This is a genomic window from Flavobacterium pectinovorum, from assembly GCF_900142715.1.
Lineage (GTDB): Bacteria > Bacteroidota > Bacteroidia > Flavobacteriales > Flavobacteriaceae > Flavobacterium > Flavobacterium pectinovorum.
The window spans coordinates 1-115,343 of record NZ_FRBX01000003.1 but is presented as its reverse complement, the minus strand read 5'-3'; the positions used below and the strand labels follow the sequence as shown (position 1 = coordinate 115,343).

The 115,343-nt window shown below is 33.6% G+C and carries 82 protein-coding genes, 2 other RNA genes and 1 pseudogene (1 of these 85 running past the window's edge); 46 read left to right on the top strand and 39 right to left on the bottom strand.

Translation table 11 applies throughout. The annotated features are described in order from the left end of the window. Positions 1-1,092: the 3' end of a response regulator gene (locus BUE22_RS11140; protein ID WP_073395108.1), read on the top strand. The gene continues 1,098 nt to the left of window position 1, outside the view; only the last 1,092 of its 2,190 coding nucleotides appear in the window; the start codon falls outside the window, past its left edge; its stop codon occupies positions 1,090-1,092. A gap of 113 nt (positions 1,093-1,205) precedes the next feature. Here the strand turns inward: BUE22_RS11140 and BUE22_RS11135 are convergent, their stop codons facing one another. Together BUE22_RS11135 and BUE22_RS11130 are read right to left on the bottom strand one after the other, a co-directional pair. Beyond that, entirely contained in the window at positions 1,206-2,456 is a 1,251-nt protein-coding gene (locus tag BUE22_RS11135) for a DEAD/DEAH box helicase (RefSeq protein WP_073395107.1), read from the bottom strand. A gap of 125 nt (positions 2,457-2,581) precedes the next feature. Further along, positions 2,582-3,619 (bottom strand): formimidoylglutamase, encoded by a 1,038-nt coding sequence (locus tag BUE22_RS11130; protein ID WP_073395106.1) that lies wholly within the window; start codon positions 3,617-3,619, stop codon positions 2,582-2,584. Between the two features lie 96 nt (positions 3,620-3,715). Between BUE22_RS11130 and BUE22_RS11125 the strand changes: the two genes are divergently transcribed. Further along, entirely contained in the window at positions 3,716-4,594 is an 879-nt protein-coding gene (locus tag BUE22_RS11125; protein ID WP_042565038.1) for a hypothetical protein, read from the top strand. Positions 4,595-4,646: 52 nt separating this feature from the next. Here BUE22_RS11125 and hutI read toward each other — a convergent pair whose 3' ends face one another. Both hutI and BUE22_RS11115 read right to left on the bottom strand, forming a co-directional pair. Then, on the bottom strand, positions 4,647-5,885 hold the full coding sequence (hutI, locus tag BUE22_RS11120; RefSeq protein WP_073395105.1) for an imidazolonepropionase: 1,239 nt from the start codon (positions 5,883-5,885) through the stop codon (positions 4,647-4,649). Positions 5,886-6,026: 141 nt separating this feature from the next. Continuing rightward, a complete protein-coding gene (locus BUE22_RS11115; RefSeq protein ID WP_073395104.1) occupies positions 6,027-7,076 on the bottom strand; it encodes a glutaminyl-peptide cyclotransferase in 1,050 nt (349 codons plus the stop codon). Between the two features lie 88 nt (positions 7,077-7,164). Between BUE22_RS11115 and ffs the strand changes: the two genes are divergently transcribed. After that, positions 7,165-7,262, top strand: an RNA gene (gene ffs / locus BUE22_RS11110) — signal recognition particle sRNA small type. Between the two features lie 358 nt (positions 7,263-7,620). Next, on the top strand, positions 7,621-8,424 hold the full coding sequence (locus tag BUE22_RS11105) for an SDR family oxidoreductase (protein ID WP_073395103.1): 804 nt from the start codon (positions 7,621-7,623) through the stop codon (positions 8,422-8,424). A 190-nt stretch (positions 8,425-8,614) separates the two neighbouring features. Here BUE22_RS11105 and BUE22_RS11100 read toward each other — a convergent pair whose 3' ends face one another. Then, positions 8,615-9,922 carry a GAF domain-containing sensor histidine kinase gene (locus BUE22_RS11100; RefSeq protein WP_073395102.1) on the bottom strand — a complete coding sequence of 436 codons (1,308 nt, stop codon included), beginning with the start codon at positions 9,920-9,922 and terminating at the stop codon, positions 8,615-8,617. 251 nt (positions 9,923-10,173) lie between these two features. On the opposite strand from BUE22_RS11100, the gene fsa reads away from it, so the two are divergent. Further along, positions 10,174-10,830: a fructose-6-phosphate aldolase gene (fsa, locus tag BUE22_RS11095; RefSeq protein WP_073395101.1), complete on the top strand. Its 657-nt coding sequence runs from the start codon at positions 10,174-10,176 to the stop codon at positions 10,828-10,830. Positions 10,831-10,919: 89 nt separating this feature from the next. Then, complete coding sequence (locus BUE22_RS11090; protein WP_073395100.1) at positions 10,920-11,414, top strand: hypothetical protein; 495 nt, start codon at positions 10,920-10,922, stop codon at positions 11,412-11,414. A gap of 190 nt (positions 11,415-11,604) precedes the next feature. Here the strand turns inward: BUE22_RS11090 and BUE22_RS11080 are convergent, their stop codons facing one another. From BUE22_RS11080 to BUE22_RS11070, 3 genes are all read right to left on the bottom strand, one after another. Beyond that, positions 11,605-13,041: an MFS transporter gene (locus tag BUE22_RS11080; protein WP_073395098.1), complete on the bottom strand. Its 1,437-nt coding sequence runs from the start codon at positions 13,039-13,041 to the stop codon at positions 11,605-11,607. A 178-nt stretch (positions 13,042-13,219) separates the two neighbouring features. Further along, positions 13,220-13,921: a LytR/AlgR family response regulator transcription factor gene (locus BUE22_RS11075; protein WP_042565030.1), complete on the bottom strand. Its 702-nt coding sequence runs from the start codon at positions 13,919-13,921 to the stop codon at positions 13,220-13,222. After that, the gene (locus tag BUE22_RS11070) at positions 13,911-14,963 is read right to left on the bottom strand and encodes a sensor histidine kinase (RefSeq protein WP_042565029.1); all 1,053 of its coding nucleotides are present in this window, start codon (positions 14,961-14,963) and stop codon (positions 13,911-13,913) included. The genes BUE22_RS11075 and BUE22_RS11070 overlap by 11 nt, the downstream gene beginning before the upstream one ends. 268 nt (positions 14,964-15,231) lie before the next feature. Here BUE22_RS11070 and BUE22_RS11065 point away from each other — a divergent pair, with 268 nt between their 5' ends. The 8 genes from BUE22_RS11065 (at position 15,232) to chiA (ending at position 35,656) form a co-directional block, all read left to right on the top strand. Next, positions 15,232-18,420: a SusC/RagA family TonB-linked outer membrane protein gene (locus BUE22_RS11065; protein WP_073395491.1), complete on the top strand. Its 3,189-nt coding sequence runs from the start codon at positions 15,232-15,234 to the stop codon at positions 18,418-18,420. A gap of 11 nt (positions 18,421-18,431) precedes the next feature. After that, positions 18,432-19,952, top strand: a complete 1,521-nt coding sequence (locus BUE22_RS11060; protein WP_073395097.1) for a SusD/RagB family nutrient-binding outer membrane lipoprotein — start codon at positions 18,432-18,434, stop codon at positions 19,950-19,952. 189 nt (positions 19,953-20,141) lie between these two features. Beyond that, positions 20,142-21,167: a glycosyl hydrolase family 18 protein gene (locus BUE22_RS11055; RefSeq protein WP_073395096.1), complete on the top strand. Its 1,026-nt coding sequence runs from the start codon at positions 20,142-20,144 to the stop codon at positions 21,165-21,167. A gap of 337 nt (positions 21,168-21,504) precedes the next feature. Beyond that, positions 21,505-24,522, top strand: a complete 3,018-nt coding sequence (locus BUE22_RS11050; RefSeq protein WP_073395095.1) for a SusC/RagA family TonB-linked outer membrane protein — start codon at positions 21,505-21,507, stop codon at positions 24,520-24,522. A 10-nt stretch (positions 24,523-24,532) separates the two neighbouring features. Continuing rightward, positions 24,533-26,122 (top strand): RagB/SusD family nutrient uptake outer membrane protein, encoded by a 1,590-nt coding sequence (locus BUE22_RS11045; RefSeq protein ID WP_073395094.1) that lies wholly within the window; start codon positions 24,533-24,535, stop codon positions 26,120-26,122. 112 nt (positions 26,123-26,234) lie between these two features. Continuing rightward, positions 26,235-28,172: a glucosamine-6-phosphate deaminase gene (gene nagB, locus BUE22_RS11040; RefSeq protein ID WP_042565024.1), complete on the top strand. Its 1,938-nt coding sequence runs from the start codon at positions 26,235-26,237 to the stop codon at positions 28,170-28,172. Between the two features lie 162 nt (positions 28,173-28,334). Continuing rightward, positions 28,335-30,401 (top strand): beta-N-acetylhexosaminidase, encoded by a 2,067-nt coding sequence (locus BUE22_RS11035; protein WP_073395093.1) that lies wholly within the window; start codon positions 28,335-28,337, stop codon positions 30,399-30,401. A gap of 506 nt (positions 30,402-30,907) precedes the next feature. Next, positions 30,908-35,656: a T9SS-translocated chitinase ChiA gene (gene chiA, locus BUE22_RS11030; protein ID WP_073395092.1), complete on the top strand. Its 4,749-nt coding sequence runs from the start codon at positions 30,908-30,910 to the stop codon at positions 35,654-35,656. Between the two features lie 479 nt (positions 35,657-36,135). Here the strand turns inward: chiA and BUE22_RS11020 are convergent, their stop codons facing one another. Beyond that, the gene (locus BUE22_RS11020) at positions 36,136-37,062 is read right to left on the bottom strand and encodes a hypothetical protein (protein ID WP_073395090.1); all 927 of its coding nucleotides are present in this window, start codon (positions 37,060-37,062) and stop codon (positions 36,136-36,138) included. A 96-nt stretch (positions 37,063-37,158) separates the two neighbouring features. Here BUE22_RS11020 and BUE22_RS11015 point away from each other — a divergent pair, with 96 nt between their 5' ends. Together BUE22_RS11015 and BUE22_RS11010 are read left to right on the top strand one after the other, a co-directional pair. Beyond that, positions 37,159-37,932, top strand: a complete 774-nt coding sequence (locus BUE22_RS11015; protein ID WP_073395089.1) for a TlpA family protein disulfide reductase — start codon at positions 37,159-37,161, stop codon at positions 37,930-37,932. A 244-nt stretch (positions 37,933-38,176) separates the two neighbouring features. Then, positions 38,177-39,796, top strand: a complete 1,620-nt coding sequence (locus tag BUE22_RS11010) for an ABC-F family ATP-binding cassette domain-containing protein (protein ID WP_073395088.1) — start codon at positions 38,177-38,179, stop codon at positions 39,794-39,796. Positions 39,797-39,855: 59 nt separating this feature from the next. On the opposite strand, the gene BUE22_RS23800 is transcribed toward BUE22_RS11010, so the two are convergent. The 4 genes from BUE22_RS23800 to BUE22_RS11000 all read right to left on the bottom strand — a co-directional run bounded on the left by BUE22_RS23800 (position 39,856) and on the right by BUE22_RS11000 (position 42,042). Then, positions 39,856-40,026, bottom strand: coding sequence for a hypothetical protein (locus tag BUE22_RS23800; protein WP_165587198.1), 171 nt, complete (start codon positions 40,024-40,026; stop codon positions 39,856-39,858). 134 nt (positions 40,027-40,160) lie between these two features. Continuing rightward, complete coding sequence (locus BUE22_RS23605) at positions 40,161-40,280, bottom strand: type II toxin-antitoxin system ParD family antitoxin (RefSeq protein ID WP_117614818.1); 120 nt, start codon at positions 40,278-40,280, stop codon at positions 40,161-40,163. Positions 40,281-40,292: 12 nt separating this feature from the next. Further along, positions 40,293-40,886 (bottom strand): dihydrofolate reductase family protein, encoded by a 594-nt coding sequence (locus BUE22_RS11005; protein WP_073395087.1) that lies wholly within the window; start codon positions 40,884-40,886, stop codon positions 40,293-40,295. 79 nt (positions 40,887-40,965) lie between these two features. After that, positions 40,966-42,042: a hypothetical protein gene (locus tag BUE22_RS11000; protein WP_073395086.1), complete on the bottom strand. Its 1,077-nt coding sequence runs from the start codon at positions 42,040-42,042 to the stop codon at positions 40,966-40,968. A gap of 266 nt (positions 42,043-42,308) precedes the next feature. Between BUE22_RS11000 and pyrR the strand changes: the two genes are divergently transcribed. From pyrR to BUE22_RS10965, 7 genes are all read left to right on the top strand, one after another. Then, positions 42,309-42,848 carry a bifunctional pyr operon transcriptional regulator/uracil phosphoribosyltransferase PyrR gene (gene pyrR / locus BUE22_RS10995; RefSeq protein ID WP_042565016.1) on the top strand — a complete coding sequence of 180 codons (540 nt, stop codon included), beginning with the start codon at positions 42,309-42,311 and terminating at the stop codon, positions 42,846-42,848. A gap of 153 nt (positions 42,849-43,001) precedes the next feature. Further along, a complete protein-coding gene (locus tag BUE22_RS10990) occupies positions 43,002-43,643 on the top strand; it encodes a DUF6891 domain-containing protein (protein WP_073395085.1) in 642 nt (213 codons plus the stop codon). A 49-nt stretch (positions 43,644-43,692) separates the two neighbouring features. Beyond that, entirely contained in the window at positions 43,693-44,619 is a 927-nt protein-coding gene (locus tag BUE22_RS10985) for an aspartate carbamoyltransferase catalytic subunit (RefSeq protein ID WP_029273654.1), read from the top strand. A 156-nt stretch (positions 44,620-44,775) separates the two neighbouring features. After that, positions 44,776-45,108: a ribonuclease Z gene (locus tag BUE22_RS10980; protein ID WP_073395084.1), complete on the top strand. Its 333-nt coding sequence runs from the start codon at positions 44,776-44,778 to the stop codon at positions 45,106-45,108. Between the two features lie 138 nt (positions 45,109-45,246). Beyond that, positions 45,247-46,152, top strand: coding sequence for a ribonuclease Z (locus BUE22_RS10975; protein ID WP_073395083.1), 906 nt, complete (start codon positions 45,247-45,249; stop codon positions 46,150-46,152). Between the two features lie 154 nt (positions 46,153-46,306). Then, entirely contained in the window at positions 46,307-46,951 is a 645-nt protein-coding gene (gene pdxH / locus BUE22_RS10970; protein WP_073395082.1) for a pyridoxamine 5'-phosphate oxidase, read from the top strand. 168 nt (positions 46,952-47,119) lie between these two features. Then, positions 47,120-47,623, top strand: coding sequence for a CAP domain-containing protein (locus BUE22_RS10965; RefSeq protein ID WP_073395081.1), 504 nt, complete (start codon positions 47,120-47,122; stop codon positions 47,621-47,623). A 125-nt stretch (positions 47,624-47,748) separates the two neighbouring features. On the opposite strand, the gene BUE22_RS10960 is transcribed toward BUE22_RS10965, so the two are convergent. The 4 genes from BUE22_RS10960 to BUE22_RS10945 form a co-directional block, all read right to left on the bottom strand. Further along, a complete protein-coding gene (locus BUE22_RS10960) occupies positions 47,749-49,674 on the bottom strand; it encodes an OmpA family protein (protein WP_073395080.1) in 1,926 nt (641 codons plus the stop codon). A gap of 11 nt (positions 49,675-49,685) precedes the next feature. Further along, positions 49,686-50,603: a PorP/SprF family type IX secretion system membrane protein gene (locus BUE22_RS10955; RefSeq protein ID WP_073395079.1), complete on the bottom strand. Its 918-nt coding sequence runs from the start codon at positions 50,601-50,603 to the stop codon at positions 49,686-49,688. Positions 50,604-50,754: 151 nt separating this feature from the next. Next, on the bottom strand, positions 50,755-56,817 hold the full coding sequence (locus BUE22_RS10950; protein ID WP_073395078.1) for an HYR-like domain-containing protein: 6,063 nt from the start codon (positions 56,815-56,817) through the stop codon (positions 50,755-50,757). 229 nt (positions 56,818-57,046) lie between these two features. Then, positions 57,047-57,304, bottom strand: coding sequence for a hypothetical protein (locus BUE22_RS10945; RefSeq protein ID WP_073395077.1), 258 nt, complete (start codon positions 57,302-57,304; stop codon positions 57,047-57,049). Between the two features lie 498 nt (positions 57,305-57,802). Here BUE22_RS10945 and BUE22_RS10940 point away from each other — a divergent pair, with 498 nt between their 5' ends. From BUE22_RS10940 to BUE22_RS10915, 6 genes are all read left to right on the top strand, one after another. Further along, positions 57,803-58,288 (top strand): SixA phosphatase family protein, encoded by a 486-nt coding sequence (locus BUE22_RS10940; protein ID WP_073395076.1) that lies wholly within the window; start codon positions 57,803-57,805, stop codon positions 58,286-58,288. A 5-nt stretch (positions 58,289-58,293) separates the two neighbouring features. Further along, entirely contained in the window at positions 58,294-60,372 is a 2,079-nt protein-coding gene (gene ppk1 / locus BUE22_RS10935; protein WP_073395075.1) for a polyphosphate kinase 1, read from the top strand. Positions 60,373-60,399: 27 nt separating this feature from the next. Next, positions 60,400-61,290, top strand: coding sequence for a Ppx/GppA phosphatase family protein (locus tag BUE22_RS10930; protein ID WP_042565004.1), 891 nt, complete (start codon positions 60,400-60,402; stop codon positions 61,288-61,290). Between the two features lie 80 nt (positions 61,291-61,370). Further along, positions 61,371-61,946 carry a TMEM175 family protein gene (locus BUE22_RS10925; RefSeq protein WP_073395074.1) on the top strand — a complete coding sequence of 192 codons (576 nt, stop codon included), beginning with the start codon at positions 61,371-61,373 and terminating at the stop codon, positions 61,944-61,946. A gap of 143 nt (positions 61,947-62,089) precedes the next feature. Further along, positions 62,090-62,650 (top strand): Crp/Fnr family transcriptional regulator, encoded by a 561-nt coding sequence (locus tag BUE22_RS10920; RefSeq protein ID WP_073395073.1) that lies wholly within the window; start codon positions 62,090-62,092, stop codon positions 62,648-62,650. A 56-nt stretch (positions 62,651-62,706) separates the two neighbouring features. After that, a complete protein-coding gene (locus BUE22_RS10915; RefSeq protein WP_073395072.1) occupies positions 62,707-63,285 on the top strand; it encodes an NAD(P)H-dependent oxidoreductase in 579 nt (192 codons plus the stop codon). 102 nt (positions 63,286-63,387) lie between these two features. Here BUE22_RS10915 and BUE22_RS10910 read toward each other — a convergent pair whose 3' ends face one another. Further along, positions 63,388-63,804 carry a hypothetical protein gene (locus tag BUE22_RS10910; RefSeq protein WP_042565000.1) on the bottom strand — a complete coding sequence of 139 codons (417 nt, stop codon included), beginning with the start codon at positions 63,802-63,804 and terminating at the stop codon, positions 63,388-63,390. A gap of 290 nt (positions 63,805-64,094) precedes the next feature. Next, on the bottom strand, positions 64,095-65,180 hold the full coding sequence (dnaX, locus tag BUE22_RS10905; protein WP_042564999.1) for a DNA polymerase III subunit gamma/tau: 1,086 nt from the start codon (positions 65,178-65,180) through the stop codon (positions 64,095-64,097). A 237-nt stretch (positions 65,181-65,417) separates the two neighbouring features. Here dnaX and BUE22_RS10900 point away from each other — a divergent pair, with 237 nt between their 5' ends. From BUE22_RS10900 to BUE22_RS10885, 4 genes are all read left to right on the top strand, one after another. Further along, positions 65,418-66,545, top strand: a complete 1,128-nt coding sequence (locus tag BUE22_RS10900) for a hypothetical protein (protein ID WP_073395071.1) — start codon at positions 65,418-65,420, stop codon at positions 66,543-66,545. Between the two features lie 152 nt (positions 66,546-66,697). Next, the gene (locus BUE22_RS10895; RefSeq protein WP_073395070.1) at positions 66,698-67,123 is read left to right on the top strand and encodes a hypothetical protein; all 426 of its coding nucleotides are present in this window, start codon (positions 66,698-66,700) and stop codon (positions 67,121-67,123) included. A 102-nt stretch (positions 67,124-67,225) separates the two neighbouring features. Continuing rightward, complete coding sequence (locus tag BUE22_RS10890; protein ID WP_073395069.1) at positions 67,226-67,702, top strand: BON domain-containing protein; 477 nt, start codon at positions 67,226-67,228, stop codon at positions 67,700-67,702. A 6-nt stretch (positions 67,703-67,708) separates the two neighbouring features. Then, a complete protein-coding gene (locus tag BUE22_RS10885; protein ID WP_073395068.1) occupies positions 67,709-68,080 on the top strand; it encodes a LysM peptidoglycan-binding domain-containing protein in 372 nt (123 codons plus the stop codon). A 214-nt stretch (positions 68,081-68,294) separates the two neighbouring features. Here BUE22_RS10885 and BUE22_RS10880 read toward each other — a convergent pair whose 3' ends face one another. Further along, positions 68,295-68,594 carry an SH3 domain-containing protein gene (locus tag BUE22_RS10880; protein ID WP_073395067.1) on the bottom strand — a complete coding sequence of 100 codons (300 nt, stop codon included), beginning with the start codon at positions 68,592-68,594 and terminating at the stop codon, positions 68,295-68,297. A 124-nt stretch (positions 68,595-68,718) separates the two neighbouring features. On the opposite strand from BUE22_RS10880, the gene rnpB reads away from it, so the two are divergent. The 3 genes from rnpB to BUE22_RS10865 all read left to right on the top strand — a co-directional run bounded on the left by rnpB (position 68,719) and on the right by BUE22_RS10865 (position 71,505). Beyond that, positions 68,719-69,034: RNase P RNA component class A (gene rnpB / locus BUE22_RS10875), an RNA gene on the top strand. 28 nt (positions 69,035-69,062) lie between these two features. Then, the gene (locus BUE22_RS10870; RefSeq protein ID WP_073395066.1) at positions 69,063-70,313 is read left to right on the top strand and encodes a cation:dicarboxylate symporter family transporter; all 1,251 of its coding nucleotides are present in this window, start codon (positions 69,063-69,065) and stop codon (positions 70,311-70,313) included. 277 nt (positions 70,314-70,590) lie between these two features. Then, positions 70,591-71,505: a ketopantoate reductase family protein gene (locus tag BUE22_RS10865; protein WP_073395065.1), complete on the top strand. Its 915-nt coding sequence runs from the start codon at positions 70,591-70,593 to the stop codon at positions 71,503-71,505. On the opposite strand, the pseudogene BUE22_RS10860 reads toward BUE22_RS10865, so the two are convergent. After that, positions 71,506-71,706, bottom strand: a pseudogene (locus tag BUE22_RS10860) (hypothetical protein); the annotation flags it as partial. It abuts the gene before it with no gap. Between the two features lie 193 nt (positions 71,707-71,899). Here BUE22_RS10860 and BUE22_RS10855 point away from each other — a divergent pair. After that, positions 71,900-72,445, top strand: coding sequence for a hypothetical protein (locus BUE22_RS10855; protein WP_073395064.1), 546 nt, complete (start codon positions 71,900-71,902; stop codon positions 72,443-72,445). 33 nt (positions 72,446-72,478) lie between these two features. Here the strand turns inward: BUE22_RS10855 and BUE22_RS10850 are convergent, their stop codons facing one another. Both BUE22_RS10850 and BUE22_RS10845 read right to left on the bottom strand, forming a co-directional pair. Further along, positions 72,479-73,168: a response regulator transcription factor gene (locus tag BUE22_RS10850; RefSeq protein WP_073395063.1), complete on the bottom strand. Its 690-nt coding sequence runs from the start codon at positions 73,166-73,168 to the stop codon at positions 72,479-72,481. Positions 73,169-73,178: 10 nt separating this feature from the next. Beyond that, positions 73,179-74,537, bottom strand: a complete 1,359-nt coding sequence (locus BUE22_RS10845) for a sensor histidine kinase (RefSeq protein ID WP_073395062.1) — start codon at positions 74,535-74,537, stop codon at positions 73,179-73,181. A 242-nt stretch (positions 74,538-74,779) separates the two neighbouring features. On the opposite strand from BUE22_RS10845, the gene BUE22_RS10840 reads away from it, so the two are divergent. Beyond that, positions 74,780-76,918, top strand: coding sequence for a TonB-dependent receptor domain-containing protein (locus BUE22_RS10840; RefSeq protein WP_243396823.1), 2,139 nt, complete (start codon positions 74,780-74,782; stop codon positions 76,916-76,918). 196 nt (positions 76,919-77,114) lie between these two features. On the opposite strand, the gene BUE22_RS10835 is transcribed toward BUE22_RS10840, so the two are convergent. Next, a complete protein-coding gene (locus BUE22_RS10835) occupies positions 77,115-77,720 on the bottom strand; it encodes an RsmD family RNA methyltransferase (protein ID WP_073395061.1) in 606 nt (201 codons plus the stop codon). Beyond that, complete coding sequence (locus tag BUE22_RS10830) at positions 77,717-78,538, bottom strand: DUF3822 family protein (RefSeq protein WP_073395060.1); 822 nt, start codon at positions 78,536-78,538, stop codon at positions 77,717-77,719. Before BUE22_RS10830 ends, BUE22_RS10835 begins: the two co-directional genes overlap by 4 nt. A 333-nt stretch (positions 78,539-78,871) precedes the next feature. Between BUE22_RS10830 and BUE22_RS10825 the strand changes: the two genes are divergently transcribed. The 3 genes from BUE22_RS10825 (at position 78,872) to kdsB (ending at position 82,041) form a co-directional block, all read left to right on the top strand. Further along, complete coding sequence (locus BUE22_RS10825; protein WP_073395059.1) at positions 78,872-80,281, top strand: ATP-dependent DNA helicase; 1,410 nt, start codon at positions 78,872-78,874, stop codon at positions 80,279-80,281. Between the two features lie 71 nt (positions 80,282-80,352). Continuing rightward, positions 80,353-81,183 carry a 4,5-DOPA-extradiol-dioxygenase gene (gene ygiD / locus BUE22_RS10820; protein ID WP_073395058.1) on the top strand — a complete coding sequence of 277 codons (831 nt, stop codon included), beginning with the start codon at positions 80,353-80,355 and terminating at the stop codon, positions 81,181-81,183. Between the two features lie 123 nt (positions 81,184-81,306). Next, on the top strand, positions 81,307-82,041 hold the full coding sequence (kdsB, locus tag BUE22_RS10815; RefSeq protein WP_073395057.1) for a 3-deoxy-manno-octulosonate cytidylyltransferase: 735 nt from the start codon (positions 81,307-81,309) through the stop codon (positions 82,039-82,041). Positions 82,042-82,299: 258 nt separating this feature from the next. Here the strand turns inward: kdsB and BUE22_RS10810 are convergent, their stop codons facing one another. The 9 genes from BUE22_RS10810 to BUE22_RS10765 form a co-directional block, all read right to left on the bottom strand. Continuing rightward, on the bottom strand, positions 82,300-84,711 hold the full coding sequence (locus tag BUE22_RS10810) for an alpha-ketoacid dehydrogenase subunit alpha/beta (RefSeq protein ID WP_073395056.1): 2,412 nt from the start codon (positions 84,709-84,711) through the stop codon (positions 82,300-82,302). Between the two features lie 188 nt (positions 84,712-84,899). After that, a complete protein-coding gene (locus BUE22_RS10805) occupies positions 84,900-87,650 on the bottom strand; it encodes a gluzincin family metallopeptidase (protein WP_073395055.1) in 2,751 nt (916 codons plus the stop codon). 280 nt (positions 87,651-87,930) lie between these two features. Continuing rightward, the gene (locus BUE22_RS10800; RefSeq protein WP_042564981.1) at positions 87,931-88,659 is read right to left on the bottom strand and encodes an LOG family protein; all 729 of its coding nucleotides are present in this window, start codon (positions 88,657-88,659) and stop codon (positions 87,931-87,933) included. Between the two features lie 223 nt (positions 88,660-88,882). Continuing rightward, the gene (locus BUE22_RS10790; protein ID WP_073395053.1) at positions 88,883-89,242 is read right to left on the bottom strand and encodes a cupin domain-containing protein; all 360 of its coding nucleotides are present in this window, start codon (positions 89,240-89,242) and stop codon (positions 88,883-88,885) included. 320 nt (positions 89,243-89,562) lie between these two features. Continuing rightward, entirely contained in the window at positions 89,563-92,397 is a 2,835-nt protein-coding gene (gene uvrA, locus BUE22_RS10785) for an excinuclease ABC subunit UvrA (protein ID WP_073395052.1), read from the bottom strand. 100 nt (positions 92,398-92,497) lie between these two features. After that, positions 92,498-93,451, bottom strand: a complete 954-nt coding sequence (locus BUE22_RS10780) for a Fic family protein (RefSeq protein ID WP_073395051.1) — start codon at positions 93,449-93,451, stop codon at positions 92,498-92,500. A 63-nt stretch (positions 93,452-93,514) separates the two neighbouring features. Then, the gene (locus BUE22_RS10775; RefSeq protein WP_073395050.1) at positions 93,515-95,299 is read right to left on the bottom strand and encodes a chloride channel protein; all 1,785 of its coding nucleotides are present in this window, start codon (positions 95,297-95,299) and stop codon (positions 93,515-93,517) included. 84 nt (positions 95,300-95,383) lie between these two features. Next, complete coding sequence (ggt, locus tag BUE22_RS10770) at positions 95,384-97,066, bottom strand: gamma-glutamyltransferase (protein WP_073395049.1); 1,683 nt, start codon at positions 97,064-97,066, stop codon at positions 95,384-95,386. Beyond that, positions 97,063-97,647: an acyl carrier protein phosphodiesterase gene (locus tag BUE22_RS10765; protein ID WP_073395048.1), complete on the bottom strand. Its 585-nt coding sequence runs from the start codon at positions 97,645-97,647 to the stop codon at positions 97,063-97,065. Before BUE22_RS10765 ends, ggt begins: the two co-directional genes overlap by 4 nt. 311 nt (positions 97,648-97,958) lie before the next feature. Between BUE22_RS10765 and glmM the strand changes: the two genes are divergently transcribed. Then, a complete protein-coding gene (gene glmM / locus BUE22_RS10760) occupies positions 97,959-99,347 on the top strand; it encodes a phosphoglucosamine mutase (RefSeq protein WP_042564974.1) in 1,389 nt (462 codons plus the stop codon). Positions 99,348-99,592: 245 nt separating this feature from the next. Here glmM and BUE22_RS10755 read toward each other — a convergent pair whose 3' ends face one another. Beyond that, positions 99,593-101,989, bottom strand: coding sequence for a TonB-dependent receptor (locus BUE22_RS10755; protein WP_073395047.1), 2,397 nt, complete (start codon positions 101,987-101,989; stop codon positions 99,593-99,595). Between the two features lie 377 nt (positions 101,990-102,366). Then, a complete protein-coding gene (locus BUE22_RS10750; protein WP_073395046.1) occupies positions 102,367-103,239 on the bottom strand; it encodes a lysophospholipid acyltransferase family protein in 873 nt (290 codons plus the stop codon). 111 nt (positions 103,240-103,350) lie between these two features. Between BUE22_RS10750 and BUE22_RS10745 the strand changes: the two genes are divergently transcribed. Then, positions 103,351-103,989: a rhomboid family intramembrane serine protease gene (locus tag BUE22_RS10745; protein WP_073395045.1), complete on the top strand. Its 639-nt coding sequence runs from the start codon at positions 103,351-103,353 to the stop codon at positions 103,987-103,989. A gap of 51 nt (positions 103,990-104,040) precedes the next feature. Continuing rightward, positions 104,041-104,733 carry an SIMPL domain-containing protein gene (locus BUE22_RS10740; RefSeq protein ID WP_073395044.1) on the top strand — a complete coding sequence of 231 codons (693 nt, stop codon included), beginning with the start codon at positions 104,041-104,043 and terminating at the stop codon, positions 104,731-104,733. A gap of 86 nt (positions 104,734-104,819) precedes the next feature. On the opposite strand, the gene BUE22_RS10735 is transcribed toward BUE22_RS10740, so the two are convergent. From BUE22_RS10735 to BUE22_RS10725, 3 genes are all read right to left on the bottom strand, one after another. Continuing rightward, positions 104,820-106,055 (bottom strand): cystathionine gamma-synthase family protein, encoded by a 1,236-nt coding sequence (locus BUE22_RS10735; protein WP_073395043.1) that lies wholly within the window; start codon positions 106,053-106,055, stop codon positions 104,820-104,822. Between the two features lie 84 nt (positions 106,056-106,139). Beyond that, positions 106,140-113,255: a T9SS outer membrane translocon Sov/SprA gene (gene sov, locus BUE22_RS10730; RefSeq protein ID WP_073395042.1), complete on the bottom strand. Its 7,116-nt coding sequence runs from the start codon at positions 113,253-113,255 to the stop codon at positions 106,140-106,142. 483 nt (positions 113,256-113,738) lie between these two features. Then, positions 113,739-114,092, bottom strand: a complete 354-nt coding sequence (locus tag BUE22_RS10725; protein ID WP_073395041.1) for a winged helix-turn-helix transcriptional regulator — start codon at positions 114,090-114,092, stop codon at positions 113,739-113,741. Between the two features lie 116 nt (positions 114,093-114,208). Here BUE22_RS10725 and BUE22_RS10720 point away from each other — a divergent pair, with 116 nt between their 5' ends. Together BUE22_RS10720 and BUE22_RS23900 are read left to right on the top strand one after the other, a co-directional pair. Then, positions 114,209-114,565, top strand: a complete 357-nt coding sequence (locus BUE22_RS10720) for a YceI family protein (RefSeq protein WP_243396824.1) — start codon at positions 114,209-114,211, stop codon at positions 114,563-114,565. Continuing rightward, entirely contained in the window at positions 114,556-114,693 is a 138-nt protein-coding gene (locus BUE22_RS23900) for a hypothetical protein (protein ID WP_243396825.1), read from the top strand. Before BUE22_RS10720 ends, BUE22_RS23900 begins: the two co-directional genes overlap by 10 nt. Positions 114,694-115,343 lie beyond the last annotated feature (650 nt).

Here is a 115,343-nt window from a genome sequence, read left to right as displayed (position 1 = left end):
CACGAATTGCGTACGCCTTTGTATGGAGTTGTGGGGATAACAAATATGCTGCTGGAAGAACATAAAGAATTATCAAACAGTCAGCATCTGAGTTCCTTAAAATTCTCTGCTAGATATTTATTATCGTTGGTAAATGATATTCTTCAAATTAATAAAATAGAAGAAAATAAAGTCGTTCTGGAAAACCTGACATTTAATATTTCTGATGAAATTGCAATGATCAAAAACTCACTTTCGTTTTTGTCGCAAAAAAACAATAATAAAATTTCAGTCAGTATTGACCGGGACATTCCGGAATACTTAATTGGCGATAAATTAAGATTGGCTCAAATACTGATGAATTTAGTTAGTAATGCCTTGAAATTTACTAAAGATGGCGAAGTTGAAATTATCGTAAACCTTAAAAAATCAGAAGGAAAATACCATTATTTAGAATTTCATATAAAAGATAATGGAGTAGGAATAGCAATTGCTGATCAGGGTAAGATTTTTGAAAAATTTGTTCAGGTTGGAAGAAAAGACGAAGATTATCAAGGAACAGGATTAGGTTTAAGTATTGTAAAAAGATTATTGGGGCTTTTTGGAACAACAATACTTTTGCAAAGTGATATAGGTGAAGGAACCGCTTTTTCATTCACCATTCCTTTTGAATGTGATCCGGCAAAAACAAAGGATATTATTGATGAAATTCAGGTTGACTTAACTTCTGATGAAATATATAAAATTTTAGTTGTCGAAGATAATCTGATCAATCAATTGGTAACCAGAAAAATTATTGAAAAAAATAATTATATATGCAAAGTGGTTGATGATGGTTTTGGTGCTTTGCAGATACTAGAAAACGAAGATTTTGACCTTATTTTGATGGATATAAACATGCCATTAATGAATGGATTTGAAACCACAAAAAGAATTCGCCAATTAGGAATAAAGACTCCTATTGTTGCTCTAACTGCTTTTGATAAAGATGAAATTACAGATGAAGCAATATCTTCGGGTATGAATGATATTATCATAAAACCTTTTGAGCCTGTAAAACTCTTTAAGATTATGAATTACTTAATCTATGAAACAAAAAACGTAGGATGTTAAACACGAATTTCACGAATTTACACTAATTATTACTTTGTGAAATTAATTTCACAAAGTAACTTAACTATTAGAATTTGTGTAAATTAGTGAAATTCGTGTTTGAATTTTATCTCCTAATACCAGCGCTTTTTGTTTTGTTTGGATGCGTTTGACTTTCTCGATTTATGAGCGCCACCACTGCGGTTTGAGTTTTTAGGTTTCTCAGCAGTTGCTTCAGGACTTCCTGCATGCCATTGATAAGGATGATCAGTAATTGTTTTTACATCAACTTTTATCAATTTCTGAATATCTTTCCAATAAGGATGTTCATCTTTACTGCAAAATGAAATTGCGATTCCGCCATTTCCTGCACGTCCCGTTCTACCAATTCGGTGTACGTAAGTTTCAGGAATATTCGGCAAATCAAAATTAATTACAAAAGGCAATTGATCAATATCAATTCCTCTTGCGGCGATATCTGTAGCAACAAGAACACCAACTTCTTTATTTTTAAAAGCGTCTAAAACACGTTGTCTTGCATTTTGAGATTTATCGCCGTGAATTGCTTCGGCCGGGATATCTTTTTTACGCAATGCTTTTACAACATTATCCGCTCCGTGTTTGGTTCTCGAAAAAACCAAAACATTCGATAAGTTTTCGTTTTTTATTAAATGATAAAGTAAATTTCTTTTCTCTGTTTTTTCAACAAAATACACACGCTGCTCTACATTTTCTGCAGTTGATGAAACGGGCGAAACTTCTACTTTTGCAGGATCCTGCAAAAACATTTCGGCCAATTCTCTAATTGCGATAGGCATTGTAGCCGAGAATAATAAAGTCTGACGATTTTTAGGCGTTAATTTTACAATCTTTTTCACATCATTGATAAAACCCATATCAAGCATTTGATCGGCTTCATCCAAAACTAAAGTATGCAAATGATCAAGATCAAGAAAACCTTGTTTTTGTAAATCCAGTAATCTTCCCGGAGTGGCAACCAAAATATCAACACCTTTTTTCAAAGTATCAACTTGCGGATTTTGAGAAACGCCGCCAAAAATCGTTAATTGCGTCAGGTTGGTATATTTGGCATAAGTGTCAAAACTTTGCCCAATCTGAACTGCAAGTTCACGGGTTGGCGTAACTATAAGGGCGCGAATTTGTTTGGCTTTTTTTGATGAACCTACAATTCGGTGTAATTGGTGTATGATTGGAATAGCAAATGCTGCTGTTTTTCCTGTTCCTGTTTGTGCACAGCCAATAAGGTCTCTTCCTGCCAAAACGATCGGAATAGATTGCTCCTGAATAGGTGTGGGGTTTAAATAGCCTTCTTCAAATACGGCTTTTTGTATACTTTTGGAAAGTGATAAATCTTCAAATAACATATCTTAGGTATTAAGAAATTTAGTTTTAAGTACTAAAAATCTGTGCAAAGATAGGTTTATTCAGCCAATGGTCTGTTTGAATTGGGGTTTATTTGGCAAATGATCTAATTTTCAGTTCCTATAAGTTAAATTTTTTCGTTGTTTGCTTTTATGAAATCAGTAATTAAATAACCAATTAATTTTCCAATAAGATGATTATTTGGCGATTGATCTAAGTCTGGCGCGCCTTCGCAAATGTGTAAATAGGCGGCATTTCTGTGCTGTCCGAAAAATGAAACAAACTGACGTAATTCTTCTATCGAAAACCCGCTAATTGTCATGGCGCTACTGGCAATATTCGGAATTGCATCCAGATCTATCTCGATACCAAATGAATCTGTTTTGATAAATTCTAAAGCCAAAGCCATTTCTCTGTCGAAATCTTTTTCTTTGCGAATATTTACACTATCATAAGTATTGTAACGTACACGATCTTCTAATTTTTTAATTATATCGAGAACACTTTTTGAAGTATAATTTTCATGAAGTCCAAAAATGAAATATTTTTTCAGGAAACCTTCTTCATATGCATAAGAGAATCCATTTCCGCTATGACGGCCTTCAAGAATCCTGAAATCTGAATGTGCGTCAAAATTAATAGCATTTATTGGTTTTCCTTTTGCTAAAGCGGAACCTTTAATATTTCCGTAAGCATTATTGTGGCCTCCTCCAATTATAATTGGCGTTTTTCCGGCCTTTATTATAGTAAAGATAATATGAGAAACTTCTTTGTCAACTTTTTCAACAAGCTGACTTAATTTTGAGCGGTCATCAATATCATTAAAATCAAGATTTTCAACATCACGCATTTCTGCAGAAACATTAATTTGTCCTAAAACAATAATCTGGCTGCCTTTGGCAAAACGGTTATGCTGAATGTTTGCAATGCTTTTTATGGCACTTTTCCATGCAGATGCCGTTCCCGGTCTTCCGTAATTAGCACGCACGCCAATGTCTTCAGGAATTCCTAAAAGTACATATTTAGCTTCACTTTCTTTCAGAAAATTGACCTTATCAACTCCATTTGGAATGATAATCATCTTTTCTCCAAACTTAATTTCACCACTTCGATGGTTGGTTACTTTAGCTAAATCATTAATAGTAAATGGGATTAGTTTCTCCATAAAAAAAAATATTGTTCAAAAATAATATAATTGTAGTAACTTACGTTATAACGATATATTAATTATTAAATTTGTTTTTAAGAAAATTATTAAAATATGGAAAACCCAAACAAAAACAACTCAAGTCTAAAGGCGGTAATCGCTGTTTTAGCAGTACTACTAATTGGAAGTTTAGTGTATATTTTTAAATTATCATCTGATACAGATGTAGTTAAAACTGAACTTACCACAACTCTAACAGAGAAAGAATCTGTTATGAAAGATTTGCAGGAATTAAAAGCAACTTACGATGCTGCAATTGCAGAAAACACTTCAATGTCTGATGAATTAATTCAGGAAAGAGATAAAGTAGTAGCTTTGATGGATGATTTAAATAAATCTAAAGGAGATGTATCTAAATACAGAAATCAAGTTGTAGGCATGCAGGCTAAAATGAAAACTTTAGTTGCTGAAAACGATGAATTGAAAAAACAAAATGGTGTTTTAACAGTTCAGAGAGATAGTACTATTGTAGTTTTAGGAGAATCTAAAAAATTCAACGAAGTTTTAGTTGGTCAGAACGAAGAATTGGCTAAAACAGTTGAAAAAGGGTCTAAATTATCAATTTTGAATACAAAAACTGCAGCTTACAAATTGAAAAGCTCAGGAAAACAAATTGAAACTGATAAAGCAAGCCGTGCTGACGTTTTAAAAGTAAGTTTTACTATTGCTGAAAATCAAATTGCAAAATCTGGCGATAAAACGTATTATATTCAGGTTATCGATGCTAAAAACAATGTTTTAGGAGATAAGAAAACAGAAAGTTTTGGAGACAATACTTTAACTTACAGTTTCAAGAAAACAATTCAGTACGAAAACAAAACTGTACAGGTTTCTGAAGATTTACCAGGTAAAGACTTCGAAAAAGGAACTTATTTTATCAATGTTTTTGATAACGACGAATTAGTTTCTAAAACTAGTTTTTCTTTAAGATAAGGAATACTTTAAAAATAATACAAAAAAAGAGGAGCTTAAAACTCCTCTTTTTTTATGCTAAAACTTTACCTTCCACAAAAACGCTTTCTATTAAATTACTGCCAAACGCATATGGAATCTGATAATAAGATGAAATAGGCTTTGTGAGGATAAGATTGGCTTTTTTTCCTTTTGTAATACTTCCATGGGTTTCAGAAATTTCCATTGCGTATGCGCCATTTATTGTTGCTGCGTTAATCGCTTCTTCGGGAGTCATTTTCATTTTGATACACGCTGTTGCCACCACAAAATTCATATTTCCCGATGGAGTGGAGCCGGGGTTGAAATCAGTTGCCAATGCAAGTGGTAAACCGGCCTTTATCATTTCGCGGGCAGGAGTGTACGGAATACTTAAAAAATAAGAACAGGACGGTAAAGCTACAGGCATCGTTTCCGTGTCTTTTAAGGCTTCAATATCTTCCGGGTTCATAACTTCAAGATGATCGACAGAAAGTGCATTAAATTTAATTCCGGCCTGAATCCCGCCAATAGAATTAAATTGATTCACATGAATTTTTGGCTTTAAGCCGAATTGAATTCCGGCTTCCATAATTTTTTCTGTTTCTTCGATAGAAAAATAACCCGTTTCGCAAAATACATCAATATAATCTGCCAGTTTATTTTGAGTGATTTTCGGAAGCATTTTGGTTATAATTTCATCAATATAACCTTGTTTGTTTTCTTTGTAATGTAAAGGAAATGCATGAGCGCCCAAAAATGTTGCTTTTATTGAAATAGGATAATTTGCTGCCAGTTTTTTGATAACGCGAAGCATTTTTAACTCACCTTCAATAGTAAGTCCGTAACCGGATTTTATTTCAACCGCTCCGGTTCCTAAATGCATTACTTCTTCCAAACGAACTTTTGATTGCTCGTAAATTTCTTCTTCAGAAGTTTCGTTTAATTTTTTAGCAGAGTTTAAAATTCCGCCGCCGCGATTGGCAATTTCTTCATAAGAGAATCCATTGATTCGGTCTACAAATTCCTGCTCGCGATTTCCTGCATACACAATATGTGTGTGGCTGTCGCACCAGGAAGGCAAAACGATTTTTCCGGTAGCATCAATAACTTCATCTGCATTGATTTCGGGAAGATTTTCCATCAACCCAAAATCTGCAATTAGATTGTTTTCAATTACTAAAAATGCATTTTTTATTGTGGGAAGAACTGCCATTTCAGCCCCAGAAACCTTAGAAACAGACGTTTCACGAACCTGAAGCAATTCTTTTATGTTTTTGATTAAAGTAATCATTATTAAGAAATTTAATTAGTGTAGTAATTATATAAAAACACAAATTTGCTTCGCCAGTTCGTCCTACGGTCTCGGGTCACAAATTAACACTAATCAATTCGTGAAAATTTGTGAAATTCGTGTTTGTCTCTATGTGTAATCCTATTCTGAAACTGTTATTTCGAACATTTTTTCCCAATATTTACCTGTTACAAAAATGGTTTTTGTTGCAGGATTATAAGCAATTCCGTTTAAAACTTCTGCTTCAGGATGTTTGATAAATTTGCGTAAACCAGACATGTCCAGAATTCCTTCAACAGCTCCCGAAGTTGGATTTACAACCGCAATCGCATCTTTTTGCCAAACATTTGCATAGAATTTTCCGTCGATTAATTCTAGCTCATTCAGAACTTTAATTTTTGAAGTTCCGGAATAAACATTAATGTAATCAATCATTTTTTGGGTTTCAGGATCCATTTTCCAGATTTTCTCTGTTCCGTCAGAGCGATAAATATATTTGTCATCGTGCGTCATTCCCCAGCCTTCAATATCTTTATCGTATTTAAAGGTTTTTTCCAGTTTAAGCGTTTTTGCATCGTATATAAAACCAGTTTTTTCCTGCCATGTTAATTGAAACAATTTACCATTTATAAAAGTAATTCCTTCACCAAAATATTCCTTTGGAAGATCAACTTGCTGAATCACTTTTCCGGTTTTGTAATCAACAGATCTAAAGTAAGAATCTGCTTTCTGACCAGTACTTTCAAATAAAACACCGTCGTGAAATTCTAAACCTTCGGTAAAAGCTTTTGTATCGTGCGGATATGTATTTACGATTTTATATTTCAATAATTTTGGTTCAACATTCGAAACCAATTCGATTCGTTTCGTAGCATCAGACGAATCTCCACCAAAATAAACGGTAGCTTTTAGATATTGATATCCTAATTTTTGATCTTTTAATTCAAATTTAAATTTTTCATTTCCTTTTTTGCTTCCCACTTTTTTGTCATTTACAAAGTAAGAGATACTATCAATTTCTTTTGATTTTGGGTTTAAAATTCCAATAGAAACTGATTCCTGAGACGAAAAATGAGCAGGAAAAGCGGAATCATCGATGTTAAATAAAGAATTTTCACCTTTTTTTGTATCTCCACATCCAATTAATGTGATTCCTAATAAAATGACAGCTAGGAAGTTATATTTTTTCATAGTTAAAAATTTGAATAAGCCAATATACGACGATATTTTTATAGCAACAAAGCTCTTGCAAAAATATAAAAAGATTGTATATTTGCACCGGCAAGTCCTACACGACCAGCTCCTGCAGACTCCCCCAGGATGGGAACATAGCAAGGGTACGTGGTTGAGCGGTGCGATGTAGGTCGCTTGCCATTTTTTATTTTATATGTCCTGAAATGTTTCAGGATTTTTTTTTAGAATTAATTTAAAAGTAGTCTTCCTTCTGGAGGATTTTTTTATTTTTGGTACTGAGGAAAGTTGGATGAATTTTAAAACCTGTGGACGGGTAAATAAATTTAACAGCAAAGCTCGCAAAGATTTTTTACTCTCAGCTTTTGTGAAAAGGCATCCCGAAGTTTCGGGACGCAAAGCTTTGCGGACTTAGATTGTGTAAACACAACTTCAATCTTAGTGGACTCTGCGAATCCCGATAGCTATCGGGATTGTGTTCTCTGCGGTAAAAAATAATTTAAAGATCTCTTAATTTATAACAAATAACCTAGTACCCCATAATATGAATAAAGTCGTTTTAATTACCGGAGGATCTTCAGGGATCGGGAAATCTATTGGAGAATTTTTGCATCAAAAAGGTTTCGTTGTTTATGGAACAAGTCGAAACCCTGAAAAAGTGTTGAATTCTGTTTTTCCACTCGTGGCTTTAGATGTTCGAAATACCGAATCTATTAAATCGGCGGTAGCCAAAATTATTCAAACTTCCGGGCGATTGGATATTGTAATTAATAATGCTGGAGTTGGAATTACAGGGCCTTTGGAAGAAATTCCGACAGAAGAAATCAAGAATAACTTCGAGACCAATTTTTTTGGACCAATAGAAGTTATGAAAGCGGTTTTACCACAAATGCGTGAACAAAAATCGGGTTTGATTATTAATATTACTTCAATTGCCGGTTATATGGGATTGCCGTACAGAAGTGTTTATTCTGCATCAAAAGGAGCTTTAGAATTAATTACCGAAGCTTTAAGAATGGAAGTAAAGTCTTTTGGAATTGAGATCACCAACGTAGCACCTGGAGATTTTGCTACCAATATTGCTTCAGGACGTTATCATGCGCCGGTTATTTCAGGTTCTGCTTATGAAAAAGTTTACGGAGATGTGCTTGCTACTATGAATGAACATGTTGATGCGGGAAGTAATCCGAATGAAATGGCTGAGGCAGTTTACAAAATTATTCAGCAAAAAAAGCCAAAAGTGCATTATAAAGTAGGTGTTTTTATGCAGAAATTCTCGATCGTTTTAAAACGTGTACTTCCGGATAAAATGTATGAAAAAATGCTAATGAACCATTATAAACTATAATTATTCAATTGTAATGAAAAAAAATTAACCGCAAAGTTCGCAAGGATTTTTTACAGTTAGTTTTTATTAGAATAAATAAAAAGTTCGCAAAGCTTTGTGTTTACTTAGCTTTGCGAACTTTGTGTTTTTAGAAAGTTTAATTAGATAAAAACCTTTGCGTTCTTTGCGGTAAAAAAAAACGCTATCTTATTCATTCTAAAGGAATAAAAATATCAAATTTTGCTCCTTGATTTAAAATTCCTTTTGCTGTAATAAAGCCGTTATGGTTTTCTACAATTCTTTTGACTATTGTAAGTCCTATTCCGGTACTTTTTATCGGTTTTGTGTGTAAGGCCTGAAAAAGTCCAAATATTTTTTCGTTATAAGATTGATCAAATCCAATGCCATTGTCTGCAATGGTTATTTGGTAATATTTGGTAAGAGGAGAAAGTTTCTCAAGTATTCCATTTGTGATTTTTGATGAGATTGTGATGATTAAATTTCGATCAGGACTTGCAAATTTCATCGAATTATTAATCAAATTATAAAGAAGCTGTCTGAATTGAAATTCTATTACAGAAAGTTTTCCTAAATCTTGTATATCAAAAACTACATTTTTATTTTCAAACTCATCTGTAAGATCTTCGATAACGTCTCTGGTAATTTCATTTAAGTCTTTAAGTACAAACTTTCTATCGTCAAATTTTGTTTTAGAATAAATTAAAAGGTCGTTAATTAGATTTTGCATTCTAAAAGCCGAAGTCTTGATTTTATTGAATGCAGTTTTGCCTTTTTCAGATAAATTATTTAGTTCTTCACGTTCAATAGTATCTGTAAAAAGCTGAATTTTTCGCAAAGGTTCCTGTAAATCATGACTCGAAATGTAATTAAATGCCTCGAGTTCATTGTTCATTTTTTCAAGAGAGATGTTTTTCTCAATAAGTTTTTTCTCAATGTCTGATTTTGATTTTACAGCTTTTTGTTTTTCAATTTCGGTTTTTTCCAGAAGATTGTCTTTCTCTTTTAAAATCGTTTTGCTTTCGTTTGCTTCTTCAATACTTGTGATGTGGAATGAAATTAAATCAGCAAACAAATTAAACATTTCTCGGACTTTGAATGTTTTTAAGCTATTTGGTTTCGGATCGATGGCACAAAGTGTTCCAAAAAAACTTCCGTCTTTAAGCATAATCGGAACCGAAATATAACTTTGAAGTCCATACATTGCCGGAGTATGATGATAACGAAATTCAGGATCTTCACTAACATTGTCAATTATTACTGCTTTCCTGTCCTGGCGAATTTCATCGCAAATTGTGGTTTTTACTTGTAATTCATCTCCGGGTTTTAGACCAAATGCAACATTGTCCTGAACACTGCAGGTTATCCAGCGATCTTCTGTAACTCTTGCTACGGCTGCAAAACCCATTCCGGTCGTTTGGCATATTACATTTAGTAAAGTTGGTACAATTGTAATATTCTGGATATTAGTAATGTCTTGTTGAAAATTCTCTTCTAGCACTTTTGGACTTATTTGGACTTTAAAAATACGCTTTTTTAATGAAGGTATTATAACGAGGAATATCGAAATGTAGAATTATTTTTAAGATTTTAATTTTGGGAAAATTATAAGTTGTAATTTTGCACCGAAATTTATGTAAGGTGAGCAGGCTCATTCTTTGTGAATTAAAAAGAATAAAAGATAACGGCAAAAACCGGATTACGGTTGCCGAAGACATCAAATAGAATCAACACAATTAAATAGATATAATTATGAAATTTTTTATTGACACAGCTAATTTAGCTCAAATTAAAGAAGCACAGGCTTTAGGTGTTTTGGATGGTGTAACGACTAACCCGTCATTGATGGCGAAAGAAGGAATTACAGGAAAAAACAATATCCTGAAACATTATGTTGACATCTGCAATCTTGTAGAAGGCGATGTAAGTGCTGAGGTAAATGCGTTGGATTATGATGGAATGATTAAGGAAGGTGAAGAATTAGCTGAATTACATGATCAAATCGTAGTTAAATTGCCAATGACAAAAGAAGGCGTTATGGCTGCGAAATATTTCTCAGATAAAGGAATCAAAACAAATGTAACACTTGTATTTTCTGTTGGTCAGGCTCTTTTGGCTGCAAAAGCTGGAGCTACTTATGTTTCTCCATTTATTGGTCGTCTTGATGATGTTTCTACAGACGGTTTAAACCTGATCGAAGAAATTAGACTGATTTATGATAACTACGGATACGAAACTCAAATTTTAGCTGCTTCTGTGCGTCATACAATGCATATTGTAAACTGCGCTAAAATTGGAGCTGATGTTATGACTGGACCACTTTCTGCAATTTACGGATTATTGAAACACCCATTAACTGATATTGGATTAGCTCAGTTTGTTGCTGATTTTGAGAAAGGAAACAAATAGTTTACCTTAAATACATAATTAAAATCACCATTTTTTGTAAGAAAGATGGTGATTTTTTTTATCTTTATGTGTCTCAAAAAGAATGACATATGAAAAAACTTATTCTGATTTTCGCATTTTTGGCAGTAAATATCACTGCAAATTCCCAGGCAAAAGTATTAACATCTGTAAACGAAGCCGGAGATGTGGCTACTTTTGAATTAGATTGTACTTCAAAATTCCAGACTTTGGCAAAAGGTTTACGTTATAATATTACACGTCACGAGTTTAGAGGTCCTGAAATGAAAAATTCATACCGATTATTGTTGGTAATGGATGGTTTTTATTCAAATACATTAAATAGTACAATGACAATTTCGGCTGTTTTAAGTGACGGAACTGTTCTGGCTGCAAAAAAAACAATCGAAGAAGATGGTTATTTTGATGGTGCCTGTACATTAAAAATTAAGGATCCAAAAGCACTTTTAGCGACGAATATTGATAAAGTGATTATTCATGCCGATAAAGATGTCGTATATACTTTATCGGAACAAAATAAAGCCATTTTTAAAAAGAATTTAAGCAATATTATTAATGCGAAGTAAAAAAAAATTAAATTCCAAAAAATAAATTCCAAATTCCAATTTCGGCTGGAATTTTTTATCGACAAACCTGACAGGTTTTATTCCGAAGCTTCGGGACTGTCGGGTTTGCTGAATAAGGTCAAAAAAAATCCCAAATTCCAATCTATAAAATTGGAATTTGGGATTTTTTATATTGTTATTTAAAGAAGGTTTAGTGCCCTCCTGAAAGTTTTTTGTCAAAGTTAATCCCTTGTTTTCTAAGGATTCCGCTCACGCTCCATGCGTAAAACGCAAGGTAAGCAAAACATAAGATACCTACAATATAACTTGCTTGAATACCAATGAATTCAGAAACAAAACCTTGTAACCAGCTGATAACTCCACCACCCATAATCATCATGATTAGGAAGCTGCTTCCCTGGCTTGTATTTTTTCCTAATCCGCTTACTGCCAGTGTAAAGATACATGGCCAAAGCGTACTACAGAATAGACCAACACTTGTAAAAGCGTAAACACTCACAATACCATTAGTCGACATTCCTATTGCTAAAGCAACAATTCCTAAAACAGAGAAGATTAATAACATTCTCGCAGGATTTCCTTTACTTGCAATATCAGCAGCAATTAATACTAAGATAATTAATCCGTAGATGTAAAACGGTGTTAAATCGTGTTTTGCAATTGCATTTACAGCTAAAAATACGCCAAATGCCAAATATGGTGCTACAAAACGTAATATTTGTTGTAAACTGGCTTTATCAGTAAAAGCTTCGATAGCTCCTGTCCAACGGCCAATCATTAAACTTGCCCAATATAAAGAGATATAAGGAGCAACTTCCTGAGTTAAAAATCCTAATTTGCTTTCCATGTATGCAGGTAAATTACTTGCAGTAGAAACTTCTACACCAACATAAAGAAATATAGCAATCATTCCCATTACCAATTGTGGATATTGTAATGCAGATTTTTTTGCTGTTGCGCCATCATGTGCGATTTCTTCTTCGATTAGAGCTGGTCTGTCTGGCAATGAAGAGAATTTTAATAAAATAGCAACTAATAAAAAGGCCAAACCAAGTATTAAATAAGGAATTTTTACACTCTCGATGCTTAAAGTAGATGATCCAGTGCTTGATCCGAAGATTGCAAAACTCACAATAAGCGGTCCGATTGTAGTACCCAGATTGTTAATTCCACCTGCTAAAGTTAAACGTTGAGATCCTGTTGTAATTGGTCCTAAAGCAATTGCTAAAGGGTTTGCAACTGTTTGCTGTAATGAAAAACCAAGTGCTACAATGAATAATCCAGATAACATTAAAGGAAAAGATCCTGTATTTGCAGCCGGATAAAATAATAAAGTTCCAAGAGCAGAAATAAGTAAACCTAATGAAAGACCGTTTTTATATCCTATTCTGTTAACTAAATCTTCTTTGATTAAAGCGGAGATTCCCATATATATTAGCGATCCTACGGTGTAAGCGATATAAAAAGCTAAAGATACTAATTGACTTTCTCCTTGAGATAAGTTGAAGGCTGTTTTAAAAACAGGAATCAAGATGTCGTTACTTGCAGCGACAAAACCCCAAAAGAAGAATACGATAACTAGAGGAATAAACTGTCCCCACTTAGTTTGCACATTTTCTGAACTCATAATTGTGATAAGGTTAATTTTTTAATTTTATTGTTTTTTGAAGACCGTAAATATATTTGTTAAGTGTTTCAAAAAAAAATAAAAAGGCACAAATAATGTTAAATTTAAACCAACGGCATCATTTTTTCAACAATGTGTTAATTTTAACCTACTTAGAAAATGAAAAATGAAATTGTATTTACTCTAAAATTTTGTTTTTAACATCTTTACTGTAATTTCTACCAATAGGAATGGTGTAAGATTGGATCTGTATGCGGTTTCCTTCGATAGATTTCACCTTATTTAGGGCGATAACGTACGATTTATGAATTCTCAAAAAACGATCTGCCGGTAATTCTTCAGACAAAGAAGTGAGGGATTTATGGGTAATATACGTTTTATCAGGCGTAACAACTTTAATATATTCTTTCATTCCTTCGATAAAAAGGATTTCTTCAATATTGATTTTCATCATTTTTTTATCAACCTTAATAAAAATATGAGAATCACCTTTTGTGGTTTCGACCTTAATATTGTTTTTTAAATTGTATTCGGTAGTAATCTTGTTAATGCACTTTATAAATCTGGGCAGCGGAATGGGTTTTACTAAATAATCAAGAACATCAAGATCATAACTTTCGGCTGCAAACTCCCTAAAAGCTGTTGTGATAATGACTTTGGTTTTGTTTTCGATTAAACTAATTAATTCAAATCCTGTCATCATTGGCATATTGATATCTAAAAAGACAGCATCAACAGTTGTGCTGTTGATAAAATCAAGTGCTTCAAGAGAATTATTGAATGTACCGATCACTTCAAAATCTGTAAAATTATTGAAATAATTTTGCAAGACTTTGATAGCCAAAGGCTCATCATCAATCAATACGCATTTAATCTTCATTATGAATAGGTATTTGCAAGCGGATTATATAGTAATTTAGTTTTGTTTTGTGTTTTAGGCTGAAATCATTTTTATAAATTAATTTCAGTCTTTTCTTGGTATTGACTAATCCAATACCACTTTTCGGGTTAAGATTTTGTGAAATTACAAAATTATTTAAGATTTCAAAATCTAACCTTTTATTATCAATAACTTTACAATTGATCTTGATTTTTAAGTTTTTGTTGTTCAGTCCGCCATGTTTAAAGGCGTTTTCAACCAGCGAAATAAAGATTAACGGAGGCACAACAATATCTTCAATATCCGACTCAAGATTTATCGTAACTTCTACATTTTCAAACCGTAACTTCTCAATTTCAATATAATTCTGAATATAGTCTATTTCTTTTATAAGCGGAACAAATTTGGTTCCTTTTACATCATACAAGACATATTCCATCAAATTGGATAACTTAATAATTACGTCAGGAACCTTATTTGAAGATTCTAATGATAAGGCATATAAATTATTTAATGTGTTAAAGAAAAAGTGTGGCTGAATTTGATTCTCCAGATACTTCAATTTGATTTTGAACTGATTTTCTCTTAATGATCTGTTTCTTTCTCTTTCCCTTAGCCAGGTTAAAGTCAGGTAAACAGATGAAGCCATGGCTAATACATATAATTCTCCAATGCAAACTGCAACGATATGATTGATTTCAAACGGATGATATTCTCTGTTGGCTTCCGGCCAGATATTCTCAGATATAATATAATAGGTAAGTGCGGTTTTTAATAAATAAATACCGAAAAGGCTTAAAATCAAGGCAAAAGTATATTGAATATATTTCTGTTTTAGTACAAATTTCGGTACCAAAACAAAAAGATTAAAATAGACTAACGGAATGTGCAATGAAAATTCAATCAGGTTAGATTTGAATGAATAAGGATAGTCATTAAAATAGGCTCCCCATCTTAAAAAGTTAAGAGTAAAGTAACTTCCCCAAAACCAAATATGATTTTGCAGTTTTATTTCAAATTTTAATTTTTGAATTTCGTTCAATTTTGATTATTGGGGGTTAATGTAATTATTCTTAGGAATAATAATTTGCAACTTTAAACAATTAGTTGGTAAAACGCAATTCTTTTGAATAAAATTTTATCAAAAATGGCATTTCGTCGATTATTTTTTAAAGGCATCGTTTTCGTAAAACGTATTATTGATTGTTTTCTGTTGTTTGTTTAAGGTTTAGGGTAGTTTGTTTAAAAAGTTTTATTTATGTTAATTTTAACAATAGATTTATCGCTTAACCAACAAAACCATGACAAAAATGAAGAAAATTGTATTAATCTTTGTTGTTTTTTTTACGTCGCAGGTTATTCTTGCACAAGTAAAAACAATAAAAGGTTTAGTAAGCGATCAAAAAGGACTGCCGTTGCCAGGAGTTACTGTTCTTATCCAGGGAACAGCGAAGGCAGCACAAACAGATTATGATGGGATGTACAGTATTGAGGCATCAAAAGGAGATGTTTTAGTATTTTCATACATTGGAATTAAAACTAAAGTTGTAACAATTGGAGATTCTCCGCAAGTAAATGTTGCGCTTGAAGAAAATACCCAAAACTTAGATGAAGTTGTAGTTACGGCATTAGGTATTAAGAGACAAAAGAAGGAACTTGGTTACGCAGTTCAGGACATCAAAGGCGACCAGTTGAATAAGGTAATTACAACCAATGTAGCCACGGCACTTTCCGGTAAAATTGCAGGTGTTGATGTTTCTATACCGGCCACAGGTGCGGGAGGAAGTACAAGGGTAATTATTAGAGGTATTTCCAGTATAGGCGAGAATAACCAGCCGCTTTATATTGTAGATGGAGTTCCTATTGATAATACAGGGTTGTCTAATGACACTGCAGCATCAAGCAAATGGTTTGATGGAAGAGATAACGGTGACGGAATTTCAAGTATAAACCCGAACAACATTGAGAGTCTGACTGTATTAAAAGGTGCAGCAGCATCTGCTTTATATGGTTCCAGAGCTTTGAATGGTGTAATTTTGATTACAACCAAAAAAGGAAGCAAAGGTAAATTACAGGTAGAACTTACCAGCGGTGTTAGTTTTGACAGAGTAAATGCTAAATATCAGGATTTTCAAAGTGATTATGGAACGGGATCTCACGGGATTTTGCCGGACCCCTCAAAAGCGCCTTCTGAAATTTACGGATATACTACAAGTGCCTGGGGACCGAAATTCTCGGAAACAGTTGGGCAGCAGGTTATAATATTTGATGGTTCTATGAAACCCTATGCTAAAGTAGACAATAATATTCAGGACTTTTTCAAGACAGGATTTACAACAACTAACGGAATTTCGCTCTCTGGCGGAAGTGAGAATGCTTATATTCGTTTTGGATTCAACAATCTTAAAAATGATGATGTTGTTCCGGGTTCAGGTTTAGAAAGAAATGATGCCAGTTTGAATGCTACTTTAAAATCAGAAAAATTTACTTTGGCGGCAAATGTAAATTACATGATTGAAAATACCGAAAACAGACCAGGTTTGGGAGATTCCCCAAACAACGTAGGTTATTCTTTGAGTGGTTTAGCACCCAATATCGATCAGGCCTGGTTGAAAAATTATCAAGATCCGGATACAGGAGAAATCTACAAGTGGAATAATAATATTTATCAATTAAACCCTTATTTTACGGTAGATGCCAATCATAACACCTCTAAGAAAAATCGTTTTATGGGGAATGTTACCGGAACGTATCAACTTGAAAAATGGGTTGGATTGACTTTTAGAACCGGTTTAGATACTTATAATTTTGGTACTAAAGATTTTATGGCGGCTGGAAGTACCTGGCCGGGCAGAGATACAGGTTATCTTGGATTGAATGATATTACTGTTTCTGAAATGAATACTGATATCATAGCTACTTTTAGCGATATTAAATTGGCTAATGACTTGACTTTCTCAGGAATTTTAGGAACAAGCAGAAGAGATTTTAGAAGACAGGAAAATTCTAGTCAGGGAACAAATATTATTGAGCCGGGAACAGAATATATTAGTAATTTTTCGACTCAGACAATCAACGCACCATCAGAAACCAAAACAAGAACAAATTCTGTTTACGGTTCTGCAAAGTTTGATTATAAAGGCTATTTATATGCTGAATTTACTGGAAGAAATGACTGGTTTAGTGTGATAACCAAAGATGCTTTTTATCCGGCAGCTTCATTAGGTTTTGTATTCTCAGATGCATTTGCTATTCAGAATGATACTTTTTCTTATGGTAAATTGAGAGCATCGTGGGCAAAAGTTTCTAATGCTCCGGGCGCTTATAAAAATGCATTAAATTATACTACTTATTCTGCTTATGACGGACAAAGTGTTGTGAATATAAAAAATTCATCGGCACCAAATGCGAATCTTACTTTTCAATCAAAAACAGGAATTGAGTTTGGATTGGAAACAGCTTTCTTTAAAAACAGATTAAAAGCTGATATAACAGTTTACCGTGAAGATACTGCAGATCAAACGCTTGATTTAGCATCTTCTGCAACATCGGGTTATGAGTTTCTTTCTGTAAATGCAGGGAAATTGCGTAATGAAGGTATCGAGATATTTTTATCGGGTTCACCAATTAAAACTAAAGATTTTGAGTGGGGAATTGATTTGAACTTCTCAAAAAACAAAAACTCAATTCTTTCTTTACATCCTGACATTAATACTTATACTATTTCTGAGGCTCGCTGGGCCGGAGCAGCAATTGTAGCTCAGGTTGGCGGACAATACGGAACTATTATTGGTAAAGATTTTCAAAGAACACCTTCCGGCGAAATGATTGTAGGGGCAAACGGTCTTCCTGTTTACACAGATACAAAAGTAGAATTAGGAAAAGGGCTTCCGGATTGGGCGGCAGGTTTAACCAATAGATTTTCTTATAAAGGAATTACACTTCAATTTTTATTGGATATGAAGTTTGGTATGGATGTATATTCTATGACAAACTCTGTTGCCGCAGGAAAAGGACTTTTGGATGTAACTACAGAAGGAAGAGATGCTTACAATGCTGCAAGAGCAGAAGCCGCTGCAAATGATCCAAATTTCAATGTAGGGAATTGGACTCCAACAGCAGGTTATGTAGCAAACGGAGTTGTAAATACCGGAACTGCTGAAAATCCGGTGTACGTAAAAAATACGACTCCTGTAGATCCTCAAACATATTGGTCAAATGTTACTGAAAATACACCGGCACCTTTTATTTATGATGCTTCTTACGTTAAATTAAGAGAGGTAAGTTTAGGCTATACAATACCCAGAAGTGTTTTTGGCAGCTCAAAAATAAGTTCAATCTATATTTCGGCATTTGCCAGAAACCTATTGACATTTAATAAAGATTTACCAAATATTGATCCTGAGTCTATGTATACTTCTGGAAACGGACAAGGTTTTGAGTATGGTTCTTTGCCGTCAAGAAAATCGTATGGTTTTAATATTAAAGTTACATTCTAAAAAAGTAAATTATGAAAATTAAATATATAGTAGCCATACTTGCAGTATTTACGGTAGTTGGCTGTACAGAAAATTTTGACGAACTGGTAAAAGATCCGGTGGCGTTATCTCCAAATCCGGCAGGACAGCTCACCTTTACTCAATTGTGTATGTCCGGAGATGGATATTATCAACACAGAACCAACCTTATATATGCCGGAGGTTTTGTACAGCATTATTCAGGTTCTTGGGCAGTAACAGAATATGGCAGCAAATTTAAAAATAACGAAGAGTATGCAGTCGCTTTATGGAGAAATGTTTATGCCCATGAAATAAAAAGTATTGTTGATATTCTGGATAATACCAGTGCAGATCCCGCTGCTGTAAACATGAATGCTGTTGCTAAAATTATGAAAGTAATGATCGCACATCGTTTAACCGATATTTATGGTGACGTACCTTATTCAGAAGCCGGATTGGGGTTTTCTCAGGGAATTGTAACACCAAAATATGATAAACAGGAAGATATTTATAATTCTTTTTTCAAAGAATTAGACGAAGCTTTTAATCAGTTAAATGCCGGAGGAGGTGCGATAAAAGGAGATTTGTTTTATGACGGAGATATTGCAAAATGGAAAAAATTAGCCAATACCATGCGTTTGCGTTTAGCAATGAGAATCTCTGAAGTAAATCCTGCAGAAGCTGAAAAACAAGTAAAAGCCGCTTTTCAAAATGGCGTTTTTGCCGGTAATGATGACAACTGTATTATGCATCATTTGGATTTTCCTTTTAGTGATGATCCGTCCAGATTGGATTATAGAGGAAATGGATTGTCTTACGGTTTTATTTCAGATGAGCATGGAGACCATTTCAGTTCTTTATTAATAGATTTTTTAAGAGATAACGGCGATCCAAGATTAACTATGATCGCAACTCCAAAAACAAGCAGCAGCGTGGTTCCGTGGTCGCCAATACAGCCGGGTGAAACACTATATGAAGGTGTTAAGCCGGGAATGTTTAGATGGGATCTTCCCGGTGGATCAAATTCGGCCTCTGGAATACAGCCTTATTTAAAACTAAGAACAACTCCTTTTTTACATGTTAGTTATTCAGAAACACAATTATTATTGGCCGAAGCAGCTGTGAGAGGCTGGATTTCAGGTTCTGCCGCTGATTATTATAAAAATGGAGTAGAAGCAGGGATTAAACAAATGGAAATTTACGGTGCTGCGCCTGCAACTCAGGCTGATATTAATACCTATTTAACGGCGAATCCTTTAGTAGCCGGAACAGAAAAAGAGCAAATAGGAACACAAATTTGGGTTACCTATTTATTCAATAGTATCGAAGCTTATTCAAACTGGAGAAGAACAGGTTATCCTCATTTAGTGCCCATAACAAATTCAGATTCTGGAACCGGCGGTGTTGTGCCAACACGTTTGTATTATCCGAATGATGAAATGCAAAAAAATGAGAAAAACTATTTAGATGCCTTATCAAGAATGGGAGGAAAAAATGACTGGCTTGGTAAAGTTTGGTGGGATGTAAACTAGCTAGTTACTTTATGGAATTAAAAATTAAAAAATCTGCTTAATCTGCAAAATCTGCGTGAAAAAAAATAAGCACAAACTTTCTATTTGTTAGAAACTATTAAAGGGTAATTTCCAAACATAAAGTTATGCCTAATAAGGTATTATTTTCATTCTAATTAAATTAAAAACAATAGTTTAAAATTAAAAATTATGATAAAAAATAAAGCCTTGTTAGGCATCCTTTTTTTTCTAAGTTCCCTTTTTTCAGTTTATAGCTGTTCACATCAAAAAGAAATTGATCCGGAAAATTCAAAAAATAAAACAGCCAGAGTAGTGGGGTATTTATCTTCGGATAATTTTGATAAAATGAATTTGATTCAGTTTTGCAAATTAACGCATCTCAATTTAGCATTTGCAAATCCGGATAAAAATGGAAATTTGAATTTTACGGGAGATATTGATGCACTTATAAAATATGTAAAATCAGTTAATCCTAACATTAAAATTAGTATTTCGCTAGCAGGCGGAGTTTTATCTGAAGAAGTAGCATCAAATTGGAAATATCTAATTGATAATCCCGAAAACAGGCCAAATTTAATTCAGAACATTATAAATTTTACAGAACTTCATCATTTGGATGGAGTCGATGTTGATCTCGAATGGGATGCAGTGACAATAGGTTACAGCGGTTTTGTTTTAGAATTAAGAAAAGAACTCACAATGAAAAATAAACTTTTAACAGCGGCCTTGCCTAATAATTCGCGTTTCGAAAATATAAGTCAGGAAGCTTTAAATGCATTCGATTTTCTAAATATCATGTCATATGATAGCACCGGACCCTGGACACCGGATAATCCCGGGCAACACAGCTCTTTTGAAAACGCAAAAGCCGGAATAGATTTTTGGCATAAACTACAAAATGTGCCAAGCGAAAAATTGACTTTGGGCGTACCTTTTTATGGTTATAATTTTACTTATAAAGAAGTTACAAGTTCGACTTATGGAGAAATTGTAGCTGCAGGAACTCAATTTGCAGATCAGGATGAGGTTGGAAAAATTTATTATAACGGAAGACCTACAATAACTCAAAAAGTAGAATTTGCTTCTCAAAACACAGGTGGAATTATGATTTGGGAAATTGCCCAGGATTCTTTTGATACCTATTCGCTTTTAGATGTTATTCATCAAAAGTATACTTCGCTAAAAATAAAAACTACCAGTTTGTGTGGTAATTAATATTCAATAATTGTTCTTAATCACTTCTGTAATATTCTTTAAATTTTGTTAATTTTTTGGTTTCGGTTTAGCTAATATCTTCATTATTATGTAAATATCAGTTTTAATGTTGAAAAAATGATAATGCATAATTATTAAGCAAATACTCTTTTTTATTAAATATAATTCTGATAATTACTAAAAATGTTAGCGTTTATTGATTTGAAAACGTTTTCGTGAAACGCATTATTGAATGTTTTATGTCGTTGGTTTAAAAAATAAAGCCGTTTGTATAAATAATTTTTTTTAACAATCCCTTAAGAATAAATTTACACCATAACTAACAAAATAAATTAACATGAAAAAAATTTTCTTAATCTTTATGATTGCTTTTACGGCGCAAGTTTCGCTTGCTCAGGTAAAAAGTATCAAAGGTGTGATTACAGATTCTGATGGGATGCCATTACCAGGGGCATCTGTTGCAGTACAAGGAGGTCAAAAAGGTGCAACTACCGATTTTGACGGTTTGTACACAATTGAAGCACAAAAAGGACAAACATTGGTTTTTACTTATGTAGGTCTTGAAACTCAAAACATACTTGTAGGCGATGCGACTACAATTAACGTTAAGATGGGACAGGCAGCATCAAACGCTCTTAACGAGGTTGTTGTAACATCATTAGGTTTAAAGAAAACAAGAAAATCTTTAACATATGCAGCTCAGGAGCTTAAAGGTGAAGAGTTAACAAGAGTTAGAGATGCTAACGTTATCAATACTATTGCGGGTAAAATTGCCGGTGTTGCCGTAACTAAAAGTTCTGGTGGTACTGGAGGATCTACAAAAGTAGTTATTCGTGGAAATTCTTCTGTTTCTAACAGCCAGCCTTTATATGTTATTGATGGTATTCCAATGTTGAACTCAGGTGCAGGTCAGCCAAACGATTCATTTGGTAGTTTATCTGGTGGTAACCGTGATGGAGGAGATGTAATTTCTCTTGTTAATCCTGATGATTACGAAGGAATGACAGTCCTTAAAGGCGCTGCAGCTTCTGTATTATACGGATCTCAGGGAGCAAACGGTGTTATTTTATTATCTTCTAAAAAAGCTAAATCAGGAAAAGCCAATATTTCTGCTTCATCTGTTACAACTTTTGAAGAAGCGGCTTACATGCCTAAATTCCAAACAGATTATATTGCTGCTCCGGGAGCTGATGAAACTTGGGGAGCTGCTGGAAAAACAAAAGACCACGTAAAAGATTTCTTTGATGTAGGAACTACTCAAATTACTTCAGTTGGATATTCAATTGGTTCTGAAAATTCTTCTACAGCATTTTCTTATGCTAATACTTCTGCTACAGGTATTGTTCCTGGAAACAGCTTAAAGAAAAATAACTTTGGTATTAGACAAACAGCTAAATTCTTTAATGATAAATTAATTTTTGCTGCTAATGCAAATTATACTTCTCAAACAATTGCAAATAAACCAGTAAACGGATTTTATTTTAACCCTTTAACAGGAGTTTATTTGATGCCAAGAGGAAATGACTTCGATTATTACAAAAATAATTATGAGGTATTTAATCCTACAAGAAACTTAATGGCGCAAAACTGGATGACGAATAGAGATATTATGCAAAATCCATATTGGGCAATCAACAGAAACAAATCTGAAGATAAAAATGATTTCTTTAACGGAGCATTGTCTTTAACTTACAAAGCTAATAATTGGTTGAGCATTGCATCAAGATACAGCTATAACAGAGTAACTAGTGTTTTCGATAAAAAAATCTATGCTACAACACAAGGAACACTTTCTCATACAAACGGAAGATATATAAATGAAAATTCTTTAAGCACACAACGTTATGGAGATTTAATTGCGACAATTAATGCAAAATTTGCTACTGATTTTACTTTCAATGCAAATATTGGCGCGAGTATTACAAATACATTAACGAATGATAAAACGATTTTAGATTCAGGAATTAGTGGAGGTTTAAACGTTAGTAACTGGTTTACACTTCATAATTTTAATAATAATACAGGAAATTATCAAACAATAGATTCTCAAAGAGAAGTGCAGTCAGTTTTTGCAGCAACTACTTTTGGATATAAAGACATGTTGTTCTTAGATCTTTCAGGCAGAAACGACTGGTCATCTACAGTACCAGACTCTTATTTTTATCCATCTGTGGGTTTAACGGCTCTTATCAGCGAAATGACAACATTGCCAGAATGGATTAACTACGGAAAAGTTCGTGGTACTTATGCACAGGTTGGTAATGATATTTATCCATTTGTTACTAATCCTACTTATTATGCAACTCCGGGTTCTTCTGCAATAAATCCTAAAGTAGGACCAAGACCAGGAGAAACTTTAAAACCGGAATTAAAATCTGAATTTGAATTTGGTACAGAGTGGAGAATGTTTAACAACAGATTAGGTTTTGAAATTTCTTACTACAACTCTGAAACTAAAAACCAATACTTACAAGTTGTTGCTCCGGTAAATGATATGGGTTATGATTTCTTCGGAATTAATGCAGGAAGTATTGAAAATAAAGGTTTTGAGGTTGTTTTAACAGGTGGAATTATCAGAGGAGATAAATTTTCCTGGGATACTACAGTAAACTTTTCTCAAAATAAAAACAAAGTAAAAGAAATTCCTACTGAATTAGGAGGTAGAGTTAACTTAACTGAAGCTGGAGTAAACAGTTACAGATATGCTTTAGTAGAAGGAAAACCTTACGGAGTAATCGAAGGAATCAACTTTAAAAAAGACGATCAGGGCAGAATTTTATTGAATGACGACGGAACAATTCAAAAAACAGAATTTGAAGAAGTTGGAAATTCTAATCCTGATTTTATGTTAGGTTGGTCAAACTCATTTAAATTTGGTTCTTTCTTTGCAAATGTATTGATTGATGGTCGTTTTGGTGGCGATGTAATGAGCTTAACAGAAGCTCAAAATGATTCTTTTGGAGTTTCAAAAGCTACAGGAGATGCAAGAAATGCCGGAGGTGTTGCAATTAATGCAGTAAGAGCAAGTGATGGTACAGCGGTAACAACAATGGATGCAAAATCTTATTATACACAAGTTGGAGGTAGAGCAGGTATCACAGGAGAATATGTATATGACGCAACAAACGTAAGTGTTAGAGAAGTTTCTATCGGATACAATTTCAGTCCTAAAAATTTACCTTTTATACAATCAGCAAGTATCTCTTTAATTGCCAGAAATTTATTCTTTATCTATAAAGATGCACCTTTTGATCCAAACATTGCATTAAGTACAGGTCAGGGTTTACAAGGAGTAGATATTTATGGTTTACCATCTACTAGAAGTATCGGTCTTAATTTAAATGTAACTTTCTAAAATTAACAACATGAAACTAAATAAAATAACAAAAGCAGCTATCTGTATTTCATTGCTTTCAGCATTTGGTTGTACAGATAATTTTGAGGAAATTAACACCAATGACCAAGGAATTACACCAGAATTATTAGAGCAGGACTTTAATCATATCAAACAAGGTTTTGGACCAATATTTAATAATATTCAGGTAATTACAGCAAATTTCGAGTGGGTTTACCAATTACAGCAAAACTTAAACAGTGATATCTGGTCAGGATATATGGCTACTCCAACAGGTTTTGCAGGAGGGATAAATAATACAACTTATTCATTAGTTGATGGTTGGAATGGATTTATCTGGGAATATGCTTATAAGAATGTAATGTATAATGCCGTTCACATTGAAGATCTTTCAAAAGGAAAATTTGATCAGTTTTATGCTTTATCACTGATTTTAAAAGTGGAAGGTATGCACAGGCTAACAGATACTTTTGGACCAATCATATATTCTAAATACGGAGAATTAAGTCCTACAGAATATGACAGCCAGGAAGAAGTTTACAATCAGTTTTTTAATGAATTGGATATTGCGGTTGCAGATTTGACACAAAGAGTTGATGACGGAGATACTGGAGAAAGTACTTTTAAATCAACCGATTTATCAGGATACAAAGGAAAATACAAACAATGGGTAAAATTTGCTAACACGCTTCGTTTAAGATTAGCAATGCGTATTGTAAAAGCAAATCCTGCATTAGCGAAAATTGAAGCTGAAAAAGCAGTAGCACATAAATTTGGTGTAATGCAGTCGAACGGTGATTTATTTAAAATTGTATCTCCGGTTTTCACAAACCCGCTTGCAACAATTAGTGGTTCATGGTTAGATATCCGTATGGGTGCTGATATGGAATCAATTATGGGTGGATATGAAGATCCAAGACTTGAAGGTTATTTTGATACATCATCTCAATATCCTGGTGAATACAAAGGTGTTCGTACCGGAATTGATATTGCTGCTAAGGCAGATCACCAGAATTTTTCTGGTATTGGAGCTCCTGGGAAATCAAATGAGATTGTTTTAATGACTGCTGCCGAAGCTTATTTCTTAAGAGCAGAAGGAGCTTTAAGAGGCTGGGACATGGGAGGCGATGCTAAATCATTGTATGAGCAAGGTATTACGGTATCATTTGGACAAAGAGATGCGTCTGGTGTTGTAGGTTATATTGCTGATAATGTAAAAACAGCTAAAGCTTATGTTGATCCTAAATTTCCTGTAAACAATTCTCCTGCAGTTAATAATGTTACCGTTGCCTGGGATGAAGCTGCAACTAACGAAGTGAAATTGCAAAAAATTATTACTCAAAAATGGATTGCAGGTTTCCCTGAAGGACAAGAAGCATGGTCTGATTACAGAAGAACAGGTTATCCTAAACTTTTCCCGGTACTTAAAAACTACAGTGGAGGAACAATTTCTACTGAGTTAGGAGTACGAAGAATCAATTTTGTTCAGTCTGAAAAAGATGGTAATCAAGGTGGTGTAGATTCAGGAATTGCAAAACTTGGAGGTTCCGATAATGGAGGAACAAGACTTTGGTGGGATGTTGATGCTCCAAATTTCTAAAAAATATCAAAGAATTATAAGATTTTAAGTTTGGTTAGTAAATGGTATAAGCAGTGAAAATTGCTTATACCATTTCAAAAACCAAAATTGTACATACCAAAAAAAGAAAAAAATGAAAAGTGCTTTAGAAATAAAACCTGATATCAGCTATAAAAGTGCAGGGAAATTTGAAGAGACCAGATTTGAGAAAATCCACAACGAAATTTTCAAAAGTTCTGCCGAAGCTTCAATAATCGTTGCCCAGGAAATTGCACAATTAATCAGAACCAAACAAGAAAAAAATAAATCTTGTGTATTGGGTTTGGCAACAGGTTCTTCTCCTATAAAAGTTTATGAAGAATTAGTGAGAATGCACAGAGAAGAAGGACTAAGTTTTAGCAATGTAATCACTTTTAATCTGGATGAATATTATCCAATGACAAAAGAGAACAATCAGAGCTACCATTATTTCATGCATCAGCATCTTTTTAATCATATTGATATTAAACCGGAAAATGTTAATATTCCTGATGGTACGGTATCTATTGATGAATTAAATCAATATTGTATCGATTATGAAATGAATATTAAAAATGCGGGAGGACTTGATTTTCAGTTATTAGGTATCGGTCGTACAGGTCACGTAGGTTTCAACGAACCGGGATCGCACATTAACTCCGGAACCAGAATTATTACACTGGATCACATTACAAGAGTAGATGCTTCATCAGATTTTAATGGTATAGACAACGTTCCAAAACGTGCTATCACTATGGGAGTTTCTACCATTATGAGATCAAAAAGAATCGTATTAATGGCTTGGGGACAAAACAAAGCCGATATCATCAAAAGAACTATTCAGGGTGATATCAGTTCAGAAGTTCCTGCTACATTTTTACAAAACCACCCCAATGCGACTTTCGTTTTAGATCAGTCAGCAGCGGTAGAATTAACGCGTTTTAAAACGCCTTGGCTTGTGGGAGAATGTATCTGGACACAAGAATTAAAAAGTAAAGCGATTGTTTGGTTATGCCAAAAAACAAAACAATCGATATTAAAATTAACAGACCGTGATTACAATAATAACGGAATGTCTGATCTTTTGGCGCAAGAAGGTTCTGCTTATGATTTGAACATCAATATGTTCAACGTATTGCAGCATACCATCACAGGATGGCCGGGTGGAAAACCAAATACAGACGATTCACATCGTCCGGAAAGAGCAAATCCTGCAAAAAAACGAGTGATTCTTTTTAGTCCACATCCGGATGATGATGTGATTTCTATGGGAGGAACTTTTTCAAAATTGATAAAACAAGGTCATGATGTACACGTGGTATATCAAACCTCCGGAAATATAGCTGTTACAGATGACGAAGCATTAAAATTTGCTGAGGTTGCCAAAGATTTTATTGGCGAAGCCGGCAGCGGAATAAACTTCAAATCTGTTATTGACTTTTTGAATAGCAAATCAGAAAATCAAATTGATTCTTTGGAAGTTCGAAAATTAAAAGGACTAATCAGAAGAAGAGAATCTTATGCAGCAACAAGATACATTGGCTTAAAAGATGAGAATACTCATTTCCTGGATCTTCCATTTTATGAAACAGGACAAGTAAAGAAAAATCCGTTAGGACCTGAAGACATTGCAATTGTAAAAGATATTATTGCAAAAATAAAACCACATCAGGTATTTGCAGCCGGAGATTTGGCAGATCCGCACGGAACGCATGAAGTTTGTTTAAATGCTATTTTTGCTGCCATGAAACAATTGAAACCGGAGAAATACATGGATGATTGCTGGTTGTGGCTTTACCGAGGCGCATGGCACGAATGGGACATTCACGAAATTGATATGGCCGTTCCGCTTTCTCCATCAGAAGTATTATTGAAACGTCACGCGATTTTATACCACCAGTCTCAAAAAGACAGAGTAATGTTTCAAGGAAACGACTCCAGAGAATTTTGGGTTAGGGCAGAAGATCGTAATAAAAATACAGCCATCTTATACGATGATTTAGGTTTGGCTGAGTATGAAGCTATCGAGGCGTTTAAGCGTTTTGACTATTAGCGTTGTTTTTAAAAAGGATTCGGGTGAGAGCGAATCAAACTACAAAATTCAGATTGACTTTCATAGCGATTTGTGAGGGTTTCTAGAAAGTCGTCTGAATTTGTTTTTTTGTTATCCAATTTATTAATGTTGCTCCAGTGACATCTTTTCAAACAAATTAAAATGAAATATTTATTAGTCCTACTATTAGCAGGTTTAACTTCTACTGCCCAAATTAAGAAAGAGCAGTTAAATCTTATGCCCTGGCCTCAGAGTGTTGTTTTAAACGACGGAAATTTTGCTTTAACCAAAAACTTTAAAGTAAACATTACCGGAAATCCAAATTCAAGAATATTTGGAGGGGTAACACGCTTTTTGCGTCGCTTAGATGGTAGAACCGGTATTTTTTTCGAACAGGGTTTTATTACGAAACTAAATGAATTTCCCTCAGCTCAACTTCAAATAAACTGTACCAAAAGCGGAAAAATAGGTTTATATGAAGATGAAAGTTATCATTTAGACATCAAACAAAACCAAATTACAATAAATGCAACCAGCGATTTAGGAGCTTTACACGGCCTTGAAACGTTATTGCAAATGTTGCAGAATAACAGCACATCATTTTATTTTCCGAATTCACAAATTTCAGATTTTCCAAGATTTACATGGAGAGGTTTAATGATAGATGCTGCAAGACATTTTCAGCCTGTAGATGTTATCAAAAGAAATATTGATGGACTGGCTGCTATGAAAATGAATGTTTTTCACTGGCATTTAGTAGACGATCAGGGTTGGAGAATAGAAATGAAAAAACATCCAAAATTAATCGATTTAGCTTCGGATGGAATGTATTACACACAAGAGGAAATTAAAAATATCGTTAAATACGCTGATGAGCGCGGTATTTTGATCGTTCCTGAAATAGATGTTCCTGGTCACGGATCTGCAATTCTTACGGCGTACCCGGAAATAGGAAGCAAAGTGATTACGCTGACAGGTGGAACTTCAGAAAAAAATATTCAGGGAACCGCAATTGCGACCTATGGAGTTGAAAGAAATGCGGGTATTTTTTCGCCAACATTAGATCCTTCAAATCCTAAAACATATCAATTATTAAGTGAACTTTTTGATGAAGTTTGCCCTTTATTTCCCGGAGCTTATTTTCATATCGGGGGAGATGAAAATGAGGGGAAAGATTGGGATGCAAACCCGAAAATTCAGGCATTTAAAAAGAAAAATAATTTAACAACCAATCACGAATTGCAAACCTATTTTACGATGCAATTAGTGCCAATGCTTAAAAAACACGGCAAACAATTAATGGGCTGGGAAGAAATTTTGACAAAAAACATGTCAAAAGAAGCGATCATCCATTCCTGGAGAGGACCAAATGAAGGTGTTGTAGCAGGTCAGTCATTAGTAGATGCAGTAAAAAAAGGATACAAAACAGTATTATCAAACGGATATTACATTGATTTGATGTATCCGATTGAAAGTCATTATTTAAACGATCCAATGCCAAAAGGTGCTGATTTAACTACAGAAGAAAAAGCAAGAATTTTGGGTGGAGAAGCCACAATGTGGACAGAGCTTACAACGCCATCAACAATAGATTCAAGAGTTTGGCCAAGAACAGCAGCTATTGCAGAAAGACTTTGGTCTGCCGAGGATATTACAGATGTTGGCAATATGCGTAAACGTCTGGAAACAGTTTCTTTTAGATTAGAAGAATTGGGATTAACGCATATTCGCAACAGAGCTGTTATTTTAAGAAACATTGCCAATAACCAAAACATAAAATCCCTTAACGAATTTGCAAATGTTTGCGAACCTTTAAAAGGATACACCAGAAATAAAGGAGGAACAGAGTACCAAATGTATTCTCCGTTTACACTTTTTGCTGATGCCTGTACGCCGGATGCCAAAGATGCTTTGGCTTTTGATGAGGCAGTAACACAATATCTGGCCAATAAAACACCAGAAAATAAAGCAAAAGTAGCGGGATTTTTAAACAAATGGATTGCAGTAAATAAAGGTTTGGTTGAGTTGAGTTCCAATGCGCCGTTAGTACAGCCAATTTTACCTTTATCTAAAAAATTAAATGATGCATCGCAGGAATTGTTACTTGTTTTAGATAACAAATCGATTTTAAAGAAAGAAGATTTAAAAAGTTTAATTGAACAATGTAACACAAAAGATCATGCAGATGTTGAGCTTGCAGTTTATGCGAGTCTGAAAAAATTAATATAAAGTTTGAGTTGAATTAGTTTAGTAAGTTACAATGATTGTTTTAGATTTCTAATTATCTCTACTGGAATATTTCAGTAGAGGTAATTATAATAAGACTTTAATGGTACAAAACTTTTTTTCAGACTTAAAAAAAATTAACCAAAAAAATCATTAAAAAATAACCATTAAAAGAGTATTAACCTTAAAAAACCAAATAAAAAGAATAAAAAACATGACAGAACAAGTATTTAGATTGATGAGTTCTCCCAAATTTATCATTTGTATGTAATACTAATTTTTTAAAAGAATTATACATAAATATCAATCAATACTATTTGCTAATGATTATGGTAGAATCAGTAATAGTAATATTTATTTATAGAAGTAAGATGAAGTAATTTCCAACGGATTGCAATGTTTTTATTGCAGTTTATTGAATCCCGATTGTTGTGTTTTATGTGTCGAAATTGACATGTAAGATGTTGTAATTGGAATATTTATTTTCTATTAACCAATATTTATTAATTATGAAACATTATTACAGATTGCTCTTATTGTTACTGTTTCCCTTGCTCGCCATGGCACAACCAGCTCATGGTAAAAAAGTAGTAGGGTATTATGCGCAATGGTCTATTTATGCGAGGGATTTCAACGTTCCAAAAATAGATGGAAGTAAAATCACGCATTTGAATTATTCTTTTTATGGAACAACTTATGATCCCGCTCATCCGGAAAACACAAAGTTGTTATGTTTAGACACTTATGCCGATTTTGAGCATATGGAAGGCGGAATTCCGTGGGATGCTCCTGTAAAAGGGAACTTTTATGACTTAATGAAACTTAAGGAAAAGTATCCGCATCTTAAAATTTTAATTTCTGTTGGAGGATGGACAAAAGGTCAGGATCTATCTCCAATTGCAGCAAGTCCTGTTGCAAGAGCCGCTTTGGCTACAGATATGGCAAACTTCATTACTAAATATCCATTTATTGATGGATTCGATATCGACTGGGAATATCCTCTTTCTGGTGGAACAGATGGTACCGAAGTGATCAATGGAGCGCCAATTCCTCCACAAAAGTACAGCCCGGACGACAACAAAAATTTAGTGTATTTATTAAAAGCAATGCGTCAGGCAATGCCAAATAAATTAGTCACTATTGCTGCCGGAAACAATGTTCGAAATGTTGCCAAACAATATTTAGGACCATCAAACAGAGCACAATACGGAATGACAGAAGATATTTCGACTTATTGTGATTACATTACTTATTTTGGATATGATTTCGGTGGAAACTGGTATGATAAAACATGCTACAACGCTCCTTTATACGCAAGTGGAAACACAAATGACCCGCTTTATGGCGCAACACAATCAGAATCATTAGACGAATTAACGAATCAATATTTGAATGTTGTTGGTTTTCCTGCGAATAAATTAATCATGGGATTACCTTTCTACGGAAAAAAATTCGATAATGTTGCCAATAACGGAACCAATCCAAATTTACCTGGATTATTTGTTGCTGCACCAAGATATGTAGTTCCTGGATGCACAAACCCACAAAACCCAACAGGAACATGGGATGGTCCTGCAGCCTGCGAAAAATCAGGAAGTATCGAAATTTGTGATTTAGTTGGAAATCCGGTTACAAATTCACATGCTTATTTAGATCCAAATACCATGTTAGTTACACCAACTGCGGCTTCTGCAGGATGGGTAAGATATTTTGACAATACAACAAAAGTTCCTTATTTATACAATGCTACTTTAAAACAGTTTATTTCTTATGAAGATAAGCAATCAATGGATTTAAAAGTGCAGTATATTAAATCGAGAAACCTTGCCGGAGGTATGGTTTGGGAATTATCTCAGGATACAAGAGGCTCAATTCCGAACTCATTATTAACTCAGGTCGATACATCTTTTGGAAGCGTAGTTCCTGGAACAGTAAGTATTTCCGGTTCTGTAAAAAACGGATCAGCTTTAGTACCAAATGTTACAGTTGATTTGCGTAATGCAAGCAATGTAATATTGCAAACTGTAGTTTCTACAGGAGGAAATTTTACATTTAGTAATTTAACTTCAGGACAAAATTATATCCTTACAGCTTCAAAAGCCACGTATACTTTTACTCCGGTAACATTAACGAATGTAACAACAAATCAAACGGCAGTTGTTATTAACGGAACGCAACCTTTATATACTGTTAGCGGAACAGTTCTTAACGGAGCAACAGGAGTTTCTGGTGTAACCGTTACGGCAACTTCAGGAGCTACAGTTTTAACTGCAGTTTCTAATGCAAGCGGAGTGTACAGCGTAGCAGGTTTAACAGCCGGGCTTAACTTCACCGTTACAGCTGCAAAAACTGGATTCTCCTATACGCCAACTTCAACAGTTTACAATGCAATTGATGCCAACAAAACGTTGAATTTTGCTCAGGGCGCGCCAGTGGTTTATTACACAGTAAGCGGAACTATTCTTAACGGAACAACTCCGGTTTCTGGTGTAACAGTTACGGCAACTTCAACAACTGGAACTTTTACAGCAACTACAAATTCAAGCGGAGTTTATTCGATTGCTAATTTGCCAGCAGGCGGTAATTATACCGTAACGGCAGCTTTGGCAGGACAAACATTTACTCCGGCTTCAACAGTTTATACGAATCTGACTTCAAACAAAACATTAAACTTCGCGCAAGATGTTATTGTAGTTCCTTCAAGTAAAATTAGCGGAACAGTTAAAAACGGATCGACTCCTGTTTCTGGTGCAAAAGTAGAATTAGTTTTACCTTGGACAGATAATACACACAACTGGAAAAGTGTAATTGCGATAACAGATGCACAAGGAAAATACAGTTTTGACAATTCAGTTGTAGCAGGTTATACAACCGCTACAAGTTTAAAATTAAACTCTTGGGAAAACGGAGAAGTAGCTTACTTCCCTAATAATCTGGCCAACTTTGCAATTCCTGCAAACCCAACGGTTTATAACTTCAATACAAGTTCTACTGCAAAAGCAGCATTGGTAGCGGCAAACTTGATTAGCGGATCAGTTAAAAACGGGACAACTCCGGTTGCTGGTGCAAAAGTAGAATTAGTTTTACCTTGGACAGATAACACACACAACTGGAAAAGCGTTCTTGCCACTACAGATGCATCAGGAAACTATACTTTCGATAATTCAGTTGTTGCAGGTTATACACAAATTTTAAGTTTGAAATTAAACTCATGGGAAAATGGTGAAGTGACTTATTATCCAAATAACTTAGCCAACTTTGCAGTTCCAACAACTCCAACGGTTTATGATTTCAATAGACAAGCGGTAGTTGCGACTAAGCCAGTGGTTACTATTACAGCGCCAACAGCTTCTGCGATTGCTATAAATTTAGGATCAGCAATTAATTTTGTTGCAAGTGTTGGATTAAGTGCCGCTGATGCCACTACAATCTCATCTGTTGTATTTAGTTTAGATGGACAAAGCCTGAGTGCTACCAATTCTTCGGGAACTTATACCGCGATTTGGACACCGGCAGCAAATCAGTTTTCGCTTCCTCATACCTTAACCGTTACGGCTACTGCATCAAACGGAACAACAGAATCAAAAACTTATAGTTTTACATTAACTTGTTCAGGTGCAAACTGCCCAAATTCATTGCCGGTAATTACATGGAATTCACCATCGAATACTACTGTAACCCAGAGTTCTTTTCAGGTTGTACCAATTTCAGTTACAGCTGTTGATAGTGACGGATCGGTTTCAGGTGTTACTATTACAATAAATGGAGGTACATTTAATATGACAGCAGGCACAAATAATACCTATACGTATAATTTTACACCATCTGCTTATCAGGATTATCCGGTTGTAATCAAAGCAACAGATAATAAAGCTGCTGTAACTACATTAAACAATACAATTAAAATTGCTCCGGTGAGCACGAATAGATTCATTCCGCTTCCATCTAAAATTATTTTAGGATATGCACATTCCTGGGAAAATGCAGGTGCTCCATTTTTATATTTTTCTCAAATGGTCGGAAGTAAGTTTAACGTAGTCGATTATTCTTTCGTAGAAACTGTTAATCGTGATGGTTATACACCAGTATTAACTACAAATGACACCAGATACTTGACCAATGGTGTTTTCAATAAACAATTGTTGAAAAACGATATAAAATCCTTAAGAGATAGCGGCGTTCCTGTTATTGTTTCTATCGGAGGTCAAAACGGTCATGTTGTTTTAGACAATGTAGCTCAAAAAAATATTTTTGTTAACGGTCTAAAAGCAATTATTGATGAGTATCAATTTGATGGAGTTGATATTGATTTTGAAGGCGGATCGATGAATTTTAATGCAGGAGGTTTAAGAGATATTTCTTATGCGGGTATTTCTGCTTATCCAAGATTAAAAAACGTAGTAGATGCTTTCAAAGAATTAAAAGCTTACTATGGTCCTGGATTTTTATTAACTGCAGCTCCTGAAACACAATATGTACAAGGAGGATATTCTACCTATACGGATACTTTTGGTTCCTTCCTGCCAATCATTCAAAACTTGCGTAATGATTTGGATTTGTTAGCGGTACAATTGTATAATACAGGAGGAGAAAACGGATTAGATGGTCAATATTATGGTTCAGCTAAGAAATCAAACATGGTAACAGCCCTAACCGATATGATTATAAAAGGATATAACATTGCTACAACAGGAATGCATTTTGATGGTTTACCGCCCTCAAAAGTTCTTATTGCATTACCAGCTTGTCCAAGTGCAGCAGGTAGCGGTTATTTAACGCCGACAGAAGGAATTAATGCTATGCATTATTTAAGAACCGGAACCACTTTTTCAGGAAGAACATACACTATGCAGCCAGGCGGACCATATCCTTCTTTAAGAGGTTTAATGACTTGGTCTGTAAACTGGGATGCATCTTCTTGTGGTAATTCATCTGAATTATCTAAAGCGTATGCAGCTTATTTTGCTTCACAGTCAGCAGCAAAAACATTGGCAGTTGATAAAATTGAAGTAAAAAGTAATACAATTGTTTACTTTAAAAACAATGCCTTATCAGTTACAAACGAAACTGAAGACATTGCTCGTGTAGACGTATTTAATACAATTGGACAAAATTTGGTAAACCACCAAAACATCCAAAATAATAAAGAGATTCTGCTACAAAACCAAAGTTTCTCAACAAAACAAATGTTTATAGTTGTAGTAACAGACAAAGCAGGAAACAAAAAATCATTCAAAGTAATAAACTTTTTAAACTAGTTACAATGAATGGAAAATTTAGAAATAAAAAAATTGGGACGGTTAAAATTGAGTTTGGTTATTTATTTTTTAATCTGGTTTTTATTTCGAATAAATGTATCGAATTCAGTTGATTTGTTATTTGGTTTTCACCTGAAGGAGAGCATTATGAACCCGGCAATAAAATTGCCGGGTTTTTTTATGCTTTGAAATGTGAAATGTGGGGATTTTAATTTTTTTCAGGAGCTGTTTCCGGCTATCCGCTTGTATCTTTTCCTGTCCGCCGCGGCGGACAGAAAAAGGATACCGCTTCTATCCGGGCTAGGGCACTCGTTTTCATAAGAAAGTTTATTTGATGAAATCTGTATAAATCCGTATCATTTGCGTTCCATTTAAAGAAAACAAAATAAGCAGAAAGCGTTGCGAACATTGCGTAAATTTTTTGTGTTCTTTGCGGTTAAAATCATCAGCATTTACATTTCTTAATCAAAAAAAGAAAGTTACTTTTTATTTTTTAAACTCTTGCTAATCCATTTATCAACAGGAATTTTTCGCTCAACATATTCAGAATAATTTTTGCGGTTAACTAAATCCAAATAAGTGACATAGAAATTTTTGCCATCTGCTGAAACTTTAAAATTTTTGAAATCATCAAAATCTTCATCAGATCTGTTAATGTAAAAGTCACATAACTCAAATGTTGTTACTTTATAAAAAGGCTCAAACGCTGTTGGTTTTTCTGTTATTTCAAAATAAATTATTTTATTATCACAATCGAAGCCATTAATTTGACTGATTTGCTCTCTTCGCTTTTCAAAAAAATCAAGGATTTCTTTTTCCTTTTCGCTGTATTCAAATTGATACGGAATAAATTGATGATCTTCTGTTTCAAAATCCTTAGGATGATTTCGTTTGTTTGTTGGCTGTATTTCTATTCCATTTTTACCAACAAATCCCCAAGTTCCTCCAACCAAAGGCGGATGTTCATCATCTTTTGATCGGTCAAAATAACAGCCGTTGCAAAATTTAGCAAACCCAAAGGTTATTGGTGATATCCAGTCGTAATTAGCCGGAATAATTTTTTCGCCCCGATAATTAAATAAACCAACCTTTTTATTTTCGCTAAACCGAATAAACCCTTCTTGAAAATAATCAGGTCCTTCGCCGGTGGGGTAAGGAGTAAATACAAAATTGCCTTTTCGGTCATAATATTTCATAAAATCCATAAAAAAAACCATGCTTTTTATTTCCTGTCCATTAATAGATGAGTCTGCGTGCATGGAAGACTGCAGAGGAATAAGGATTTTTTCATTTTGATTTTTTACTCCAAGAAGACTGTCTTTTTCTACAAAATAATAAAGTCTTTCAGTTTGAGAAAAACCAGAAAAGTGATTTAAAATTAAAAGCAGTAAAAAAGTTTTTTTCATCAAAAAAGATTTTAAAAGTAGAAGTGAACTCAAATGTAATCATAAAGTTTCTATATTTTAAGTACTTTTGAATTCCAAATTATTGCCTCAAATTTCATGAAGACATTCATTTCTTTTATAATCACTTTTCTAATCTTTAATTTTAGTTTTAGCCAAACTAAATTCGGAAATCCGGAAGTTGACCCCATTCAAATTCAAAAAAATTTTAGCGAATGGTCGGCCTATCAAAGTAAAAAAATCATGCTTTCCAGAGATTTTGTGGCGCTTGATATTCTTTCAAAAGAAATCTCAAAAGAAACCTTTTTAGATCAGTTAGCAAACGGAAATTTCATCCCAATTCGATTAAAATCAGATGATTCTATTTACTATTATAAACTGTTTAAAATTCAGCCAAAAGCAGATACAAGCATAAAAGCTACCATCAATCAAATTGGTTTTGATGCCTATAAAAACTATAAAATGGAAGGCACCGCTTTTCCAGATTTCTCCTTTAAGGATTTAAACGGAAATGTAGTTTCAAACGAATCAATGAAAGGAAAAATAATTGTCATAAAGTGCTGGTACATTCATTGTACGCCTTGTATAAGAGAATTTCCGCAGGTAAATAGATTAACAGAAGAATACAAAGACCGAAAAGACATTGTTTTTATAAGTCTGGCCGAAGATTCACCTGAACAATTAAAAACATTTCTGGCAAGAAAACCATTATCCTATTCCGTAATTCCAGATATGAAAGTGTATATGAATGAAAGCCTGCAATTGAATTCATTTCCAACACATTTTATTCTGAATAAAGAAGGCTTGATTTCTAAAGTGCTACCTAATTTTGAAAGTTTAGAAGTGGCTTTGGCGAAGGAAAGCAAATTGTGATTTTTTTCACCATATAAGTTATATAAGAAATTATAAGTCTGATTTAAATATTTACGAACTTATATGATTTCGAATTTTTAGCCACACAGTATTTCAGAATTATTAAGTATAGTTTTAAATGAACTTACATCACTTATATGGTGGAAAAATATTCGGTTACAATAAAAAAACTTAGCGCCTTTGTACCTTTGCATTTTTGAACCTTTTTCCGTACTTTTGCACCAAATTAATTAAAAAGACATTCATGTTAACAGTCAATAATTTATCAGTTCAATTTGGCAAACGAATTTTGTTTGACGAAGTAAATACCACTTTCACACACGGAAATATTTACGGCGTTATTGGAGCCAATGGTGCTGGAAAATCAACTTTTCTAAAAATCATTTCGGGCGATATCGATCCAACTTCTGGCCACATTCATTTAGAACCGGGAAAACGTATGTCGGTTTTAAACCAAAATCACAACATGTTCGACGAGCATACGGTTTTGGAAACTGTTTTGATGGGAAATAAAGTTCTTTATGCTGTTAAAAAAGAAATGGATGAACTTTATTTAGACTACAACGATAAAAACGCAGACCGAATTGGAGAATTACAAGTTCAGTTTGAAGAAATGAATGGCTGGAATGCCGATTCTGATGCTGCTGCAATGTTGTCTAACTTAGGAATCAACGAAGAACATCATTATACTTTAATGGGTGATCTTGAGGGGAAAATTAAAGTTCGTGTGCTTTTGGCGCAGGCACTTTTTGGAAACCCGGATTTGCTTATTATGGATGAGCCTACCAACGATTTGGATTTTGAAACAATCGCCTGGTTAGAGAATTTCTTAGCAAATTATGAAAATACAGTAATTGTAGTATCTCACGACCGTCACTTTTTAGATGCAGTTTGTACACATATTTCTGATATCGATTTTGGAAAAATCAATCACTATTCAGGAAACTATACGTTCTGGTACGAGTCTAGCCAATTAGCAGCAAAACAACGTGCTCAGCAAAACAAAAAAGCAGAAGAAAAGAAACAGGAATTGGAAGAATTTATTCGTCGTTTTAGTGCGAACGTTGCAAAATCTAAACAAGCAACATCTCGTAAAAAAATGATTTCTAAATTGAATATTTCTGAAATCAAACCTTCAAGCCGTCGTTATCCAGCGATTATTTTTGATCAGGATCGCGAAGCCGGAGATCAGATTTTGAATGTTGAAGGTTTAGCAGCTTCTATAGATGGTGATCTTTTGTTTAAAGATGTAGATTTGAATATGGCAAAAGGCGACAAAATTGTTCTTTTTTCTAAAGATTCACGTGCTACAACAGCTTTCTACGAAATTTTAAATAATCAGCAAAAAGCAGACTCCGGAACTTTTGATTGGGGAATTACAACAAATCAGGCTTATTTACCTGCAGAGAATCATTCCTTCTTTGAAAATGATTTGACATTGGTAGATTGGTTACGTCAATACGCAAAAACAGAAGAAGAGCGTGATGAGGTTTTCATTAGAGGATTTTTAGGTAAAATGATTTTCTCTGGAGAAGAAGCTCTAAAAACAAGCCGTGTATTATCAGGAGGAGAAAAAGTACGTTGTATGTTATCAAGAATGATGATGGAGCGTGCAAATATCCTGATGCTTGATGAGCCAACAAATCACTTAGATTTGGAGTCTATTACAGCTTTTAACAACTCATTGAAAAACTTTAAAGGTTCTGTAATTTTCACAACACATGACCACGAATTTGCACAAACGGTTGGTAATAGAGTAGTAGAGCTTACACCAAACGGAGCAATTGACCGCTACATGACATTTGACGAATATCTTGATGATGAAAAAGTTCAGGAATTAAGAAAGAAGATGTATAATCTATAAGATTTTCTATAATACTAAAAATCCCGATCGTTTTGATGATCGGGATTTTTTTATGTTTTTTATTTTCTGAAAAACCTGCTAAAGATCCAGATTATTATCGCAATAACAAAAACGACGATAAAAATTCCGACACCCATTCCGGCTTTAAAAATGTCTCCAACTAGTTCGCAGCTTGTAAATGAAAACAGTATTACGAATACCATTAACAAACGTGTAATGTTCTTTTGCATGATTTTGCTTTTTTTAAATGTTTTAAAAAGAATTTTGTATTCTAATTATCGTAAAATAAAATTACTTCAAAGAGCAAAAAAATGTGTTATATAATTTGGTTGGAAAGTTCTATGATTTTGGGATTGTTTATTTTCTACATGTATTTTTTATGAAGGTTTTTAATGAAAGAATCTCGATCAAATTTCTTAACAAATCCGGATTTTTCACCTTTCTTTAATTCCTTATTTAAATCTTCTTTTTTTCTTTTTTCCATATCAGAATTATTTTATTCACCAATTGTCCCTGTCTTTACTTCTCCAGCTCGTTTATAACTAACCGCAATAATGCCACTTGGTGTAGTCGTGCTTTCTATTAATGTAAATCCTGCAGGTGTTGAGCTATCACTAAATAGTTTTTTTCCTTTGCCCAAAATTATGGGATAAATTAAGAGCCCAAGTTCATCGACTAAATCATGTTGAAGCAAAAGCTGAACAAGGGTAGCGCTTCCCCAAACTTTAATATCGCCGCCTTCAGAATTTTTGAGTTTTTTGATATCTTCTATGGTCGAAAGAAATTCGGTATTTTGCCAATCAGAGTTTTTTCTGGTCGAGGACAAAACGTATTTGGTAACGTCATTAATTCCCGGCCAGCCATCTGCATGTTTGGGCCAATAATCTTCAAAAATATCAAATGTTTTTCTGCCTAAAAGAATATCGGCAGGTTTCATTTGTTCTTGCATGACATTACCATATTCTTCATCTCCAAAAGGCGCCACCCAGCCTCCATATTCAAAACCGCCCGAAGTATCTTCATCAGGGCCACCAGGTGCTTGCATTACGCCATCGATCGTAATCATGGTTATAACGATTATTTTTCTCATGATGGTTGGTGTTTTATTGTTTGATTAAATGTAAGGAATTCAATAAAGATTTTATGTAAGTAATTGATAAAATGTGAAGTTAGAATATTAAGAACATTATGATTCCTATTATAACTATTAAAGTTGTAAAGCATCCCGATGAACTAGTAGTGGTGTAAACTTGCTTATTTTGTAATTTGTTTAATTCTCTGTTAAATTCTTTTTGCCAAGAATCTGGTATCTCAAAAATGATTTCCTTTTTAATTATTGTAGGAGTGTCATTTTCTTTTTGAGGATTTTGGATAATTGAAACAACGGCATCAAGTTCTAAAGGAATAATTGATAATTTCTCTGCCTGTGAACCAATCAGATTTTGAAGTAAATGAACGGCTTTTTCATATTCTTTAGGAACATTTACAAATAGAATTCTTTCTTCAAATGCTATAACATGTTCTAAATATTCTTTAATGAGTTTAGTAACGTGATGAATTTCTTTCAGATCTCCAGATTCTCCAGGTTCCCCCCAACTTTTAGTTAGGCTGTCTAGCAATCCAACAGCAGGAGTTGAAATTCTTGTCAGCTCAGCTAGTCTTTCTTGAATCCAATTGAATGCTTGGTCGGAATTAATATTTTCTAATGGTTTTAAATATAATCCCTTTTTTAAATCATTAAGTTTTCTAAAAAGAGGATCATTTAAAAATCTCATGAGTTCAGCTGTTAATCTAAATTCCCATCCGTCAGGTTTGTCAATTATAATTCGTTTGATGATTGGGGAGTAATTGTTAAAATCTATAAGGATAGAATTTTGTTCTTCGTATAATATCAGGTCAGTGCTGTTTCCTAAAGAAGAAGCAATATATCCTTCATGTTTTTCTCTCCAAGCGAATAAAATGTTGGCAAAATATTTATGTTCGTCCGTGTCAATCAGTTTATGACAATTTCTACATAACCAAATTGAATTGGTAATTTCTGCTCTTGCAGGATTTGTCATTGTATGGATGAATCTTTTAGAACCAATCCTTGCTCCATAAATATGTGCAGCTTCTCCTATTTTTGTTGACTTTTCTGGATCAGAGTTAGGACCAACAGTAAGTATTCTGCAATCAGGATTTGAGCACATGAAAGCAGCTCTTTTTGCTAAAGTGTCAATTGTGTTTTTACTAAAATCAGGATTCACAGAATATTTTTTTATGTTGATAGTAAGTAAAATTATTTTTATAAAAATATAAATTTGTAGCTAATTAGCTAAACTATAATTTTAATCTACAAATACCATTATTAATAAGATTTATTTTTCAAGAATATAATGCAAGAATTAAAAAAAAATCAAATTTTCAACACCAACATTCCCACCAATTCCAAAAAAAAATATTTCCCCACTCAACACCCCAACAAATAAATTCTGATTTCGTATATTTGCCCAACCAAACATTACACTTAATTATGAGCCAAAAAGTATTACTTAATTCAAAAGAAGTTACTATCATACTCCATCGTTTGGCTTGTCAGTTAATCGAAAAACACCTGGATTTCTCTGATACTATTTTAGTCGGAATCCAGCCAAGAGGGGTTTTTTTAGCTGAACGTTTAAAACAAATTTTAGAGAACGAATACCAAACTCCTGAAGTTCCTTTAGGATATTTAGACATCACTTTTTTTAGAGATGATTTTCGTCGTACAGATAAACCGCTTGAAGCCAATAAAACTCAAATCAATTTTATAGTCGAAAACAAGAAAGTCATTTTTATCGATGACGTTTTGTTTACCGGACGCAGTATTCGTTCTGCTTTAACCGCAATTCAGTCTTTTGGGCGACCATCAGAAATCGAATTGTTAGTGTTAATAGACAGACGTTTTAGCCGTAATTTGCCTATTCAGCCCGATTATCGCGGCCGTCAGGTAGATGCCATAAATAATGAAAAAGTAAAAGTAAGCTGGAAGGAAAATGAAGGCGAAGATGCCGTTTACCTAATAACCAATTAGTTTAACCGTTAAATCGGTTAATTGTTAAATCGGAAAATGAGATGATTATAAAAAAGTTTAATCGGGTAAATCGTTTAACCGTTTAATCGAAAAAAAAAGAATAAACAATTAACAAATAAACGATTTAACAAATAAACGAATAAACAATAAAGAATGACAGAGAACGAAAAGTTTATTTATGAATCAATTTTTAATCAGGTTAGAATGGGATTTCTTTCTCTTGATGAAATTCAGGAAAATATCATAGAAGAAATCGAGGACAACGAATTTGCAGACGAAATCTCAGAAGAATGGGCTTTTGATAAAATAAGAGAAGAGTACCAAAAGTTACTTGCAGAAAGTAAACAATGGAAAAGCCCAACAGATACTGAAAAGCTTATAAATGCGTTTGATGAATTATGTGATGAAAATATCATTGCACTACATAATGCAGGTTATACGACAACCGATGGTGAATATGAAGTAGTTGAGGTTGAAAGAGATTTGCAGGAAAATGAAGTAGAGTCTGATGGTTATTGTTTTTATCACGAACAAGATTTGGCCAGAGCAATTGCTATTGAAGATCCGGGTTTGTATATCGCTTTTCAGAAAGTTGATAATGCTGATGATGCGGTTACAATAGAAGTTGGAAAAAGAGTTGCCGAAGTTTTAATCAATAACGATTTTAAAATAAAATGGGATGGCTCTGCAAGAACTAAAATTGAAATTCCGGGTTTCAGATGGCAGAAGATTTTTGATGAAGATGCGAGAGATCTCCAGGATTATAGTGAAGTTGTAGACAGAATGATTCAATAAACAGCTTCTCGTTAAAGAAGCATTGACAAATAATATTAAAGAAACAAAAATGAAAGAATTAAGCGTAAATCATTTATTAGGAATTAAATACATCAACGAGAATGATATTAACCTAATTTTTGAAACGGCAGATCATTTTAAAGAAGTCATTAACAGACCCATTAAAAAAGTTCCTTCATTACGAGATATTACGATTGCCAATATATTTTTTGAAAACAGTACAAGAACCAAACTTTCGTTTGAGTTAGCGCAGAAACGATTATCTGCAGATGTTATTAGTTTTTCTGCCGCACAATCTTCGGTTAAAAAAGGAGAAACTTTAATAGATACTGTTAACAATATCCTTTCCATGAAAGTTGACATGGTTGTAATGCGCCACTCCAATCCCGGAGCGGCTTATTTTTTATCTAAAAATGTCAAAGCCAGTATCGTAAATGCCGGAGACGGAGCACACGAGCATCCAACTCAGGCTTTGTTAGACAGTTATTCAATCCGAGAAAAACTAGGCGATGTTGCCGGAAAAAAAGTTGTTATTGTAGGTGATATTCTGCACTCGCGTGTAGCGCTTTCAAACATATATGCTTTGCAGATGCAAGGCGCCGAAGTTAAAGTTTGCGGACCAAAAACATTGATTCCGAGATACATTGAATCACTTGGTGTTACGGTTGAACCAAACTTGCGAAAAGCATTAGAATGGTGTGACGTTGCGAACATGCTTCGTGTACAAAACGAACGTATGGATGTGAATTTCTTTCCTTCAACAAGAGAATACGCTCAGCAATACGGAGTAGATAAACCACTTTTGGATTCTCTTGGAAAAGAAATCGTAATCATGCACCCGGGACCAATAAACAGGGGAGTAGAGATTACTTCTGAAGTGGCTGATTCTGATCATTCTGTAATTCTAAATCAGGTAGAAAATGGAGTAGCCATCAGAATGGCAGTAATTTATCTTTTGGCGTCTAAGATTCAATAAAATTAGTTTTTTTAGTTTCAGGTTTCAGGTTTCAAGATTTTGGAACGTTTAGCTTGGCAAACTTGAAACTTGAAACCTGAAACAAAAATTAAAACTAAAAAAACTTCGTACCTTAGCTTAAGAAATCAATTTTTATACTAGCCTCAAAATTATAAAATGAAAGTAGATCAAAAAGGACATACCGTTACAATTAAAGATACTCAGGGAGATTTTAAATCTTTTCTGGAAAAAGTCACGCAGCAATTTAAAACCTTTGAAAAACAAAATATTATAATTGATTTATCAGCTGATGATAAATTGACCGAAAGTGATGTAAAACTTTTTTTACCACTTTCGAAACAACAAAAAAAAGCAAAAAAATCCTTTATTATTGTAGTTTCTGATCTTGATTTTAATGCTATTTCTGATAAACTTGCCGTGGTTCCTTCGCTTTTAGAAGCACACGATATTATCGAAATGGAAGAAATCGAGAGAGACCTTGGATTTTAGATTTTAGAGTTCAGATTTTAGATTTTTTTAATATTGGAATATAGATTTCTGATTTTAGATCGTAGATTTTAATGCTAAAATTTTTCCAATCTAAAAATCTACAGTCTGTAATCTAAAATCATCAATCTAAAATCTAAAATGAAATTAACCATACTTGGCTGTTATGCAGCAACTCCCAGAACAATTACCAACCCGACTTCGCAGGTTTTAGAAATTAAGAACAGATTGTTTTTAATTGATTGTGGCGAAGGAACTCAGGTACAATTGCGTAAAAACAAGATTAAATTCTCAAAAATTAATCACATTTTTATTTCGCATTTGCATGGTGATCATTTTTTTGGATTAATAGGAACTATTTCGACTTTTGCACTTTTAGGCAGAACTGCAGATCTTCATATTTACGGACCAAAAGGAGTTAAGGAAATTATTACTTTGCAACTGCGATTATCAAATTCCTGGACGACTTATGATTTGTTTTTTCATGAACTGGAATCAGATAAAAGTGAAGTAATTTTTGAAGATAACAGAGTGATTGTAAAAACGATTCCGCTCAAACATCGCGTTTATACCAACGGATTTTTATTTCAGGAAAAACCTGCTGAAAGAAAACTAAATGTCGATGCCGTTCAACAATACGGTATTCACACGGCTTATTATCAAAAAATAAAAAACGGAGGAAATGTTACCCTTGATGACGGAACTGTAATTGAAAACGAAAAGTTATCGTTTGATCCAATTGCGCCAATGAGTTACGCATTTTGTTCTGATACAGTTTACAACGAGGCTGTAATTCCAATTATAGAAAATGTAGATGTTTTATACCACGAATCTACTTTTTTAGAATCAGAAGCTCCTTTGGCACTAAAAACATTACATTCAACTGCAAAAGAAGCCGCAACAATTGCGCTTAAAGCAAATGCAAAACAACTTATTTTAGGACATTATTCTACAAGATATGATGGAATTGAACGTTTTAAAGAAGAAGCAGAAACTATTTTTCCAAATGTACTTTTGGGTGATGACGGGAGAAGTTTTGAATTTTAAGGTGCTGAGGTTCTAAGATTCTAAGTGACTAAGTTTTTGAGTTGCTATCCCGAGGCTTCGGGACAAAAATCTAAAATAAAAATATAACCTTTAGTATTTTAGACAATCCAAAGGAAATCTAAAATCTAAAGTCAACAATCTAAAATTAATAATCATGAACGATTTAAGCAATTATAGAAAGTCTTACGAAAAAAGCGAATTATTAGAAAGCAATATTCCCGAAGATCCAATTAATCTTTTCAACAGATGGTTTCATGAAGTAGAAGATTTTGGTTCAAACGGAGAAGTAAACGCCATGACAGTTTCTACAATTGGTTTGGATGGATTTCCTAAATCGAGAGTAGTTCTGTTAAAGAAATTCTCCGAAGAAGGTTTTATTTTTTACACCAATTATAATTCTGAAAAAGGAAAAGCAATTGCAGCGAACCCGCATGTGTGTTTGTCTTTTTTTTGGCAGGAAATGGAACGTCAGGTAATTATTAAAGGAATTGCACAGAGAACGTCTGAGAACATATCCGATAGTTATTTTGATTCTCGTCCGGATGGAAGTAAATTGGGCGCAATAGTTTCCAACCAGAGCGAAGTAATCCCGTCCAGAACTTTTTTAGAAGAAAATCTAAAGAAATTAGAAACAGAATTTGCAGGAAAACCAATTCCGCGTCCGGATAATTGGGGAGGCTTTTTAGTAACTCCTTTAGAAGTTGAATTTTGGCAGGGAAGACCGAACAGGTTGCATGACAGAATTCGTTATCAAAGTCAGTCTGATTTTTCATGGAAAATCGAGCGTTTATCTTCTTAATTGTAAGAAAAATATATTATTCTTAGTTAAAAATATGCATTTCATCGATTATTTTTGTAGTTTACCGATAAATTAAATAGGTTTGAATCAGAATTAGGAATTTATCACATAATAAATATAAAGCATTTGCCCCAACATTTACTTTAGAATTAAACTACCATTTTGATTATGAAAAAGATTATGTGCATCATGACGTTCGTTGTAATTTTTATTACAATGAACTCATGTACTGCAGACACTGCCGAGGCAACTCAAGATAGTAGCACGACAACAGAAACTCTGATAACTAGCTATAGTTACAATGATTCGGAGTTGGAAACCATGAAATTAATAAACGATTACAGAGTAAGTATTGGTTTAAATCCTTTGGAAAGAATCAATCATATTTCTTATAAAAGTGAAGAACATAATAAATATATGATAGCAAATAATGTCATGAATCATAATGATTTTGTGGCACGTTCTGAGAATATCATGGAATTATTAGGCGCAAAAAAAGTAGGTGAAAATGTTGCTTATGGCTACCAAACATCAGCAGCTGTTTTAAAAGGCTGGTTAGACAGCGCAGGGCATAAAGAAAACATCGAAGGAGATTATACTCATTTTGGTTTGGCGGTAACGACAGACGCTTCGGGTAAAAAATATTACACAAATATATTCGCGAAAATATAAAGATTTATTGGACTGGTTTTTTAGTTAGTCGTTGTAGCTCTTTATTGAGTTACAACGATTTTTTTTGTAGAAAAAGCTGTCTCGGCCAAAGACAGCTTTTTAATTTTTTACACTTGTTTTTTTTGTTATAATGCAGTGATAATGAATTCACTTCGTCTATTGGCCTGATGCTGTTCTTCGGTGCATATTACATTGTCTGAACATTGGTTAACAAGCTGAGTTTCTCCAAATCCTTTTCCGGTCAGCCTGTTTGCATTAATTCCATTTTTAATTAACCAGTCAATTGTTGATTTTGCTCTTCGGTTAGACAAAGCTTCATTGTATTTATGTGTTTGTCGACTATCTGTGTGTGAGCGGATATCCAGTTTCATTGTAGGATGGCTATCTAATACATCGAGTATTTTCTCCAAATCAATAGCCGCTTCTGTACGAATATCGGATTTGTCCAGATCAAAATAAATCATTTTTATTCCAAAACATTTACCCAGATCATCCCCAATTGTGACTTTGCATTTTGATTTATCTAAGGCTATTGGCAAACTTGTTTTTCCGGATAATTTTTCAATAGTAATACTAACTTCTTTTGTGGCGTAATCTACTTTTTCGGCTCTGACATTATAAGTTTTTCCACATTCTACAGGAAAGATATAAAAGCCGGCAGCATCAGAAAGAATAGTATTTTTTACTACTTGATTTTCGTATAAAGTAACTTTTGTACGCGGTAATATTATTCCTGATTCTGCATCTGTAATAATTCCGTTTAATTCCTGAATACATTGAAGTTTTCGGGTTTCCAGAAATTTGTAGATATCATCAGAACCATGTCCGCCAATTTTGTTAGAACTAAAATAACCTTTTCTGGAAACCGGATCAATCATATAAGCAAAATCATCTTTTGGAGAATTGACATCTGCACCGATATTTTGTATTTCACTTACCGCTCCGTTATCTTCCATTTTACCTACATAAACGTCCAGTCCACCAAGTCCCGGCCGACCATCGGAGGAGAAGTAGATTTCTTTTTCATTGGTTACAAAAGGAAATGTTTCCTTCCCTTCAGTATTAATTGTTGGGCCTAAATTTTGGGGAGAACCATAACCTCCGCCGTTATCATTTATGGCTACTTTGAAAATATCAGACTGTCCTAACGTTCCAGGCATATCAGATGAAAAATATAGTGTTTTTTCATCCGGGCTAAGTGCAGGATGCGCCGTACTATAATTGTCACTAGTAAAAGGTAAGGCGGTTATATTTGTCCACTTGTCGTTTTCAAGAGTAGCTTTGTAAAGCTTTACTAATGTAGTATTGTTTTCGTTTTTTCCTTTTTTTCCATCTAAGTAATTATTTCTTGTAAAATAAACTGTTTTACCATCTTTTGTAAAAATGGGAGTGGCATCATGAAATTTAGAATTTAATGCAGTTTTGAATTTTTTTACTTTAGCAGAATCAACATCAGATACATAGAGATTAGTGAAATGTTCACCGGTCCAGGAATGTTTTCGTTTAGAAAAATTTCCGGTATCTCTTGCTGAGGTAAAGTATAATTTTTTATTGTAAACAAAAGTGCCATAATCTGAATATTTAGAATTGATACCTGCATCTTCAATTTTATAACGTCCCGAATTTTCTTTTATCAGATCCATATAATTTGGATTTTCTTTGTAGAGTTTACCGCGAGTATCGTTTTCAAATTTAGAAGTAAATTCATTCATCATTTTATCAGCTTTATCAATTTGCCCTGTTGCTCTTAAAGATTGGACATATCTGTAATAATATTCAGATTCGATATTTGTATTCATGGCAAATAATTCGCCATACCATTTTGCTGCACCTTCAAATTCTGAATTAAAATAATAGGAATCTCCCAGTTTTCTAAACATATCTTCAGATTTGTAACCTTTAAGCGCTACTTTCTCATAAGTTTTTATCACATCGATGTAAGCATAGGTGTCGTAATCTTTATTGGCTGCCTTTATTTTTGCCTGCTGGGCATTGCCCTCTAATGCAACAAAACTAAAAATGGTTATGTAAAAGAGTATAAAATTTTTCATAATAAATATTTTTAGAAGAAACGTGGGCTGGTTATCTTGTTGTTCTTTTTGATAAACTCATATCTAATAAATATCTCATGCGATCCTGAATTATAGTTGTTCAGGTTCGTAGTTTCACGATCGTAACCATACCCTATATAAAGACCATCTGTGATCTGAAATCCGGCCATGGCACTTACAGAAGCACTCCATCTATAGGCAACGCCAAGCACAAATTTATCTATAAACATAAAATTGGCGGATACATCAACTTGCAGGGGTGCACCTTCTACCATTTTGGCCAAAACTGCCGGTTTAAATTTAATGTACTGATACTTATCAAGATCAAATACATAACCTCCCATTAAATAATAATTGATTTTATCTTTGTAAATAGCGATGTCATTATCATCATAACGATTGGTTTCGATAAAGTTAGGAACAGATAATCCGATATAAGCCTTATCAGAATGCCAATAAACTCCGGCTCCAACATTGGGAGAAAATTTATTGTCAAGATCCTGAAATTGTGGATCTCCCTGATCTTCCGGATTTAATTTACTGATATCCAGATTGAATAAATTAGCTGTTCCCTTGATACCAAAAGAAAGTTTAAAATCAGCAGATGTCTGAACCGTGTAAGAGAGATCTACAGAGAAGCTATTCTCATTTGTAGGCCCTATTTTATCGTTAACCAAAGAAAGTCCAATTCCTAAATTAGAATTGTTTATAGGTGTGTTGGCAGAAAAACTACTGGTTTCCGGTGCCCCGTCTAGTCCAACCCATTGCGTACGATACAACCCGAAAATGCTTAACGCTCCGCGAGAACCCGCATACGCAGGGTTAATATTTATGGTATTATACATGTATTGTGTAAACTGCGCATCTTGCTGTGCAAAACTTACAAAGGATACAAACATTATGACTAAGGATGGTAATTTTGCTCTCATAGTAGATGTTTATTAAATTACTATTGATTTTTTTTGGAAGTAAAAACCTAAGATTAAACTGCAGATTACATACTCAAAAATACGGATTTTTTTTATTAAATATATTTAAAATCCGTATAAAAGTTTGTTATACAGTTAATTATCTTTTTTATTACTTCGATAAATATAAAAACCCATCTTTTTTATTTGATTGAATTATATTATTCCCGTCTAGAGATTTATAATTAATGATATAAAAATAAGTTCCGGTTGGCAATCCTTCTGATTGTTTAACAGTTGTTCTGCCTCTGGAAGTTCCGTCGAATGCATTCGTTGTGTTATTGTAATTAACAGTTTCGAATACTAATATTCCCCATCGATTATAAATTTCAACTGTATTTTCAGGATAACATGTCAGGTCATCAATACTGTCAATTTTAAAAGCATCGTTTATTCCATCTCCGTTAGGAGAAAAAGCGTTGTGTATTATAACATTTCCACAAGCTAAAACTTGACAATCATTATTGATCTCCATATTTAGAAGAATGCTTCGTGGACAAATTTCATCGGTAATTTGATATTCTAACAAATAATTGCCCAGTGCCAAACCAAACGGATTGAAAATGTTGCCTTGCAATGCATTACTGTTATTTTTATCGATCCAGTTTCCGGTTGCACTTGTGTTTACCGGCAAGAGTGTTAATAAATTAATAAGACTGGAATCGTCGGCGCAAGCCTGAGTTGATATAGTTGTTACTTCATTTGGAGAACTTGGCTGTGTAATAATTACTGTTGCTGTTGCAGAACAAGTTTGGTTTTCATTAACCGGAAAAGAAGCTGTTAAGGTATATGTTCCGGCTGGTAAATTAGAATTTCCAACAATTTCATTTTCTTCGTTTGTAATAACAACAGTTGAGCCTGCCGTATTTGTAACCAGAATTGAACCATTATCTCCGCCAAAACAAGTAATAGCAGAAGCAATTCCTGAAACTGAAATTTTATTTTCTACAGTAAAAGTTTGTATTAAATCGGTTTTATTACCTGCACAATCCATCAAAGTATAAGTTCTTGTCAGGATATAAGCATTTCCTTCGCAGCCAGAAGCTCCATTATTAGTATCATTAATTGTAATAGTTACGTTTTGACTGCAGTTATCAGCGGCATCTGTTATGTCTTGTGAATTTGCTAACGGAATATCTGTAATACTTTGTAAACCTGCAACATCTGCTGGAGCAGTTCCTGTTGGCGGAGTCGTATCTCTTACTGTAATAATTTGAGTAAATGAAGTCGTGTTTCCGGCACAATCACTTGTTGTCCATTGACGTGTCAAAGTATAATTAGAAGCACATTCATTTTGAATATCACTTTTAATTTCAGAAAATACAACTGGTAAACCTAAATTGCAATTATCTGCAACATTCATATCAGCTGGTTCAGGAACGGCATCGCAAGAAACCGTAATATCAGTTGGAAGATCTCCGCTAAATATTGGTTTTGTAGTATCCTGAATCGTAATTACCTGAGTAAAAGTATCAGAAACATTTCCGCAATCATCTGTAACTGTCCATGTATTGGTATATGTTCCCGCATTCGAACAAAAACCTGAAGCTATAAACTGCCCGGTGGTTTTTACAACATTCAAAACATCGGCATCACATAAATCAGAAGCTGTTGGGAATAACGCTTGCGCGGATGCCAAAGCAGATAAATCGCTACATTCTAAAGTTGCATCTAAAGAAGCGGTTTGCGTAGTCCAGCTTGGTTTTGTAGTATCCTGAATCGTAATTACCTGAGTAAAAGTATCAGAGATATTTCCACAATCGTCCGTAACTGTCCAAGTATTGGTATACGTTCCTGCATTCGAACAAGAACCTGAAGCTACAAACTGTCCGCTGGTTTTTGCAATGTTCAAAACATCTGCATCACACAAATCTGAAGCTGTTGGGAATAACGCTTGCGCGGAAGCCAAAGCAGATAAATCGCTACATTCTAAAGTTGCATCTAAAGAAGCGGTTTGCGTAGTCCAGCTTGGTTTTGTAGTATCCTGAATCGTAATTACCTGAGTAAAAGTATCAGAGACATTTCCGCAATCATCCGTAACTGTCCATGTATTGGTATACGTTCCCGCATTCGAACAAGAACCTGAAGCTATAAACTGTCCGTTGGTTTTTACAATATTCAAAACATCGGCATCGCATAAATCAGAAGCTGTTGGGAATAACGCTTGCGCGGACGCCAAAGCAGATAATTCGCTGCATTCTAAAGTTGCATCCAAAGAAGCGGTTTGTGTAGTCCATGTTGGTTTTGTAGTGTCTTGAATCGTAATTACCTGAGTGAAAGTGTCAGAGACATTTCCGCAATCGTCGGTAACTGTCCATGTATTGGTATACGTTCCTGCATTCGAACAAGAACCTGAAGCTACAAACTGTCCGCTGATTTTTACGACATTCAAAACATCTGCATCACACAAATCAGAAGCTGTTGGGAATAACGCTTGCGCGGAAGCCAAGGCAGATAAATCACTGCATTCTAAAGTTAAGTCTAATTCATTAGCAGTTGTTGTCCATGTTGGTTTTGTAGTATCTTCAATAGTAATTACCTGAGTAAAAATATCAGAAACATTTCCGCAATCGTCCGTAACTGTCCATGTATTGGTATATGTTCCCGCATTCGAACAAGAACCTGAAGCTATAAACTGTCCGCTGATTTTTACAATATTCAAAACATCGGCATCGCATAAATCTGATGCTGTTGGAAATAACGCTTGCGCGGAAGCCAAAGCAGTTAAGTCGCTGCATTCTAAAGTTGCATCTAAAGAAGCGGTTTGTGTAGTCCATGTTGGTTTTGTAGTGTCCTGAATAGTAATTACCTGAGTAAAAGTATCAGAGATATTTCCGCAATCGTCCGTAACTGTCCAAGTATTGGTATACGTTCCCGCATTCGAACAAGAGCCTGAAGCTACAAACTGTCCGCTGGTTTTTACAACATTCAAAACATCGGCATCGCACAAATCTGAAGCCGTTGGGAATAACGCTTGCGCGGATGCTAAAGCAGATAAGTCGCTGCATTCTAAAGTTAAGTCTAATTCATTAGCAGTTGTTGTCCATGTTGGTTTTGTAGTATCCTGAATCGTAATTACTTGAGTGAAAGTATCAGAGATATTTCCGCAATCATCCGTAACCGTCCATGTATTGGTATATGTTCCCGCATTCGAACAAGAACCTGAAGCTATAAACTGTCCGCTGGTTTTTACAACATTCAAAACATCAGCATCACACAAATCTGAAGCCGTTGGGAATAACGCTTGCGCGGAAGCCAAAGCACTTAAATCACTGCATTCTAAAGTTGCATCTAAAGAAGCGATTTGTGTTGTCCATGTTGGTTTTGTAGTATCTTCAATTGTAATTACTTGGAAAAAAATATCAGAAACATTTCCGCAATCGTCCGTAACGGTCCATGTATTGGTATACGTTCCCGCATTCGAACAAGAACCCGAAGCTACAAACTGTCCGCTGATTTTTACAATATTCAAAACATCAGTATCACACAAATCAGAAGCTGTTGGGAATAACGCTTGCGCGGAAGCCAAAGCAGATAAATCGCTGCATTCTAAAGTTGCATCCAAAGAAGCGGTTTGCGTAGTCCATGTTGGTTTTGTAGTATCTTCAATTGTAATCACTTGGAAAAAAATATCAGAAACATTTCCGCAATCGTCCGTAACGGTCCATGTATTGGTATATGTTCCCGCATTCGAACAAGAACCTGAAGCTATAAACTGCCCGGTGGTTTTTACAACATTCAAAACATCAGCATCACATAAATCAGAAGCTGTTGGAAATAGTGCCTGCGCGGAAGCCAAACCAGATAAATCGCTACATTCTAAAGTTGCATCTAAAGAAGCGGTTTGTGTAGTCCATGTTGGTTTTGTGGTATCTTCAATAGTAATTACTTGTGTAAAAGTGGTAGAAGTATTTAAACAAACATCATTGGCAACCCATGTATTGGTATAAGTTCCGGAATTAACACAAGAACCGGCAACAAAAATTCCGCTGATTTTAGTGTACGTTACAGTTCCTCCACAATTATCGGTCGCAACCGGAGCTTGGTTTTGCGCAGCTGTTAATCCTGCAGTATCACTACATTGCAAAGTCACATTTAGTGTATTTGAAGCTGTTGCCCAAATCGGAGCTGTATCATCAATAATTGTTATCACTTGTGTAAAAGTGGCAGAAGTATTCAAACATACATCATTGGCAACCCATGTATTGGTATAAGTTCCAGAATTAACACAAGAACCGGCAACAAAAATTCCGCTGGTTTTAGTGTAAGTTACAGTTCCTCCGCAATTATCGGTCGCAACCGGAGCTTGATTTTGAGCGTTTGAAATTCCTGCAGCATCACTGCATTGTAAAGTTACGTTCAATGCATTTGAAGCTGTTGTCCAGGTTGGAGGGGTATTGTCAATAATTGTTATCACTTGCGTAAAAGTGGTAGAAGTATTCAGACATACGTCATTGGCAACCCATGTATTGGTATAAGTTCCAGAATTAACACAAGAACCGGCAACAAAAATTCCGCTGGTTTTAGTGTAAGTTACAGTTCCTCCACAATTATCGGTCGCAACCGGAGCTTGGTTTTGAGCGTTTGAAATCCCTATAACATCACTGCATTGCAAAGTTATATTTAATGCATTTGAAGTTGTTGTCCAGGTTGGAGCAGAAGTATCCTGAATTGTGATTATTTGCGTGAAAGTAGTTGAGCTATTCAAACAGGCATCTTCGGCAACCCACGTATTAGTATAAGTTCCGGAATTAGCACAAGAGCCTGCAACAAAGTTTCCGCTAGTTTTAGTATAAGTTACTGTAGAACAATTATCAGTTGCTATTGGCGCTTGGTTTTGCGCTGTTACCAATCCAGATGTGTCATTGCACTCAAGTGTTACATCAAGAGAAGTGGCAAGAGTTGTCCAGATTGGTGCTGTAGTATCTACAACATTTATAGTTTGACTTACCGGAAGCGATATATTATTGCAGGCATCTTTTGCTGTCCAGGTTCTGGTAATAGAGTATGTGCCGGTACAAGATCCGGGTGTATTTACATCTACATATGTTAATGAGGTTACTGTACCACTATTATCACTGGCTGTAGCCTGAGTAAACACAGGTAAATCCGGACAATTAATTGTAGAAGTAGCTGGTAGCGGATCAATAATTGGCTTAATTAGATCTCCGCTTGTTATAGTCACAGAAAGCTGTTTAGTACAACTGTTACTATCTGTAACCGTAACAGTATAAGTGCCGGGTGGTACATTTTGCAAATCTTTAGTTGTTGCACCTGTATTCCATAAGTAAGTGTAGGCAGGAGTTCCTCCTGTTGCTGTCAACGTTATAGTCGATGTGCCTCCGCTACAGCCTACATTAGTATGAGATTCACTTAACATCAATTCTGTTGGCTCAATTATCTGGAGTGTATATGAATTTGATATATTTTGTGAGTCCGTAACAGTTAATTTTGCCGTGTTATTCGAAGTCGTATAAGTATACGTCGGATTTGGTAAAGTTGAATCTGGTAAACCGCCATTGTTTTGAAAATCCCAGGCGTAGGTGTATGGTGTTTTACCTCCATTGGTTGTAGAGGTAAAAGTAACTGTTGTGTTTGCACCAACTTTACAAGCCTTGTAAGTAAATTGAACAGCTAATGGTTTAGAGATAATAAACGAATTTGTAAAATCACATTGTGAGTTTGTAAAACTGCCACATTGATAATTTGGACCAGGATCATTATTACTGTTCGTTTTCCATGCTATTATGGTATTGGTAAGACCTAATTCTTCACCGCAAGTCCAGTTAAATGGCCCATACAATAACTTTTTGTTACTTCCCGGAACAATAGTTCCAAGCAATACATTCAAAAAAGTTGTAACTCCGTTTATAGTCAAATCAGAATTTAACCGTGCAAAGTGTATACTTGAATTTGAATTCGAGGAATAATTAAGGTAAATATATACCTGTTGCACTTGCCCGATAGTACAGGTAGTATTTGTTATTGGATCTCCATTTACATTAGAAAGGCTTAAATATACATCTGTCAAAGTGTAATTGTTGGAGGTGCAGTCAAAACCGCATGTTCTCAAATCTACTTGTGAAAACGAAAAGTGGATATTAAATAGTAAAAGCAACGTTATCAAAACGCTCTTAATATTAATATTTTTAAAAAAAGAAGTAATGTTTTTCATAATCTCTATTTTTTAAACATTATTATTTTATTGAGATTTTTTATCTTTTTAATCAATATGTTTTTGATTAAAATTATCCGGCGATAAAATAATTTGATATCAAATATTTTTCGTTAATTAAAAGGCGTATACAGTAATTTTGATATCAAATTATATATTGTTTTAATCAAATTATTTAGGATTTGATTAAGTACAAGGGTTTTTAAGTGTTTGTTTTTAAAGTAAAAATTTATGCCCTTAAAGTTTTAAGTGTCAGTCGAAAACCGGTATTGTCTGAAATCAGGAAATGAGCATTTTTATAAGATGGAATGCTTCTGATGTTTCCCTGATTTTCAATTAAAATAGCATCAAAAGAAGCTGTTGGTGAAAATGAAATATGCAAGAGAGGAAAAATGTTTTTTTGATAAATCACTTTTTTGAAAGAAAAAATAGACTTACAATTTTTTACAAATTTGACCGCGGTTCTAAGAGTAGTTTTTGTTCTCATAACTTAAGATTTTGTTTTGCATTATTTATAAAAAATTAACATAATCAAAGGTATATAGTCAGTTTATTTTTGATTTTTTTTATCTGTAACTAACCTAAAAACTCGTTGAAACGTTCTTTTTTTGTTAAATATGGATCAAAAAACGATTTTTTTATGTCATTTATAACAATTAAAAAAGCACGAATTTTTACTTTTTTTGCCCAAAACTGTAAAAAAATAAAACACTATAACTATCTATTAATCAATTATTTAGTTAATTTATTACGTATATCGTCATAATCGACTAAGTGATGGTTTTAATGGATGAAGTACAGAATGTGACAAAAAAGGAATTCTGCTATTTTGTAAAATTTTGAATATTTAGCATTTGATATTCTTGTTAAAATTTTCTTTAAATGTTAACAGAATTAAAAAAAAGAGAACTATTACAATTTCTTTTGTAAATTAGAACTTAATAAAAAGTAACTTCAATTTTGATGTTTCTAAATCCTTGCACATATGAAAAATTTAATATTGATACGACATGCAAAATCAAGCTGGGAAGCTCCTTTAAAGGATTTTGACAGACCTTTAATGAAAAGAGGAATTTTAGATGCTCATGAAGTATCAACCCATATCTCAAAATACCTCCCTAAAACCTATATAATCTGGAGCAGTACTGCAGCACGCGCGTCTGAAACGGCTCTTATCTTTGCTCAAAATATATCTTATCCAATAGAAAGTATCGTTTATAAAGATGATCTTTATACTTTTGACGATAAACAACTCGAAAAAGTTATCAAATCATGTGATAATAGTTTCGAAAGCGTTATTCTTTTCGGACATAACGAGGCTATTACAAATTTTGTTAATAAATTTGGGGATGTTTTTATTGAAAATGTACCTACTTCCGGATTTGTATCACTTAAATTTGATGCCGAAGCCTGGAATGCAATTCATAAAGGCAAAACCCAAAAAACAATTTTCCCCAAAGATTTAAAATAAATAAAGTGTACGAGCAGAAATATATCGATAGAGAAAAAAGTTGGTTAGCGTTTAATGCAAGAGTGCTTCAGGAAGCAGCAGACAACACAGTTCCACTTTTAGACAGGTTGCGTTTTGTTGGAATTTTTTCAAACAATTTAGATGAATTTTTTAGAGTTCGCTATGCCGCAATCCGGAGATTGAGTCTTTCTGGAATTTCAGGTGAAAAATATTTAGGAGGTGTTTCTGCCCACCAATTAATTAAGGATATTACAGAAATAGTAATTCAGCAGCAATCTGAAAGTTTACGTATTTTAGGAAATATCGAATCTGAACTCGAAGCCGAAAATATCTTTATTATCAACGAAAGTCAGGTTACAGAAAAACAGGAATGTTTTTTAAAGGACTTCTACATGCAGAAATTAAGTCCCGAATTGGTGACCATTATTTTGAATGACCTTGCAGAATTTCCTATTTTAAAAGATACTTTAGGATATCTGGCGGTGCGTTTGGAACTCAACAACGATGAAGTTCGCTATGCTGTTATTGAAATTCCCAAAACAATCAACAGATTTGTTGTTCTTCCATCAGAAGATGATAAACAATATGTAATTTTAATTGATGATGTAATTCGGCTTAAACTGAAAAACATCTTCAATATTTTCGATTATAAAACCGTTTCGGCACACATGATCAAAATTACTCGTGATGCGCAGTTGGATATCGACAGCGATTTGAGTAAAAGTATGCTTGAAAAAATTGCTACTTCTGTAAAAGACAGACGAATTGGAGAACCTGTTCGTTTTATTTATGACAGTTTAATTGAAGAAGATACGTTGCGTTTTTTCTTAGATAAAATGAAAATTGTCGAAACAGACAGTATAATTCCGGGAGGAAGATATCACAATCGTCGTGATTATATGGATTTTCCAAATTTAGGACGCTACGATTTACTTTATAAAGCAAATGAGCCTTTACCGGTTCCGGGATTAAGCCTTGATGGAAGTATTTTAGAGAAAATCAATAAAAAAGATTATTTACTAAACGCTCCATATCAGTCTTTTTCATACATAACTAAATTTTTGCGTGAAGCAGCTTTAGACCCAAAAGTGACGAGTATAAAAATCACCTTGTATCGTTTGGCAAAAAATTCGCAAATTATTAGTTCGTTGATAAATGCCGCAAAAAACGGAAAAAAAGTAACGGTTCAAATCGAACTTCAGGCGCGTTTTGACGAAGCATCGAATATTTCGTATGCCGAACAAATGCAAACCGAAGGAATCAATTTAATTTTCGGAATAAAAGGGTTGAAGGTACACAGTAAAATTTGTGTTATCGAAAGAGCAGAAGAAGGCAAAAGCCGTCGTTACGGATTTATTTCAACAGGAAATTTCAACGAATCAACAGCCAAAATTTATACCGATGTAACACTTTTAACCTGTCATCAGGGAATTTTGAAAGACATTTCTAAGATCTTCGAATTTTTTGATATCAATTACAGAGTTCACCGATATAAGCATTTAATAGTTTCTCCGCATTACACAAGAACCAAATTTGTAAAACTGATAGACCGTGAAATTTTGCACGCTTTAGCAGGTAGAAAAACGCATATAAAACTGAAGATGAATAGTTTGTCGGATTTTAAAATGATCGATAAATTATATGAAGCAAGTAATGCAGGCGTAAAAATTCAGCTGCAGGTAAGAGGAATTTGCTCTCTGATTCCGGGAATTCCGGGAATGAGCGAAAACATCGAAGCCATAAGTATTGTCGACAATTATCTTGAACATTCAAGAGTTTATATTTTTGGAAACGCCGGTTTAACTGAAGTTTACATTTCATCTGCCGATTTCATGACTCGAAATCTCGATGGAAGAGTTGAGGTAACCTGCCCAATTTATGACCTTGAAATTAAAAAAGAATTAATTGACAATTTTAATATTGGATGGAAAGGGAATGTGAAAGTGAGATATCATTCCTATAAATTAGATAATAAATATAAGCCCAGAAATCATCATGCCCCATTTAGAGCTCAATTGGAAACCTATAAATATTATCAGAATAAAATCTCGGTACTAGAAGCGGTTACTCAAAAAGTAAATTAATAAAACAAATTCAAATCATAAGTGAGCATGATTAATATAAAGAAATATGCAGCAATAGATATCGGTTCAAATGCCATGAGGCTTCTGATATCCAATGTTGTAGAACAAGATGGCAAAGAACCGCAATTTAATAAAAGTTCACTTGTTCGTGTGCCAATTCGTTTGGGACAAGACGCCTTTACAGTTGGAGAAATTTCAGAAGAAAATATAGATCGAATGGTTGATGCCATGAAAGCATTCAATCTTTTGATGAAAGTACATAAAGTCGAACGTTATATGGCGTTTGCGACTTCGGCAATGCGTGAAGCTTACAATGCCAAAGAAGTTGTGGCATTAATCAAGAAAAAAGCTGACATTAAAATCGAAATTATTGATGGTAAAAAAGAAGCCGCAATAATTGCTTCTACAGATCTGCATCATTTACTTAAAACAGATGAAACTTATTTATTTGTAGATGTAGGTGGTGGAAGTACGGAATTTACGCTTTTCTCTGACGGAAAAATGATTACTTCAAGATCGTTTAAAGCAGGAACAGTTCGTTTATTAAACAATATGGTACATGATGTTGTTTGGGATGAAATCGAAAAATGGATTAAAACCAATACTGCAGATTATGAAGAAGTAACGTTGATTGGTTCTGGCGGAAACATTAATAAATTGTTTAAAATGTCTGGAAAACAGCAGGAAAAACCGCTTTCATACATTTATATCAATTCACAATACGCGTTTTTAAATTCATTGACATACGAACAAAGAATCGCCGAATTAGGTTTAAACTCTGACCGTGCCGACGTAATTATTCACGCCACTCGTATTTATCTTAATGCAATGAAATGGAGCGGAGCACGCCAAATTTTTGTTCCCAAAATCGGACTTTCTGACGGAATCGTAAAAGCAATGTATTACGGTAAAATATAATTTTTTAGCCACGAATTTCACTAATTATTTTTTTAAGATTTAGAATAAAAATTCGTGGCAACCTTTTTAACTTATATAAAATGAATAAAACCAGACTCGAAGCCTTTAGTGATGGTGTTTTAGCAATTATTATTACCATTATGATTTTAGAAATCAAAGTGCCTCACGGACATGAGTTTGCTGATTTAAAACCACTTATTCCGAAGTTTTTGAGTTATATTTTAAGTTTTATTTACGTTGGGATTTACTGGAACAATCATCATTATTTACTTCACAGTTTATCAAAAGTAAATGGGAAAATAATGTGGGCAAACCTTCATTTATTATTTTGGCTGTCACTAATTCCTGTAGCTACAGGCTGGATGGGAGAACATAATTTTGCAAAAGCAGCAATGGCATTTTACGGAATCATTTTATTACTTTCTGCAATTGCTTATGTAATTCTGCAAAAAACAGTTTTAGATGTCGAAGGAAAAAATTCTGCATTGGCAAAAGCTTTGGGGAAAGATTTAAAAGGAAAAGCTTCTGCAGTTTTATATACTGTTGGAATTATAGCTTCGTTTTACAACGAATGGATATCCGGCGCAGCGTATTTTATTGTGGCAATGTCATGGCTTATTCCCGATAAAAGAATTGAAAAGGTTTTTAATAAATAGATTTCAGAATAAATATTTAGCCACGAATTCACGAATTTTTTGTTCTCAAAGATTAGCAGTAATAATTCGTGAATTCGTGGCTAAAAATAATAGTTAGAAAGCCGGATGGATATTAGTGTTTTCAAATTTTAATATTTTTTTAAATGAAATCTATTTTTCAATCCATTCAGGTTTTACCACAAGATGAATTAGATCAGCTAGACGATTTAATTACTTTCAGGAAACTTAAAAAGGGAGAACTTTTATTGACAGAAAATCAGGTTTGTAACGAAATTGTTTTTATCAAAAAAGGAATTTTACGTTCGTATTTTTTCAATCATCAAGGCGATGAAATTACCAATTGTTTTGCTTTTGAAAATGAATTTATGGCTTCGTTTTCCAGTTTTATAACCCAGGAAGTAGCCGAAGAAAGTATTCAGGCTCTCGCTGATACGGAATTACAGATTATCAGTCGCGAAAGTTTAGAAAAGCTTTATAAATCAGGAATTCATTGGCAGGAGATTGGAAGAAAATTAACTGAAATGGAATACGTAACGCTTCAAAAAAGAATGATTTCTTTTCAGAAATTATCCGGAAAACAGCGTTATGAAGAACTATATCAAAACCATCAAAAATATATTCAGTTAATTCCGCTTCAATATCTGGCTTCTTATTTGGGCGTTACGCCAAGACATTTAAGCCGCATTCGAAAAGCGATTTTATAGGACATTTGTCCGGTACCTTTTTTCATGCTAATAGTATTTTTGTAAAAACGTAAAACATGAAAAAAATACTGATTATAAACGGACATCCAAATCCTGCAAGTTTTAACTTTGGTATTGCAGATTCTTACCAAAAGGGCGCCATAACTTCGGGTGCACAAGTAGAAACAATTACAATTGCAGAATTACAATTCAATCCCAATTTAAAATTTGGTTACCAAAAACGAACCGAATTAGAACCGGATTTATTAGATGCATGGCAAAAGATTCAAAATGCTGATCATTTGGTTTGGATTCATCCCGTTTGGTGGGGCGGACTTCCGGCAATTACAAAAGGATTTATAGATCGATTATTTTTACCGGGAATGGCATTTCAATATCGCGAAAATTCAGTTTGGTGGGATAAACTCTTAAAAGGAAAAACAGCGCATATTATCACAACTTTAGATCAGCCAGGATGGTATTACAGATTGTTTTTTGGAAGACCGAGTGTAAACCAATTGAAGAAATCAACCTTGGAATTCTGTGGCATAAAGCCCGTAAAAGTTACTTACATCGGAATCATAAAAACTGCCAACGATTTTCAAAGAGAAAAATGGCTGCAAGAAGTCTATAATTTAGGATTAAAAAATAAATAGGAATAGTTTGCCACGAATTACACAAATTTTCACTAATTACTTGCGTAAAATTTTAAAAATAATTAGTAAAAATTAGTGTAATTCGTGGCAGAAAAAAAAATCTTAAGTATGTAAATCCAATCCAAATGTAGAACGTAAAAGTTCAATGTTTGGGTTGATTTCCAATAATCGATTGTATCTGTCCTGATCGCTAAAAGTTCTTTTGGTTTGAACAGCTTCATTCACAACAATTTCAATCGTAATATCATGATTGTGCAAATGTCCTTTTAAATGCCCTAAAAGCCCGTTAATCTGACTTTCAAAATCTAATTTAGAACCTTCGTTTGGTAATTCAAGCGTAATCACCGTTCCGTTCAAAGTTGGGTCGTTAATCAGTAATAACGATTCCATAATTTTCAAACCTTTTTCACCCAGACGCTGTGCGTATTTGTTCCAGTGCAATAACATTTCGGTTTCTGTAAATTCCTCAGTTGGTAAAACAGATGAAGGTTTTACATACGATTTACTGCTTTCTTCCATCGCTTTTTTTGCGCGAATACTGGCCAGAGAAAAAGCAGAAACCTTAGAGGTACCATTTACTTCAGCTCTTGGAGTTTCAGGTTCTTCAACTTTTGGAGTTTCAGTTTTTACTTCAACATTAGAATTTCCATTTTGATTGACATTGCCATTCTCTCCAGTATCTGGAATTTGGCTTTTATTAGTTGGAATTTCAGCATTCGAAATTTCATTTCCCTCATTTGGAATTTGGGTTTTATTTTTTGGAATTTCAACTATAGAATATCCGCCATTTTTAAAATAAGTGGGAGGAATTATGTATTGCTCAACTTTTTTTTTTCTCCATCAAAGTTGATAGAGGCCAATTGCATCAAACATAATTCAACTAAAAGGCGCTGATTCTGACTTAATTTGTATTTTAAATCGCAGTCGTTAGCAATATCAATTCCTTTCAATAAAAACTCTTGCGAACATTTTTGAGCTTGTACGCCGTACATTTGCTGTGCTTGTTCACCCACTTCAAGCAAACTTAAAGTAGCAGGAGTTTTGCTAACTAATAAATCTCTGAAATGCGAAGCCAATCCGGCAATAAAATGATGTCCGTCGAAACCTTTTGAAAGGATTTCGTTGTACGCCATTAAAAGATCCGGGATTTTATTTTCTAAAAGTAAATCTGTAATACTAATATAAGTTTCGTAATCTAAAACGTTTAGGTTTTCGGTTACGGCCTGACGTGTTAAGTTGGTTCCACAATAAGAAACAACACGGTCAAAAATCGATAAAGCGTCACGCATGGCACCATCGGCCTTTTGAGCGATAATGTGCAAAGCATCGTCTTCAAAATTGATTCCCTGACTTGCAGCAACTTCAGCCAAATGTTCTTTAGCGTCTTTTACCGTAATTCTCTTGAAATCAAATATCTGACAACGAGATAAAATCGTTGGAATAATTTTGTGTTTCTCCGTCGTAGCTAAAATGAAAATAGCATGTTTAGGCGGTTCTTCTAATGTTTTCAGAAAAGCATTAAAAGCGGCCGAAGACAACATATGAACCTCGTCAATAATATATACTTTGTATTGCCCGGTTTGTGGCGGGATTCGAACCTGATCAATAAGGCTGCGAATATCATCAACTGAGTTATTTGAAGCGGCATCTAACTCAAAAACGTTAAAAGCAAAATCTTCATTTGGATCATCATATCCCGGCTGGTTTATTTTACGAGCCAAAATACGTGCGCAGGTTGTTTTTCCAACACCACGCGGTCCGGTGAATAAAAGGGCAGAAGCAAGGTGATTGCTTTCTATGGCGTTCAGCAAAGTGTTGGTAATGGCTTTCTGCCCCACAACATCCTTAAAGGTTTGCGGGCGATATTTACGAGCCGATACTACAAATTGTTCCATATTCTATTTTATTCGATAGCAAATATAGGCTGAAAATTACCAAATCACAAATTAGAATTTGATAAATATCAGCGTTATTTTCTAATAGATTTGAAAGTCAATACATAAAAGTAAATCTTGAAATTGAAATTGCTATAGAGTAAAATTTGTAACATTAATTTTGAAATTAAAAATAGTAATTTAGCAAATTAGTTAATCATTTTTTTTAATCATCCTAATAATAACTAAATTTAAAAAATGGATAAATACAATTATTTTTCAATTCTTAGGAATATCAATGAAAATATTGATGATATGAATGTTGCAAAATTTTTGCGTGCGGAATCTTTAGGGAAAGAATCATTAATTGCACATAAAGATCTTATTGAACAATTTAATAATACTTTGAAATCAATAATAGCAAACATGTATTCCTTTAGTAAGGATACTATTGAAGAGATTTACAATTTTTATAACGAATTGACAGTGTTTTATTCAGAGGTTAATGGAATGAATAATGTTGAATTTATAAATAGTAAGACTTCAATATTATTGAAAATTGAAAACTTTTCTGACAAATTTAATTCTTTTTATGAAAAGATAAGCGGAATTTTAAATGTCTCATATGAAAATAAAAATTTGGATGAATATATTGAGACGATAAATTCAGTAAGAAATGATATTGAAAAGCAAAGTGAAGAAATTTCGCAAAAAATAAATGATGTTAATTATAAAAGTGAAGAGTTTATAAATAAGTTAAAAGAAGTTGATAACATAAAAAATAGTGTTCAGTTTCAACTTGATGAATTTAGAGAGCGATACACACCTGATAATGTAAATATTGAATTGCGAAATCAACAAAAAGTTTATGAAGAAGAAGCCAAAATTAATCGTAAGGAATCTAGAAATTGGATTATAGCTATAGTTATAGCAGTTATATTTCTAATCATTTTGATTTGGTCTTTTATAAATAATTTTGATAATCATTTAAATGAAATTTGCGTATGTACGTTTAAAAATTTCAATTTAATTTGTCCATCGTGTGGGCAAGAGATATTGTGGTTTTATCTTATTAAACATACACTATTACGTGCACTACTACTTTCCATAAATATTTATATTTTAAAATTTTGCATAAAAAATTACAATGCATGTAAACATAATGAAACTATTAATAAGCAACGTCAAAATTCTTATGGAGCTTCTCTACATTTTTATAATACAATAATATCTGATAAAAAAGATGAGATTTTGATCATGGCAGCCAATAGTATTTTTACTCATCAGAAAACTGGTTATATAGAAAAAGGTAGTGAACCTAATAATCCAACAATTGATAGAGTTGTTGAAAAAGTACAGGAAATAACTAAAATTCCAAAAGATTAATGATCTAAATTAGAAGTTATTAATATTATTATGATAACTACAAATCCAATAACAACCGTCAACGAATCTGAAGGTCAAAAACTTTAAACATGCCAAAACACTTCCTTCTTTTCTTTGTATTAATAACCTTTCTAAACCTTTCAGCCCAAAAAATGACCTCAAAAACTCAAAATCAATTCGTAAATATTACAAATCAATTTTCTGTTGAAGATTTTGAAAAAGTTAAAAGTTTTATTTTGAAAGAAGGAAATCGAAAGACTTATCGAAATTTTGATAACAATAATCCATACTACGATTTTAAGAAATTTGCAACTTATCTGGCTTCAGACATTGGGCAGCAAAATATTAACAATGACCCAAAAGTATCTGATTTTAATAGATTGACTTTAAAAGATGAAGATCAATATTATGAAATTATTATCGTAAGAAACGGAGATATTAAGGCAAAGAAAAAAGGAATTGTAAACGGGATGCTGGAAAATGAAGTTTACCTGACAGATTATGGCAGAAATGATTTAGATAAAATTCCGAATCAATTAATTATCTATTTTGATAACATGCTGAAACTTATAAAATAAAATCCTTATCATAGAAAAAATATAAAATTGTAAGATTATTATGTAATATTTGGTATTTTAATTCGTTTAACTTTATTAGTAAATAATTAAAAAATATCGATTATGAAGATTAAATCAGTTTTATTAGGAATGGGTCTTGCTGTTTCATTAGTAGCTTGTGGACCTAAAGATGCAGACATTCAAAAAGAAATTAGTGCAAAATTGAGTGACAGACCAGAAGTACAAGTTACTGTAGAGAAAGGTGTTGCTACAATTTCGGGTATTTGTAAAGATGATGCTTTCAAACAAGAAGTTGCAAATTCTATAAAAGAAATTAAAGGCGTAAAATCTGTAGTGAACAACTGCCAGATCGTAGCACCTGAAGAAACTGCTGCTGCAGCTGTTATCATTAGTCCGGATACTGAATTGGATAAATCATTACATAAAGTTATCGAATCTTACAATGGTGTTAGTGCTACTGTTGTTGGTGGCGTGGTTACACTTACAGGAGAAATTAAAAGAAGTCAATTGCCAAACCTAATCAAAAGCGTTCAGGAATTGAAACCTAAAAAAGTAGATAACAAGTTAATTATTAAATAAGAAGCCATGAGTTTACAAGATAAATACAAAGAGTTAACAGATTTGGCGACTAATTTAGGAGTTTCAAATTTGCAGGTAAGAGATCAGGATAATGTTTTGTACATTGATGGTACGGCAAAATCTGCAGATGACAAAGAAAAACTTTGGAGTGCTTACGGAAAAATTGATCCTGATTTTAGAGCAGGGGATGTGGTTATGAATATTGAAGTTGCTGAAGGAACAACAACAGATTACACTGTAGTAAGCGGAGATTCTCTTTCGAAAATAGGAAAAGCTCACGGCGTTTCCTGGCAAACCATTTACGAAGCCAATAAAGATATTATTAAAAACCCTGATGTTATTCAGCCGGGTTGGAAATTAAAAATACCAACTGCATAATTTACTTTGCGTGTTGAGTTGAAAAGTCTGTCATTTTTATGATGGACTTTTTTGCTTAAAAATGGGACGCGGATGACGCGGATTTTGGCGGATTTCATTTTTTTGTCATTTCGACGAAGGAGAAATCACATCCAGAAAGCAACGTACTGTGTGGCTTCAGCAAATGCGATTTCTCCTTCGTCGAAATGACAAACTTTAAGAATAATTTAAAAAATCACCTTCCCTTAATACTCAAATCGAATAAAAACTTTGAAGTCTCCAGATCAGAGCCTGCGGAGAAACCTGCTACATAAACGCCTTTTTTGCCTGATGTTGATTTAATTCCGTATACAACTGCCTCATCGCCCGGGTCCGACTCCCCTTCGTATCGATACACATGAACAATTTCAAATTTTTCGGGATTTTTTTTAATCATGTCTGAATTTGAGTTCAGATTAAAATCACATGTAAATCCTTTTTCATTCAATTGATCTAAAGCCTTTGAGACAGTTGCGTAATGATACATTTTAGCCATAATAAATGAATTTAAAAATTAAGGATTTTAAAGGTAACCAATTTAAAATTAAAACGTTATCAAAATTTTATAAAAATCTTAAATTTAGAACCTCGTTTCTTCGCTTATAAATCGCTACTTTTGCGCCGCAGACCGCCTTATCGTCGCTCAATTCGTTGGGGGGAGGAAAGTCCGGACACCATAGAGAAGCATAGCGGGTAACACCCGTCGGTGTTAGCAATAACGCAAGGACAAGTGCAACAGAAAGTATGTACAGGTAATGCTGTAGTGAAACCAGGTAAACTCTATGCGGTGAAATACCAAGTATATCAGCATTTAAGGGCTTCTCGTCCGTTGTTGAAGGGTAGGTAGCTTGAGTTCCGAAGTAATTCGGAATCTAGATAAATGATAAGGCTCTGATTTATCAGGGACAGAATCCGGCTTATAGGTCTGCATTTTTTATATATTTGTGAATACTAACTTATCTTCATGAATATAACTACTCCAAATACTGCCGGTAAACCAAAGAAAAGTACTTTCAAGGCAGTAATTACCAATCTTACTTTTTGGGTTTTAATCGCCATAATTGCAGGTATTTTGCTTGGACATTTTTCGCCTCAAAATGGCGTAAAAATGGAAATTGTCGGAAAAACTTTTGTCGATATTATCAAATTATTTATTGGACCAATTATATTTTTAACCATTGTTTTGGGAATTTCCGGAATGGGAAATCTTAAAAAAGTGGGGCGAATTGGCGTAAAAGCTTTGGCGTATTTTGAAGTCGTTTCGACAGTTGCTCTGGCAATTGGAGTAAGCGTTGCCTATTTTTTTCAACCTGGAAAAATTGACAAATCAGGATTAACTTTACAAGATCCGAGTAAATATACCAATCATGCTGCCGAGAATTTTTCGTGGCTGCAATTTTTTCTGTCCAATTTTACTTTGCAGGTTCTTTTGGCTGCCATCGTTTGCGGTATTGCATTGAATTTTTATCAAAAAAGGGAACAAACAATTTTGGTTTTAGAACGCTTTTCAAAAGTTGTTTTTACAGGATTAAAATATGTTATGTATCTCGCTCCGCTTGGTGCTTTTGGCGGAATGGCGTATACAATAGGTAAATTCGGATTAGAAACTTTGATTCCGCTTGGTAAATTGATGCTTTGCGTTTACCTGACAATGGCTTTGTTTGTGTTTTTTATTTTAGGAAGTATTTTGAGATACTATAAAATCAATATTCTTTCGATTTTAAAATACATTAAAGAAGAACTTTTATTAGTCCTCGGTACATCATCTTCAGAAGCCGCGTTGCCAAGTATTATGGTTAAATTAGAGCAAATGGGCTGTAGTAAATCTGTTGTAGGTTTGGTAATTCCGACAGGATATTCGTTTAATCTCGACGGAACTTCAATTTATTTGTCGATGTCGGTTATATTTCTGGCGCAATTGTATGATGTACATTTGAGTTTTTTTGAGATTTTAACCGTAATCGGAATTTTGATGATTACTTCAAAAGGCGCAGCCGGTGTTACCGGAAGCGGTTTTATTGTTCTGGCGTCGACTTTAACGGCTTTGCATAAAATTCCCGTTGAAGGTTTGGCTTTTTTATTAGGCGTTGATAAATTTATGAGCGAAGCAAGAGCGATTACAAATTTGATTGGAAATACTGTGGCAACGATTATAATTTCGAAAACAGAGCATGATTTTACAGAGTTAAATCTGGAGCCTGTTTTGGAGGAATAATTGCTTTGCCGTAAATAAATGGCACGCGGATGACGCGGATTCGCTTTCGCGAAAACGCAGATTTAGGCGGATTTTTTTAGTGGTTGTGTTTATTTTAAGCAATCACCGCATTTTTTTGTCATTTCGAGGAACGAGAAATCTCCGCGAGAAACTCTACAAAGATTGGAATTCTTATTACGGAGTTACTTGCGTTCCTTCGACTCCGCTCAGGATGACAAACGGTTCGGTCACTGTTTAATGTTTATTGGAATTTGGAATTTTTTAATTGAAATTTATTATGATAAGAATAGGAATTTTAGGACTTGGCGGTGTAGGTGGTTATTTTGGCGGACTTTTAGCGAAAGCCTATTTTAAATCTGAAGAAGTTGAAATTATTTTTATCGCTCGTGGCGAAACTCAAAAAGCAATTGCAGAAAACGGGCTCAAAATTGTAACTGATAATACTGAAACGATTGTACATCCAAAATTAGTTTCGAATAATCCGGATGAAATTGGAATTTTAGATTATTTAATTTGTGCTACAAAAACTTATGATATTAAAGAAAGTTTACTTTCAATAAAAGAATGTATTGTTCCAAAAACTGTAATTCTTCCTTTGTACAATGGCGTTGACGCACCGGAACGCATTCAGAAAATATTCCCCGAAAATGAAATTCTGCAAGGTTGTGTTTATATCATTTCGATGATTTTTTCGCCAGGGACTATTAGAAAAATTGGCTTTTACGAAAAACTATTTTTTGGTTCAAAAACGGCTTCAAAAGATAAATTAGATCAATTGCAAAGTATTTTTGAAAAGGCTAAAATAGAAAGTTATCTGGTTAAAAATATAGAAGAAACGGTTTGGGAAAAGTTTATTTTTATTTCGGCATTGGCTTCTGTAACTTCTTATCTCAATCAGAATATTGGTGAAATTTTAAATAATAAAGAATCTAAAGCTGTTTATGTGGCATTGCTACATGAAATTGAAGCAGTTGCCAAAGCAAAAGGATTGCAATTACCCGAAGATATCGTAAATCAGACTATTGTAAAACTCGAAAAATCGCCTAAAGAAGCGACTTCATCGATGCATAGGGATTTAGCTGCCGGTAACAAAACAGAAGCTATGTCGCTAACACAATTTATTGTGAAAGAGGGTTTAAAGTATAAAGTAAAAACACCTCTTTATGAAAAGATAGCAAACGCTTTGGTTTAACTATGATTCGTCTTTAGTAGTTCGAACTAAACTGATGCCCGACATGAAAAAAACGATTCCTAATATTCCGTAAATAATTAGTGATTTAATATCTCTTGTTTCGCCGGAAGTTCCTGCAAAAATAACCGCAGTATAGATAAGACCAACTATTCCCAGAATAGTAAGTAATCCTCCAAAAAATCTTTTAAGGTTCATGATTTGTGTTTTTAAGTTTTCATATCAAATGTATTTTATTATTAACTGAAAGCTGTTATACAATTGTTTAGGAAACTTATATGATTTGCAGTAATTGTTAATTGATTTAACAAGATAAAAAATGTAAGAAAATATTGTAATTTTTGAGATAGTGGAATGATTTAAATGTTATTTTTGTCGCTGCCAATTTAAAACCATTATGAAAAAAAATTACGTATTCTTAATTTTATCTATTCTTTTTATTAACTCAGTTCAGGCACAGGATGAAGCTGCTACTGTTGAAAAAAATCAATTTAAGATTAATCCATTATTATCTCCAGGCTTTGTTTACGAACATGGATTTTCTGCTAAAAACACACTTTATTCAGAAGCCAGTTTGATAATTGGATATAAAAAAAACGGATTTTATGACGAATCTACGTGGTATTTTATTCCAAGAATTAATGAACAATTTCGTCATTATTATAATTTGGAAAAAAGAGCTGCTAAAGGAAAAAGAACAGCAAATAACTCAGGAAACTTTGTTGCTTTATCCGCCGAATACCAGTTTGAATCCATTTCAACGAATGAGTGGTTTAATGAATATTGTCCCTCATTTACAATCGGGCCAGTTTGGGGGATTCAGCGAACTTACAAGGGAAAGCTCAATATTGATTTAAATTTGGGATTGGGAGCAAATTTTGATAAATATGATACTGAATTAGCTCCTATTGCAAATTTCACACTAGGTTGGGTGATTAACTAATTTTGTAATAAAATATTTGAAAGCCCTGATTGGTCAGGGCTTTTCTATTTTAAATTCCAACCCAATATTACGAACACTTTCAATCTTAATTTTTGGATCTGAATTAAAATATTTTCTAAGCCTGCTGATAAAAACATCCATACTTCGCCCGGAAAAATAATCATCTTTTTTCCAGACAGACATTAAAATTTGGTCTCTTTTTAATAACTGGTTATGGTTTAGATATAAATATTCAATAAGAGAAGCTTCCATTTCTGTGAGCTGCTGAACATGATTTTTATTATTTAGGGTTAATCTTTCATTATCAAAAATATAAGAACCAATTTCAATAATATTATTTCCGTCCAGGCTTCTTTTTTGCTCGATCCTTTTTAGAATATTCTGCAAACGCAGAATCAGTTCGTCGACTTCAAAAGGTTTTACGATATAATCGTCTGCACCCAGTTTTAAACCAATGATTTTGTCTTCTTTTAACTTTCTTGCAGTTAGAAAAATAAAGGGAATCTCAGGATTGATTGTAATTATTTTTTCAGCCAATGAAAATCCATCCATTTTTGGCATCATGACATCAAAAACACAAATATCAAAAGTCTGGTTTTTAAAATAGTCTAAAGCTATTTCTCCATTTTCTGCCCAGATTACTTCAAATTGATGCAATTCTAAATATTGTTTTAAAATTGCAGCAAAATCAAAATCGTCTTCGGCTAAAAGTAATTTTTTCAAAATAAGGTAATTAAACTTTTAATAAAATAGTAAACTGAGTTCCTTTTCCTAAATCACTCACAACGTTAACAGAGCCCTGATGCGCTTTTATAATTTGATCGACATAATACAATCCTAAACCTAAGCCTTTTGTATTATGCAGATTTCCTTGCTCTACGCGGTAAAATTTTTCAAAAAGAAGGGATTGCTTGTTCTTTTCAATCCCGATTCCGTCATCTTCAATACTAACCGAAAATTGATTTTGGACTATTCTTGTTTTTATCGTAATCGTATTTGAACCATATTTTACAGCATTTTCCAAAACATTTAAAAAAGCGGTTGTCAGATGGAATTTATCCAAAACCAGAATTGTTTTTTCGGTTTGAAAATCAGTTTCAAGATTAATTTTTGGGTTTCCAATTTTAAAATCCTCAATAATTGAAAGTAGAAAAGCTTCTGTATTTATTTTTTCCTTTTGCAATTCGATTTCATTTTCTGCCAGTGAATTTGCCATAACCTGATCGATCAGGTTTTGCAAACGATTATTTTGGCGCGAAATCGTATTGACAATAGCATTGAAATTTTCATCGTTTTCACGGATGTTTTTCTGTTCTAAAATTTTAGTAGAAATGCCTAAAGTAGCCAAAGGCGTTTTGAGTTCGTGCGTGATATTATTGATAAAATCAGTTTTAACATCGCTTACTTTTTTTTGTTTGATTAAAGCTTTTAAGGCAATTACAAAAAGCGTGATGAGGGTTAAAATCGAAAATAAAGATAAAACGAGAATGAAAGTCATTCGTTTTAAAATAATCATTTCCCAATCGACAACAGAAATGTACATTGAATCTTCTGTCAATAACTTATAATCTTGATTTTCAAAATTTCCGTTCGTTGTTCCAACATAACTCCGAACCAAAAAAGCATGGTTTAAAGAAGCCAGATTTCCGTATAATTTATTCGCTATAAATGGTTTTTCAGAAAAAATAGTATCTGCTTTTTTTGTGTTTTGATACAGAATAAATTTATTCAGAACAATAGCAAAATCTATTTTAAGATTTGGCAAATCTCTTTCGAATTTACGTTGAATTTTCTGTGTTAAAATATCTCTGAATGCATTTTGGAGAACACTGTTTTTAAGATCAATTTTCGTCTTTTTTCCCTGAATATAATTCTCTGATAATTGCTTGTAAAGTGCTTCTTTTTTTGAAACAATTACAGAATCTATATCACTATAATTATTTGAAATTTGGGCGATTTCGTTTTTAATTTCAGTATGAAACTGTGCTACTTTATAATCGTAAGTTGTTTTTACCAAATAGCATTGCACCGTCGACAAAACGATTAAAGCTATTACAGAAAAAGCGATTAATAAATTGATTCTTTGTTTCATTAGTTTTTATGGCACGCGAATGACGAGGATTAAACAGGTTTACACTGATTTTTTTTCACGCAGATTTAAAAATGATTTAAGCAGATTTCTAAATAATTGAATCTGTGTAAATCAGTTTAATCCCTAAAATCTGTGGGTAAATTCTCGATTCAAAAATAATGTTTTTATAGTTCGAAAAATGCGTTAACTCCGCATTAACCTTCAATTAACCTTCAGAACTCTTTTTTAGAAGGACTTTTGCAATGTTTCAATCTAAAATCAATCAAAAAATGAATGTTTATTTGCCTTTAAAACTTATTCTCATTGTACTCTTATTTTGTTTTTCTATTATTGGAAATGCTCAAACTGAAACTCCCAAAGACAGTATTTCCAATAAATTAAATGAAGTTATTATTACTCAAAATAAAAATACTTTTACGAACACAAACGGAAATATAAAAGTAGATGTTGCCAATTCAATCTACAATTCAATTCCTAATGCTGTTGATTTACTGGCAAAATTACCAACCGTTCAGGTAAGCTCTGACCAGGAAAGTATTGCAGTTATCGGAAAAGGAAATCCGTTGATTTATATTGACAATCAAAAAGTTGGGATAAACGATTTGAATGCTTTGGCTGTCGCCGATATTAAAACCATCGAAATCATTCAGAATCCATCTTCTAAATACGAAGCAGAAGGTCGTTCGGTAATTTTGATTACCAGGAAATTTAGTAAAAAAGATAGTTTTAGAACAGAGATATCTGAAGTGGCATCATTCAAAAAAAACTTTAATAATTACCTCGGATTTAATTCTAATTTCAAAAAGAATAAACTGGAGTTGAAAGCTAATTTCAATTATAATAGATTAAATCCGTGGGAAGGTCATAGTATTGATTATCAAATTTCAACTGCAGAAATTGCTTCTAAATATGATGTTACGGCCACTACAAAAAGAAATCAATATGTTTTTGGAGCCGGCTTGTTTTACAAAATAAATGAAGACGATTATTTTTCGTTTAGCATCAATAGTAAGCTGCAATCGGATACTTTTCCAATTAATACTATAACCGATAATAAAAATAAAGAGGTTGTAAATAATGTCGTGACTTTTACAGATAATGATAACAAAAAGAATTTTGTAAATTCCTTTTTTAATTATCAGAAGAAAATAAAATCAATTGATACACAGATTTTTACAGGCTTACAATATTCTAATTTTGATCAGGGGTTGTTTACTGAAGTAAATAATAATTTTAATGATACCCAATTTGAATTAGATCAAATCAGAGATCAAAAATTTCAAATTAATTATTTCTCTGGAAGAATTGATATCGAGAAAAAACTTAAAAATGACATGAAATTTGAAATAGGAGGATTGTATTCATCCGCAGATTCTAAATCTGATGTGGCTGTTTTTTATACCGAAACCAATCAAAACGAGTTAAGCTATTATGATTTTAAAGAAGAAAATTTATCAGCATACACGCAATTGTCAGGCAAAATTAAAAAAGTCGATTTTTCGTTTGGTTTTAGGGTTGAAAACTCCAATATAAAAGGAAAATTCAGAACAGATGAATTGCCATTATTGGATAAAAAATACACAAATTTTTTTCCGAAAGCACAGTTTTCATACCCAATAGATAGTACTAAAAGCATTTCTGTAAACTATGCCAGAAGTATCTCAAGACCTAATTATTCGTCTCTAAGTCAGGGATCAACTTATATAAATCCTTATTTTTTATATGCCAGAAATATTAATTTAGGGCCAACAATTATTAACGAAATTTCGACCACTTTTCAATACCACGATAAGTCGGTTAAATTGAGTTATACTAGTGCTAAAGATCCGGTTCATAATAGTTTTTCATTCGATGATCAAAATAATGTAATGACTTTTAAGGATATTAATTTTGATAAAAGTTCCGGATTTACAGCTGATTTTACATTGCCATTCACGTACAAATTCTGGACAACAACCAATTCTTTGATTTTTATTTTAGAAAAGATTGAAGATCATACTGCGGCATTTATGGCTTCAAAACCTTATTTTTATTATACTTCAAATAACGAATTTAAACTTCCAAAAGACTATTCTTTAGTTTTAAATTTCTGGGGATTAACAAAACAATATACAGGCGTTTTTATCACAAATCCCAGATTTATAGCGGATATCGCGGTTTCAAAAACATTCTATAAAAAATGGAATTGTACTTTAAGCTGTAATAATATTTTTAAGAATAATATCGAAACAGAAGAATTTACTATCAATACTATTAATTCTAAAGCACGATATGTTGTAGATAATCATTTGATTTCTATAGCGATAAAATATTCTTTTGGAAAAGTAAAAGAAACAGAATTTAGAGAGAAAAACGACGAAAACCAGAACAGAGTTAATTAGTATTAATTTTAAATCTGTGGAAAGAGAAAAAAAATTTACCGCAAAGAACGCAAAGGTTTTTCGCAGAGTTCACTAAGATTTAAGTTGTGTATACACAATCTAAGTTCGCAAAGCTTTGCGAACTTTGTCTTTTACCATAAACTTAAAGTAAAAAAACTTAGCGGTCTTTGCGGTAAAAACACTTAGTAAAACGAAATTATCCTTCGTCTTCTTCTGCTATTTTTAGAGGAGAATCATCCGGAAGCTCTTCATCATCATCTGTAGAATTTAATTCGAAGAAACTAAAAAAGGATCCTCCGTAACTTTTCTGAAAAGAGAAATTACTTAAATGCTCCATTTTGGTATATTTTGAATGCTCGATAATCATCATTCCGTCATCGTGAAGCAAATCTCTTTCGAAAACAGTTAAAACAATTTTTTCAAAAGCAGCCTGATCTAAACCGTAAGGCGGATCGGCAAAAATAATATCGTATGATGTTTTACAGTTCTCCAAAAATTTATAAACATCACTTTTGGTTGCTGCAATATCAAAATCATATTCTGATGAAACCTGTTTGATGAACTTTACACACCCAAAATCGCCATCAACAGACGTAATTGGTGCGCTTCCGCGTGAAGCGAATTCAAAACTAATATTGCCGGTTCCCGAAAATAAATCTAAAATCTTTAAGCCGTCAAAACTAAAATGATTATTTAAAACATTAAATAATGCTTCTTTACTCATGTCAGTCGTAGGTCTTACAGGAAGATTTTTTGGTGGGAAAATGCGGCGCCCTTTGTATTTTCCTGAAATGATTCTCATGATTGAAATAAGATATAATGTTTTTGATTCTGAGCAGTTGAAAAGTTGTTTTTTTCTTGTAATGTGCTTACATCCAAGAATGAAACGTTACGAATATATTTGTATGCGATGGCGTAATAAGCATCATTTTTTTCAATTGTTCCCAATAATTCAAGCGGAAAACTTTCCGGGTTTAAACCCAATTGTTCGGCAGTAAAAAGCAAATAATAAATAAAATCGGTTGGGGTTTGATATTCAAACGAATTAAATAATAATAGCTTTTGATTTTGAACCACGATAATTTCAAAATGACCAACATTAAAATTGACAATCATTTTTTTATCATCATTATTTTTTGACGCTTCTAAAACTTTCTCGATCAAAATACTATTGGCATGTTTGTAATCAAACGAACCAACCTGATCAATCAGGAAATTATTGATGTTTACATAGGGTATGTAAACAGAATTCATTTCGTATTTTGAAATTTGATCGTATGTAAAGAAATCAGTTTCAAAAACTTTGGTTGTATATTGTAAATAACTTCCCAGATAATGTTCGTCAAAAAGAGCTGAAGGCACAAAAGTCGAAAGATTGTTATTGTGAATAACTATAATTTCGTCGTAAGTATCCTTTAATTCAGCAAATTTTTTAAAATTATCGTGATATAAATCTTCTATTTTAGCTATTTTCTGTGAAGGATCGAAACTAACTTCATTAAAAGATGTAATCGTATTATTGAGTGTGTCAAAACAACAAAATGAAAATCCGGTCAGGGATACCTGAATCGAAAGTTTTTTGTATTTTTTTGATGTAATATTAGTATTTTGTAAAGACATAACTTGATTTACAATTCGTTACCTGCTTTAGAGTCAAGAAAGAATTTAATTCGAAGACAAACTTACAAATTAAAAAGCAACAATAATAATTGCAATTTCAAAAATCATTTTAATATGCAGTTTAAGCCAATGTTAAGATTTTTTCCACCATATAAGTTATATAAGTTCAATTAAGTAGAGTTGCGCAGTAAAGCTTATCATTAAAAAGAGATTTAAGAAGACATAGCGAGAAATTAAATGAACTTATATAACTTATATGGTAAAAAAATTATTGATTTTTGAAATTGGCATTTGCCATTTAAAAAACCGTACTTTGTATTTCAATTTTTCCCTATGAATTCATCATTGTTTTACGGCGTTTTACAAAAAAAATTTCCATTTGCACCAACTTACAAGCAGGATATTTTTTTTCAAAAAATCGCTATTTTTTTAACCGATACGCATAACGATACCATTTTTGTATTGAAAGGATATGCCGGAACGGGAAAAACAACTGTGATTTCGACTATTGTAAATAATCTTGGCGATATTAATAAAAAGTTTGTTTTGCTTGCACCAACCGGACGAGCTGCAAAAGTCATTGCCAATTATTCGAATACGCCTGCATTTACGATTCATAAAAAAATTTATTTTCCTAAAAAATCGTCGGGTGGAGGAGTGGCTTTTACCAAACAAGTCAATAAGCATAAAAACACGATTTTTATTGTCGATGAGGCTTCGATGATTTCAGACAGTACTTTAGATAGCGGTTCGCTTTTGGATGATTTGATTAATTATGTCTATTCAGGAACCAATTGCAAAATGATTCTTTTGGGAGATACGGCGCAGTTACCACCTGTGAATTTAGATATTAGTCCGGCATTAGATATTCAAACTTTGGGCGTTCATTATGATAAGGAAATAGAACATATCGAACTTGATGAAGTGATGCGTCAGGAAGAAAGTTCTGGAATTTTATTTAATGCTACTGAACTGCGTGAATTATTGAAAGAAAGTTTTATTACAGAGTTTAAATTTAATGTAAAAAAATTCAAAGATATCGTTCGTTTAACCGATGGATATGATATTCAGGATGCGATAAATACCGCTTACAGCAATTATAGTATTGAAGATACCGCTTTTATTGTTCGATCAAATAAACGAGCCAATCAGTATAATGAACAAATCAGAACCCGAATTTTATTTAAAGAAAGCGAACTTTCGGTAGGCGATTTCTTGATGGTGGTGAAGAATAATTATTTCTGGTTAAAAGAAACCGATGAAGCCGGATTTATTGCCAACGGAGATATTATCGAAGTATTGGAACTCTTCGGTATCAAGGAATTATACGGATTTAATTTTGCGAGAGTAAAAATCAGAATGGTCGATTATCCGGATCAAAAACCTTTTGAAACAGTTTTGCTTTTGGATACGATTAAAAGTGAATCTCCGTCATTAACTTACGAAGAATCAAATCGTTTGTATGAAGAAGTGATGAAAGATTATGAAGATGAAAGTACGAAATACAAGAAATTCCAGAAAGTGAAAGAAAACGAATATTTTAATGGCTTACAGGTTAAATTTTCGTACGCCATAACGTGTCATAAATCGCAAGGGGGACAGTGGGATACGGTTTTTATCGAGCAGCCGTATTTACCAAACGGAATCGATCGCGATTATATCAGATGGCTTTATACCGCTATGACGCGCGCCAAAAATAAATTATATTTGATAGGATTTAAAGATGAGAGTTTTGAGGAATAAATTTTCCGCCACGAATTCACGAATTTTATTTGAATAATTCGTGAATTCGTGGCGAAAAAAAACTTTAGCAAATGACAACACTAAATGACTTACATTCGATTTCATCGACGTTTTCGAATACAGATAAAATGCCGGTTTTGTTTTTAGGACACGGCAGTCCGATGAATGCGATTGAAGAAAATCAGTTTGTGGCGGGTTTTCGTAATCTGGCAAAAACCTTACCGCAGCCAAATGCCATTTTATGTGTTTCGGCGCATTGGTTTACCAACGGAACCAAAGTAACTTCAATGCAAATGCCAAGAACAATTCATGATTTTGGAGGATTTCCGCAAGCGCTTTTTGATGTGCAATATCCCGCAAAAGGAAGTCCTGAACTAGCTGTAGAAACTAAAAAAATATTAGAACCGGTAAATGTTGATTTAGATGAACATTGGGGTTTAGATCACGGTGCCTGGAGTGTTATTAAACATTTATATCCTGAGGCAAATGTTCCTGTAATTCAGTTGAGTATAGATTATACCAAATCGGGGCAATATCATTTTGAGTTGGCTCAGAAGTTACAATCTTTACGTCATAAAGGAGTTTTAATTATCGGAAGCGGAAATATTGTACATAATCTTCGTTTGGTAGATTTTAGAAATTTTGATAAAGACAATTACGGTTACGACTGGGCAATTGAAGCCAGAGAAACTGTAAATAATTATTTGTTAGATGGAAATTTTCAGCCTTTAATTGATTTCGAAAAAATGAGCAAAGCCGTTCAGGTTGCGATTCCAACACCTGATCATTATTTACCTTTGTTGTATACTTTAGGTTTAAAAGACAAATCAGAAGAATTAAGTTTGTTCAATGATAAATTACTGGCTGGTTCATTGAGTATGACTTCAGTAAAAATAATGTAAAAAGAACCTTTGTGAATCTCTGTGAAAACCTTTGCGAATCTCTGTGGTAAAATTGTTACGCAAAGTTGCAGGAAGATTTTCACAGAGATTCACAAAGAAGAAAATAAATTTAAAAATAGTAGAATGAAAATAATAGCTGTAATTCCGGCACGATATGCATCAACACGCTTTCCCGCAAAGTTAATGCAGGATCTGGGAGGTAAAACGGTAATTTTAAGAACTTACGAAGCTTCTGTAGCTACAAATTTGTTTGATGATGTATTTGTTGTAACGGATTCAGATTTAATTTATGATGAAATTGTTTCTCATGGCGGAAAAGCCATTATGAGCATCAAAGAACACGAATCTGGAAGCGACCGAATTGCAGAAGCCATTGCAAATCTTGATGTTGATATTGTGGTAAATGTACAGGGTGATGAACCTTTTACAGAAGCCGGACCTCTGGAACAGGTTTTATCTGTTTTTAAAAATGATGAAGAACATAAAATTGATTTGGCTTCGTTAATGCGAGAAATCACGAATGAAGACGAAATCAATAACCCTAATAATGTAAAAGTGGTGGTAGATCAATCGCAATTTGCATTGTATTTTTCAAGATCGGTAATTCCGTATCCAAGAGATACAGCTGTTGGAGTTCGTTATTTTCAGCATATTGGTATTTATGCTTTTAGAAAACAAGCTTTATTAGATTTTTATAGTTTACCTATGAAATCTTTAGAAGCTTCTGAAAAGTTAGAGCAGCTTCGTTATTTAGAATTCGGAAAACGTATTAAAATGGTTGAAACAAGCCATGTTGGAATTGGAATTGATACAGCTGAGGATTTAGAAAAAGCTAGAGGTATTTTGGCATCTAAATAGATTGCGAGATGGCACGCGGATGACGCTGATTCGCTAACGCGAAGACACGGATTTTGACGGATTTTTTAGTTTAATTTATACGTATTTCGTGTCATTTCGACGGAGGAGAAATCACATAAAGTGAATACACAGAGTACGTCGTTCTCCGGATGTGATTTCTCCTCCGTCGAAATGACAAACACAACGCAATAACAAAATAAAAAAAGCTTATAAACAATTGTTTATAAGCTTTTTTTATATCGAAAACCCAATTAAATCCTAGTATAAAACAGGAAATTTAGAAGGATTTGCTTCATTCATCATGCTGTATACTTTCTCGAAAATGTCTTCTGTAGAAGGTTTAGAGAAATAATCGCCATCAGTTCCGTAAGCAGGTCTGTGGGCTTTTGCGGCAAGTGTTTGTGGTTTGCTGTCAAGATATTTATAAGCGTCTTGTTCTTCCAGAATTTGTTGTAAAATGTAAGCTGAAGCTCCACCAGGAACATCTTCGTCGATTACTAAAAGGCGATTTGTTTTGGCAATACTTTTTACAATATCCTTATTAATATCAAACGGAAGTAAAGACTGAATATCAATTACTTCGCAATCAATTCCTAAATCTAATAATTCAGTTGCAGCCTGTTCTACCAGTCTTAAAGTAGATCCGTAAGAAACCAAAGTAATATCTGAACCTTCTTTTAATGTTTCAACAACACCAATTGGTGTTTTGAATTCACCAAAATTTAAAGGCGTTTTTTCTTTTAAACGATAACCATTTAAGCACTCAATTACTAAAGCAGGTTCATCACACTCTAAAAGCGCGTTGTAGAAACCAGCTGCCTGCGTCATATTTCTTGGAACCAAAACATGAATTCCGCGAATAGCGTTAATAATCATCCCCATAGGAGAACCAGAATGCCAGATACCTTCTAAACGGTGTCCGCGGGTTCTGATAATTAATGGTGCTTTTTGTTTTCCAACAGTTCTGTATTGCAATGTCGCCAAATCATCACTCATGATTTGAATGGCATACAATAAATAATCTAAATACTGAATTTCGGCAATTGGACGTAAACCTCTCAAAGCCATTCCAATTCCCTGACCAATAATAGTAGCTTCACGAATACCAACATCGGCAACACGAAGTTCTCCGTATTTTTCCTGCATACCTTCAAGGCCTTGATTTACGTCTCCAATGTTTCCAACATCTTCACCAAAAATCAAAGTTTCAGGATATTTGGTAAACAAAGCATCAAAGTTATCACGTAAAATCATTCTTCCGTCCAGATCTGCTTTTGCATCATCTGCATATTTTGGAAGCACTTTTTCTACAGAAAATACATTTTTATCTGATTCAGAATATAAATTACTACTGAATCTTCCCTGTGTTATTCCGATATAGTTCGTAATCCAGTTTGATAAAAGAACTTTACTGTTCGGAACTTCAATAAAGCGTAAAATCTTTCTTGCAATGGCAAGCATTTCTTTTTTCAAAGGCGATTTTATAGCGCTTAATTCTGAGATATATTTTTGAATTCTTTCTTTATGGTTGATACTTGCTTCTGCAATTTGCCCTAGTAAAGCCAAAAGATTCTTTTGATCTTCAATAATAGGGTTGATAAAAGAATTCCACGCTTCTTTTTTAGCCTCAAGAATTTCTTTTTTGATTTCAAAATCAATTTCAGCCAATTCTTCAGGTGATGCAATATTAATGGCAATCATCCATAAACGCATTTGGCGAATACAGTCAAAATCTCTTTCCCAAGCCAGTCTTTCTCCGTTTTTATAACGTTCGTGAGAACCAGAAGTAGAGTGACCCTGTGGTTGTGTTAATTCATTAACGTGAATTAAAACCGGAACGTGTTCTTCTCTTGCAACTGCTGCGGCTCTTTCATAAGTTGAAACCAGTTCAGCATAATCCCAACCTTTAACTCTAAAAATTTCATACCCTTTTGCATCTTCGTCGCGTTGGTATCCTTTTAAAATTTCAGAGATATTTTCTTTTGTAGTTTGATGTTTGGCATGAACCGAAATTCCGTATTCATCATCCCAAACACTCATAACCATCGGAACCTGTAAAACTCCGGCAGCATTTATGGTTTCAAAAAACAAACCTTCAGATGTACTTGCGTTACCGATAGTTCCCCAGGCAACTTCGTTTCCGTTTACAGAAAATTTGTCTTTAATAGTAATACCATCAACATTTCTATAAATTTTAGAAGCCTGGGCCAATCCCAATAATCTTGGCATTTGTCCGGCTGTAGGAGATATATCTGCGCTTGAATTTTTTTGTTGTGTTAAGTCTTTCCATGTACCGTCTTCGTTCAAACTGTGCGTTACAAAGTGTCCGCCCATTTGCCTTCCGGCAGACATTGGATCATATTCTAAATCGGTGTGACCGTATAAACCTGCGAAAAATTGCTTTGGAGTCAATTCGCCAATAGCCATCATAAAAGTTTGGTCGCGATAGTATCCGGAACGGAAATCTCCGTTTTTAAAGGCTTTTGCCATAGCAAGCTGTGGCACTTCTTTTCCGTCACCAAATATTCCAAACTTAGCTTTTCCTGTCAATACTTCTTTACGGCCTAAAAGACTACATTCACGGCTTGTAACCGCAATTCTGTAATCTTTCATTACTTCTGTTTTGAAATCTTCGAAAGTAAGTGTAGTATTGTTGTGTTCTTTAATCATAATCTCAAATGGGTCATGTTACGCAGCAAAATTAATTAAAAAGTATCAATAATCATAATTCATTAAAATAAATATAATTTAATTATTTATAATTAAATTGCTAAAACTACGTATATTTTTTGTGTAATATTTAAGTTTTTTCTGCTTCTAATAACAATAATTTATGTTTTTGTGTAAAATTTATTGAATTAAAACCATTTTCGGGTAAAAAGTGTGACTAATGTTTTTGGAGAGAGTGTAACCACAAATCTAATTTTTTCATTGTATTTGTTCTGAGAAATCTCCCAGCCGTTATTGGAGTAAACCGGAAAATAAACTTCAAAATAATCGGTTACCAAATTTAATCTGATGCCGCTATCATATATAAAACGTTCATTTTCATGTGTGTTTTTCATAAAACCAAGATCTCCGTAAACTTCGATCCAGTTCCAGATCGAGTAACTGGCATTTAAAGTTGTCATCCATTTATCGGCATATCGCGGTTCTATTTTTGACTTAAAACCACCTTCTGCCATTACATATTGCTGACTAAAAAAACCGGTGCTTTCTGATCTTCCGTAAAAATTATAATCAAATAAATAATCAGTTGGACGATCCAAACCAAAACTAAAATAATCTGAATTGGTTGTGTTGTATAAAAAACTTCCGGCATATAATCTCAAATTCAATTTTCGATTATTATCAAATAATCTTCTGTATTCTATTTCTGCTGCCAGTTTTCCAAAATCACTTGAAAACTGTACATCAGTCATAAAATTAAAATGATTGATTAATTCGGTTTTTGTGTTCGAATAACGGGCGTTGAAAATAGAATAGTTTGGTTTCGAATTATCTGTTATATAAGTACTTGCTTCGCGATTTACAATAACCTGACGCAACAAAATCAATTGTTTTCTATTATCCCTGAAATTTTCTTCCCGAATTCGAAACTGAACCATCGGATTCAATCTAAAATAAGTAGCATCGGGAGCATAATGAAAATAATTCTGACTGATAGAGTAACGCACATTATAAAGCGTACTGTTTCTGTAATATTGACTGTATGAAAAAGCAGATGAACCCGTTAAAGTTTCCGTATTAATCGAATACGTTGGATTAATATCAAAATTAAAAGGCTTGTCGAGTATTGTTTTATTATGAAAACGTATTCCCGGCATAAAACCATCATATAAATTATAAGTAAGCGTTGGAATGTACAAAATCTGATTGTAATATGGATCTTCCAGATCTTTGGCAAAATTAAATTTTATGGGACGGTTTGTAACCACCAGACTTTTTAATGATTTCCAGTTATTTCTTTGGTTGTACTCCGGAACTTCATTATCATAATTAATTACAATTTTATCCGCATTTTTTCGTCCAAATGTATAAATTGTATCATTGTTTTTTGGTTCAATCCATTCTTTAAAAACAACCTCATTTTTCTTAATTCCGTACACGGGAATTGGAGCATAAATACCGGTTTTGTTTTTTATAGAAAATTGTACACTATCTTTTGTTCTCGAAACATTCGAGAATTTGTAGTCGATAATATCACGGGAATCAATTATAGTTTTAAAAAACCAATCGATATTTTTAGGGCTTTTTTTGAGTAATATTTCTTCAAAATCATATCGGTTTGTCTGTTTCGTTTTATTCAAATTATAAAATTCCTGAACACTTTCAGGAACAACACCATTATTTAAATAATCATCCAGATAGCTTAAACTTAAACCTGCACGATATTTACTGGCAATTTGCTCATTAAATTTTATCAGTGTGTTTTTTGGGTCACCAAGAGGCTGATCGAGATTTTTTCTGGCCATCAGCATATAATAATAGCTGTATTGCTCATTAAAAGATAAGTTGGTAATATTATAACTTTTAAAAAGCTTCATGTCCGAAAGTTTCCCTAACATCTTCTGATCCAGATGTTGTTCTTCCATAAATTTCATCATGGCATAGATCTGAATTCCGTCATAAACCCAATTGTCTTTTCTGGGATCCAGTCGTAGACTATTCTTTAAATAATTGTTCAGATACGTTTTTAAGAAAGTAATTTCGAAGATAAAATCATCCGGAAACGGACTAATGAATGATGGTAACTGATTGAGTCCATAAAAAGGATTTCGATCATAATCTGCCTGAGAAACTGTAATTTTTTGATGTGGATATTCTCCAATAAACGCATTTGCAAAAGTCACCACTCTATTAATGATAATTGCTTTTTGAATATCGCTGATTTTTTTACTTCTTAAATCCGAAAGAATTTCTAAAGAGTCGTTGGTATAACTTCTAAAAGTATTTTGTCTTTCTATAAAAAAATTAAAATCAGTTCTGTTCAATCCCGAAAAAAGATAAGAAGTATAAGAAAGGTTCGAATTGTCTTTTGAAACCGAATTCAAATCAGTAGTAATCGAATATTCATTCGGAATTTTTATTTCAATCTCATAATCTGTACTTGCATTTGCAATATCATCGAGATTAAAATTATTGTTTGTCACAAAACTATGATTTTCATAACGTGATGGGCTTAAAAACCAATTTTTTAAACTCATTCCGCCATTTTGATCAAAACCATAATGCGTAAATTTATCACTCGGAATTTTAGAAATGTAAGTAAGATGAAGTTCAATTTTTTCGCCGGGAAGTAACTTTTGCTTCAGTTTTACGATAATAAAATCCGGGTTTTTATCGGTTCTTTCCCATTCAAAAGCCAAATTATTAGAATCAGAAAGATTTAAAATCGTAGTATTTCCTCTTTCGGCTGCCTTCGCTAAATGAAAACCTCTGTAAAATTCATCCGAAAAACGTTTAGCCAAAGGCGTATTTTTATCAGAGAAAGCATTATTCCAGTCATTCAAAACAATAGTACTCAAAGAATCATTTGAAGTATTATAAAACGTGATATCTTGTTTTACATTCAGTGTTTTAAGTTCAAGATTCACAGCTACTTCCATCTTAGATTGATGCTGCGCGTAGTGTTTTATCGAGCTCAATAAAACTAAAATAATTAAAATGTTTCTATAAAATGGCTTCAATGATGACTTGGTATTAAAGGATATCACTTAGATTTACGTGCATAAACTTGTTTTGGTTTTTTGTAAAAATAGCATAAAAAAAGCTGTTTTAAAAAACAGCTTTCATTTTTTGTAAGACTTAACGTTATTTGCTCATTCAGGCAAATTTATATCTATTTATTAAACTTAGGTTAACTTAAGTTACTATATAATTTAAAAATTAGAAATTAGGGCTTAAATCATATTTCTTATAGAACTTATCCAGAACATCAACTACTTCATCTTCAGTGTCTACGATTTTAAATAAGTTTAAATCATCAGGACTTACAGTTTGCATTTTTTCAACCAAAACTGTTTTTACCCAATCAATCAAACCAGACCAAAATTCAACACCAACTAATATAATTGGGAATTTTCCAATTTTCTTGGTCTGAATTAAAGTTATCGCCTCAAACATTTCGTCAAGAGTTCCAAAACCTCCAGGCATCACCACAAAACCTTGCGAATATTTTACGAACATTACTTTCCTCACAAAGAAATAATCGAAATTCAGGTTTTTATCGTGGTCGATATAAGGGTTAAAATGCTGTTCAAAAGGTAGTTCGATGTTTAAACCAACCGAAGTTCCGCCTCCTAAATGTGCGCCTTTATTTCCGGCTTCCATAATTCCCGGCCCTCCGCCTGTAATTACGCCATAACCGGCTTTACTAATTTTATAAGCAATTTTTTCGGCCAATAAATAGTATTTATCCTCTGGTTTTGTTCTCGCCGATCCAAAAATCGAAACACAAGGACCAATACGCCCCATGCTTTCGTAACCGTTTACAAATTCGGCCATGATTTTAAAAATCGCCCAGCTGTCATTGGTTCTGATTTCATTCCACGTTTTTTGTTTCAAACGGTCCTGAATTACTTTATCCTCGTCATTATCAAAATCTTCTAATCTCATTTTAGGTATTTTAATTTATTTATATTTTTATTTCTAGCTGTGTCGTTTTTATTATTGTCATCCTGAGCGTAGTCGAAGGAAGGAGCTGATTCCTGCTGTCCGCTATATCTTTTGTGCCGAACCCCGGCACAAAAGGATGCCTCCCGAAGCTTCGGGACCATCAGGGCTAGGGCACTCTTTTTCAATAGAAACATTGTTTTGTAAAAAAAAAATTGTCTTTTAATTAATATGTTTGTTCCTCAATTGATTTAGTAATGTTGCTTTTAACTTTTCCGGTATGTTCAGTAGTTTTCGATTCAATCAGCATTATTAAACATTCGTCAATGGATGAAACCCTGTGATTTACGCCTTTTTTTACAACAAATAAATCGCCTTTTTTCATAGTAAAAGAGGGTTCATTCTCAATCTCCATTAAAAGTTCACCATCAACAATGTAAAATAATTCATCTTCATTTTCGTGATTATGCCACGGAACTTCCTGACCTTTTATTTTAGCCACTTTAATATATTGATCGTTTACTTCATCAATTATTTTTGGCGAAAAATATTGGTCTACGTTACTGAATTTCTCTTTTAGATTCATAGATTTTATCTTAACCTTTCAAAATCAAATAAGCTTTGACAAAAAGGGCGTACTAAATTAGTACTTTTTTTAAGAATTGTTACAAAAATGGGGATTTATTAATTTAAATGTAACATTTAAAACAGACGTAGACTGGAGTTGTTGTTCATTATCAAATGATTAATGAAATCAGAAAAATATGTCGTTCCTACGGAACTTGGTTGTGTGATATATTATATTTTCAACGGATTTAATTCGTTGCTACCAATATGTAGTTTCTACGGAACTTAGATATATTGATTTTCATTTAATGGAATAATTAAGGTGTCATAGCAAACATATTATGCTTCCAATTCTTTTTTCAAAAACTTAGCCGTATAGCTTTTTTTATTTTTGGCAACTTCTTCCGGAGTTCCTTTGGCGATCAATTGTCCGCCGCCTTTTCCGCCTTCTGGACCAATATCAATAATATAATCGGCAAGTTTAATCACGTCCATATTGTGTTCGATAACCAGAATTGTATTTCCTTTATCGACTAGTTTATTGATAACATCCATCAAAACACGAATGTCTTCAAAATGCAAACCAGTTGTAGGTTCGTCCAGAATATAAAATGTATTTCCGGTATCTTTTTTAGATAATTCTCCTGCCAATTTTATACGTTGGGCTTCTCCACCGGAAAGCGTTGTACTTTGCTGACCAAGTGTAATATATCCTAAACCAACATCCTGAATTGTTTTTACTTTTCTGTAAATCTTCGGAATATTTTCAAAAAAAGGAACTGCTTCATCGACTGTCATATTCAACACATCCGAAATAGATTTTCCTTTGTATCGAATTTCCAGTGTTTCTCTATTAAAACGTTTTCCCTGGCACGTTTCGCATTCTACATAAACGTCCGGTAAAAAGTTCATTTCGATCGTTCTTACTCCGGAACCTTCACAGGTTTCACAACGTCCACCTTTTACGTTAAAACTAAAACGTCCGGCTTTGTAACCACGAATCATACTTTCAGAAGTCATGGTAAATAAGTTTCGGATTTCGGTAAAAACTTCGGTGTAAGTCGCTGGGTTTGAACGTGGCGTTCTACCAATCGGACTTTGATCTATATCAATTACTTTATCAATATGTTCAAGACCTTCAATCTTTTTATAAGGTTGTGGTTTTTTCACGCCATTAAAATAATAAGCGTTCAAAATAGGGTAGAGCGTTTCGTTAATTAAAGTCGATTTTCCGCTTCCCGAAACTCCCGTAACGCAAATTAATTGACCTAAAGGCAATTCAATAGAAACATTTTTTAGGTTATTTCCGGTTGCTCCGGTTAGTTTTAAAAACTTTCCGTTTCCTTTTCTGCGTTCTTTCGGAATCTCCAATTTCATCGTACCATTCAAATATTGAGCGGTAATTGTATTTGATTTTAAAGTTTCTGCAGGCGTTCCAATACTAATGATTTCTCCACCGTATTTTCCTGCTTTCGGACCAATATCAATTACATAATCTGCTGTTTCGATCATGTCTTTATCATGTTCAACAACAATAACAGAGTTTCCAATATCACGTAATTGTTCCAGCGATTTAATCAGTTTTTCGTTATCTCTTTGGTGCAAACCAATACTTGGCTCATCCAGAATATACAAAACACCAACCAATTGCGAACCAATTTGTGTTGCCAGACGAATACGCTGCGCTTCACCTCCCGAAAGTGATTTTGAACTTCGGCTTAAAGCCAGATAATTTAAACCAACATTCATCAAAAAGTTCAAACGATCTTTGATTTCTTTTACGACTTCTGATGCAATCAAAAGTTGTTTGTCTGTTAAATGACTATTTAAATCCTGAAACCAGGCCGTTAAATCAGAAATATCCATATCACACAATTCGGTGATATTTTTTCCATTAACTCTAAAAAATTGTGCTTCTTTTTTTAAACGTGAACCTTCGCAAACCGGACAGTTTACTTCGTCCATAAAATCTTTTGCCCAACGTTTTATGGTTGTCGAAGGGCTTTCATCATATTGATTTTTGATGAAATGCGAAATTCCTTCAAAATCTATTTTATAATCGCGGGTAACACCTAAATCTTTTGAGTTTATAGTGAATTTGTCCTTTCCGCCGTGAAGAATCATATTCATGGCTTCTTCCGGAATTTTTTCAATCGGATCGGTTATTTTAAACCCAAATTTTTCTCCAATAACTTCCAATTGCTTAAAAATCCAGGACGATTTATATTCGCCAAGCGGAGCAAAACCACCGCTTTTTATTGATAATTTAGGATTTGGAATAATCTTTTTGATGTTGATTTCGTGAACCGTTCCCAATCCGTTGCAATGCGGACAAGCTCCTTTTGGAGAGTTAAACGAAAACAAATTTGGTTCTGGATTTTGATAGGAAATTCCGGTTGTTGGACACATCAAATTTCTACTGAAATAACGCACTTCATTTGTGTCCTGATCTAAAATCATCAAAACGTTTTCGCCATGATGCATCGCTGTATTGATACTTTCGGCTAATCTTTTTTGATTGTCTTCGGTATTTTCGATCAACATTCGGTCAACAACAATTTCTATATCGTGGGTTTTGTAACGATCCAGTTTCATCCCTGAAACCAAATCCTGAACTTCGCCATTTACGCGAACTTTCAAAAATCCCTGTTTGGTGATTTGCTGGAATAATTCGGCATAATGTCCTTTTCTGGCTCTAATAATCGGAGCCAAAATATTGATACGTTTTCCGTTGAAATCCTGCATAATCAAATCCTTAATCTGATCATCAGAATAGGAAACCATTTTTTCGCCTGTGTTGTAACTGTAAGCATCAGCTCCACGAGCGTATAAAAGTCTTAGGAAATCATATATTTCAGTAATAGTTCCAACGGTTGAACGCGGACTTTTACTTGTTGTTTTTTGTTCAATGGCAATTACCGGCGAAAGTCCGTCGATTTTGTCAACATCAGGACGCTCCAAGCCGCCAAGAAACTGTCTGGCATAAGCCGAAAACGTTTCAACATAACGACGCTGTCCTTCGGCATAAATTGTATCAAACGCCAAGGAAGATTTTCCCGAACCCGAAAGACCGGTAATAACAACCAGTTTTTCACGCGGAATAGAAATGTCTATATTTTTTAGATTATGAACTCTTGCACCAAGAACTTCAATAGTATTGTCTTTTTCTAACATAATTTTGAGCAAAACGCAAAGTTACCACTTTGATTTGTTCTTTTAGTACTCGAAAACAAAACTTTATGTTACAATTAGTAACAAAAAACGCTAACCTAAGTTAGCGTTTTCTTTTTCGTGTAAGCATATATTCGTCTATGGCTTCTTTGGTTGTATACCAGTTTCGGCCTTCTTTATAAGCGTCTATTTTTCCCGTTCTGGCCAGTAAACTAATATATTCCTGACCGTACGGAGTTTCTGGTTCACTCACAATATTAATTATCGGTTGATAATCGTAACTGCTTCCCGGCATAGCGCTTAAGTAAATATTTAAAGTTCTCTCTAAAGCCTGACACATCAAAAGGGTTAATTTTTGATAGTTGCCATTATTTGCCTGATTAAGCGCTTCGTAATATTTTTTTCTGTCATTTTTGAGGATAATTGCCGGTGGAAAACCACAACGCATCAACAATAAATTCATACTTAAACGAACTGTACGCCCATTTCCATCAAAGAAAGGATGAATCCAGACTAATTTATGATGGTAAATTGTTGCCAGTTCAATATCGTTTAAACCTAAAGGATTTGTATTTATAAAATCAATTAGTTCATCCAGATAATCTGAAACTTTATTGGCATTTGGAGGCATAAAATTAGCACCCGAAATTCTAACGCCTCCATTACGTAATCGTCCTGCAAAATCATCTTCGATAGAACGTAAAACTAATCCGTGAATTGAGAGAATGTCAATGCTTCTCAGTTTATAAGTTTCATCAACAATTGAATATAGATAATCAATGGCTTTATCGTGATTGTGAGTTTCAAAATGTTCACGAAGTGATTTTCCCTTAATTGTAATTCCTTCCTGAATCACCATTTGGGTTTCGCGCAAACTCATTGTATTTCCTTCAATACTGTTTGAATTGTATGTCCATTCGAGAGATAAACTTTCGCGAATTTTATGTAAAGCGATATTGGGCAATGGTCTGCTGTTTTGCAAATCAAGCCTTTTTTGGTACAATCTATCAAAAGTTGATTGAAATTCTTCTCTGTATGTTACGTCTATATTCCACATAATCCCGCAAAGATACTTCTTAATATCGGATAATTCAAATTTTTAATCTATCCGATATTAAGACTATTCAATAGTCATAGAACGCAACTTAGTTCGGTAAGCTTCGAGGGCAATAGATTTAGAAATAAAACCAAAATATTTTCCGTCGCGTAAGACAGGTATAAAGGCTGATTTTGATCTTTCGAATTTAGTCATAACCACTTCCATACTATCAAAAGAGGAAATCACAGCCGGAGGTATTTTCATTACATCTTTAATCAAAGTATATTTTACACGATATGGATTAAAAATAATTTCGCGTATATCATTAAAATGTACCACACCAACAAGTTCGTTTTCTTTCGTGACAACGGCAAAAACAACCTGATTAGAATGCGAAATAAGATCAACTAATTTCGTTAGATGTTCATCCGGAGAAACCGTTAAATAATCGCATTGTATAATAGTGTCAATATCTAAAGTCGAAAGAATATTAGAATCTTTATTGCTCGTAAAAGCATGTCCTTTTTTTGCCAGGTTTTTTACGTCAAGCGAGTATTTTTCAAAACGTTTTGAAATCGCAAAACTTATAGAAGAAACAATCATAAGCGGAATCATTAAGCCGTAACCACCGGTAATTTCGGCAATTAAGAAAATTGCTGTAAGTGGCGCATGAAACAATCCGCTCAAAATACCGGCCATTCCAACCATCGTGAAGTTACTAATAGGCAGTTTTGATAAACCAATCAAAGTAATAAATTTGGAAAAGAAATAACCCAAATACGATCCCATAAATAATGAAGGAGCAAAGTTTCCTCCGTTTCCTCCACTTCCAAGAGTTAATCCGGAAGCGAATACTTTTACCATCATTGTGCATCCCACAAAAAGAAGTAAAACCCATTGGTTGTTTCTAAAATCAGCAAACAACGTATTGTCTAACAATTGTCCCGGGTCACTTTCTGATAGGGTTTTGATACTTTCATAACCTTCACCAAAAAGGGTTGGAAAAATAAAAATAAGCAACGCCAATAACGAAGAACCTATTAAGGCTTTTCTGTACGGCCCCATTTTTAAATTAGAAAAATAATGTTCGACTCTCTGAAAATTTCGAGCATAATAAACCGCAACAAAACCGGTTAAAACGCCTAAAAGAACATAAAAAGGAATGTTATGATAATTAAAAGTTTCTTGTTTTTTGAAAGACAATAAAATGCTTTCGTCTAATAAAATAGCAGAAACCAAAGCACCGGTCGCAGCCGAAATCATAATAGGGGTGAAGGCAGAAATACTAACATCTACCAATAAAACTTCGATAGCAAAAAGAACTCCGGCGATAGGAGCATTAAAAGCGGCTGAAATTCCTGCCGCAACCCCACAGCCAATAAGTAAAGTTCTGTCTTTATAAGATAGTTTGTAGCCTTGAGCATAGTTTGATCCAAAAGCAGCTCCGGTTATTACAATTGGACTTTCTAATCCGGCAGAACCTCCCAAACCTACCGTTAAGGAACTCGTAATGATTTGGGCATACATTTGCTTTTTAGGAATAATACTTGCCTTTTTTGCAACAGCATATAAAATTTGTGAAGTACCTTTTTGAATCGTGCCGTTCAAAACTTTTTTTACAACAAATACAGTTAGTAAAATACCAATTATGGGTAAAATACCATTAATGAAATTTAATTTAAGGATTCCGTTTATATAGGTAGCAAAAGAGAAAACACTGTGTGCAAATGTTTTTAAAACAATTACAGCCAATGAGCAGGAAATACCAACTAATACACTTGATAAAAAAATAAATTGCTTTGGGGTCAATATAGATTGAGCTAAAGCAATAATGCTCTCTAGTCTGCGAAAAAGTTTTCTTAACATTATTTGTTTAAAAAGTTAGGTAAACTACAAATTTAGGGCATAGAATTCGAAAATGTAAATTATTTCCGTTTATTTTTTCAGAATTTAAAAACCAGAAGCCGCATCGTCTCCGCGAAAATCGGCACCTCCTTCAAGATTTTTGTTTGGTAAAACCAAAATGGCATCGACTTTACCAAGTACGGGAGTTGGTTTTTCGTTAATCAAATAACCTTTAGATTTTAATAGGTCTAAAGTTTTGATATCAAAAGCATCAGCTTCAAAATTAATAAGATCCGGTAACCATTGATGATGAAAACGTGGAGCATTTACAGCTTCCTGCATACTCAGTTTGTATTCGTAAACATTTAAAATAGTTTGCAAAACCGAAGTTATAATGGTAGATCCTCCAGGAGTTCCTACAACCATAAAAAGTTTTCCGTTTTTTTCTACGATTGTTGGCGTCATAGAACTCAACATACGTTTTTGAGGAGCAATACTATTCGCTTCGCTTCCGACCAGACCAAACATATTTGGAGATCCGGGTTTTGCACTAAAATCGTCCATTTCGTTATTCAGAAAGAAACCTAATTCGTCACAATAATATTTAGAACCGTAACCATCATTTAAGGTTGTAGTTGCAGCAATTGCATTACCAAATTGGTCTACTATTGAATAATGTGTGGTTTCGGTACTTTCATTATACGTTATTTTTCCTTCTTTTATTTCAGATGATAAACTGGCTTTTTTAACATTAAAAGTCGACATTCTATCTTTTAAATAGGTATCAGCTAGTAATGCTTTTACGGGAATTTTGACAAAATCCGGATCTCCCAAAAACTGACTTCTGTCAGCATAAGCTCTTCGTTCGGCTTCAACAATTATCTGAATTGCTTCCGGAGAATTATGACCCATTTTTGCCAAATCATAAGGAGCAATCATTTTCAGGATTTGCGCCAGACAAATTCCGCCGCTGCTTGGCGGTGACATCGAAGTGATTTTTAAATCTTTGTAATTAAACTGAAGCGGTTTTCTCCACTTGGCTTCGTATTTGGCGAGATCTTCAAGTGTAATAATTCCACCTTTTTTAGTTAGATATTCAACTAAAATTTTAGCGGTTTCTCCTTTGTAAAACTCATCTCGACCGTTTTTAGAAATTCGTTTTAATGTATTGGCAAGAGCAGGATATTTAATAGTATCTTTTTCTTTAAAATTAGTTCCCAAAAGCGTTGTAGAACCGTTTACTTTTACGATCGATTCCCGATAATTATTCATACTTTTTTCCTGCTTTTTGGTAACAATAACGCCTCTTTCGGCAAGAGCAATAACGGGTTTTAAGATTTCGGACATTGGTAATGAACCAAATTTTTTATGCACTGCAAAAACTCCTGCAATAGTTCCCGGAACACCAATGGCAAGTGCAGTTTCGGTACTTTTTCCTTTTATTACATTTCCTTCTTTATCCAGAAACATATCTTTTGATGCTGCTAAAGGCGCTTTTTCACGATAATCTAAAGATCCAACTTCGCCATTTGCTTTTCTGTAAACCATAAATCCACCGCCGCCAATGTTTCCTGCAAACGGAAAAGAAACTGCCAAAGCCAGTTCGGTACCAATCATGGCATCAAAAGCATTTCCGCCTTTTTTCATAATCTCAACCCCAATTTTTGACGCTTCTTCGCGGGCAGAAACCACCATCGCTTTTGAAGTTACTAATCCTGTTGGATTTGTAGAAACCTGAGCTGAGCAGCTAATATAAATAAGGCTTAATAAAAGCGTAATTTTCTTCATAGTGATTGTAGTTTTTGACGGGCATGCAGTTTTATGTCTTCAAAAAACACGGTAAATTCCTGTTCAAAGTCGTCATAGAATTCTTTTAATTCTTCACTGGCAAATTGCATTTTTGATACATTTTTTGATCTTCTGTCCATTTGCGTTAAAATTTGATGAATTCCTTCAACGGTTCTATAACTCAAAAGCCAGTTTTGATCAATCATGTAGGGCATCATACCTTGCGTTTTTTCGGTTAGAATGGGATAATTTTCATGTAAGGAGCTGTAAAATCTATTAATGAAATCTTCGAGTTTTTCATCAGAATAATTAGACCAGTTTTTAGCTAAAAAATGATCATAAACAATGTCTACAATCACCCCCGAATAATGATGGTATTTTTCATGTAACCGCTTGGTGCTTTGTCTGAAAATATCGTGCGAATCGGTATAAGTATCAATAAAACGATGCAAAATAATTCCTTTCTGAACATCTTCGGGAAAATGTTCGAATTGTTTTCCGCGAATTCCATCGGCCATAAAATTGCCAATTTTGATTAAATCATTTTCACCGGAAAGATATATGTGGGCAAGGAAGTTCATTCTTTTTAAGTTGCTAAGTTTCTGAGAGGCTAAGATTCTAAGTTTTTCTTTTTTAAAGTTGCTACCAGAAACTTCGGGACTAAGAAATTAAGTTGTTTTAGTAAAAGTATGAAATCTTTTTTAAATCGTTTTTACCAGTAGACTTCACAATATAAACTTAACATTTTAGTTTATTTTTAAATCTTAGAATCTTAGTAACTTAGTCCCGAAGCTTCGGGATAATAACTCTTTTAAAAAAATCTTCGCCACTTAGCATCTTAGAACCTCAGTATCTTTTTTATATTTGTAACCGGTAACTATAACTCAAAAAAATGACTTTAATAAAATCAATTTCCGGTATTCGTGGAACGATAGGAGGAAAAGTAGGCGATAACCTGACTCCTGTTGATGCTGTAAAATTTGCATCGGCTTACGGAACCTTTTTAAAAAATAATACTTCAAAAGAAAAACTAACAGTTGTAATTGGTCGTGATGCCAGAATTTCTGGCCCGATGATTCACAATCTTGTTGTAAATACTTTAATTGGTCTAGGGATTAATGTTATTGATCTTGGACTTTCGACAACACCAACTGTTGAAGTTGCAGTGCCTTTGGAGAAAGCAGATGGCGGAATTATTCTTACTGCTTCTCATAATCCAAAACAATGGAATGCTCTAAAATTACTGAATGAAAAAGGAGAATTTTTAAGCGGGGCCGAAGGTGCTAAAATTCTTGAAATTGCCGATGCTGAAGCTTTCGATTTCTCGGATGTGGACAGTTTAGGCGAAATCACGATGAACGACGCTTACATGGATATTCATATCGACGAGGTTTTGAATTTGCCTTTAGTTGATGTTGAAGCGGTAAAAGCAGCAAAATTTAAAGTTGTTGTTGATGGAGTAAATTCTTCTGGCGGAATCATTATTCCGAAATTATTAGAATTAATGGGCGTTGAAGTAGTAAAATTATATTGCGAACCAAACGGACATTTTCCTCATAATCCGGAGCCTTTAAAAGAACATTTAACTGATATTTCTGAATTGGTAGTAAAAGAAAAAGCCGATTTGGGAGTTGTAGTTGATCCTGATGTGGATCGTTTGGCTTTTATTTGTGAAGACGGGGAAATGTTTGGTGAAGAATATACATTAGTCGCTTGTGCTGATTATGTATTGAGCAAAACTCCTGGAAATACGGTTTCGAACATGTCATCTTCACGTGCTTTGCGCGATGTAACTGTTGGACATAAAGGAAACTACGAAGCCAGTGCAGTAGGCGAGGTGAATGTGGTTGAATTGATGAAAAAGAACAACGCGATTATTGGTGGTGAAGGAAATGGCGGAATTATTTATCCTGAATTGCACTACGGACGTGATAGTCTGGTGGGAGTTGCATTGTTCCTGACACATTTGGCGAATATAAAAATGTCAGTTTCGGCATTGCGTGCTTCATATCCGGAATATTATATGAGCAAAAATAAAATTGAATTAACGCCACAAATTGATGTTGATGCTATTTTAGTTGCAATGACTGAAAAATATAAAAACGAAGATATTTCGACAATAGACGGTGTGAAAATTGATTTTGCTACAGAATGGGTTCATTTAAGAAAATCAAATACAGAACCTATTATTCGTATTTATACCGAAGCTCCATCTCAGGAAAAAGCTGATGTTTTGGCACTTCGAATTATAGACGAAATAAAAGCAATTGCGGGAATTTAAGTGAGATTTAACCGCAAAGCACGCAAGGTTTTTTATTCGTAAATCCTTAAAAACATAAAGTTCGCAAAGCTGAATCAATATAAAGCTTTGCGAACTTTTTTTTTAAAAAACAATCAAATTTTATTGAACTTTGGTAAAGTCTTTGCGTTCTTTGCGGTAAAAATGCATCATTTATGAATTTAGATATATTATAAAAAAATGCCCCGAACGTGAGCTCGGGGCATTTTTATATGTTTTAAATTCGATTAGAATTTGTATGTTAAGCTTCCCATAAAAGTACGTGGAGCCTGAACGTTGATTGTAGTATAACCGTTAAAGTACAATTCGTCTGTAAGGTTGTTTACTTTCAAAGACACTCTGTATTTAGGCTGATCGTAGTATAATGCAGCATTTACAACTGAGTAAGACGGAAGTTCAAAAGTTTGTCCAGGTCCTGCATTGTAGATGTATGTTGCATCTCCGTAGTTACCTCCAAATCCTAAACCTAAACCTTTAAGTGTAGTAGTTTGTAAATTGTAGCTAAACCAGTAGTTGATTAAGTTTTCCGGTCCTGCAGTTGCTGGTCTTAAATCGTTTAACTCAGAATCATTTTTAGCATAACCAACCAATAAATTTAATCCTGCAATTGGGTTAGCCGTAATTTCTAATTCAAAACCTTTACTAAATTGCGTACCATTTTGTATGCTTGCATTTGGCAAATTTGGATCAGCTGTTACAATATCTTCAACTTTAATTTTGTAATAACTAATTGTAGCACTTACTTTATTTTGAAAAGCATTTACTTTTACACCACCTTCAAACTGATTGGCTTTTTCAGGATCAAATTGTTTCATTTGAAGAGCGCCATCAACATTTGCATTTAAGAACCCTTTATTTGTAAAACTATTTTGGTAGCTACCAAATACAGATAATTGATCTTTTATAATTTGATAAACTGCTCCAAATTTTGGAGAGAATGCATTTTGAGAAAAAGTATCAGCTTTTGTGTTTGTAGCTGCATTAAATGTTCCCTGATTTTCAAAATGATCAAAACGTACTGCTGCAGAAAGAATCAAGCTTTCTGTAATGTTAATTGCATCTGCAACATAGGCACTGTAAGTTGATATAGCACTATTGGTTGTATATGGATTATAATTAGGACCATCTCCAACAAGTCTTTGTCTTACATTCGTAGGATTAAAATCATAATAATTGTCTGCCGTTCCTGTGTAATTTATTACATCGTATGGAGCATAACCTGGTAAATTATTATATACTAAATTATTTGTGCTATGATAGATATCACCACCAATTAAGAAACGGTTTCTCATTGATCCAATTTTGAAATCACCATTGAAGTTTTGTTGGAATTCAATAGCATTATCTCTTCCGTTTGCATCCCAAACGTTTCTTGATAATTGTTCGTTTGCTAAAAGATAAAACCAGGTTTGTAAACCCGCTGCTTTATTTGAGCTGCTGCTAAATACAGTTTGAGAATTCCATTCGTCAGAGATTTTATAATTTGCCTGTGCAAAAACATTAAATGTTTTCGTATTGGTCATAAATTCATCTCCTAAAAATGATCTTTTAAAGTTGATGTTAAGATCTTTGGCATTATCAAATCCTAGGTCTGCGCTAGAAGCAGAAAGGTATATTAATGGCATGCCAGAGTTATCCTGATTTCCAATTTCGGCATCAATAGAGATGTTCAGTTTTTCGTTTACCTGATAAGAGAAAGACGGTGCTATAAAGTAACTTTTTGAGTAACCGAAATCCTGAAAAGTATTAGCATTCCCTACAGAAGCATTTAATCTGAATAATGCTGTTTTATCGTCGTTAATTGGTGTGTTAACGTCAGCAGATAAACGATTAAAACCGTAGCTTCCGTTTTGATATGCAATTTCTCCACCAAAATTTTCATTAGGTTTTTTAGTCACACGGTTGATTAATCCTCCGTAAGAAGAAAGTACGTTTCCAAATAATGTAGCAGATGGCCCTTTTATAACCTCGATTTTCTCAAGATTTGCAGCATCAGAATTACTGTTTACTTTTCCTGCAATACCATTTCTTACTAAACTCTGAGTTGTAAATCCACGTAGTGAATACCAAGAACCTCCATCGCCTGCACGATTTGTAGCTCCCCATAATTGGTAAATACCCGGAACGTTTTTCAACGCTTCATCTTGATTGGTAACCAATTGGTCTTTCATTAATTGTTTAGTAACAACATTGTAAACCTGAGCGTTTTCAAGATTTTTGATCGTCATTCTTGAAACATATTCACTTTCTGTTTTAGTATATTTGTTAGCATTTCCTTTTACAAATACTTCAGTAAGAGTTTCAGATGAAGTTGTTAATGTAAAGTTTTCTGTAATCTCATCTCCGTCCTGAACAGTTATACTTTTTTCTTTAGAAGAAAAACCTACCGCAGTAGCTCTTAAAGTATAGTTACCCGGTTTGATGTTTTTGATCTCATAATTTCCCTGAGCATCTGTGTTGGTTCCAATTTTAGTTCCTCTAATAGTTACAGAAACATTGTCGGCACTTTCATCACTAGATAATGAAACTCTACCTTTAATGGTACCTGTTTGAGCAAATGAAGTTACAGCTGTTAGCAACATTAAACAGCACATTAACTTTGAAAATGATATTTTTACTTTCATGTTATTTAGAATTGTTTCGAATAGCGCAAATGTAAACGTTGTGTTAAAACAAAACAAGTTATCTTTATTTATTCTAAATAATAAAACGAAAGACGTATTTTATTGTTTATTTTTCAATAATTTATAACTAAAAAGGGGTTATTCTTTTTTTTAAATATAATTACTTGTTTAATCGAAACGAAAAGGAGAATAAAAAGCATTTTTTTTATTCTCCTTTTTACTTTTATGTTGCAATTTAACAGCAAAAACAATGATATTTAATTCACTATTAATTCTGGATGAATATATTAACAAGAACTTTTTTAAAATGATTTTGTTTAAAACAAAAAATCCAAAAAACAACAAGTGCTTTTTGGATTTTAGTTTCTTCTAAAATATTATTCAACTTTGTGTTTCCATCTTTTATGTGTCCATAAATAATATTCAGGACACTCGTAAATTTGTTTTTCTACTTCTTTTAAATACTTTTCAGTAATTTCAAAATTTTCAAAGTCATTAGGATTATCAGCGATAGTTAAGAAAGTGGCTTCATAATAACCTCTTTTTACTTTTTTTACTTTTACCATTATCACGCTTAAATCATATTTTTTTGCAAGCATTTCGGCTCCCGTGTGTACAGGAACTTCAATGCCCATAAATTTCATTGAATGAAAAATTCTGTCCAGTTTCGGAGACTGATCACTTGCCAATCCGTACAAACTTAATTTTCCTTGACGCTGATTTTGAGCCATAGTTGGAATAGCTTGTCTTGTCTCAATTAACTCTGTATTATATTTTGAACGAATTTCGCGGATTAATTTGTCAAAATAGCGATTGGCAATCCTTTTATATATTGCAATTCCCTGAAAACCAAGTTTAGGATTAATGGTCAAAAGCCATTCATAACTAGCATAATGCGAAGCAACGAGAATTACACTTTTACCTTTTTTTGCATAATCCTGTACGAGTTCAATATTAGTAACCTGAAATCTTTTCTCCATTTCTTCAGGAGAAATACTCATCGTTTTGATAGTCTCCAAAAACATATCACACATGTGCTTATAGAATTTCTTTTCGATTTCTTTTCGTTCAGCATCATTTAAATGCGGTAAAGTCATTGTAAGGTTTTCTCTTACAACTTTTTTACGATAACCTACAATGTGATATATAATGAAATGTACGAAATCAGACAGCCAATAAAATATTCGAAAAGGTAATATTGAGATAAGCCAGAGTAAAGGATAGGCCAATATATAAACGAGAGATTGCATGTAATTTTTTTTACAAATATAAAATAAAAATGAATAAAGATGGATATTTTGGTCTCATGCTAACATATGTTTAAGAATGACTATATTTACATTTCAAATTAAAAATTTTTTATGAATATCATTTTAATTGGGATTATAGTTGCCAATGTTTTAATTAGCTGGAAAGGTTTTGAAGATTATTCTTTTATGAGGAAATATGAATTTCATGTAGGAAGTATTCGTTCCGGAGAACAAATCAGGATGCTGTCATCTGGTTTTTTGCATGTTGATATCATGCATTTAGTTTTTAATATGCTTACGCTTTGGTTTTTTGCTCCGGTTGTTTTAGGTTGGCTGGGTAATTTTTCGTTTGTATTGGTTTATTTTGGGAGTTTAATTTTTGGGAGTTTACTAACAATGGTTTTCCATAAAAATGATTATAGTTACAGAGCCGTTGGAGCTTCTGGAGCTGTAACAGGTGTTTTATATTCGGCAATTCTTTTACAGCCGGATATGATGTTGGGAATATTTTTCGTGATTCCAATTCCAGCCTATCTTTTCGGAATTTTATATTTATTGTATTCTATTTACGGAATGCGTGCTAAAAACGATAATATTGGTCATACAGCCCATTTTGGAGGTGCTGTGGGTGGTTATTTGATTACTTTGATAAAAGAACCATCATTACTAACAGACCATACGATGATGGTAATCTTGCTGGCGATTCCTATTGTGATACTTTTTGTGCTTGCAAAATTGGGGAAAATATAATGTGGCACAACTTTTGAAATGCCATTATTGAATAATTAAAATTTAACAAAAATGAAAAAACTAGTATTATTTTTAACAATCATGTTTATGACTATGTCTTACGGCCAGGAAACCAAACAAATTCCTCTAATTAATATAAATGGAGAAGGAAAAGTAAAAGTAGCGCCTGATCAGGTTTGTATTTCAGCTACAGTTGAAACAAAAGGGAATAATGCTAAAGACGTCAAAAAGCAAAACGACGAAAAAATGGATGCTGTTTTAAAATTCATTAAAAAAATGAATGTTCCAACAGCAGATTTTAAAACAAAACAAGTTGCGCTAAATCCGCAATACGATTACGAAAAAAAGAAAACAAGTTATAATGCTACTCAAACTGTAGAAATTGTATTAAAAGATTTATCTAAATACGATGAATTAATGGAAGGTTTGGTTCAACAAGGAATCAATCGTATAGATAAAGTTTCTTTTGAAACTTCTAAATTAGTTCAGTTACAGTCAGATGCTCGTAAATTAGCAATGAAAGATGCTAAAGTAAAAGCAGAAGATTACGTATCAGTTTTAGGACAAAAAGTAGGGAAAGCTTTTGTGATTTCTGATAATTCACAAATTTACCAGCCACAGCCAATGTATGCTGCAATGAGAATGAAAGAATCAGCTGATGCAATGGGGGCTTCAAACGAAACTCTTGCTATTGGAGAAATCGAAGTTACAGCAAACGTAAGTGTGAGTTTTATTTTAGAATAATATTTCAAATAAATTCCAAATAATAAATCCAAATTCCAACTTAAAAATTGGGATTTGGATTTTTTTATATTTAATTGAAAAAAGATTTAGTACAACGCCTGAGTAAAGTCGTCTATTAAATCCTGCGTATCTTCAATTCCTATTGATAGTCGAATTAGAGAGTCTTCAATTCCCATTTCTTTTCTTCGTTCGGCACCAAGTTCATGAAAAATTGTTCTTGCGACCGGAATAGCGAGAGTTCTCGTATCTCCCAAATTACTGGATTTGATGACAATTTTCAAACGGTTTAAAAAAGTTACGCAATCAACTTTATCGTCTAATTCAAAACTCATCAAACCTCCAAATCCATCAAATAACTCAGATGCAATTTTATGTTGTGGATGACTTTCTAAACCAGGATAATTAACTTTTTTGACTAATTGATGATCTTCCAGAAAACGAGCTAAAATTAAAGCATTGCTGCAGGTTCTTTCCAATCTTAAAGCCAAAGTTTCTGATCCCACCGAAATACTATGTGCAGCCTCCGGAGATAATGTACCGCCTCCATCTCGTAATCCTCTTTTTCTAATTTGAGTAATTCCGAGTAAAGCCGGAGAAATCTGTTCTTTTAAAATAGGAGCAATGTTGGAGAAATTATTCCAGTCATACAAACCTGTATCTGTAACACTGCCTCCAAGGGCATTGCCGTGACCGCCTATATATTTTGTCAGCGAATTAATAACCAAACTGGCTTTGACATTAATTGACTTAAAAAGATAAGGCGACGTCATCGTATTATCAACAACATATAGTAGATTATTCTCTGAACAAAAAGTACCAATTTCATCCAATGCAGCGATTTGAGTAGCCGGATTTGCGATAGTTTCAACAAAAACCATACGAGTATTTTGTTGATACGCTTTTTTTACGTTTTCTATATCAGTAACATCAACAAAAGATATTTGAATACCAATTTCCGTAAATGTCTGCATAATACTTCTGGTGTTACCAAAGAGGTAAGAACTTGCAATAATATGATCATCCTTTTTTAAAAGTGATGAAATAGTGGCACTTATGGCCGCCATACCAGTGGAGAAAGCCACCGTGGAAAGACCATTTTCCATTTGTGTTACCTTATTTTCTAATGCGGTCACCGTTGGATTGCCTTGTCTTGAATAAGCGTAACCTTTTGTTTTATTCTGAAAAACATCAATAAGTCCGTTTACATCCTCATATCCCCACGTTACAGCTGTATGTATAGGTTGATGTAATGCGCCAAATTCAGGTTTTAAAAGTCGGTCTGAATGTAATATTGTAGTCGTAAATCCTTTTTTATTTTTCATAGGTATTGTATGCGCAACTTGTGTTTTGTTAATGTCTAATTTATTTTAAGCTAAATTAATCAATAAAATAGTAGTCGACCAGAATTAATTGCCAAAAGTATAACGTACCGTAAACCCGGAACTAATTGTAGTAAGCGGAAACGAAGTCGAAATAACAGGCTTTGAAAAAGAATGATTGTAATAAAAAATCATCGTTAAGTTTTTACTCAGCGAATAATCTGCTGTAGTTTTTAAAGTCCAGATACTCTGCCCGGCGGCCAACTGATTGTTGTCATAATCCAGATATCTTACAATGGTTTTGTTGTCTCTCAAAGTCAAATCGGCTTTTATGATAATATCGCTTTTTATGGTATTTGTTGGATTATCTGCGAGTTTTGATGTAAAAACAACATCTTTAATTCGATAACCAAGACCTATAATGTATTCAATTCCATTAACTTCAGTCAGATTGTTATTGTCAAAACTCATCGATAAAGTTCTGTCTTTATTAATTTGTGTAAGAAGCTTAAACGAATTTTTTAGTTCAAAATCGATTTTTAAAAACGGATTAAATTGTTCTGCCAATGTTACATTAGAAGTTATGGTTTGGTTGTAATAATTTCCATTGTCATCCATGCCATTTGGATTTTTGGTGTAATTATAATTCGAATTGAAAGCATTTACCGTATAAGTTGCCTGATAACTGTGCTGGAGAGAAAATCTTTTAAAAGTTTTTTTGAAGAAATTATAACGCATTAATCCATTGTATTTCAGCGACCAGTTAGGAATTGGAATATTTCTAAAAAGCGCCAACGACGCATTATTAGCATCGGTTCCCGTATAAGCGGCCAAAAAAGAAGCCAACAAAACCGCTTGATTGGTACTTCCATATCCTAACGGAAATCCATCTGCACCAATATTTGCTGCGTTGTTAATATTGATTCCTCTTTGTTCTGCGAGTCTTCTTGCAATGGTAAGTCTGTTTTTTCTAAAATCATTAAAAGCAACCGAACTATTTTCATCGCTGGATAAAAACGCCGTTTTAATCAATACAGTCGAAACGCTAAAAGCGCCAGAAGTATACGGAGATCTGGAATTATACTGACCATTGCTCACATCATATTGTTCCGAAAAATTTTCAGAATAAGTTCTGTTTGCTAATAAATCAATCTTTAAGTCAGGAATCAGTTCTACATTTGCAGCACCTTTAAAAATTTGACTTTTTGAAGTTGTATAATTTTGATTGAATTCCTGATAAGTCGTCAGCCAGCCTTTTCTGGCCGCTTCGTATCGAATGTCGCTTTGACTTCCAAAAACAAATCCCAAAGTAGGTTTTGAAAATCCCATAAAGCTCGAAGTAGGCAGGTAACCAGGCAGAACAGTTCCGCTATTTTCGGTGAAATTTAATGTCACATTTTTAACACTTGTTAATATTCCGTAAAGACCTTTCAAAAAAGAACTTCTGTTGTTTGTCTTAGTAACTTCTGTTCGTACAATTTTTTCTCCCGGTTTTGGAATGGTTACTTTTGGTGCAGTTTTAGTATCCGTGATTTTTGAAATTCCAATATATTTATAAAAAGTTTCCATATTAAATGAAGCACTCAAATTGCTTGTATTGGCATTTTGAATCGTATTTCCTAAATTATAATTCACACCGTCAACTTCAATTTTGGTTAAGGCTTCAGAGGAACGCTGCCAATTGTAATCGCCTGTATATGTTAAATTGGCTTTTACAAAACTAAATACTGGGATTTTATTAAGCGGAATATCATAAGATACAATAAGCTTTTGCATATACTTATTCGGCTCACCAATATTAAAATAGTTGTCAGAAATTTTAAAATCATCAATTTGCTGATTGTCGCTGTTAAGATAATTCTTTACGATATTGCTCGATGTTGAACTATAATTTAGCTTTAAAGATTTTGTCAAATTAAAAGTAAAACCATATTGAATATTAAATTCAAAATTTCTGCTGTAAGATGGTTCCAGAGCAATTCCTTCTACATCAACCTGACGATATTGCTGTTTGTTGTACTGCCTTGCAATATTTGTATTGAATGTAATATTCGAGGGCATATAATTAAAGTTGAAATCACTCAAAAGCTTCCAGTAATTGCTTTTTTTCATGAATTTGGTTTTCTTAAAAGGCTCAACGTTTTTTGACTCTGTGGTATAATCATAATTTAAAGTCGTATTGGTTTTTTGATCTATATAACTTTCCCTTTCATAATCATGGCTTTCAGTTTCGTTGTACGATTGCGAAAATGTAAAATTTTCAACATCATAAATATGGGCTTTTTGTTCCGGTTTTCTTTCTTTTCTGATTCCGATAAAATTAATACTCGTTGTTTTGGTATAATCAATTGCTCTGGTTTTAATGTTATCTCTTTCGGCTTCACTTTCAGCTGTATTTAACATGGTTTCAAGTGTAATGTCCGGATTTTCAGGATCGTATTTTGGAGTAATAAGAGTTTCAGACGCTGCGTAATTCAAAGGGAGATTCAAGCCCCAATTTTTGGGTAACAATTTTCCAAAATTCACATTCGTCATTACGTTATATTGCTGTACATCTTCCTGACTTCTTTCAAGGGAACTCTGTTCTAAAGATCCAAAACCCATTGTGCTCATTTTTCCGGTTGCCGAAATAGTTGCAAAATCGGCCAAATTAGTATCAAGATTAACGACAGCAGCCATTCCGCCGCTATTGTCCATTTCTGCAAGCCGTAATTCATCAAACCAAACTTCTCCTTTAATATCCTGATGCTGATCGCTGTTTTTTATTCCAACCATTAAAGTTCGCACAGATCCTAAGTTTGGATTTCCTTTTACACCCAATCTTAATTTATTGACTTTTGAAGAAAGCGAAGGATCTAGTTTTTCATCATCTTCGCTTAAATAATAAATGCCGTCGACGGGAAGATCAGTTGTTGCTATTTTTTTGTAAAGTATTTTTAACTGCGATAATAATGATAATGATAAATCAATTTCGTTGCTTTCCGGCCAAACGGTTTCTGCACTCAAAGGCGAACAGCCGGACGGAAGTGTAACTTTTAAAGGAATTTCTATCTGATAAAAATTTTCGGTATAATCATTTCCTAAACGAATAAAAGCGCTCATTTGATTGTCTGTCAACACTGTCTGATTTGTCAGCGATTCTGCATGCAGAAACATTTTTAGCTTTTTATATTGGCGCATGTCCATACTAATACTTTTATAAACTGCTCTGGAATCTGCTGGTTCTAAACCTTTTCCTGACACTTTCAAACCCAATGACTGCTCATTTTGCGAAATAACAGTATTGCCACTATAAACCTGTTCTCTTTCTACGCCCGGAGGAAGCACATAATTTACAGGACATTTCCCGTCGTTTTCTTCGATGTTTACTGCTAGTATGTCTAATTGCGTATTGTCATCATCTATGTTTGTATCTGCAGCATCAAGTGTTTCTGTATATCTTCGCCATTCGCCTCGCTGTAAATCTAAAGCGCCAAAACGAAGCGTAACAGATTGACTAAAACCCGTCATAAACATTCGCATAAAACGTATAGAAGTAAAATCAGAAATGCTTCCAATTGTATTTTGAGGCTGTGAAATCGGAATTTTAAACTGAATCCATCTTGCTTCTGTCGAATTTCCGTTGGGCAATGTAACCTGAGTATTTCGAATATCAGTAATATAATTTTCTCCAATTTCCATATTAGGTTTCATATCAATACTATATTCATAATACGCATTGATGGTATTCATCGTAAAATCGCCATTAATATCTTCAGTATTTGGCAGTGTAGTAGCTCCACGATTGGCATCATCTGCACTTACCGCCGAGTTTCCATCAGTTCCATTGTATTTTTTGTAACGTTCTAAAACATCACCCGAAGTATTCAAATAATAGGTATAATCATCACCGGCGGGATCAGTTTCAGCTGTATAATTGGTGTAAACTTGAGCTTCCTGACTATTTTTTAAACCATCCAGACCTATATCCTGATTGCTGCGATTGGCAGAATCAGTATCAAAAGCGTAAGTAAGAGATTGTGAAGCAGGAACATCTCCCCAAATACCACGTGGCGTTACGACAAGTTGATCTGTACCGAGTCCGTTTTCATATTGTTTTCTTCCATCTTTTAGAACATCTTCGGAGATTTCACCTAAATTGAAATATACTTTGCCTGAATTTTCAGGATTTGATTTTCCATTTCCAACGTAAGGATCTAAAACCCAAAACTGAATATATTCAACATTTCCCTGCTCAAAATTGGTAGAATTTAAGGATCTCATTATACCTCCAAAATTGTCTTTCGGAGAATTGGCAAAATCCAATCCGTTATTATAAGGGCCTCTTTCAGAAGGATAATAACTTAAATCTAAAGTGCTTACAACAAGAGTTTGTCCTGTTTCAGTTTCGGTGTTCGGATACAATTCTTCTTTGTAAATTCTTCTGGTAGAATTTAATGAAAGATCATCATTTGAAATTCCCGAAGGTTTAGACGTATAAAAAACAGGATCAATCGTGTACCAGGCTAATTTTGCTCTTTTAAAACCATAACTTAAATCGGTAGCGCTTTCGCTGAAATTATAAGCACTCGCTGTATTATTTGCCGGAGTTGATGACAAACTCCAGGCATAAGCCGAACTTAAATCTGTAGTTGTTGCCGTACTTTCAAAATCATCTACATAAATAGTCGATTCTCCTTCAAAATTACTTGCTTTGGCGGTATTAGGTTTTAAAAATGCAACTTCGCCGCGTACGGAAATATTCGACGGAACATCAGTATCAATATTGGGAAGTTTGTTGACCAATCTGGTAAAAAAAGGAACTTCACTTGAGAAATTAGTATTGAGCCCAAAAATAGTATTGTCTACAGATTCCTGCCCGTAGACTGATTTTTGAGTCAATGGTTTTTCGGTATATTTTAAATAGGTTGCACCAATGGTAAATTGGTCGGATATTTTATGGTCAATATTTAAGCCAATAAAACTTTTGGTCTGCTGTCCAAAAACAGAATTATTTTCTAATGTTACCGTAATACTGGCATTTGAGGCCAAAAGTGTGGCATCCAAGATATGAACTTTTCCTAATTGATAATCAACGCTGTAATCAATTCCTTCTGTCAAAGTACGGCCTTCGGCAGTAACAATTACAGAACCGCTTGCAATATTGGTTGAACCTACCGAAATTCCGTCAGATCCGGATGATTTGTATTTTCCTTTTAATAAATATTTGTTTTTATCACTGTCCTGCTGTGCACCCGTTTGCGTATTGTTGTATAAACTTCTAAAAACGTACTTTTTTTGATTCGCATTATAAGAAGCCGTATTGTTGTAATCTTCAGATGTATTTGAAGTTAATTTTTTGAAAATCAATTCTCCAAAAGGTTCTTTGGTGGTAAAAATTATTCTTCCGTTTGAAGTATCCATTGTTATTCCCGAAACATAATCGAAGAAACCATCACCTCCGTCCTGCGGATCATTTGTAGAATTTAGCCTGTCAAGATTAAAAACTCTCAATAAAGGCGTTTCGGATACTTTATTATCATCAGTTGGGTTGGGAGGGAAGGACGTGACCGGCGTAATATAATTTAATGCAGAGGGATTGGCATACATAATATTAAACTTGAAATCTTCCTGACTCAGTTGATAGGCATTTGGAATTTGGTAAATATTTTTCATCATCAGATTCCAAACCGGATTTTTTAAGTTTACCAGACTGCTTTTTAGCATTTTTAAAACCAAACTTTGTGTTGTTACGGTTTCTGAGTTGGTAACAACAGTAGCATCAACACCATCGCCTGCAAATTCTCCCACCTGATAAACCTGATCTCCGGATGTGTATTGATAAGCAACCGCAAGTATTTCATCATTAGCGAGTTTTTGTACCAGCGAAATATATCCCAATTGTTTGTTCAGTGTATATTCCGTCGAACTTAATTTTCGGGCATTTTCTAGTTTTGAATAATCCTGACCTTCATTTACCGTAACATTAAATCCGGAAGATGCTGTTGCGATTTCGCGTATATTACTGTTCAATAAACCACCTCCGGATTTTATTTGAGCCGGATCATAATCGTTATTTGAGTTATCCGAAGGAGAATCAGCGCTGTTGTTAAACATTCCGGACGACGGATTCAAAACAACCACCTGATCGTCTGTAAGACCAGATAACTGCGATTCTCCCAAATCCTGAATAGCCACAATATTTCGTAAATTATTGGCTGTTGTACTTACCTGGCTTTTTTTGTTTGTAACCCAGACTTCTATTCTTGAAATCTGAATTCGGCTATCAATTAAAGGATAGTTTTTAAGAGATGCATCGTATTTGTTCCTAAAGTATTGTGATAAAAAAAAGTGCCTGTTGCTGTCGTAATCAAGTGCATACATACTAAATTCCTGAACTGTGCCGCTTCCTTCTGCACTTACCGTTTTGGTTTCTGATTTTTGCTGAGAAAAAACGCCTGTAACGGTTGTTTTACCAAATTGTAGTTGGGTTTTTACACCAAATAAACTCTGTGCACCCGTAATTAAAGTGCTGTTTAAAGGCATGCTGACATTTCCGACTTCAATATTTTGGATAATATCATCTTCATCCGGAGTGTAGGCTAATTTGAATAAATTTTGAAATGCAAAAGTCGACTGTGTATCGTAATTTACATTTATTCTCAATCTTGTTCCTACTTTTCCCATCAAAGACAAACTAATTCGCTGATCAAAATCGAAAGTAAGGCTTGATCTGTTTTTTGGTGATAATGCCGGATTATCCTGTTTGGAATATAATAAACCTAAGTCCATTTCGACAGATCCTGTAGGTTTTACATCTATAGTATTGCTACCAAATATAGATTCAAAAAGTCCCGAATTGATATAATATCTTGGCAGTAAATCTTTTTGAGCAGTTTGTGTACCATCTTTTTTAGCTTCTATGGCATCTGTCTTTTTTTTAAAATAATTCCGTCTTGATTCTTTCAATATTAAATCTTCGTATTCAGCAGGAGTTAAAATCAGCGGATAGTTAATCGAAAAATCATCTACAGAATCTGTATAAACATAGTTATTTGTAACAGGATCATAGGTATAAGCTGATAAGATGCTTTTGGGATTTGCCAATTGAATTTTTCCAATAGCGTATCCACTTTTTACAGTATCCTGAACCACAGGCGCAATTTGAGCCTGAGATGTAAAAGCATAGAGAAACAGTACAAGAAAAAATAATTTTTTATGCATTTAAAAGGTTTCCAGTAACCTTTGTTATTTATTTTGATGATTAAAAAAATGCTCTTTAATTCAATTGAATTTTTAAAACTAAAAAAAAGGTTCGTATTACCATTAAAATGATAAGACAGATTTGGTAATTGAACAAAGAATTATTTGAATGTTACTAGAAGGTAATTTTGCTGAATAGGCTTATAAAATTTAAATACGCTGAGGTTTATTCCTCCAATTCGTATTCAAAGAAATTACTAAAGGCTGGTATAAAATAATAAAGTAGAAGTATGGAGCTATTTGCTATACAGGGTTGTAAATTCGATCGATGAAATTTTTTCGAAAGACCAAATATTATGGAGAAAGAAAGAAAATTGAGTGGTTTTTTTATCAAAAAAATCCCTGACTTCAAACTTTATGAAATCAGGGATGGAATAAAACAACATTTTTAAAACCAATAATTAAGTTATTGACAGAGATGCGGACTCGGTGGGACTTGATATGTCAATTATCAATGCTCGTTTCTAAAATTTCTTTTCTAAAATGAATACCCCAGTTTAAAATTTCATCTAGTAGTTTCCTCATGCTCTCTCCTAATGGAGTAAGTGAATATTCTACAGTTACAGGCATACTGTCATAAAGAGTGCGGGTAATAATCTTATTTGTTTCTAAAGCTTTTAGTTCCTGCGAAAGCATTTTAGGAGAAATATCCGTAATATCTCTTTGTATTTCTCCAAAACGTTTGTTTCCGTGATTTAAAGAGATAATTATAGGCAAGCGCCATTTTCCCTGAATAACTTCCAGAGTGTCCCTTGCAATCATTAATCTATGTCGGCAAACATCATTTTTTTGATTCATATCTAATTTGGTTTAAAACAATACTTACTTAAATGTAACTACTTACTAAGAGGTAACTAGTATATATTAGATAGTAAATGTATATAATTTTGCTCATATAATAAATTGTAAAAATTATGAAAAATAAAACAACTTGGGTTATAGACCCAGTACACTCCGAAGTGTTATTTAAAATCAAACATTTGGTTATCTCTTCTGTAACCGGTTCCTTTAGGAAGTTCGAGGGAAATGTAATTTCTGAAGGAACAGATTTTAGCAATGCAAAATTTGCATTGAGTATTGATTTAAAAAGTATAGATACGAATCAGTCACAAAGGGATGAACATTTACAAAGTGGTGACTTTTTTGAAGCTGATACTTATCCTGAGATAATTTTTGAATCTATATCCTTTTTAAAAGTGGACAACAATCATTATAACATGATAGGGAATCTGACATTAAAAGGTGTAACCAAACCAATTAATTGTATGTAGAATATGGTGGTTTTGAAAATGACGGACATGGGAATGTGAAACACGGATTTGAAATAACAGGAATAGTGAATCGAAAAGAGTTTGGAATGTCCTGGAACAAGATTACAGATAAAGAGGTCTGGGGTTAGGGGAAGATGTAAAACTTATTGCAAATATTCAGATTTCTAAAATTGTGGAGTAGGATATTCTAAAGTTTATTTAAATGCACAAGGATTTTACTTGTGCATTACTCTTTTGCTAACATATATAATATAGTATAAAAAGGGTTTTTGAGAAAATTGAGTATTGATTCTAAAAATTATTTGAATATGTGTATCCAAAATCGATAGAAACATATGATAAAGCTCTGATATCAGTAAAAGAGAGTTTTTTTAAAAGTGTAAATTTACGTGCTTAATACAAATAGTAAGAAAAATCGTTATTTAATTGAAAAAAGATTTTAGTCTAAAATTATTGTTATCAGAAAGTTAGGAAATAGTTTTAAAAAAGATTGAAAAAAAGTGCTGGTAAAGTATTGCAAATGTCAATAAAGGTTGTACTTTTGCACCCGCTTTGAAACACAAGCGAAACAAAATTGAAACACGTTCGTAGACATATTGAATTGACAGCCGTTTTGAGAGAGATTTCAAAACAAAAGAATAAGAGTAATGGAATCGAGAGATTTGAAAAGAACCGATAGAGAGTCATCGCATAATAATTAGCTTAGATTTATTTAAGCAAACAATATACGATGAAGAGTTTGATCCTGGCTCAGGATGAACGCTAGCGGCAGGCTTAA

Coding starts and splice junctions, on each gene's coding strand:
- BUE22_RS10890 (WP_073395069.1), top strand. CDS start 67,226: ATGAAGATTAAATCAGTTTTATTAGGAATGGGTCTTGCTGTTTCATTA.
- BUE22_RS10955 (WP_073395079.1), bottom strand. CDS start 50,603: ATGAGAGCAAAATTACCATCCTTAGTCATAATGTTTGTATCCTTTGTA.
- BUE22_RS10790 (WP_073395053.1), bottom strand. CDS start 89,242: ATGAATCTAAAAGAGAAATTCAGTAACGTAGACCAATATTTTTCGCCA.
- sov (WP_073395042.1), bottom strand. CDS start 113,255: ATGCATAAAAAATTATTTTTTCTTGTACTGTTTCTCTATGCTTTTACA.
- BUE22_RS11125 (WP_042565038.1), top strand. CDS start 3,716: ATGGAAAACCCAAACAAAAACAACTCAAGTCTAAAGGCGGTAATCGCT.
- hutI (WP_073395105.1), bottom strand. CDS start 5,885: ATGATTACTTTAATCAAAAACATAAAAGAATTGCTTCAGGTTCGTGAA.
- BUE22_RS11020 (WP_073395090.1), bottom strand. CDS start 37,062: ATGAAAAAAACTTTTTTACTGCTTTTAATTTTAAATCACTTTTCTGGT.
- BUE22_RS10745 (WP_073395045.1), top strand. CDS start 103,351: ATGAATATCATTTTAATTGGGATTATAGTTGCCAATGTTTTAATTAGC.
- BUE22_RS11090 (WP_073395100.1), top strand. CDS start 10,920: ATGAAAAAACTTATTCTGATTTTCGCATTTTTGGCAGTAAATATCACT.
- BUE22_RS10910 (WP_042565000.1), bottom strand. CDS start 63,804: ATGGAAGAAAGCAGTAAATCGTATGTAAAACCTTCATCTGTTTTACCA.
- BUE22_RS10725 (WP_073395041.1), bottom strand. CDS start 114,092: ATGAATCAAAAAAATGATGTTTGCCGACATAGATTAATGATTGCAAGG.
- BUE22_RS11005 (WP_073395087.1), bottom strand. CDS start 40,886: ATGAGAAAAATAATCGTTATAACCATGATTACGATCGATGGCGTAATG.
- BUE22_RS11055 (WP_073395096.1), top strand. CDS start 20,142: ATGATAAAAAATAAAGCCTTGTTAGGCATCCTTTTTTTTCTAAGTTCC.
- BUE22_RS10765 (WP_073395048.1), bottom strand. CDS start 97,647: ATGAACTTCCTTGCCCACATATATCTTTCCGGTGAAAATGATTTAATC.
- BUE22_RS10830 (WP_073395060.1), bottom strand. CDS start 78,538: ATGTCTTTACAAAATACTAATATTACATCAAAAAAATACAAAAAACTT.
- BUE22_RS10900 (WP_073395071.1), top strand. CDS start 65,418: ATGGATAAATACAATTATTTTTCAATTCTTAGGAATATCAATGAAAAT.
- fsa (WP_073395101.1), top strand. CDS start 10,174: ATGAAATTTTTTATTGACACAGCTAATTTAGCTCAAATTAAAGAAGCA.
- BUE22_RS10885 (WP_073395068.1), top strand. CDS start 67,709: ATGAGTTTACAAGATAAATACAAAGAGTTAACAGATTTGGCGACTAAT.
- ggt (WP_073395049.1), bottom strand. CDS start 97,066: ATGAAGAAAATTACGCTTTTATTAAGCCTTATTTATATTAGCTGCTCA.
- ygiD (WP_073395058.1), top strand. CDS start 80,353: ATGACAACACTAAATGACTTACATTCGATTTCATCGACGTTTTCGAAT.
- BUE22_RS10950 (WP_073395078.1), bottom strand. CDS start 56,817: ATGAAAAACATTACTTCTTTTTTTAAAAATATTAATATTAAGAGCGTT.
- BUE22_RS10740 (WP_073395044.1), top strand. CDS start 104,041: ATGAAAAAACTAGTATTATTTTTAACAATCATGTTTATGACTATGTCT.
- BUE22_RS11130 (WP_073395106.1), bottom strand. CDS start 3,619: ATGGAGAAACTAATCCCATTTACTATTAATGATTTAGCTAAAGTAACC.
- pdxH (WP_073395082.1), top strand. CDS start 46,307: ATGAACGATTTAAGCAATTATAGAAAGTCTTACGAAAAAAGCGAATTA.
- BUE22_RS10735 (WP_073395043.1), bottom strand. CDS start 106,055: ATGAAAAATAAAAAAGGATTTACGACTACAATATTACATTCAGACCGA.
- BUE22_RS11060 (WP_073395097.1), top strand. CDS start 18,432: ATGAAAATTAAATATATAGTAGCCATACTTGCAGTATTTACGGTAGTT.
- BUE22_RS10915 (WP_073395072.1), top strand. CDS start 62,707: ATGAAAAAAATACTGATTATAAACGGACATCCAAATCCTGCAAGTTTT.
- uvrA (WP_073395052.1), bottom strand. CDS start 92,397: ATGTTAGAAAAAGACAATACTATTGAAGTTCTTGGTGCAAGAGTTCAT.
- BUE22_RS10720 (WP_243396824.1), top strand. CDS start 114,209: ATGAAAAATAAAACAACTTGGGTTATAGACCCAGTACACTCCGAAGTG.
- BUE22_RS10920 (WP_073395073.1), top strand. CDS start 62,090: ATGAAATCTATTTTTCAATCCATTCAGGTTTTACCACAAGATGAATTA.
- BUE22_RS10835 (WP_073395061.1), bottom strand. CDS start 77,720: ATGAGAATCATTTCAGGAAAATACAAAGGGCGCCGCATTTTCCCACCA.
- BUE22_RS10805 (WP_073395055.1), bottom strand. CDS start 87,650: ATGGAAGTAGCTGTGAATCTTGAACTTAAAACACTGAATGTAAAACAA.
- kdsB (WP_073395057.1), top strand. CDS start 81,307: ATGAAAATAATAGCTGTAATTCCGGCACGATATGCATCAACACGCTTT.
- BUE22_RS10775 (WP_073395050.1), bottom strand. CDS start 95,299: ATGTTAAGAAAACTTTTTCGCAGACTAGAGAGCATTATTGCTTTAGCT.
- BUE22_RS10845 (WP_073395062.1), bottom strand. CDS start 74,537: ATGAAACAAAGAATCAATTTATTAATCGCTTTTTCTGTAATAGCTTTA.
- BUE22_RS23800 (WP_165587198.1), bottom strand. CDS start 40,026: ATGCAAAAGAACATTACACGTTTGTTAATGGTATTCGTAATACTGTTT.
- BUE22_RS10755 (WP_073395047.1), bottom strand. CDS start 101,989: ATGAAAGTAAAAATATCATTTTCAAAGTTAATGTGCTGTTTAATGTTG.
- BUE22_RS10880 (WP_073395067.1), bottom strand. CDS start 68,594: ATGGCTAAAATGTATCATTACGCAACTGTCTCAAAGGCTTTAGATCAA.
- BUE22_RS10965 (WP_073395081.1), top strand. CDS start 47,120: ATGAAAAAGATTATGTGCATCATGACGTTCGTTGTAATTTTTATTACA.
- BUE22_RS11080 (WP_073395098.1), bottom strand. CDS start 13,041: ATGAGTTCAGAAAATGTGCAAACTAAGTGGGGACAGTTTATTCCTCTA.
- BUE22_RS10865 (WP_073395065.1), top strand. CDS start 70,591: ATGATAAGAATAGGAATTTTAGGACTTGGCGGTGTAGGTGGTTATTTT.
- glmM (WP_042564974.1), top strand. CDS start 97,959: ATGACTTTAATAAAATCAATTTCCGGTATTCGTGGAACGATAGGAGGA.
- BUE22_RS11105 (WP_073395103.1), top strand. CDS start 7,621: ATGAATAAAGTCGTTTTAATTACCGGAGGATCTTCAGGGATCGGGAAA.
- BUE22_RS10800 (WP_042564981.1), bottom strand. CDS start 88,659: ATGAGATTAGAAGATTTTGATAATGACGAGGATAAAGTAATTCAGGAC.
- BUE22_RS10980 (WP_073395084.1), top strand. CDS start 44,776: ATGAAAGTAGATCAAAAAGGACATACCGTTACAATTAAAGATACTCAG.
- BUE22_RS23605 (WP_117614818.1), bottom strand. CDS start 40,280: ATGGAAAAAAGAAAAAAAGAAGATTTAAATAAGGAATTAAAGAAAGGT.
- BUE22_RS10930 (WP_042565004.1), top strand. CDS start 60,400: ATGATTAATATAAAGAAATATGCAGCAATAGATATCGGTTCAAATGCC.
- BUE22_RS11015 (WP_073395089.1), top strand. CDS start 37,159: ATGAAGACATTCATTTCTTTTATAATCACTTTTCTAATCTTTAATTTT.
- BUE22_RS11135 (WP_073395107.1), bottom strand. CDS start 2,456: ATGTTATTTGAAGATTTATCACTTTCCAAAAGTATACAAAAAGCCGTA.
- BUE22_RS11045 (WP_073395094.1), top strand. CDS start 24,533: ATGAAACTAAATAAAATAACAAAAGCAGCTATCTGTATTTCATTGCTT.
- BUE22_RS10870 (WP_073395066.1), top strand. CDS start 69,063: ATGAATATAACTACTCCAAATACTGCCGGTAAACCAAAGAAAAGTACT.
- BUE22_RS11035 (WP_073395093.1), top strand. CDS start 28,335: ATGAAATATTTATTAGTCCTACTATTAGCAGGTTTAACTTCTACTGCC.
- BUE22_RS10810 (WP_073395056.1), bottom strand. CDS start 84,711: ATGATTAAAGAACACAACAATACTACACTTACTTTCGAAGATTTCAAA.
- nagB (WP_042565024.1), top strand. CDS start 26,235: ATGAAAAGTGCTTTAGAAATAAAACCTGATATCAGCTATAAAAGTGCA.
- BUE22_RS10945 (WP_073395077.1), bottom strand. CDS start 57,304: ATGAGAACAAAAACTACTCTTAGAACCGCGGTCAAATTTGTAAAAAAT.
- chiA (WP_073395092.1), top strand. CDS start 30,908: ATGAAACATTATTACAGATTGCTCTTATTGTTACTGTTTCCCTTGCTC.
- BUE22_RS10840 (WP_243396823.1), top strand. CDS start 74,780: ATGTTTCAATCTAAAATCAATCAAAAAATGAATGTTTATTTGCCTTTA.
- BUE22_RS11065 (WP_073395491.1), top strand. CDS start 15,232: ATGAAGAAAATTGTATTAATCTTTGTTGTTTTTTTTACGTCGCAGGTT.
- BUE22_RS11075 (WP_042565030.1), bottom strand. CDS start 13,921: ATGAAGATTAAATGCGTATTGATTGATGATGAGCCTTTGGCTATCAAA.
- BUE22_RS11115 (WP_073395104.1), bottom strand. CDS start 7,076: ATGAAAAAATATAACTTCCTAGCTGTCATTTTATTAGGAATCACATTA.
- BUE22_RS10990 (WP_073395085.1), top strand. CDS start 43,002: ATGACAGAGAACGAAAAGTTTATTTATGAATCAATTTTTAATCAGGTT.
- BUE22_RS11010 (WP_073395088.1), top strand. CDS start 38,177: ATGTTAACAGTCAATAATTTATCAGTTCAATTTGGCAAACGAATTTTG.
- dnaX (WP_042564999.1), bottom strand. CDS start 65,180: ATGGAACAATTTGTAGTATCGGCTCGTAAATATCGCCCGCAAACCTTT.
- BUE22_RS10925 (WP_073395074.1), top strand. CDS start 61,371: ATGAATAAAACCAGACTCGAAGCCTTTAGTGATGGTGTTTTAGCAATT.
- pyrR (WP_042565016.1), top strand. CDS start 42,309: ATGAGCCAAAAAGTATTACTTAATTCAAAAGAAGTTACTATCATACTC.
- BUE22_RS10825 (WP_073395059.1), top strand. CDS start 78,872: ATGAATTCATCATTGTTTTACGGCGTTTTACAAAAAAAATTTCCATTT.
- BUE22_RS10960 (WP_073395080.1), bottom strand. CDS start 49,674: ATGAAAAATTTTATACTCTTTTACATAACCATTTTTAGTTTTGTTGCA.
- BUE22_RS11050 (WP_073395095.1), top strand. CDS start 21,505: ATGAAAAAAATTTTCTTAATCTTTATGATTGCTTTTACGGCGCAAGTT.
- BUE22_RS10855 (WP_073395064.1), top strand. CDS start 71,900: ATGAAAAAAAATTACGTATTCTTAATTTTATCTATTCTTTTTATTAAC.
- BUE22_RS10975 (WP_073395083.1), top strand. CDS start 45,247: ATGAAATTAACCATACTTGGCTGTTATGCAGCAACTCCCAGAACAATT.
- BUE22_RS10940 (WP_073395076.1), top strand. CDS start 57,803: ATGAAAAATTTAATATTGATACGACATGCAAAATCAAGCTGGGAAGCT.
- BUE22_RS10895 (WP_073395070.1), top strand. CDS start 66,698: ATGACCTCAAAAACTCAAAATCAATTCGTAAATATTACAAATCAATTT.
- BUE22_RS10750 (WP_073395046.1), bottom strand. CDS start 103,239: ATGCAATCTCTCGTTTATATATTGGCCTATCCTTTACTCTGGCTTATC.
- BUE22_RS10780 (WP_073395051.1), bottom strand. CDS start 93,451: ATGTGGAATATAGACGTAACATACAGAGAAGAATTTCAATCAACTTTT.
- BUE22_RS10985 (WP_029273654.1), top strand. CDS start 43,693: ATGAAAGAATTAAGCGTAAATCATTTATTAGGAATTAAATACATCAAC.